General features: G+C 46.1%; 114 protein-coding genes and 1 riboswitch (1 of these 115 running past the window's edge). Of the genes, 29 read left to right on the forward strand and 85 right to left on the reverse strand.

The genetic code is table 11. The features are described 5' to 3' along the window. Positions 1 to 70 precede the first annotated feature (70 nt). The 5 genes from HQN90_RS00010 to hrpB form a co-directional block, all read right to left on the reverse strand. A complete protein-coding gene (locus HQN90_RS00010; protein ID WP_171649550.1) occupies positions 71 to 394 on the reverse strand; it encodes a helix-turn-helix domain-containing protein in 324 nt (107 codons plus the stop codon). Between the two features lie 394 nt (positions 395 to 788). Further along, the gene (locus HQN90_RS00015) at positions 789 to 1901 is read right to left on the reverse strand and encodes a GntR family transcriptional regulator (RefSeq protein ID WP_173215288.1); all 1113 of its coding nucleotides are present in this window, start codon (positions 1899 to 1901) and stop codon (positions 789 to 791) included. A gap of 428 nt (positions 1902 to 2329) precedes the next feature. Continuing rightward, positions 2330 to 2593 carry a hypothetical protein gene (locus tag HQN90_RS00020; RefSeq protein ID WP_326071502.1) on the reverse strand — a complete coding sequence of 88 codons (264 nt, stop codon included), beginning with the start codon at positions 2591 to 2593 and terminating at the stop codon, positions 2330 to 2332. Next, entirely contained in the window at positions 2586 to 3305 is a 720-nt protein-coding gene (locus tag HQN90_RS00025) for a hypothetical protein (RefSeq protein ID WP_173215291.1), read from the reverse strand. Before HQN90_RS00025 ends, HQN90_RS00020 begins: the two co-directional genes overlap by 8 nt. Positions 3306 to 3338: 33 nt before the next feature. Further along, the gene (gene hrpB, locus HQN90_RS00030; RefSeq protein WP_173215293.1) at positions 3339 to 5825 is read right to left on the reverse strand and encodes an ATP-dependent helicase HrpB; all 2487 of its coding nucleotides are present in this window, start codon (positions 5823 to 5825) and stop codon (positions 3339 to 3341) included. A gap of 144 nt (positions 5826 to 5969) precedes the next feature. On the opposite strand from hrpB, the gene HQN90_RS00035 reads away from it, so the two are divergent. Beyond that, positions 5970 to 6224 carry a YpbS family protein gene (locus HQN90_RS00035; protein WP_173215295.1) on the forward strand — a complete coding sequence of 85 codons (255 nt, stop codon included), beginning with the start codon at positions 5970 to 5972 and terminating at the stop codon, positions 6222 to 6224. 232 nt (positions 6225 to 6456) lie between these two features. Here the strand turns inward: HQN90_RS00035 and HQN90_RS00040 are convergent, their stop codons facing one another. Continuing rightward, the gene (locus HQN90_RS00040; RefSeq protein ID WP_173215297.1) at positions 6457 to 7095 is read right to left on the reverse strand and encodes an NUDIX hydrolase; all 639 of its coding nucleotides are present in this window, start codon (positions 7093 to 7095) and stop codon (positions 6457 to 6459) included. 29 nt (positions 7096 to 7124) lie between these two features. Next, positions 7125 to 7424: a Dabb family protein gene (locus HQN90_RS00045; RefSeq protein ID WP_173215299.1), complete on the reverse strand. Its 300-nt coding sequence runs from the start codon at positions 7422 to 7424 to the stop codon at positions 7125 to 7127. A gap of 133 nt (positions 7425 to 7557) precedes the next feature. Between HQN90_RS00045 and HQN90_RS00050 the strand changes: the two genes are divergently transcribed. From HQN90_RS00050 to HQN90_RS00060, 3 genes are all read left to right on the forward strand, one after another. Next, positions 7558 to 7734, forward strand: coding sequence for a hypothetical protein (locus HQN90_RS00050; protein WP_167388022.1), 177 nt, complete (start codon positions 7558 to 7560; stop codon positions 7732 to 7734). A gap of 148 nt (positions 7735 to 7882) precedes the next feature. Next, positions 7883 to 8878, forward strand: coding sequence for a YpdA family putative bacillithiol disulfide reductase (locus HQN90_RS00055; protein ID WP_173215301.1), 996 nt, complete (start codon positions 7883 to 7885; stop codon positions 8876 to 8878). Positions 8879 to 10045: 1167 nt separating this feature from the next. Continuing rightward, positions 10046 to 10348, forward strand: a complete 303-nt coding sequence (locus HQN90_RS00060; protein WP_246361958.1) for a hypothetical protein — start codon at positions 10046 to 10048, stop codon at positions 10346 to 10348. 77 nt (positions 10349 to 10425) lie between these two features. Here the strand turns inward: HQN90_RS00060 and HQN90_RS00065 are convergent, their stop codons facing one another. The 6 genes from HQN90_RS00065 to HQN90_RS00090 all read right to left on the reverse strand — a co-directional run bounded on the left by HQN90_RS00065 (position 10426) and on the right by HQN90_RS00090 (position 14779). Further along, complete coding sequence (locus HQN90_RS00065; protein ID WP_173215303.1) at positions 10426 to 10986, reverse strand: DNA-3-methyladenine glycosylase I; 561 nt, start codon at positions 10984 to 10986, stop codon at positions 10426 to 10428. A gap of 93 nt (positions 10987 to 11079) precedes the next feature. Further along, positions 11080 to 11880 (reverse strand): TatD family hydrolase, encoded by an 801-nt coding sequence (locus HQN90_RS00070; protein WP_173215305.1) that lies wholly within the window; start codon positions 11878 to 11880, stop codon positions 11080 to 11082. Further along, on the reverse strand, positions 11873 to 12640 hold the full coding sequence (locus tag HQN90_RS00075; RefSeq protein ID WP_173215307.1) for an ABC transporter ATP-binding protein: 768 nt from the start codon (positions 12638 to 12640) through the stop codon (positions 11873 to 11875). Before HQN90_RS00075 ends, HQN90_RS00070 begins: the two co-directional genes overlap by 8 nt. An 18-nt stretch (positions 12641 to 12658) precedes the next feature. Then, positions 12659 to 13426 carry an ABC transporter permease gene (locus HQN90_RS00080; RefSeq protein ID WP_173215309.1) on the reverse strand — a complete coding sequence of 256 codons (768 nt, stop codon included), beginning with the start codon at positions 13424 to 13426 and terminating at the stop codon, positions 12659 to 12661. After that, entirely contained in the window at positions 13426 to 13716 is a 291-nt protein-coding gene (locus HQN90_RS00085) for a thiamine-binding protein (protein WP_079412831.1), read from the reverse strand. The genes HQN90_RS00080 and HQN90_RS00085 overlap by 1 nt, the downstream gene beginning before the upstream one ends. A 40-nt stretch (positions 13717 to 13756) precedes the next feature. Next, the gene (locus HQN90_RS00090; protein WP_246361960.1) at positions 13757 to 14779 is read right to left on the reverse strand and encodes an ABC transporter substrate-binding protein; all 1023 of its coding nucleotides are present in this window, start codon (positions 14777 to 14779) and stop codon (positions 13757 to 13759) included. 228 nt (positions 14780 to 15007) lie between these two features. Continuing rightward, positions 15008 to 15116: riboswitch (TPP riboswitch) on the reverse strand. A 190-nt stretch (positions 15117 to 15306) separates the two neighbouring features. Between HQN90_RS00090 and HQN90_RS00095 the strand changes: the two genes are divergently transcribed. Next, positions 15307 to 15405: a YjcZ family sporulation protein gene (locus HQN90_RS00095; protein ID WP_173215313.1), complete on the forward strand. Its 99-nt coding sequence runs from the start codon at positions 15307 to 15309 to the stop codon at positions 15403 to 15405. Positions 15406 to 15468: 63 nt separating this feature from the next. Here HQN90_RS00095 and HQN90_RS00100 read toward each other — a convergent pair whose 3' ends face one another. The 5 genes from HQN90_RS00100 to HQN90_RS00120 form a co-directional block, all read right to left on the reverse strand. Then, positions 15469 to 15876, reverse strand: coding sequence for a VOC family protein (locus HQN90_RS00100; protein WP_173215316.1), 408 nt, complete (start codon positions 15874 to 15876; stop codon positions 15469 to 15471). A gap of 23 nt (positions 15877 to 15899) precedes the next feature. Next, positions 15900 to 16751: a patatin-like phospholipase family protein gene (locus HQN90_RS00105; RefSeq protein ID WP_173215318.1), complete on the reverse strand. Its 852-nt coding sequence runs from the start codon at positions 16749 to 16751 to the stop codon at positions 15900 to 15902. A gap of 306 nt (positions 16752 to 17057) precedes the next feature. Beyond that, on the reverse strand, positions 17058 to 18623 hold the full coding sequence (locus HQN90_RS38425) for a DUF3369 domain-containing protein (RefSeq protein WP_173215320.1): 1566 nt from the start codon (positions 18621 to 18623) through the stop codon (positions 17058 to 17060). Then, the gene (locus tag HQN90_RS00115) at positions 18620 to 20155 is read right to left on the reverse strand and encodes a HAMP domain-containing sensor histidine kinase (protein ID WP_173215322.1); all 1536 of its coding nucleotides are present in this window, start codon (positions 20153 to 20155) and stop codon (positions 18620 to 18622) included. Before HQN90_RS00115 ends, HQN90_RS38425 begins: the two co-directional genes overlap by 4 nt. 13 nt (positions 20156 to 20168) lie before the next feature. Beyond that, positions 20169 to 20549: a hypothetical protein gene (locus tag HQN90_RS00120; protein WP_173215324.1), complete on the reverse strand. Its 381-nt coding sequence runs from the start codon at positions 20547 to 20549 to the stop codon at positions 20169 to 20171. A gap of 314 nt (positions 20550 to 20863) precedes the next feature. Here HQN90_RS00120 and HQN90_RS00125 point away from each other — a divergent pair, with 314 nt between their 5' ends. Both HQN90_RS00125 and udk read left to right on the forward strand, forming a co-directional pair. Next, positions 20864 to 21181, forward strand: a complete 318-nt coding sequence (locus HQN90_RS00125) for a hypothetical protein (protein WP_173215326.1) — start codon at positions 20864 to 20866, stop codon at positions 21179 to 21181. A gap of 113 nt (positions 21182 to 21294) precedes the next feature. Then, on the forward strand, positions 21295 to 21930 hold the full coding sequence (udk, locus tag HQN90_RS00130) for a uridine kinase (RefSeq protein ID WP_173215328.1): 636 nt from the start codon (positions 21295 to 21297) through the stop codon (positions 21928 to 21930). A gap of 52 nt (positions 21931 to 21982) precedes the next feature. Here udk and HQN90_RS00135 read toward each other — a convergent pair whose 3' ends face one another. Both HQN90_RS00135 and HQN90_RS00140 read right to left on the reverse strand, forming a co-directional pair. Further along, on the reverse strand, positions 21983 to 23140 hold the full coding sequence (locus tag HQN90_RS00135; protein WP_173215330.1) for an MFS transporter: 1158 nt from the start codon (positions 23138 to 23140) through the stop codon (positions 21983 to 21985). Further along, the gene (locus tag HQN90_RS00140) at positions 23130 to 23672 is read right to left on the reverse strand and encodes a hypothetical protein (protein WP_173215332.1); all 543 of its coding nucleotides are present in this window, start codon (positions 23670 to 23672) and stop codon (positions 23130 to 23132) included. The genes HQN90_RS00135 and HQN90_RS00140 overlap by 11 nt, the downstream gene beginning before the upstream one ends. A gap of 171 nt (positions 23673 to 23843) precedes the next feature. Between HQN90_RS00140 and HQN90_RS00145 the strand changes: the two genes are divergently transcribed. Next, the gene (locus HQN90_RS00145; RefSeq protein ID WP_173215334.1) at positions 23844 to 24959 is read left to right on the forward strand and encodes an aminopeptidase; all 1116 of its coding nucleotides are present in this window, start codon (positions 23844 to 23846) and stop codon (positions 24957 to 24959) included. 102 nt (positions 24960 to 25061) lie between these two features. Here the strand turns inward: HQN90_RS00145 and HQN90_RS00150 are convergent, their stop codons facing one another. Continuing rightward, positions 25062 to 26543 (reverse strand): L,D-transpeptidase, encoded by a 1482-nt coding sequence (locus HQN90_RS00150; RefSeq protein WP_173215336.1) that lies wholly within the window; start codon positions 26541 to 26543, stop codon positions 25062 to 25064. A 168-nt stretch (positions 26544 to 26711) separates the two neighbouring features. Between HQN90_RS00150 and HQN90_RS39220 the strand changes: the two genes are divergently transcribed. Continuing rightward, positions 26712 to 26846, forward strand: coding sequence for a hypothetical protein (locus HQN90_RS39220; protein WP_275942517.1), 135 nt, complete (start codon positions 26712 to 26714; stop codon positions 26844 to 26846). Between the two features lie 72 nt (positions 26847 to 26918). Here the strand turns inward: HQN90_RS39220 and cyoD are convergent, their stop codons facing one another. The 5 genes from cyoD to HQN90_RS00175 form a co-directional block, all read right to left on the reverse strand. Next, positions 26919 to 27248 carry a cytochrome o ubiquinol oxidase subunit IV gene (gene cyoD / locus HQN90_RS00155; protein ID WP_173215338.1) on the reverse strand — a complete coding sequence of 110 codons (330 nt, stop codon included), beginning with the start codon at positions 27246 to 27248 and terminating at the stop codon, positions 26919 to 26921. A gap of 1 nt (position 27249) precedes the next feature. After that, a complete protein-coding gene (cyoC, locus tag HQN90_RS00160) occupies positions 27250 to 27867 on the reverse strand; it encodes a cytochrome o ubiquinol oxidase subunit III (protein ID WP_173215340.1) in 618 nt (205 codons plus the stop codon). Next, positions 27867 to 29840 carry a cbb3-type cytochrome c oxidase subunit I gene (locus HQN90_RS00165; RefSeq protein WP_173215342.1) on the reverse strand — a complete coding sequence of 658 codons (1974 nt, stop codon included), beginning with the start codon at positions 29838 to 29840 and terminating at the stop codon, positions 27867 to 27869. Before HQN90_RS00165 ends, cyoC begins: the two co-directional genes overlap by 1 nt. Before the next feature lie 34 nt (positions 29841 to 29874). Continuing rightward, positions 29875 to 30855 carry a ubiquinol oxidase subunit II gene (cyoA, locus tag HQN90_RS00170; protein ID WP_420851016.1) on the reverse strand — a complete coding sequence of 327 codons (981 nt, stop codon included), beginning with the start codon at positions 30853 to 30855 and terminating at the stop codon, positions 29875 to 29877. A 273-nt stretch (positions 30856 to 31128) separates the two neighbouring features. Beyond that, positions 31129 to 31389: a hypothetical protein gene (locus HQN90_RS00175; RefSeq protein WP_173215344.1), complete on the reverse strand. Its 261-nt coding sequence runs from the start codon at positions 31387 to 31389 to the stop codon at positions 31129 to 31131. 248 nt (positions 31390 to 31637) lie between these two features. Between HQN90_RS00175 and HQN90_RS00180 the strand changes: the two genes are divergently transcribed. Continuing rightward, positions 31638 to 32390 (forward strand): MBL fold metallo-hydrolase, encoded by a 753-nt coding sequence (locus tag HQN90_RS00180; protein ID WP_173215346.1) that lies wholly within the window; start codon positions 31638 to 31640, stop codon positions 32388 to 32390. A gap of 450 nt (positions 32391 to 32840) precedes the next feature. On the opposite strand, the gene HQN90_RS00185 is transcribed toward HQN90_RS00180, so the two are convergent. The 4 genes from HQN90_RS00185 to HQN90_RS00200 all read right to left on the reverse strand — a co-directional run bounded on the left by HQN90_RS00185 (position 32841) and on the right by HQN90_RS00200 (position 35697). Next, positions 32841 to 33146 carry a magnetosome magnetite crystal formation protein family gene (locus tag HQN90_RS00185; RefSeq protein ID WP_173215348.1) on the reverse strand — a complete coding sequence of 102 codons (306 nt, stop codon included), beginning with the start codon at positions 33144 to 33146 and terminating at the stop codon, positions 32841 to 32843. A gap of 135 nt (positions 33147 to 33281) precedes the next feature. After that, positions 33282 to 34466, reverse strand: coding sequence for an FAD-dependent monooxygenase (locus HQN90_RS00190; RefSeq protein WP_173215350.1), 1185 nt, complete (start codon positions 34464 to 34466; stop codon positions 33282 to 33284). Between the two features lie 119 nt (positions 34467 to 34585). Continuing rightward, positions 34586 to 34735, reverse strand: coding sequence for a hypothetical protein (locus tag HQN90_RS00195; RefSeq protein ID WP_158082077.1), 150 nt, complete (start codon positions 34733 to 34735; stop codon positions 34586 to 34588). A gap of 305 nt (positions 34736 to 35040) precedes the next feature. Next, the gene (locus HQN90_RS00200; protein ID WP_173215352.1) at positions 35041 to 35697 is read right to left on the reverse strand and encodes a deoxynucleoside kinase; all 657 of its coding nucleotides are present in this window, start codon (positions 35695 to 35697) and stop codon (positions 35041 to 35043) included. Between the two features lie 200 nt (positions 35698 to 35897). On the opposite strand from HQN90_RS00200, the gene HQN90_RS00205 reads away from it, so the two are divergent. Then, positions 35898 to 36245, forward strand: coding sequence for a hypothetical protein (locus tag HQN90_RS00205; RefSeq protein WP_246361962.1), 348 nt, complete (start codon positions 35898 to 35900; stop codon positions 36243 to 36245). A 57-nt stretch (positions 36246 to 36302) separates the two neighbouring features. Here the strand turns inward: HQN90_RS00205 and HQN90_RS00210 are convergent, their stop codons facing one another. Beyond that, positions 36303 to 38549, reverse strand: coding sequence for a PAS domain S-box protein (locus HQN90_RS00210; protein WP_173215354.1), 2247 nt, complete (start codon positions 38547 to 38549; stop codon positions 36303 to 36305). 198 nt (positions 38550 to 38747) lie between these two features. On the opposite strand from HQN90_RS00210, the gene HQN90_RS00215 reads away from it, so the two are divergent. Continuing rightward, complete coding sequence (locus HQN90_RS00215) at positions 38748 to 39680, forward strand: zinc dependent phospholipase C family protein (protein ID WP_173215356.1); 933 nt, start codon at positions 38748 to 38750, stop codon at positions 39678 to 39680. On the opposite strand, the gene HQN90_RS00220 is transcribed toward HQN90_RS00215, so the two are convergent. From HQN90_RS00220 to HQN90_RS00235, 4 genes are read right to left on the reverse strand one after another with little or no spacing between them, the layout of a single operon-like run. Then, a complete protein-coding gene (locus HQN90_RS00220) occupies positions 39677 to 41371 on the reverse strand; it encodes a M3 family oligoendopeptidase (protein ID WP_173215358.1) in 1695 nt (564 codons plus the stop codon). The two genes, HQN90_RS00215 and HQN90_RS00220, sit on opposite strands and share 4 nt — an antisense overlap. 25 nt (positions 41372 to 41396) lie before the next feature. Further along, positions 41397 to 41702 (reverse strand): YciI family protein, encoded by a 306-nt coding sequence (locus HQN90_RS00225; RefSeq protein WP_079412780.1) that lies wholly within the window; start codon positions 41700 to 41702, stop codon positions 41397 to 41399. Beyond that, complete coding sequence (locus tag HQN90_RS00230; RefSeq protein ID WP_173215360.1) at positions 41695 to 42402, reverse strand: uracil-DNA glycosylase; 708 nt, start codon at positions 42400 to 42402, stop codon at positions 41695 to 41697. Before HQN90_RS00230 ends, HQN90_RS00225 begins: the two co-directional genes overlap by 8 nt. A 14-nt stretch (positions 42403 to 42416) precedes the next feature. Beyond that, positions 42417 to 44672 (reverse strand): type IA DNA topoisomerase, encoded by a 2256-nt coding sequence (locus tag HQN90_RS00235; RefSeq protein ID WP_173215363.1) that lies wholly within the window; start codon positions 44670 to 44672, stop codon positions 42417 to 42419. A 212-nt stretch (positions 44673 to 44884) separates the two neighbouring features. Here HQN90_RS00235 and HQN90_RS00240 point away from each other — a divergent pair, with 212 nt between their 5' ends. Beyond that, positions 44885 to 45988, forward strand: a complete 1104-nt coding sequence (locus tag HQN90_RS00240) for a glycosyltransferase family 4 protein (protein ID WP_173215365.1) — start codon at positions 44885 to 44887, stop codon at positions 45986 to 45988. Positions 45989 to 46044: 56 nt separating this feature from the next. On the opposite strand, the gene HQN90_RS00245 is transcribed toward HQN90_RS00240, so the two are convergent. Continuing rightward, positions 46045 to 46650, reverse strand: a complete 606-nt coding sequence (locus tag HQN90_RS00245) for a DedA family protein (RefSeq protein ID WP_173215367.1) — start codon at positions 46648 to 46650, stop codon at positions 46045 to 46047. Between the two features lie 263 nt (positions 46651 to 46913). On the opposite strand from HQN90_RS00245, the gene HQN90_RS00250 reads away from it, so the two are divergent. Further along, the gene (locus HQN90_RS00250) at positions 46914 to 47432 is read left to right on the forward strand and encodes a C40 family peptidase (protein WP_420851017.1); all 519 of its coding nucleotides are present in this window, start codon (positions 46914 to 46916) and stop codon (positions 47430 to 47432) included. A gap of 64 nt (positions 47433 to 47496) precedes the next feature. Here HQN90_RS00250 and HQN90_RS00255 read toward each other — a convergent pair whose 3' ends face one another. The 20 genes from HQN90_RS00255 to HQN90_RS00350 form a co-directional block, all read right to left on the reverse strand. Further along, a complete protein-coding gene (locus tag HQN90_RS00255; protein ID WP_173215369.1) occupies positions 47497 to 47676 on the reverse strand; it encodes a hypothetical protein in 180 nt (59 codons plus the stop codon). Between the two features lie 17 nt (positions 47677 to 47693). After that, positions 47694 to 48812, reverse strand: coding sequence for an MGDG synthase family glycosyltransferase (locus HQN90_RS00260; RefSeq protein ID WP_173215370.1), 1119 nt, complete (start codon positions 48810 to 48812; stop codon positions 47694 to 47696). Between the two features lie 31 nt (positions 48813 to 48843). Beyond that, on the reverse strand, positions 48844 to 49530 hold the full coding sequence (locus HQN90_RS00265; protein ID WP_173215372.1) for a response regulator transcription factor: 687 nt from the start codon (positions 49528 to 49530) through the stop codon (positions 48844 to 48846). Next, a complete protein-coding gene (locus HQN90_RS00270; protein WP_173215374.1) occupies positions 49527 to 51005 on the reverse strand; it encodes a sensor histidine kinase in 1479 nt (492 codons plus the stop codon). The genes HQN90_RS00265 and HQN90_RS00270 overlap by 4 nt, the downstream gene beginning before the upstream one ends. Positions 51006 to 51020: 15 nt before the next feature. After that, entirely contained in the window at positions 51021 to 51767 is a 747-nt protein-coding gene (locus tag HQN90_RS00275) for an ABC transporter permease subunit (protein ID WP_173215376.1), read from the reverse strand. Beyond that, on the reverse strand, positions 51760 to 52497 hold the full coding sequence (locus HQN90_RS00280) for an ABC transporter ATP-binding protein (RefSeq protein ID WP_173215378.1): 738 nt from the start codon (positions 52495 to 52497) through the stop codon (positions 51760 to 51762). Before HQN90_RS00280 ends, HQN90_RS00275 begins: the two co-directional genes overlap by 8 nt. Positions 52498 to 52588: 91 nt before the next feature. Then, positions 52589 to 53509 (reverse strand): hypothetical protein, encoded by a 921-nt coding sequence (locus tag HQN90_RS00285; protein WP_173215380.1) that lies wholly within the window; start codon positions 53507 to 53509, stop codon positions 52589 to 52591. A gap of 203 nt (positions 53510 to 53712) precedes the next feature. Then, positions 53713 to 54330, reverse strand: a complete 618-nt coding sequence (locus HQN90_RS00290) for an undecaprenyl-diphosphatase (RefSeq protein WP_173215382.1) — start codon at positions 54328 to 54330, stop codon at positions 53713 to 53715. A gap of 91 nt (positions 54331 to 54421) precedes the next feature. After that, on the reverse strand, positions 54422 to 55840 hold the full coding sequence (locus tag HQN90_RS00295) for a HAMP domain-containing sensor histidine kinase (protein WP_173215383.1): 1419 nt from the start codon (positions 55838 to 55840) through the stop codon (positions 54422 to 54424). Beyond that, positions 55837 to 56511 (reverse strand): response regulator transcription factor, encoded by a 675-nt coding sequence (locus tag HQN90_RS00300; RefSeq protein ID WP_173215385.1) that lies wholly within the window; start codon positions 56509 to 56511, stop codon positions 55837 to 55839. Before HQN90_RS00300 ends, HQN90_RS00295 begins: the two co-directional genes overlap by 4 nt. Positions 56512 to 56956: 445 nt before the next feature. Beyond that, entirely contained in the window at positions 56957 to 59866 is a 2910-nt protein-coding gene (locus HQN90_RS00305) for a BclA C-terminal domain-containing protein (protein WP_173215387.1), read from the reverse strand. Positions 59867 to 59983: 117 nt separating this feature from the next. Further along, positions 59984 to 61696, reverse strand: a complete 1713-nt coding sequence (locus HQN90_RS00310; RefSeq protein ID WP_173215389.1) for an exosporium glycoprotein BclB-related protein — start codon at positions 61694 to 61696, stop codon at positions 59984 to 59986. 168 nt (positions 61697 to 61864) lie between these two features. Beyond that, positions 61865 to 62431 (reverse strand): hypothetical protein, encoded by a 567-nt coding sequence (locus tag HQN90_RS00315; protein ID WP_173215391.1) that lies wholly within the window; start codon positions 62429 to 62431, stop codon positions 61865 to 61867. Then, a complete protein-coding gene (locus HQN90_RS00320) occupies positions 62412 to 62792 on the reverse strand; it encodes an alpha-helical endospore appendage domain-containing protein (RefSeq protein ID WP_173215393.1) in 381 nt (126 codons plus the stop codon). The genes HQN90_RS00315 and HQN90_RS00320 overlap by 20 nt, the downstream gene beginning before the upstream one ends. A gap of 32 nt (positions 62793 to 62824) precedes the next feature. Next, complete coding sequence (locus tag HQN90_RS00325) at positions 62825 to 63148, reverse strand: alpha-helical endospore appendage domain-containing protein (RefSeq protein ID WP_173215395.1); 324 nt, start codon at positions 63146 to 63148, stop codon at positions 62825 to 62827. A 159-nt stretch (positions 63149 to 63307) separates the two neighbouring features. Continuing rightward, positions 63308 to 63622, reverse strand: coding sequence for an alpha-helical endospore appendage domain-containing protein (locus HQN90_RS00330; RefSeq protein ID WP_079412741.1), 315 nt, complete (start codon positions 63620 to 63622; stop codon positions 63308 to 63310). An 80-nt stretch (positions 63623 to 63702) separates the two neighbouring features. Next, on the reverse strand, positions 63703 to 65607 hold the full coding sequence (locus HQN90_RS00335) for a glycosyltransferase (protein ID WP_173215397.1): 1905 nt from the start codon (positions 65605 to 65607) through the stop codon (positions 63703 to 63705). Next, complete coding sequence (locus HQN90_RS00340) at positions 65604 to 66689, reverse strand: glycosyltransferase family 2 protein (RefSeq protein WP_173215399.1); 1086 nt, start codon at positions 66687 to 66689, stop codon at positions 65604 to 65606. The genes HQN90_RS00335 and HQN90_RS00340 overlap by 4 nt, the downstream gene beginning before the upstream one ends. Positions 66690 to 66693: 4 nt before the next feature. Then, on the reverse strand, positions 66694 to 67389 hold the full coding sequence (locus HQN90_RS00345) for a glycosyltransferase (protein WP_216855152.1): 696 nt from the start codon (positions 67387 to 67389) through the stop codon (positions 66694 to 66696). Next, positions 67382 to 68233 (reverse strand): class I SAM-dependent methyltransferase, encoded by an 852-nt coding sequence (locus HQN90_RS00350; protein WP_173215403.1) that lies wholly within the window; start codon positions 68231 to 68233, stop codon positions 67382 to 67384. The genes HQN90_RS00345 and HQN90_RS00350 overlap by 8 nt, the downstream gene beginning before the upstream one ends. A 100-nt stretch (positions 68234 to 68333) precedes the next feature. Here HQN90_RS00350 and HQN90_RS00355 point away from each other — a divergent pair, with 100 nt between their 5' ends. After that, the gene (locus HQN90_RS00355) at positions 68334 to 69476 is read left to right on the forward strand and encodes a glycosyltransferase family 2 protein (protein ID WP_173215404.1); all 1143 of its coding nucleotides are present in this window, start codon (positions 68334 to 68336) and stop codon (positions 69474 to 69476) included. Between the two features lie 111 nt (positions 69477 to 69587). On the opposite strand, the gene HQN90_RS00360 is transcribed toward HQN90_RS00355, so the two are convergent. Next, entirely contained in the window at positions 69588 to 70085 is a 498-nt protein-coding gene (locus tag HQN90_RS00360; RefSeq protein WP_173215406.1) for a metallophosphoesterase family protein, read from the reverse strand. 116 nt (positions 70086 to 70201) lie between these two features. On the opposite strand from HQN90_RS00360, the gene HQN90_RS00365 reads away from it, so the two are divergent. Beyond that, on the forward strand, positions 70202 to 71503 hold the full coding sequence (locus HQN90_RS00365; RefSeq protein WP_173215408.1) for an AAA family ATPase: 1302 nt from the start codon (positions 70202 to 70204) through the stop codon (positions 71501 to 71503). A gap of 12 nt (positions 71504 to 71515) precedes the next feature. After that, a complete protein-coding gene (locus HQN90_RS00370; protein WP_173215410.1) occupies positions 71516 to 73228 on the forward strand; it encodes a vWA domain-containing protein in 1713 nt (570 codons plus the stop codon). An 83-nt stretch (positions 73229 to 73311) separates the two neighbouring features. Here HQN90_RS00370 and HQN90_RS00375 read toward each other — a convergent pair whose 3' ends face one another. From HQN90_RS00375 to HQN90_RS00395, 5 genes are all read right to left on the reverse strand, one after another. Then, positions 73312 to 74445 (reverse strand): DNA methyltransferase, encoded by a 1134-nt coding sequence (locus HQN90_RS00375; protein WP_173215412.1) that lies wholly within the window; start codon positions 74443 to 74445, stop codon positions 73312 to 73314. 175 nt (positions 74446 to 74620) lie between these two features. After that, the gene (locus HQN90_RS00380; protein WP_173215414.1) at positions 74621 to 74824 is read right to left on the reverse strand and encodes a hypothetical protein; all 204 of its coding nucleotides are present in this window, start codon (positions 74822 to 74824) and stop codon (positions 74621 to 74623) included. A 131-nt stretch (positions 74825 to 74955) separates the two neighbouring features. Next, positions 74956 to 75645, reverse strand: a complete 690-nt coding sequence (locus HQN90_RS00385) for a PIG-L deacetylase family protein (RefSeq protein ID WP_173215416.1) — start codon at positions 75643 to 75645, stop codon at positions 74956 to 74958. A gap of 26 nt (positions 75646 to 75671) precedes the next feature. Then, positions 75672 to 76004 (reverse strand): hypothetical protein, encoded by a 333-nt coding sequence (locus HQN90_RS00390; protein ID WP_173215418.1) that lies wholly within the window; start codon positions 76002 to 76004, stop codon positions 75672 to 75674. A 279-nt stretch (positions 76005 to 76283) separates the two neighbouring features. Next, on the reverse strand, positions 76284 to 76763 hold the full coding sequence (locus HQN90_RS00395; protein WP_173215420.1) for a glutathione peroxidase: 480 nt from the start codon (positions 76761 to 76763) through the stop codon (positions 76284 to 76286). Positions 76764 to 76935: 172 nt separating this feature from the next. On the opposite strand from HQN90_RS00395, the gene HQN90_RS00400 reads away from it, so the two are divergent. Continuing rightward, positions 76936 to 79098 (forward strand): HelD family protein, encoded by a 2163-nt coding sequence (locus tag HQN90_RS00400; protein WP_173215422.1) that lies wholly within the window; start codon positions 76936 to 76938, stop codon positions 79096 to 79098. 690 nt (positions 79099 to 79788) lie between these two features. Here HQN90_RS00400 and HQN90_RS00405 read toward each other — a convergent pair. After that, entirely contained in the window at positions 79789 to 80631 is an 843-nt protein-coding gene (locus HQN90_RS00405; protein ID WP_173215424.1) for a DegV family protein, read from the reverse strand. A 16-nt stretch (positions 80632 to 80647) separates the two neighbouring features. Next, complete coding sequence (locus HQN90_RS00410; protein ID WP_173215426.1) at positions 80648 to 81496, reverse strand: DegV family protein; 849 nt, start codon at positions 81494 to 81496, stop codon at positions 80648 to 80650. 362 nt (positions 81497 to 81858) lie between these two features. Here HQN90_RS00410 and trhA point away from each other — a divergent pair, with 362 nt between their 5' ends. Beyond that, positions 81859 to 82491, forward strand: a complete 633-nt coding sequence (trhA, locus tag HQN90_RS00415) for a PAQR family membrane homeostasis protein TrhA (protein ID WP_173215435.1) — start codon at positions 81859 to 81861, stop codon at positions 82489 to 82491. Here the strand turns inward: trhA and HQN90_RS00420 are convergent, their stop codons facing one another. Both HQN90_RS00420 and HQN90_RS00425 read right to left on the reverse strand, forming a co-directional pair. Next, positions 82492 to 83148, reverse strand: a complete 657-nt coding sequence (locus HQN90_RS00420; protein WP_173215437.1) for a GDSL-type esterase/lipase family protein — start codon at positions 83146 to 83148, stop codon at positions 82492 to 82494. It lies immediately after the preceding gene. A gap of 93 nt (positions 83149 to 83241) precedes the next feature. Then, entirely contained in the window at positions 83242 to 83526 is a 285-nt protein-coding gene (locus tag HQN90_RS00425; protein ID WP_173215439.1) for a hypothetical protein, read from the reverse strand. A gap of 131 nt (positions 83527 to 83657) precedes the next feature. Here HQN90_RS00425 and HQN90_RS00430 point away from each other — a divergent pair, with 131 nt between their 5' ends. Further along, positions 83658 to 84824: a M20 family metallopeptidase gene (locus tag HQN90_RS00430; protein ID WP_173215441.1), complete on the forward strand. Its 1167-nt coding sequence runs from the start codon at positions 83658 to 83660 to the stop codon at positions 84822 to 84824. Positions 84825 to 84891: 67 nt separating this feature from the next. Here HQN90_RS00430 and HQN90_RS39480 read toward each other — a convergent pair whose 3' ends face one another. The 3 genes from HQN90_RS39480 to ytxJ all read right to left on the reverse strand — a co-directional run bounded on the left by HQN90_RS39480 (position 84892) and on the right by ytxJ (position 87670). Beyond that, positions 84892 to 86187, reverse strand: coding sequence for an MFS transporter (locus HQN90_RS39480; RefSeq protein WP_173215443.1), 1296 nt, complete (start codon positions 86185 to 86187; stop codon positions 84892 to 84894). A 77-nt stretch (positions 86188 to 86264) separates the two neighbouring features. Beyond that, positions 86265 to 87146, reverse strand: a complete 882-nt coding sequence (locus HQN90_RS00440; protein ID WP_173215445.1) for a DMT family transporter — start codon at positions 87144 to 87146, stop codon at positions 86265 to 86267. A gap of 182 nt (positions 87147 to 87328) precedes the next feature. Further along, on the reverse strand, positions 87329 to 87670 hold the full coding sequence (ytxJ, locus tag HQN90_RS00445) for a bacillithiol system redox-active protein YtxJ (RefSeq protein ID WP_173215447.1): 342 nt from the start codon (positions 87668 to 87670) through the stop codon (positions 87329 to 87331). Between the two features lie 156 nt (positions 87671 to 87826). On the opposite strand from ytxJ, the gene HQN90_RS00450 reads away from it, so the two are divergent. Continuing rightward, positions 87827 to 88696: a metallophosphoesterase gene (locus HQN90_RS00450; protein ID WP_173215449.1), complete on the forward strand. Its 870-nt coding sequence runs from the start codon at positions 87827 to 87829 to the stop codon at positions 88694 to 88696. A gap of 31 nt (positions 88697 to 88727) precedes the next feature. On the opposite strand, the gene HQN90_RS39485 is transcribed toward HQN90_RS00450, so the two are convergent. The 7 genes from HQN90_RS39485 to HQN90_RS00485 form a co-directional block, all read right to left on the reverse strand. Next, the gene (locus HQN90_RS39485; protein ID WP_173215451.1) at positions 88728 to 90329 is read right to left on the reverse strand and encodes a PucR family transcriptional regulator; all 1602 of its coding nucleotides are present in this window, start codon (positions 90327 to 90329) and stop codon (positions 88728 to 88730) included. A 711-nt stretch (positions 90330 to 91040) separates the two neighbouring features. Further along, the gene (locus tag HQN90_RS00460; RefSeq protein ID WP_246361964.1) at positions 91041 to 91457 is read right to left on the reverse strand and encodes a PaaI family thioesterase; all 417 of its coding nucleotides are present in this window, start codon (positions 91455 to 91457) and stop codon (positions 91041 to 91043) included. A 63-nt stretch (positions 91458 to 91520) separates the two neighbouring features. After that, on the reverse strand, positions 91521 to 93191 hold the full coding sequence (locus tag HQN90_RS00465) for a long-chain-fatty-acid--CoA ligase (RefSeq protein ID WP_173215453.1): 1671 nt from the start codon (positions 93189 to 93191) through the stop codon (positions 91521 to 91523). A gap of 37 nt (positions 93192 to 93228) precedes the next feature. Then, positions 93229 to 95001, reverse strand: coding sequence for an acyl-CoA dehydrogenase family protein (locus HQN90_RS00470; protein ID WP_173215455.1), 1773 nt, complete (start codon positions 94999 to 95001; stop codon positions 93229 to 93231). Between the two features lie 29 nt (positions 95002 to 95030). Continuing rightward, on the reverse strand, positions 95031 to 96215 hold the full coding sequence (locus HQN90_RS00475; protein ID WP_173215456.1) for an acetyl-CoA C-acyltransferase: 1185 nt from the start codon (positions 96213 to 96215) through the stop codon (positions 95031 to 95033). A gap of 53 nt (positions 96216 to 96268) precedes the next feature. Further along, complete coding sequence (locus HQN90_RS00480) at positions 96269 to 98662, reverse strand: 3-hydroxyacyl-CoA dehydrogenase/enoyl-CoA hydratase family protein (RefSeq protein ID WP_173215458.1); 2394 nt, start codon at positions 98660 to 98662, stop codon at positions 96269 to 96271. Positions 98663 to 98676: 14 nt separating this feature from the next. Continuing rightward, positions 98677 to 100719, reverse strand: a complete 2043-nt coding sequence (locus tag HQN90_RS00485) for a (Fe-S)-binding protein (protein WP_173215460.1) — start codon at positions 100717 to 100719, stop codon at positions 98677 to 98679. Positions 100720 to 101296: 577 nt separating this feature from the next. Here HQN90_RS00485 and HQN90_RS00490 point away from each other — a divergent pair. The 4 genes from HQN90_RS00490 (at position 101297) to HQN90_RS00505 (ending at position 104282) form a co-directional block, all read left to right on the forward strand. Next, a complete protein-coding gene (locus tag HQN90_RS00490) occupies positions 101297 to 101911 on the forward strand; it encodes a TetR/AcrR family transcriptional regulator (RefSeq protein ID WP_173215462.1) in 615 nt (204 codons plus the stop codon). A gap of 39 nt (positions 101912 to 101950) precedes the next feature. Next, positions 101951 to 102715, forward strand: a complete 765-nt coding sequence (locus HQN90_RS00495) for an electron transfer flavoprotein subunit beta/FixA family protein (RefSeq protein WP_173215464.1) — start codon at positions 101951 to 101953, stop codon at positions 102713 to 102715. 18 nt (positions 102716 to 102733) lie between these two features. Beyond that, positions 102734 to 103717 (forward strand): electron transfer flavoprotein subunit alpha/FixB family protein, encoded by a 984-nt coding sequence (locus HQN90_RS00500; RefSeq protein WP_173215466.1) that lies wholly within the window; start codon positions 102734 to 102736, stop codon positions 103715 to 103717. Positions 103718 to 103859: 142 nt separating this feature from the next. Next, a complete protein-coding gene (locus HQN90_RS00505) occupies positions 103860 to 104282 on the forward strand; it encodes an ester cyclase (RefSeq protein WP_173215468.1) in 423 nt (140 codons plus the stop codon). Between the two features lie 377 nt (positions 104283 to 104659). Here the strand turns inward: HQN90_RS00505 and HQN90_RS00510 are convergent, their stop codons facing one another. The 9 genes from HQN90_RS00510 to HQN90_RS00550 form a co-directional block, all read right to left on the reverse strand. Next, a complete protein-coding gene (locus HQN90_RS00510) occupies positions 104660 to 105613 on the reverse strand; it encodes an alpha/beta fold hydrolase (RefSeq protein ID WP_173215470.1) in 954 nt (317 codons plus the stop codon). 143 nt (positions 105614 to 105756) lie between these two features. After that, positions 105757 to 105966, reverse strand: a complete 210-nt coding sequence (locus tag HQN90_RS00515; protein ID WP_057302418.1) for a YezD family protein — start codon at positions 105964 to 105966, stop codon at positions 105757 to 105759. A 19-nt stretch (positions 105967 to 105985) separates the two neighbouring features. After that, positions 105986 to 106816 (reverse strand): alpha/beta hydrolase family protein, encoded by an 831-nt coding sequence (locus HQN90_RS00520; protein WP_079420998.1) that lies wholly within the window; start codon positions 106814 to 106816, stop codon positions 105986 to 105988. 209 nt (positions 106817 to 107025) lie between these two features. Further along, positions 107026 to 107427, reverse strand: a complete 402-nt coding sequence (locus HQN90_RS00525) for a DUF4395 domain-containing protein (protein ID WP_173215472.1) — start codon at positions 107425 to 107427, stop codon at positions 107026 to 107028. Positions 107428 to 107439: 12 nt separating this feature from the next. Beyond that, positions 107440 to 108474, reverse strand: a complete 1035-nt coding sequence (locus tag HQN90_RS00530) for an ABC transporter substrate-binding protein (RefSeq protein ID WP_173215474.1) — start codon at positions 108472 to 108474, stop codon at positions 107440 to 107442. 51 nt (positions 108475 to 108525) lie between these two features. Next, a complete protein-coding gene (locus HQN90_RS00535; RefSeq protein WP_173215476.1) occupies positions 108526 to 108864 on the reverse strand; it encodes a 4Fe-4S binding protein in 339 nt (112 codons plus the stop codon). Continuing rightward, positions 108861 to 110477 carry an FAD-dependent oxidoreductase gene (locus HQN90_RS00540; protein ID WP_173215478.1) on the reverse strand — a complete coding sequence of 539 codons (1617 nt, stop codon included), beginning with the start codon at positions 110475 to 110477 and terminating at the stop codon, positions 108861 to 108863. The genes HQN90_RS00535 and HQN90_RS00540 overlap by 4 nt, the downstream gene beginning before the upstream one ends. Positions 110478 to 110511: 34 nt before the next feature. Beyond that, a complete protein-coding gene (locus HQN90_RS00545) occupies positions 110512 to 111285 on the reverse strand; it encodes an ATP-binding cassette domain-containing protein (protein ID WP_173215480.1) in 774 nt (257 codons plus the stop codon). Between the two features lie 13 nt (positions 111286 to 111298). After that, complete coding sequence (locus tag HQN90_RS00550; protein ID WP_079420992.1) at positions 111299 to 112090, reverse strand: ABC transporter permease subunit; 792 nt, start codon at positions 112088 to 112090, stop codon at positions 111299 to 111301. Between the two features lie 398 nt (positions 112091 to 112488). Between HQN90_RS00550 and cysT the strand changes: the two genes are divergently transcribed. The 4 genes in view from cysT to HQN90_RS00570 are tightly spaced (at most 34 nt apart) and all read left to right on the forward strand, a layout consistent with a single transcriptional unit that may run on beyond the window. Next, entirely contained in the window at positions 112489 to 113322 is an 834-nt protein-coding gene (cysT, locus tag HQN90_RS00555; protein WP_079420991.1) for a sulfate ABC transporter permease subunit CysT, read from the forward strand. After that, entirely contained in the window at positions 113319 to 114125 is an 807-nt protein-coding gene (locus HQN90_RS00560) for a sulfate ABC transporter permease subunit (protein WP_173215482.1), read from the forward strand. Before cysT ends, HQN90_RS00560 begins: the two co-directional genes overlap by 4 nt. 14 nt (positions 114126 to 114139) lie before the next feature. Beyond that, positions 114140 to 115225 carry an ABC transporter ATP-binding protein gene (locus tag HQN90_RS00565; RefSeq protein ID WP_173215484.1) on the forward strand — a complete coding sequence of 362 codons (1086 nt, stop codon included), beginning with the start codon at positions 114140 to 114142 and terminating at the stop codon, positions 115223 to 115225. Between the two features lie 34 nt (positions 115226 to 115259). Further along, positions 115260 to 115343: the 5' portion of a sulfate ABC transporter substrate-binding protein gene (locus tag HQN90_RS00570; RefSeq protein WP_173215486.1), read on the forward strand. It continues 1041 nt past the right edge of the window; the window shows 84 of its 1125 coding nt (coding positions 1-84); its start codon is at positions 115260 to 115262; its stop codon lies off the right edge, out of view.

Raw genomic sequence — 115343 nt, forward strand, 5'->3', positions numbered from 1 at the left:
GTAGATTCAAGAACGCCGATTAGTCGTAGCACAGGTGCCGTTGCATAGCCCCGCTTAATCGTTTCATCGGCTATTTCAAGTTTGTCTTGTAAGCGGGGTTGCTCTTTTTTAGAAGTTCACGCAGCAGCTCAATTTCAAGGTCCTTTTCTCCAAGCAGCTTAATGGCTGTGTCCATCTTGGTTTCCAACTCCTGAAGGCGTTTAGAATCTTCTATACGCTCACTCACAGAAGGAAGGGATTCCTCACCAAATCTTTCTTTGTAGAACTTAACCCAGTTCGTGATCGTGCTAGGAGACACTGAATATTTACGTGCAAGGTAAGATAACTTCGTTCCACTGAGTGCCTCTTGAGCTACCTTGATCCGTTGCTCATCATAAAGGATATTGCTTTTCATATATCTCATTCCCCCTCACCAATATTGTACCTTATTGCATATTGATGACTCCAATCTAATTAGGGGGCTTCAGAGTTTTTAGATTATTCATTGGAGTTTATCCAGTGAAATCGTCCTTCCAGCTCTTCAAACTAACTTGCATTGGAATTAATCCAATGAAACCAACTTTTCACTTCATGCCTTCCCAGAAAAGGAGGGGCTCCTGTTTTCTATTCATTTGCACACATGTAGAAAGGGGAAAAACCCTAAAAGAAAAACCGTCAGGGAAAACATCCTGACGGTCCTTTTGCGTGTAACTCTCCATACTTTTGTCCATAGGGAGAGATGGATGTGGGTTTCCAGCCGCTAAGCGCCTTTCCGCCCCTCACACCTATCACTCTTTTGTTTTTTTTCGCTAACCAATCTGAGATGGCATTACACGTATCGTTGACTCCCGAATGATCAACTCCGGCGTATATACTTTCCCAGCTTCACTGCCATTTCTCCGTTTATTCTCTATCATATCAATTAAAAGCTCCGCTGCGTCAGTTCCTAATTGAGTTTTGGGATGCGTAAGCGTCGTCAGCTTCACTTCGGTTGCCAATGCTAATGAAGAGTCATCAAAACCAACTAACGAGATATCTTGGGGCACCTGCAAGCCTGTAGTACGTACAGCCTCCAACAAATGAATCGCTAGTTCATCGTTGTAACAGACGAAGGCTGTTGGCCGTTCAGCCTGCTGAGTGATGAGATCAATGGCACTCTCGTAAGGCTTCTGCCCTTTTTCATCTGTCGTGTAATGAATAACAAGTTCAGGAAGCAAAGGAATCTGATATTGCTGATGCGCGCGTAGGAAGCCTTTTAACCGGTTAACACCTTGCAAATCATCCGTCTTGAAAAAACCGGCAATCCGGCGGTGTCCTAATTCAATGAGATGCTGCGCCGCCTTAAATCCACCCTCTTCATCATCTACAATCAAAGAAGGACAATTCATCTCCGGATATCGCTCATTGATCATTAAATATGGAATATGCTGATAATCCAAAGATAAATAAAAGCTTAAATTCGGATTCCCTTCTGCACTTCTTGTCGGCTCAATAATAAGGCCGCTCAGCGGCTGGCTCATCATCATCTGCAAACTTTCTTTTTCTTTTTCCTTATCATTATCCGTCGAAGACAACAGCAGTCGATAGCCGCGGGCACGTAAAGCCGACTCTGCGCCTCTCACAATATGCGGGAAAATATAGTCTGATATATAGGTCGTCAGGATGCCGATTGTCTGCACATCCCGACTTTTCTGGGTGTGGGGCGTAGACACATAAGTCCCCTTGCCTTGCATGCGATACAGCCAGCCTTCCTGCTCCAATTCCCCGAATGTCTGACGGACGGTTTGGCGACTCATCTGAAACTGCTCGGCAATTTCATTTTCTGAGGGCATTTGGTCATTCGCTTTCAGCTTTCCTGCGTGAAGCCATGATAAAATTTCTTGTTTCAGCTGCATATATTTCGGTAGTTGCTTCTCTTTCATCTTTCACCTCGTGCGTTTGATTCTGAACGTATTATATCATTCACTCAACTTGTATGTACATATGGCGAGCGATTCGCTGCTTGGCAGAGCCGTATAATGCTGAATGGAATAAGCTATTTTCAATAGGTTCACGCTGATGAAAAAACCTTCAGCTCCACTACAGTGGGGTTGAAGGTCCTTTTCTGACTGCAAAAAAAGCTTGATAATCCGTCTTTGATCCTGCAATCGGAAGGACGGTAAATTGTTCAATCTCGAAAACTTCACCAGGCTTCAGCACGGCCTCGATGTTTGATAGAACTTGCACTAGGCTGTCTTTGGGTACATGAAGATGAGCATTCATCGTCCAAACAGCGTCAAATGGCGCAGGCTCCTATTCCTTCATTTGACTCGCATCCATCAGAGCAAGCTCCTCTCTCCAACCATCCAACCTACTTCGTTAATGCGCTCTGCGCCGCTTCAACTAGCTTATCGAAGTATTCGTCTTCTTCCAGCAGCTCTTCAACCGCTTCGATATCCTCTTCCTTGCCGGATTCGTTCAGGAAGTTCAATGCATAGCTCCAGTCATCCTTACCGCGTTTGCTATGTAGCGTAATCTCATAGGGATGTTCGTGACCTTCTACTTTAAATTCCACTTTGCCGATGTAACCTTCTTCTTTGCTGTGTTCCATATGCGCTTGTAGTACTTCAATCATGTTCATCATCCTTTTCTGTTCGATTTAACCATTGCCAAATGGTTTGTACGGTCGTCTGCAGATTCGTGGCATCCTGCCATATGTATGGATTATGATCTCTAAAATAATCTGCATGTCCACCTATTAAATACAAGGTACGACGATGAATCGGGGCATGCTTCAGGCCATTCCAGCGAAATGTCCCCATCCGGGACTTCGCCCAGCCTCCCCAAGTACCTAGTCGCGGAATAGGATCCGTGGATTGATCTAATTGATTAGCAGCCTTCAAATAAAGTACTTTGTGCTTGATTGATGAAGGAATCGCACATTTTGGGGACCCAATTTGGATCACGCCAAGAAGTGGTATCTCTTGCTTCTCCATTATTTCGGCTGCTTGCACAGAGGCTACCGCACCAGCACTATGGCCGATTAGAAGGAGCTTTTGTCCTCGAATAAAATCCTGGGTGATTAACTCGGTTAGGCTCTTCCCCCCGTAATAAGACGGCTTCTGGTGAGCGTTGTTCCAAAGATCGCTGACGATCTCCTTCAGCTGCTTCCGGCGTTCCCGGGTCCAATCCCCATAGGGATAATGAATCACGACTCGGGCACGGATGCCCTCACTCGCGTAACGTTCAGCCATCGCCGCACCAAACGCATCCAGAAAATAAGGAGCCGTAGCAAAACCAGCAGATATATAGATGACGATTTCCTCCTGATCGGAGTGCCTTGCCATGAGTAATTCAGTTCCCTTCTCGTACAAAATAGGCTAGGAACGCGGTTTAGCGCGGTTCGTGGGCATGGCTGCCATCGGATCGTCTGGCCAGTAATGTTTGGGATAACGGCCTTTGAGGTCTTTTTTGACCTCGAAATACGCGTCTCGCCAGAAGCTCGCCAAATCCTTGGTTACCTGCACAGGACGTTGTGCGGGCGATAATAAATGTACGGTTACAGCAACTCTGCCCTTGGCAATCCGCGGCGTGTCTGCAAGCCCAAACATTTCTTGCAAACGAACTGCGATAGAAGGCGCCTCGCTCATGCTGTAATCAACGGGAATACGCGATCCGCTAGGGACCTGAATGTGTGTTGGTGCCCACTCTTCCAACCATCGACGCTGCTCCCATGTTAGCATTTCTTCTAATATACTTGTCAAGTTCAGACGGCTCAGGGCGCCTTTACTTTTGAGTCCATACAGGTGGGGACCCAGCCATTCTGCCGCGCTAGCCAGCAAAGTCTCTTCCCGCATATCTGGCCACTGGGCATCAAATCGATGCAAAAAGTTCACTCGTTCTTGCAGTTGACGCGCACTCCGCGTCCATGGGAGCAGCTCTAGGGAGTCTGCTTGAATGCCAGAAATCCATGCTTGTACAACCAATTCAGGGTTAGGATCCTGCAATTGGCTTTCTTTCATGATGATAGCTCCCAATCGCAAGCGTTGCTTTGCTCTTACCGTCCCCATTGCCTGATCCCAGAGCACCTCTTGTTCTTTCTGCAAGCGATCCGCAAATAGGTCAAGCAGCTCGTCTTCCTCAATCGGAGCCGCCAAATAAATCCGGCTCTCGGCGCCGTTGTCGTCCAGCTCCGCGGCAACGAGGTACCGCTCAGCCGATATTGGCTGAAGGTCGGGCAGTGCAGCGCCACGCCCGCTGCTGAGCAAGAACTTGCCTGTCGATCGCCGCTGTGCGACGCGATCGGGATAGGCGAAGGCGAGCAGCATCCCGCTCGCCGAGGCCCGCTGAGCGCTCGGGCTGATGCCGAGCGTCTGCATGAGCACTTTGGCTTCCGCCGCGATGCGCCGGCATAAGCCAAAGTCAACGTCTGCGCGCTGCTCGCCCTGCGTAGCGCGCCAGAGCACTTCGATGCGGGTGCGTACATCCGCATCTCGCTCTGCCGCAGCGCGCATGAAATCGCGCTCGCCGAGCATGACCGCAAGCTCGCACGCCAGCGTGCCGAGCTCAAGCGGGATGGCTTGCAGCACCATGTGCGCAAGCCGGGGGTGGAGGCCTAACGACGCTAGGCGCTTGCCGTGCGGCGTTAGGCCTCCGTTCTCGTGCAGCGCGCCAAGCTGCACGAGCAGATCCCGCGCCTGCTGGTAAGCAGCAGCAGGCGGCGGGTCCAGCCAGACCAGCGCAGCGGGGTCTGGCACGCCCCAGGCGGCCAGCTCCAGCGCAAGCGGCGCCAGATCCGCTTCGCGGATCTCTGGCGTGCTGCTTGGCGGGAGCTGCCGCTGCTCTGTCTCGGTCCATAGGCGGTAGCACACGCCTGGCCCGAGACGACCTGCCCGGCCTCTGCGTTGATCGGCAGAGGCCACCGAAACCGGCACCGTCGTCAGACGGGTCATGCCGGTGCGCGGTGAAAAGCGCGGAACGCGCATCAGCCCGCTGTCAATAACGACCGTAATCCCTTCGACAGTCAAGCTCGTCTCGGCAATAGAGGTCGATAGCACAACCTTACGGCGGCCGTCATCGCTTGCCGACAGCGCTCGATCCTGCGCTTCTTGCGAGAGATTACCGTATAACGGGGCTACTTCGATCTCTTTGCCCCATTTTAAAGCGGCAAGTTGGCTTGCTACACGATGAATTTCAGCTGCTCCAGGAAGGAAGACAAGAATGTTCCCTTCGTTTTCTTGCAAAGCCTGCTGAATGCTTTTTACGACGGCCGCTTCCAGCCGACCAATCCATTTGCTCGTCAAATAATGGGTACTTACAGGAAAAGTTCGACCTTCGCTTTGAATAATGGGAGCATGATCCAGCATAGCCGCTACAGGCTCAGCCTCGATCGTCGCCGACATAATCAGAATGCGCAAATCCTCGCGCAGAAGAGATTGTGTCTGCCTGCTCAATGCCAGCCCGATATCACCATGTAAATTCCGTTCATGAAATTCATCAAAAATAACGATGCCTACCCCTTCCAGAGCAGGATCGCTTTGAAGCATCCGTGTCAGGACACCTTCCGTTATCACTTCAATACGGGTATTAGGTCCAACACGCGTATCATTTTTCACCCGATACCCAACGGTGTTCCCCACCTCTTCTCCGAGAAGCTTGGACATGTATCTGGCTGCAGCACGAGCCGCCAATCTTCTCGGCTCCAGCATGAGGATTTTCTGATCCTGCAGCCAAGCTGCCTTAAGAATCGCAAGCGGAACTTGCGTTGTTTTCCCTGCACCTGGCTGAGCCACGAGTACCGCACATGGCTGCAAGCTTAAAACATCTAGTAATTGCGGAAGTACAGACTCAATAGGCAGCCTATTCATTTATTTCACTCCGAGCTATATAAGTCTTCTTTTTATATCGATTTAGCTTGTTTATTCCTAGGTTTTCATCACATCACAACTGTTCCTCAAGCTCTCAATCGTGTATACTGAATGAGAATCTGGTCACTAAAGGAGATCTTTAAGATGAACGTACATGAAGCGATATCTAAACATTCGAATGCGCAACATCTGCATCTCGTGCGCTTTTCTGAGCTGGATGCACAGCGCGAGCAGGCCATTGATGAGGCAGTTGATCTGTGCAAACGCGGACTTCCGTTTACCGTTGATGCCATCAACGCCATAACAGCTCGCATCATCGCCCATGCTAAAGAAGGTATTTCTCCGCTCCGGTCTTATGTAACTAAAGATATGGTGCATGATTACGTAAACAAAGGGTAAGGAGATACGACGCAAATGGGTGTTCTAACTTTTATTTCAATGTTAATTATGGGATCGGCTTTCAGTGCTGGATTCCTGCTTCTTTTTAAGCGCAAAACAGCACTGGGTATTGTCTGCATCGCACTTTCGGTTGCGTGCTACATCGGTTATAGCTACATAGCGACTAAGTATTTTGTTTAATCCGTTCCCGGACACAAGAAGAACCGAGCAGACTCCCTGCCTCGGTTCTTTTTCATGCCATAAGCCTATATTCCCTCAGCTTACCAAAGAGAAATTCAAAGTAAGCCGCAGGATGCGGAACCATATCATTCAAGCCTATCTGCATGTTTTTCTCGATATGTTGACCATCTGCATCCAAAACATAACCTCTAGCCGTTAACTGATTCGTTTCATGCCGGATCAAGTTCACTAAATCGGCTGCACTTACAGCAAATATACCGCTAACCTCATCCGCCTGCAACGTATAAGCACTAAGTACTTGATCACAGCGATACAAAAACATATGACAGAACTCACGATCAATCAACTTCTCCGAAATCAAATCCTCTTCCGCAAACATGCCACAAGGCAATAACTGATTAAACGCCACCTTCAGGCCAAGCTCTTCCTCCAGCTCTCGCGCGCCTTCTTCCGTCGTTTCACCTGCAGCAAGATGGCCTGCGCACGAAATATCCAACAGGTTAGGGAACAGATCCTTTTCCGGATGTCTTAACTGCAGCAGCAGTTCAGGCTCGCCTCTTTCATAGGTAACTATCCAACATTGAAAAGTTTGGTGCCAAAGCCCTTTGGCATGGACTTCCGAGCGTGGCGCTACACCCAACCAATTCATTTTTTCATCATAAATATCAAATATCTCTTCCGTTTTCGTCAAAATACGTTCAACACTCCCCTCGAACCCTGTTATGCCATAACGGTAAAATCAATTTCTTGAAACCGGCTAACTTCCTTCAACCAACGTTCTGCGACATAGCGAGTATGTACCGGATGGCTATTATAAGCATCATACGCAGCTTGATCCGCAAACACCATTGAGAATCCATAGTCATAATCGTTCTTCACGCTTACTTGCCGCAAAACCTGAAACTGCTCAACACCGGGAATGCCTGCCAATTCTTCTGCACTGCTGCTTAGGAAATTTCGCGCCTCATCTGTATCTTTACCTGCATGTAAATTAAAAATAACCATATGCTGAATACTCATAATCTCTACTCCTTTTTGGACGATCTGCCTCTATTACAGTATAGCGGATTTTGTCTTTAATTGGAGCATAAAATCACTAATATGTGTAAACGTTAAGGCTGAACCTTAAACTGTTTGTGAAAGGATGACTTCGATGGAAAACAACAAGCATGCCGGCAATTACACAGGAACCACCAATACGAACGCCAAAAATCAAGATTTAGCCTTCGTGAACGACACTTTGGAGAATGCGCCTAGTCTAACAACCATCAATCTCGCCAAAGACGATATTAGTGAAGCGAACGAAGAGAACCAACTGAACCAAAAGTAACGGTGTCTGTTTCCTGAGAGCAGAAAGTTTCTCCAACGTCTGAACGTCTGGAGAGGTTTTCTGCTCCTCTTTTTGCCCACTGAACTTGGCATCCTCCCCTCCTTGCGCTACTATGGAAAGATAATTCCGTTTTCAAGGAGGCTATTACGTGGAACAAGTCATTATCATTGGAGCTGGACCTTGCGGGTTGTCCGCCGCTGTTGCTTTGCAGCGAGAAGGTCTATCACCATTAGTTATAGAAAAAAGCAGTATCGTCAATGCCATTTATTTATATCCTACTTATTTGCAATTCTTCAGCACCCCTGAGCTGCTTGAAATTGGCGGCTATCCATTTACAACCCCTCATGATAAACCGTATCGTCAAGAAGCATTGGTGTATTACCGAGAGGTCGCACGCAGAGAACAACTGCGCATCCAGTCTTATGAAGAAGTTGTTTCCATTGAAAAATTGGAAGCAGGGTTTCAAGTGCAGACTACGAATCCATTTGGCCAAAAAAAATCGTACACCGCCCAGCATGTCATCGTAGCTACCGGTTACTTCGATCATCCTAATTTACTCGGCATCCCCGGTGAAGATTCACCGAAAACGACTCATTACTATAAGGAAGCACACCCGTATACGGGAACTAAAGTAGCTATAATCGGGGGCAACAACTCCGCAGTCGATGCCGCAATGGATTTGATGCGAGTAGGCGCAGAGGTAACCGTCATTTATCGAGGCCCCCATTTCTCGGCCAACATCAAACCGTGGGTTCGCCCCATTTTTGAAAGCATGGTCAACAAAGGGCGTATTCACATGTGGTTTAATTCCCAAGTTGAGCGTATTGAAGAGCATACGGTTCTTGTACGCAAAGAATCCGAACATGTCACCTTGGACAACGACTTCGTTCTGGCACTCACTGGCTTCAGACCAGATCGTCATCTTTTGACTTCCATCGGGGTGACGTTCCATGAAGAAACCAACGCTCCGCTTGTTGATCCCGAAACCATGGAAACCAACATTCCCGGTTTATATGTTGCGGGTGTCGTCGCTTCGTCCAAATATGACGCCAATGAAATCTTCATTGAATCGGGCCGCTTGCACGGACTCGCGATAACGAAACACATATGCTCAGCATTAAGCAGCCGTCCGACAAGAAGCTAAACCGAGGGGTTTAGCTTCTTGAATTTGACTTATTCTTGAGCTGAGTCTCTTGTGCCTAGCCCCACCTGACCCAAGCTGCAGTTGGCGCGGAATGCCCCGCCGCAGGGCATCGGCTTTGTATATACCACATATTTCACTCGTCCACTGATTGTATTGTGCTAGCTCGAGGGGGGGCGGAAAGAAGCGACTGTGTCCTTGGCTGGCTACGTCTTACGCCAAATCACATTTAGATATTTGAGCTAGTTGGATTAAAAGCTGCGCTGCTTCTATTCTCCAATTAGCTCGAAAGACACCATATCACCTAAATTCCTAAACTATGCATCTTTCGGGCCCGAAAGACACCAAATTACCTAAATTACTACGACCTTGCATCTTTTGGGGCTAGAAAGACACCATGTCACCTAATTTCCTACGACCATGCATCTTACGGGGCCCGAAAGACACCTATCACCTAAATTCCTTCGACCATGCATCTTTTGAGCTCCAAAGACTCTAAACCATATAAATTCCTGCGATTATGCATCTTTTTGAGTTCGAAAGACCCTATATCACCTAAATTCCTGCAATTATGCATCTTTTCGTGACCCTTTCTGGATTTTCGGATCAAAGAGCTTAAAAAGCCTGCATAATTGCAGGAATATTCCATTTTCCACACGATTCCACAGAAAATACCTGCACTTTTGCAGGCTTTTATTCAGAAAGCCGAGAGACTTACTATCAGGTATCCTTATTCGTGAAACCATAAACTTTCATATTCTGTTAACCGTGGCCCTCACCCACAGGCTCTCATTATCAGCTAACCAAAGTCCATTCCCATAAACTTTCATATTCTGTTAACCGAGAGCCCTCACCCGCAAGCTCTCATTCTCAGCTAAACAAAGCCCATTCCCATACACTTTCACATTCCGCTAACCGTAGCCCTCACCCGCAAGCTCTCATTCTCAGCTAACCCAATGCCTCGCTCAAAGCCCGCCCGGAATCCCACTAAAAGGGATTTAAGCTCTAAACCTATTCCTCCTCACCTAATCTGCAAAAGAACCTAAAAAAAAGCTTCGGTTTATATGAAAATATTTCCCATTTTTCAAAGATTCCTCTTCCAATACGAACGTTTGTTTGATATAATAAAAACAAGAACAAATGTTCCAATAAGATGAGGAGGTTGTTAACATGATGAACACAAGTCACAATTTTCGCTTTATCGAGAGAGATTATTGGTACCACAAGGCATTGTGTGACACTGACCATCTTCTTCCCGGACAGATTGACGACATGTTGGATGAAGCACATTCCCATTACGCCGATTATACGTTCAAGTTTTATGATGACGGTTCGGTGATAATCATAGACAATGACACAAACAACCGCATTAAGCCACGAGAATTAATCGGTGCTGTTTATGATTTCTATATTCGCAAGCGGATTTACTTAATTAAAACGAACCTTATGGAGAAACAGCTTCAATACGCATAATTGCTGCAATAATAATGAATGCAAAAAAGGGCTACCCGATAGGGACAATTCCCCACCTCAGATAGCCCTTTATTTTCCTACTCGCTGCTGTATCGAAAACAAGTTTGAATATGATCATTCACCATTCCAACAGCTTGCATATAAGCATAGCAAATTGTCGACCCAACGAACTTAAAACCACGCTTCTTTAAATCTTTGCTCATCGCATCTGAAACCGCAGATGTCGCAGGTACTTGACCCATACTTTCCCAATGATTGTTTAATGGCTTGCCGCCGACAAATCCCCATATGTATTGCTCAAACGACCCGAATTCTTTCTGCACTGCCAAGAAGGCATGCGCATTCTGAACCACAGCCGCAATTTTCAAGCGATTGCGTACAATCTCTGAATTCTGAAGAAGCTCATTCAGCTTCTCATCCTGATAATTCACAATGATATGCGGGTCAAACTCGTCGAAAGCTGCTCGATAGCCCTCACGCTTCTTCAGAATGGTATACCAGCTCAGTCCTGCTTGCGCACCTTCCAAATTAAGCATTTCGAACAACTTTCGATCATCATGGACAGGTACGCCCCACTCATGATCATGATAATCTAGATATAATGGATCATCATTGACCCAACTGCATCGGACAGTCATTTCTACACTCACCTCACCAAAAATAGAACATGCGTTCTGTGTTATTATAAGTCTATTACGAACACATGTCCAGTTCGATTGAGTAGTTAGTATTTAGTAGAGTGTGGAGAGACCATAGAATCGCTTGGTATTCTCCAATATAATGCTTCCTGCCTCCTCAGCAGTCAAGCCATGCAGAAGCGCAATCTGTTCAATAACGGCATGAATCATCCGGGGATGCGTTACTTGTCCCTGGAAGGGACCCTCGAACGGCCAAGGTCCGTCGGTTTCGACCATTAACTGCTTAATCGGATAACTCCGAACTAATGTTCTTATTTCTTCTTCATAAAGCACATCCGGTGTAATCGAGATCATATAGCCGGCATGCATCATACGTTCAACTACATGAGGTGCCCCTTTAAACCAATGAAAATGTGCTTTGGTGATGCCATGCTTCTCAAGAAGATCACAAACGATCTCCGCATCCTCATAGACAGCATGCAGAACAACCGGTTTTGCCAACTCTGCAGCAAGCTTCAGCAAGATATCAAGGAGCGCGACATAGGGAGCCAAATCAAAAGCCAGCCCCTGCTCCTCCGCTTCCAGTCTACTATAATAAGGAAGACCAATCTCACCTACAGCTACCATCTCATTTGCTTCTTCACGTATCCATGATATCAACTCATTCAGCTGAGCTTCATGGGGGAGCTCTTGCTCAGGATGGAACCCATAAGCAGTAAATATTTGATGGGGTGCGTCTTTTTTCAACTGCTTCGTAGCTTTACAAGAGGCCAGATGTCTGGACACGGCAATGACACATTCAACTTTCATTTCCGTTAAGTCGGAGACGATCTCCTGCACTTCCGTTTCCGGATACATATCGAGATGAATATGCGCATCAATGGCTTTATTCATGGGACAACTCCTGACGCAATCTACTTTGAATATGCTGCCGCAGCTCATGGAACTCAGCTTTGAGCATGACATCTTCCCGCCGAGGTCTTGGGAAAGGCACAACGAGCTCCTCTAATATGCTTGCAGGCTTATTTGACAGAACGTAGATCCGATCTGACAAGAACAGCGCTTCCTCAATACTATGCGTTACGAACAGAATGGAGCGTTTGTTTTGTTCCCATATATTCAGCAGCCATGCCTGCATTTCTTGCCGGGTTAGCGCATCCAGCGAGCCGAAGGGCTCGTCTAAGCACATGACCTCTTGTGGGCCAAGCAGGGCTCTCAGAAAAGATACACGTTGCTGCATGCCGCCGGATAAGACATGAGGGTACTCATGCTCATAACCTCCTAGTCCGACTTTAGGCAACCATTCTCTTGCTTTTTCCAATGCAGCATCACGACTTTCTCCTGCTACTTCCTGTGCAAGTGCTACGTTAGACTCAATATTCCGCCATGGAAACAAAGCCGGCTGTTGAGGCATATAACTGATTAAGCCTTTCCTTCCGGTGACATTGCGGCCATCCAGCCATACTTCTCCCGAGGAAGGAGTAATGAGACCGCCAATAATATGAAAAAGCGTACTCTTCCCGCTGCCGGAAGGACCAATAACGGAAACGAATTCTCCCTCTTTCACATGGAGCGAGATATCGGACAGCACAGAAGTTCGCTGCTTTTTGCCAGTGAAGGTTTGATGTATGCCTTTAAGCTCAAGTTTGTTCATACCACACCTCCCTTAACTCTAAGATGATCGTTTCGCGTTCCAGCGAATAATCAATTTCTCAAGTCCGGCTATAAGCCAGAAGAATAGCAAACTAAGAACTACGATGATGAAAATAGCAACAAACTCACGGTCCGCACGAAAGGCAGATTTCTGCAAAATCATATAATAACCTAGCCCTACACCGCCTCCGAGCCATTCAGCAATAACAGCTCCCATTACACTATAGGTAGCAGATATTTTGAGTCCGGTAAATAGAGCAGGCAATGCATGCGGCAGCTCTAATTTATAAAAGATTTGCCGTTTGCTGGCACCAATCATCTGCATGTAGTTGTACATACTGCGATCTGTTTGCATAAAGCCATCCAACGTTGACATCGTCACTGGAAAGAAACAGACCAGTGAAATTAATATAACTTTAGGTAAGAGACCGAACCCAAATAAGATAATCAGAAGCGGCCCTAGGGCAATCGTAGGGACGTTCTGCGAGAGAATCAGAAGCGGATAGAAGCCTGCCTTTAGGACAGGCACTCGGTGCAAACAGCTAGCAACAATAGCACCAATCGTCACTCCGACGAAGAAACCGATTAGCATTAAACGGAAAGTTGCAAAGGTGTGCATCCAGACACGCGGCATATCGGTCGTGCCATCTTGCCATATTTTAAGTGGGCTTGGCAGCAGCCAGCTGGCTGTGCCTCCCCAAGTTACTACAAGCTGCCATATAAGCAGCAGAAGGATGACCACGACTAGAGGTGGCCATCCTGCTCTGAACCAGCGCTGCTGTTTCATTATCTGTACTTCTCCGTCAGTTTGTCCATCGAGGCGCCAGACGGATTAAAATATATCTTTACTTGTGAGATGACATTCGGACTGCCCATCTCAATCATGGCATCGTTCATATCCTGGATGATGGCTAGAAGCTGATCAAGCTCCCCTTCCATCGTTGTTTCCAACGGGGACACGAAATATTTAACACCAGATTTGGCAATGACCTCGATCGCACGATCTACATAAGGAATTACGTCTTCGTTGTTTTTCGTTTTAGGAATAATTTGAATACTGACAAGTGCATTAGCCACGTTTATTTCTCCTTTCAAAACTTCAACTGAATTTAGAAATTTATTTCGAGCTCACCGGCAAAAAATTATTCGTGAATGCAGCATCAACATCAAGGTTTTTCTCCAGAAGCTTATGCTCCAGCATCCAATTCGCATAGTTTTCCCAAACTGTCCGTTTTTGCTCGCCCCATCGAGGAGCATCGTCTTGATAACGAGTGCTGAGCCATTTTTGACTGGCAACGACAAGCTTTTTATCCAGATCCGGAACTGCTTTAATTAAAATGTTAGCGGCGTCCTCTGGTTTGTTGATAGCGAATTGATATCCTTTGGCCGCAGCGGCCACGAAAGCCTTTACGAGCTCGGGCTTTTCTTTGATCATTTTCTCATTCGTTGCCAATACCGGTGTGTAGTAATCTAGTTTATCGGAATACTTGTTCAAGTAAATCATGTTCAGCGGCTCACCGCGCAGCTCAGCATCCACGCCAGTCCATGCATAGTAAATCCATGCAAAATCAATATCCCGCTTCACTGCTGTGAAATAATCAGCTTCTCCAATATTGACGATCTTCACTTTGTTAGGATCTGCTTTATCGGTTTGCATGAGGGAATCGATCATGGCACTTTCCGAAGGCGCTCCCCAACCCCCGTAAGTTTTGTTTTCGAAATCTTTGGGGGACTTGATGTTCTTCGCTACCGGCGAAGCAAATCCGGATGTGTTGTGCTGGATGACAGCGGCAATAGAAACCAACGGCACCCCTTGGATACGCCCTTGCGTGATGCTCTCCTGGTAACTCACGCCGAACTCTGCCGCACCTGAAGCGATCATGGCATCAGCACCGCCCTCACCAGGTGCAATAATTTGTACATTCAATCCCTCTTGTTCAAAGAAACCTTGATCCTTAGCCACATACAAACCGGTATGATTCGTATTCGGTGTCCAATCCAGAACTACCTTAACATTGGTCAACGTTTTAGCCGGCTTCGTCGATGCGCTTGCGCTTGGCTCGTCTGCTTGCTTGCCGCATCCTGCTAAAGCTACCGTTAAGCTTACCAACATGAGTGGTGCAACTTTCTTCCAGTTCATTCCTTGTTTCCCCTCTCGTCTCTCCATCCAACCATAAGAAAAAGCCCCCGTTATCCAGGAGCGCCAAAAGTAGAAAATGATAACCCCTATCGAATCAAACCCGAAAGGACGTGCATTTGTGTGAATTCTCTACGCTGGCATTACTTCATGATTTAAAAGAAAAGATATAAAAAGCCGCAGAAGACAAATGTCTCTCGCGGCTTATACGTTGACCAATAATACACTAAATTGTAGTGTATAATCATTCTCTGCGCTAGCATTAACTAGATCAGATCGGACGGTCAGCGGCATATCCCGCACTCTCAGCCTGACTGCTCAAGCTCCCGGATGGTATTTATTCAATTCACATACGAGAAATATACCCCTACTGATCAAATTAAGCAAGTTATCCTTGAAAAATAAGTTCAACTTGTAAACCTAATCTAGCAACTTCCGTAAAATTGTCGGCTTGCCCAATCATAAGGACAAACTTTTGCATAAACTATCTTTGTAATAACATTTTAGTTTCTGAAGGAGAGTGCTTAATTATGGGCTACGAAGTCGAAGGCTACAGAGGTAACAATTCCGCAGCTATATTGGTTCTTTTCATTCTTTTGGTCATTATCACATCCGCATTCGTATGGTAATAAGCTAGCAAATGTATTGAAAAATGCAGCATTTGGCTAACGCCAAGTGCTGCATTTTTTTGTTTAACCACCTAGATTCAACTGCCAAGTGACACCAAACTTATCCCCGACCCATCCAAACCGCTCACTGAATGGATAGCTTCCCAACGGCATATAAACTTTCCCGTCTTGAGCCAGCTTTTCAAAAACACGATCAACTTCTTCTTCTGTTTCACAGGTAACATAGAAGGAAATCGAAGGCGTGAAGGTGAATTCATGCTTCACACTGCTATCTATACACATAAAGGTTTGTCCATGAATAGAAAATGTCGCCTTCAGCACGCTGCCTTCCGCCCCAGCTTCATTAGGACCATATCGTTGAATGGTTAGGATTTCAGACTGATCAAATAAAGAAGTATATAGGTTCATTGCTTCCTCTGCCTGCCCTTCAAACATGAGAAATGTTGTGACCTTTTGCTCAGGTGATCCCACTTCAACAACTCCTTTCATACGGTTTATGATAATAACCAACTTTTCAGCTGAGATCCCATTCGCTTGGCGTCCGCATAGCCTAGCTCATGCAAATCTTCCAGCTTCTTTGGATTTTTCTCCATACGGCCCACGACCACTTTGGAAGATGGGCGAATAATTATCGCACTTCCCTCTTTTTCCATTTCTGCGATGGTCTCTAGTGTTCCATTATAGATTTCACTTCGATTCACAAGTACATTCACCAAGCCGTCATATTTCGGATAAAAACTTTTGGCAAGCCAACCTTGTTTGAATGGACTTTTTCGATACCCTTGTTCTTTGGTAAGAACAATAATATGCTTCCGATTCCCATCTGCAACCGACTTCTGAACCGGAATCGGATCAACCAATCCGCCATCAAATAAGGTGCGGCCTTCATAATGAATCGGCTTCGCTACGAATGGCAATGAACTAGAAGCCTGAACAATGGGCATCGTTTGCTTCATTAGCTGATGTTTGGTGTAGTAAATCGGTTCCCCTGTATGGGCATCGGTCGTACCGATAGCGAATTGTTGCGGCGAATTATAGAAGGCATCATAATCAAAAGGAACTAATACATTCGGCAATTCATTGAAAATGAAATCCATCCCGAATATACTTTTGTGACGCCATAGATTACGGTAACTTAAATATCGATGATCTCCAATATAGTCAATGGTCACTTTCTTATTCCGGCCAGGTTGTTTGGAAATGTACGAAACGGCGTTGCACGCCCCCGCTGACACCCCTACGATATAGGGAAAATACCAATCCTGCTCCATAAAATATTCCAAGACTCCTGCGGTGTATACCCCTCGCATACCTCCGCCTTCCAGTACGAGTCCAACGCCTTGCATGGTGACACCTTCTTTCTATCTGTCTAAAGCCCCTTTCTAGCATACAGGAAATGTAAATTAAAAGAAACGTTCCTCTATCTTCGAAAAAGAGACAAAGACGCCGATTTCGACCTATTTTCTTCGACGGATTCCGTTATTATCGTAGATTAACCGTAATTTTGCCGGATTTACGAAGGATTAAGCAAAAGGTTAATATTGCTAAAGCAGAACTAATAAAACCCTTATCCGAGGATAAGGGCTCTGAGTTACTTATTATTATTGCGCTTGTGATGTTCCTGCATAACGCGATGTTAACCATTAATGTCATTAACGTTGTTCCTTGTACAGCTCTTTAATGACTAAAAACTCGTCTAAGTGGGAAAGAAAAATATCGACGATATCCGGATCGAAATGCTTCCCTCGTTCCGTCTTCAGTAAATCCAGAACACGATCCAACTCCCATGCTTTTTTATATACCCGATCGCTGCACAGTGCATCAAAGACATCGGCCAAAGCCGTTATACGACCATATAGGTGTATATCTTCTCCCTTCAGGCCCAAGGGGTAACCCGTACCATCATAGCGTTCATGATGTTGTCCTGCGATAATTGCCGCAGCATTCAACACTTGCTTGTTCGAATGCTTCAGCATTTCGTAGCCAAGATTCGAATGCGTCTTCATGATATCGAATTCTTCTGTCGTCAATGGACCTGGCTTATTCAGAATCGCATCTGGAATCCCAACTTTGCCGACATCATGCATCGGTGAGGCTAGACGAATGACTTCTGCTTCCTGCTCCGGCAGCCCATATTTGAGCGCAAGCAGCCGCGAGTATTCTGCGACCCTTTTCACATGATGCCCGGTTTCCTTGGATCTAGTTTCCGTGATTTCGCCCATCGTATAGATGATTTCTTGCTGCGTACTCTCAAGCTCCTCATTCAAATAAAGGTTCTCGAAAGCCACGGAAACATTCGCGCAATAGATATCAACCAAATAACGATCCCATTCGCTTAACGCCTTGAAGCCATTCATATAGATGACGTTCTCCATCCCCATCTTACTTTGGAAATAGATCACAAAACGATCAGAAGCAAAGCTGCTTTTCTTGGTTTGAAAAGCCTGCTCGATCTCTTCCAGCATTTCGCGTGGGACAACATCGCGTGCACGCTCGTCTTGGTTCGAGGCATAATCGCCGCTTGCTGCCAAAATATAAATGTCCTCGACACCCTTTGTGACGGCGAAGCTGCAGTGGATCGCATTTTTGTGCAAATTCACAATCGATGTCATTTGTGTCAAGACGCCAGAGGCAAATTTCTTCATGGATTGCAATTCAAACAACGTCGAGGCTGATTTGATAATTTCTTCCAGCCCTGCTCTGCTTTTCTCTATCGTCTTCAAATCCCGATAAGAACGCAGCGCCGTAACCACAGTTGTAAAAAGCTTCTGTGTAGTAAGCTCCGTTTTTTCTTTGTAATCATTAATATCATAATCCATAATGACCGTGCGTTCAGGTGCTTGTCCAGGCTGGCCCGTTCGTAAAATAATCCGGATTGCCGTATTTTTCAATTCCTCGCGAATGTACTTAACAATTTGAAGACCTGCATCCTCATACTCCATCACAACATCCAATAAGATAAGTGCTGCATTCGGCTGCAGTTTCAACAGCTGTCTGGCTTCCAAGGCAGAAAATGCACTGTGAAACTCAAGCTTTTTGCCATCAAACGCGAAGTCATCAAGCACCATTTTCGTCACTTGATGAATTTGCTTCTCGTCATCCACAATTAACACAACCCAAGGTTCCTGCTCGATTGAGGTGTCAACTGTAGCATCTGCAACTTCTTCCTCCGCAAAAAGAAGCTCGTCTTGGTCTATGGACCCAAATGAACTCGTCATAGCTCGGCTTCCTCCTCTTTCGGTATCGTAATGATAAACAAGCTTCCTTGTCCTACTGTGCTGCAGCAATGAATGGTTCCGTTCATGGATTGGGTAACGAGGTTATAAACGATGTTCATCCCTAGCCCTGTACCGCCTTTTCCACGGCTGGTTGTGAAGAATGGATCAAAAATGTGATCCAACACTTCCTGCGGCATGCCTCTGCCATCATCCGAATAAACAATAGTAATCGTTTCGTGGTCATCTGTAACACGAATACTTAAACTTCCTTCTTCCTCGATGTCGTACGCATGATTTAATGAATTCATAACCAAATTCGTAATCAACTGAGATAAAGCACCCGGGTATGTATAAAGATTCAGCCCAGCATCACAATAAACATCCACGCGAAGCTTTGTTTTCTTCAGTGTGGGCTTTAAGCTGGCGATGATTCCCTCTAAATATTCTTTCAGATGAAACGTTCGCTTCACTTCAACACTCTGATCGACGGAAATTTGCTTGAAACTGCGCACCAAAGAGGATGCTCGTTCCAAATTGGACTGCACCATCGTATTCGTTTCTCCGACAATAGACAGAAAATGTTCCAAATCCGACTTTTTCATTTTACCAGCTTCATACAAGCTTTTGAAATCCTTCGTCTTCTGGTCCAAATAGGACACTGCAGTAACACCGATTCCGATCGGTGTATTAATTTCGTGCGACACCCCAGCTACAAGATTTCCTAAGGCTCCCATTTTCTCTGATTGGACAAGCTGCTCTTGGGTTTTCTGCAAAGTGTTCAAGGCATGCTGGAGCTCTTGGTAGCGTTCATCCAAATTTTTCACCATATCATCAAAGGCTTCCGAAACTTCAGCAATTTCGGGGGAAGCTTTGAACTGTAAATTAGGCAGATCTCCACCTTGCTTCACTCTTACCGCGGCTTCCCGCAATCGACTCAATGGACGAATAACGATTAACCGCAAAATAAGCCACAGCAGGGCTGATAAACCAACAGCAATAGAAATCCCAACTATGAAAATTAGCTTTGTCCGATCTTTGAGCAGCTGGGCTTCTTCCGATGAATCGAAAATTACTTCCACCGCCCCGACGACCATGCCGTCCTCTTGAAGCGGCGCGGTGAGCCGCACAATCGGTTTATCACTTAATTCCATTGGCACGCGGTCAACGATCGTTTGATCTTGCTTGGGAATGACTATATTGTCAGGATACATATGCTTGCCTACTTCTTTCCGATTGGAAGCTGCAAGAATTTGACCTTCTTTGTTATATAACTTCATTTCAAGTACACGTGTATTCTTATACTGAATATAGTCAAAAATTTGCTGTACATCGGTAACAGACCGCGATTCCTCATAGCGCCCATTGATAGCCATGGTCATCCCGCTGATTTGACTCACGTAAGCTTGACGGATCGATTGGTTCAGGCTCATTGTATCGAAAACCATCATGGTAGAAATCATACTAACCGTTACTACAGTGACCAAGAGCACAATTCGCTTCTGCAAGCTCATCCTTTTTTGTTCAAATGGCATGTGTATTTTGCTCCTACTTCACTTCGAACGTGACAGTCTTGCTGACGTCATAAGGGGTATGATCATTATTATGTAAGGAAACCTTAACTTCGTGTTGGCCTTTACTCAAGTGCTCATAGACTTTGACGGGTTGTGTCAAGATTTCTTTTTCGCCTTTATCGAACGAAAGATGGACATGTCCTTCTCCCTCTTTGCGTACCTGATCATAGTGTTCTTTGGAGAGCTTCAAATCTGTTATCAGTGTAAGCGTAGCACTGTCCCCTTTGACCTCTGCGCTCACCTCAAGCGTAGGTTTATAAGAGCTCGCTGAGACCTCGGTTTTTTTCGATGAACCGCACCCGGAAATCACTAGCGCCACGGCGGAAATTATTATCAAACCTTTGCCGATATTCATATTTCATCCCCTATATCTGACACTAATTGTCTAATCATGTCAAAAAAAAGCTATCTTCTTTAGCTTATGAATATTCGTGTGTTTTGTCCACTTTTATTTTGGATTGCTACTTAATCTCATTAATTATTTATGTATTCTAAATTTTCTGAATTTTATTGTCGAAATACCGATGGAACGCTCACATTTTGCGCTTACCCAGGAAATAATTTCATTTCCCAATGAGAATGATTTCCCCGGCTTTGGAGCAATGTAGTAAAGCGACTGTTCTATTTTAGAAAAACGATAACTATGATTCCTTAGGAGGCCATTTCCCCATGACACAAAGCAATCAGCATCAACAGCCCCTGCAGCACGCCATTGATACAGCAGATTCTGCCATTCTTCAAGCTCAGGATGCTGAACATAAACTGCAAGTTGCCATTTCTCAGGCCAATCCTCAATCCATCCAGTCTGCGCAAGCGGCGCTCACGCAAGCCAAGCAGCAAGTTCAGGAAGCTCATGAACAGCTTCAAACTTTCAACAATGAACAGTTCGGACAACAAATCAAGCAGACGATGGAACAGCTTTCCCAAGCTTCACAAGATCTCGACATTAATCAGGACAAGTTCCGCACGCCAAAACAGATTCGTTAAGCGATTCGGATAGAAAAAAGTGATCGAAATTCGATCGCTTTTTCTTTTTATGTCAAGACTATGGTAAACTACTGTGGAAGGTTTTCAAGTTATTTGGGGAGGCACTACATTTCATGCTCGTTATCGGAATTGCCGGTGGTACCGGATCAGGAAAAACAACAGTAGCCAGATCGATTATTAACAAGCTGGGTTCCACGAAAGTGACATTAATTTCACAGGATAATTATTATCTTCATCATAGCGGTCTTACATATGAAGAACGGGAACGCATTAATTATGATCATCCCCGTGCATTTGAAAATGATCTGCTGCTTAAACATTTAAATGAATTAAAAAATGGCAATCCTGTCGATATACCTGTGTACGACTTCTCGCAGCATGCCCGTTCTCAGGAAACGATTCGCATTGATGTGAAGCCAATTGTGCTGCTAGAAGGAATTCATGTTCTGACGGATGAGGAGCTGCGCGGTGCCTTGAACATCAAAGTGTTCGTCGATACAGATCCGGATGTGCGCATTCTTCGCCGATTGTCCAGAGATATCAATGAACGCGGCCGCTCGCTGCAATCTGTCTTTGATCAATATTTGACAACCGTGAAGCCGATGCACGATGCTTTCATTGAGCCCTCCAAGAAATATGCCGATATTATTATCCCGGAAGGCGGAGAAAACCAAATCGGAATCTCCATGCTGACCATTTTAACAGAACGGTATATGACGGATCAGGCTGCCAGCTATGAGATCGGCTAACGCACAAATAAAAAAGACACTCGAACCTTTACGAAGGCTTGAGTGTCTTTTTTCATGCGGCTTTACGTTTAAAAATAAGTCCAGACAAAGCAAACAACAAATAGATGAAGCTTATAAAATAAAACATGCTGGCTACATGCAAGTAGCCAATTGCAAATCCTCCGATCAGCGGACCCGCTATGCTTCCGAAGCTATATTGAATGGAGGCAATAACGTTCGCTGTCGGCAGCAAATGCCTAGGCAAAATATCTGCTGCATACGCTAAGCCTAATGAAAAGAAGGAACCTACCATCCCCCCGGCAACACCAAACAAAAGTCCAATCCACCATGGATTCGCGCCAGCAAAAGAAATGCATGCAAACGCTAAAGCGCCAATAAACCCCGTCACAATAAGAATAGATCGCCTGCCAATGCGGTCGCTCCAAATGCCTAACGGCAGCTGCATGATCAGACTGCCTACGCCAATGATCGGCAGCAGGACACCAATATTCGATTCATGGAGACCCACACGCAAGCCATAAAGCGGAAAATTACTGTTCATCGAGGCTTCCATATACCCGAACAGCAAGGATGTCAGCAGCGGGAACCAGGCTAATCTAAACACTTTAGAAGCTCTCTTATGTATAGCTTCTACGCGCTCTCCTCGCTCAGGACGTTCATTCGTCAACTTCTGGACGAGCAGCAGTACGATGACAAAGAAGCCGCTCGTAATCAAAAAAGGGAACCAAATGCCGATTTTCAGCAAGGTGATGCCGAACGGTCCCAAACTAAATCCCAGGCCATAGGCCATCCCGTATAGCGAGATATTCCGTCCTCTATGTTCTTTGGGACTGGAGGTTACGATCCATAATTGAGTCGCATAATGCAGGGCGCTGTCCCCCACACCAACGAGCAGCCGCAGAACAAACCAAACGGCCGTCTGCTGCCATAGCGGGAACAGGCATGTAGCCAGGATGATCATCCCCATCCCCACCATGATGACTGGCTTATAGCCAAAGCGCCTAACCGGTTTCTCAATGAAAAACATAGTAGAGAAAATGCCGATATAAAGTGCCGCCGCGTTCAACCCATTGGCATCCGCGGAAACACCTGATCGATCTAATAGTATCGTTAGCAGCGGCAGCAGCATGCCTTGACTCATTCCTGCAACGACAATCACCATAATTAATATGATTAACTTATAGTTCGAATTGGATAGATTAAGATTCATGACCTAAATCCACAGTTTCCCATCGATCCGCATAATCGTGCAGCTTCGCATTTAGAGGAACGTGGAATTGATTAATGATGAAAAGCCTAAGCCTCTTAATCCATTCTTTAAAAGAAGGATAGGTGATGAATTGATTCGCGTAACGGTCACTGATGCACAAGAAATGAGGTCCTGGCGTTTTGTCTGTCAAAAAATGCAGGGAAGTATCCATGGGTGTGTATTTCTTGCGTTTTCCCTCCCACGTATCCAAATCCAATTGAATCGTGGTATCGGCATGCCTTAGAAGGCTTTCGAGATGTTTCACGCGAGCGTAGTAGGGTTCCTTGCTGGGAATATCCATTCTTCGAAGTGTCTCTTCGTGCTGCGGATAAAAAATGGCCCTTACAAACTTGCGTTCTTCAGCCCACAAGGTAAAAGCTTGCATATCTGCTTCTGTCCAGTCCTCAAATGTCTCGAACACAAAAACAGTCCCCTTGCGTGTTTGTGGCGGCTCTACGTACCCGAATGGGACTTTAATCTGATCTCTTGCCATAATGTCCTCCTCTGGTTGTGTCCTCTTGCTGCGTATGATTAACTAAATTGGCTAGCTATCTATTGTAGCATACCCTGACAAGCCTAAGAAATGATTGCTCACATTGGCTTTAGCGCTTCTAGTGCGATATAATTTCTAAGTATTAATTTTAAATTAAGGGAGACCTAACGAATGAGAGATCCACGACTGCAAACTTTTGCCCGCAACATTATTCGCTACTCAGTAAGCCTTCAACCCGGCGAAAACATATTGATTGAAATGATTGGCGTCAAAGATCCTGAGCTTGCCAAATGCTTGATTGAAGAAGTATATGCTGTAGGCGGCAAGCCGTTCATCGAGCTTCGCGATCCTATGATAACCAGAAGCTTGCAAATGAAAGGCACTCAAGAACAATTCAGCGAGTGGTCTGACTTTGAGCTTGCACGTATGAAGCAAATGGACGCTTATGTGGCTGTGCGCAGCGGGGACAACATTACTGAGTCATCCGATGTCCCTGAAGATCAAATGAAACTTTATCTCAAGCATTTCCAGCGTCCTCTCTTCGACGAGCGGATTAACAATACGAAGTGGTGCGTCATGCGTTATCCGAACCCTTCCATGGCTCAGCTGGCAGGCAAAAGCACAGAGGAATTCGAAAACTTCTACTTCAATGTGTGCAATCTGGATTACAGCAAAATGGCTGTCGCTATGGAATCGCTTGTTGATCTCATGAATCGCACAGACCGTGTACGGCTTGTTTCCAAAGGAACAGATCTCAGCTTCTCCATCAAAAATATTGGTTCTGTCCCTTGCTCAGGCCTGAGAAACATTCCGGATGGCGAAGTCTATTCCGCTCCTGTGAAAGACTCCGTGAATGGCGTAATCAGCTACAATACGCCTACGATTTACTCCGGTACTTCGTTTGAGAACATTGTGCTCCGTTTTGAGAATGGACGCATTGTTGAAGCTACCAGCAATGATACGAAGAAATTGAATGACATTTTGGATACGGATGAAGGCGCGCGCTATATCGGTGAGTTCGCCATTGGCGTAAATCCCTATATCCAACATCCTATGAAGGATATTCTATTTGATGAGAAGATTGACGGCAGCATCCACTTTACGCCAGGGCAAGCCTATGAAACCGCCGATAACACCAATCGTTCCTCCGTTCACTGGGATATGGTATTGATCCAACGTCCAGAATACGGTGGCGGCGAAATTTACTTTGATGATGTGCTGATTCGTAAAGATGGACGCTTTGTGATTCCAGAGCTTGAGAAGCTTAACCCTGAAAACTTAATGTAGTTAACGATAAAAAAGCAGTTGAGGCACCGGTTCACCGGAGAGCTTCAGCTGCTTTTTTCTATGAAATACGAGGAACATTAGCCTCATTAATGATCATAATACTTAACCCAGCCAATGAAAAATCACCTTTTCCGGCGATTGGTCAAGAACAGGCAGCTTCGCTGGAATAAGCGTTTCGGTGTGCTTGACCGGTACACCGGCAGCCGACTTCCACTTCGCAGCTTCAATCTGGACTTCGGTCCCTTTGGGGACAAATGGAAACAATTGCTGCACGTCCTCATTGGAGAGCCGCACACAGCCCAGCGATTTATCGGTACCGATCGAGCTCTCATCATAGGTGCCATGAAGAGCTATGCTCCCAAGCCCCAAGCCCGCGTCACCATAACTGAGCGCATGGCTGCCCTTGGGCTGCTGAACGCGGTCTTGCACGACGAACTCCCCCTGCGGTGTCCCTCCGTTGGCTCCCAGCCCGATTTCCTTATCCCAGAGTATGTAGTCGCCACTCACCAGCTTCAAGTGATGCTCAGCTTTATTAATTTCAATGTGGACGGGGTCATAAGGAATACGGCCAACGCCTGCTGCGTTTGCGTAAAACATCTGCTCCGGTTCCGCTGCTTTGCCATCATAGACCCATCCACCTTGACCGTTATAAGCTGCTGAGACCTCATTAGAGCCTGTTTCAGCCTCAATTGGAATAAAGCTGAGGTAGTTGTTTGGATAATCCTGCAGAAGCGATTCCAGGCTTGCTGGAGCCTCGCCGTGATCCTTCTTGTAACCTTCCAGAGCCGTACGAACTAAATTAGCACCAATCGCACTAAGCGGTTGGTGCTTGTCATACTCGGAATTAAGGAATCGAATTCGTACAGAGTTATCTGATGCTGGATAATACTGAGCGACGACAATCGCATTTTTCGTTAACGCGTCATTGGTGAGAAGCATGGTTTTCCCTTTATTGGTATTATCCAAGGAAACAACGCCATAAATGAGAATGCTGCGATTAGGCATTTCATCTGCTAAGACTAGTGCCTGCTTGTGCAGGGCATTTTCAATCTCTTCATTCTTGGTATCGGGTGCCAAGTACATGACGAAAGGAAGATCAACCGTCTCATAGGTAATATCGCTCCCTACTCCCCATACCTTCATTTTGGAGATCGTTTTGTAAATCGGACTATCTCCCACGAACAGCAGCACTAGCATCAAATTAAGGACGAGCAGAACGAGCAGCAGCGTCTTCATAAAAGGCGGCAGCAACGGCTTATTCTTCCCTGGAAATGCTAGCTGCAGGCTCGCGGCATGCGCAGCTTGTTGTTGGTCTAAATGTTGAATGGCTCGATTAGCAGCGGAATAAAACGGCGAAGGATACGTTCTTAGCACTTCTTTGTAATGAAAAACTGCTCGCTTCACATTGCCTTTTAGCTGGAATTTCTGTCCAATTTTGAAATGAGCTTCTGGCGAGTTGGCATCCAAATACCGGATAACTTTCTCATAGTATTGAGGATCGGAAGGGCTTACAAAGAAATTCTTGTGCAAATGAATCAGATTGTCATCCAGATGGTTGCGAAAACGTTGGTTTCGGCGAATCATTCGGCTCCTCTCCGTTCTATGTAATTGCTTGTCCAATCTTGCTGTTGATACATTTGGTATCTCTGATACATAATGTATCATATTGATTTTGGAAAGACAACCCTTTTGTTCTTCCCCTGAATGATTGGTCTGCGTTTAGCAAAAGCTGAGACACGGAGGTGATCAACCATGAGTGGAAGAAACAACAAACCGAAGAACACCGGACCTGCCAGCAGCCCTTCTCGCTTGGATCAATTCGGGGAAAAAGCCGTTCAACAAGAAAAACAAGAAGCCAAAGAGCAAAATAGAATGCCGATTCTTTAAAAATGAACGGATGAACAAAGACGCCCTCACCTATGCAAGGTGAAGGCGTCTTTTTATTAACCTAAATCACACTTAATGCGCAACTTGGTTGTAAGTCATAATCCAGATGGAACCAGCGACAATTGTTATTAGGATAACTAAACCAAAGATCAGCGCCATGATGTTCCACTTCGCGTTCTCGCCTTCCTTCACATGCATGAAGAACAGGAGTTGTACGCCGAATTGCAGAATGGCCATAAGGAGAATCAGAATCAACGTACCGGTTCTGTTCAGCATGTGGTTCATCACCACGACCAACGGGATGATGGTCAGGATAATCGATAAGGCGAAGCCGATGATATAAGATTTCAACGAACCATGAGCGTCATGATTCTGATGGGAATCTGTATGCGGTTGACTCATCTTACATCACCCCCATCAAATAAACGATTGTAAATACGAAAATCCAAACCACATCAAGAAAATGCCAGTACAAGGAAATAACAGCGACTTTACGCTTCGTTACTGCTGTAATTCCTCTACGCTTCAACTGGATCATGAGTCCTACCATCCAGATCAAACCAACCGAAACGTGCAAACCATGCGTTCCTACCAAAGCGAAAAAGGCAGATAAGAAAGCGCTCGTGCTGATCGTTGCTCCTTCATGATTAACCATGCTAATAAACTCATTCAGCTCTAAACCAACGAATGACGCCCCTAGCAGCACGGTAACAGCTAACCAGCCAAGCAATTGCTTCATGTTCCCTTTGTTCATGCCAAGGACAGCTAGACCGCTTGTGAAGCTGCTGGTAAGCAAAATGAAGGTCTCGGCGATAATCCCTGGCATCTTAAATAGTTCTTCCGGTGTTGGTCCACCATTCGTGTTCTGATGCAGAACCATATAGGTCGCAAACAACGATCCGAAAAGAATACAGTCCGTTATTAGAAATATCCAAAAACCGAACGTTTTGAGCGATTCGTGATCATGCTCATGGTCGTGTTCATGGGCGTGCTGCCCACCTTGCGCGGCTGCATGTGCCATTAGACTTTCGCTCCTTTCAACGCGGCTTCTGTACGTTTCACTTCATCAGCCGGAATATAATAATCCGTATCATACGAGAACGAACGTGCAATCATACAGATCCCAACACCGATTAAAGCCGGAATTGTAAGCCACATCCAGTCCCACACAAACCCGAATCCGGCAAAAAACCATAAGGCCGAAATAAGGAATGGAATAGCTGAATTCTTAGGCATATGAATCGGTTCATACACAATCGGTGCCGACGGCTTGCCGGAGGCTGCTGATCGCTCCTTCTCTTCCCACCAAGCATCTGTTTCGCTAACTTGCGGCAGCACAGCAAAGTTATAAATCGGTGCCGGCGAAGGAATGGACCATTCCAGTGTCCGGCCATCCCATGGATCTCCGGAAACATCCGGCTCTCTGAATTTAATCGAGTGGGCGATTTGCCACACTTGGAAGATGAACCCGATCCCCATCAGGAAACCACCTACGGTGGATACCAGATTGAGCGGTCCCCAGCCCATATCGAAGCTGTACGTGTAGGTACGACGCGTCATACCATCCAAGCCCAAGAAATATTGCGGCATGAAGCACACGTAGAAGCCAATGTTCCACAGCCAGAAAGCCCATTTGCCTAAGTGCTCGTTAAGCTTGAAGCCGAACATTTTTGGCCACCAGTAGTACAGGCCTGCGAAGTAACCGAACGCTACCCCACCGATCAACACTTGGTGGAAATGCGCAATTAAGAAGTAGCTGTTATGGAACTGGAAGTCTGCAGGTGCAACGGAAAGCAACACCCCGGTCATCCCCCCAATGACGAAACACGGAATGAAAGCGACTGTCCACATCATTGGCGTGGTGAATCGAATTTTACCGCGGTACATCGTGAAGAGCCAGTTGAACACTTTGGCTCCGGTCGGGATAGCAATCAGCATCGTACTGATGGCGAAAAAGGCATTGACGTTCGCGCCGGATCCCATGGTGAAGAAGTGATGCGCCCAGGTGAAGAAGGACAGTAAACTAATAATCAACATGGCGAACACCATGGATTTGTAACCAAACAGCTTCTTTTTGGAGAAGGTCGACACCACTTCCGAGAAAATCCCGAAAGCAGGAACGACGACAATGTAAACCTCGGGGTGCCCCCACATCCAAATCAAGTTGATGTACATCATCGGATTTCCTCCACCATCCAAGGTGAAGAAGTGCGCGCCAAGGAAGCGATCCAGGAACAACAGCGCAAGTGTCACTGTTAAGATCGGGAAAGCAAAGATAATCATGATACAACTGGAAAATACGGACCATGTGAACATTGGCATTTTCATCAATTTCATGCCAGGTGCACGCATTTTCAGAATCGTTACAATAAAGTTAATCCCTGTTGCTAAACTACCGATACCTGAAATTTGAATACCCCAAATATAGAAGTTTTCTCCCACACCAGGACTATGCGACATCTCCGAAAGCGGCGGATAGCTCAGCCATCCTGCATCCGGTGATCCACCGATAACGAACGATACGTTGAACAGCATCGCTCCCCAGAAGAACATCCAGAAGCTTAGTGAATTCAGAAACGGATAAGCGACGTCTCTGGCTCCAATTTGCAGAGGAACAACGATATTAAACAAACCAAACATCAATGGCATCGCCATGAACAAAATCATAATTACGCCATGTGTTGTGAAAATTTGATTATAGTGATCTGCTTGCAGAAATTCACTATTCGGCATAGCCAACTGCAGACGCATGAGAAGCGCATCCACGCCGCCGCGGAACAGCATCATAATCGAACAGATGATATACATAATACCAATCCGTTTATGATCGACGCTTGTTAACCATTCACGCCAGAGCCAGACCCATTTTCTGAAATAGGTCAGCACGAATACCATAGCGACCATTGACAGCCCAATACTGACTTGAGCGCCTAAGATGAGTGGATCGCCCGTTACGAAAAATTCCGATGCGAACTGTTTGATTGTATCCAACATGAGCATGACTTCCTTTCCTTGAAGCTTCAGTCGATCACTTCGTCGTTTTCATTTGACTGTGGTCCATTTGATGATCCATCTTTCCATTCTTCTCTGAACCCGAGGATTTTGGCGTTTCTTTCGCAGTTTCAGCTGCTGCGCCATGACCACTGTGAATGGATTGGCCATTCGTATATTTCGTAACAATTTTCTCGAACAGCCCATCAGGAATAGCTGAGAAATATTGAACGCCTGACTTACCTGGCTTTGCTAATGCTTCGTAGCTTTCCATTGTAAGCTTATTTGGCACTTTTTTCGTTTTGGCTACGAATGCATCAAAATCCTGCTTGGAGGTTGCATTCACGTCAAAGGTCATATCCGCGAAGTGTTCGCCACTGAAATTTGCCCCTGTGCCGAAATAATGACCAATCTCATCCGCTTGCAAGTAAAGCGTCATAGCCATGCCGGACATCGTATAGATTTGGCCGCCAAGCTGCGGAACCCAGAAAGAGTTCATCGGCGCATCCGAGGTCAGTTCGAACTTAATTGGCGTGTCCTCCGGTATTTGCAAATAGTTAACGGTTGCGATGCCTTGCTCCGGATACGTGAACAACCATTTCCAATCCAGTGATGTCACCTGAACCGTTATGGGTGTTTTATCTGATTTCAATGGCTTAGAAGGTTCAAGCGCATGCGTGTAACGTATGGTTACAACAGCGAGCGTCGCGATAATGATGATGGGAATTGCCCACCATACAACTTCTAATGTTGTACTGTGCGCCCAATTTGGTTTATAAGAGGCTCTATTGCCCTCTTTATCCCGATACCGCCAAACAATCCAAGCCGTAAGAGCAAGCACCGGCACGAGGATAATCGCGCATAACACGGTTGAAATCATAATTAAATCTCTTTGTTCGGCACCTACAGGACCTTTGGGGTCCAATACCATTGGTTGAGTACCGCAGCCTGCCAGAAGCACTATCATGGCAATCATCATGACGGGCATCCAAGCTTGTACGAGTTTTCTTTTCTTCACTCTGCTAACCTCCCTGTCCGCAAATCTGCAAAATGCTCATTTCTCATTTTTTATTTAACTTGCATGATATCGTTCTATTAACAAGATATCAAATTGCGCTTAAAAGTACACATCCATACACATGACTTAACAAATACGTCAAAGGATCGACGTTTTACTGTAAAACAAATGTCACAGAACGTTTGTTGACTATTGTGAAAATGTATGAAAACCAAAAAGCCCTTCAAGTTACTCACTTGAAAGGCTTTATTCAACTTTTTAATTGCCAGAAACTCATTCAGACTTCGAAGCAGCACGTGAATGAACCAGATGAATCGCTGTCCGAATCACATAAATATGCACACTGCCGACCATGAAGCCAACCCCAACCATTAATGATGCATTGCGGTCACTAAAATGATTTATATTGAGCAAGCTCAAAACTAATCCTATACCTAGTAAAGCCCATGCCGCAATCGTCATCATCTTCACTAATGGCATCACATCGCGCTCACTGTGCTCAATACTACTGATTGAAATAGCTTTATTCGCCATATTTATCACTCCAAACTCAAATGTAAGTGCTTAATAAATATAGTATACCACAAAAAAAGAATTTTGTTCATATTTTATTCACACGTTGCTCAAATTTTAGACAAAACTAAGTCTGCAATCGCTAAAATAATATTCACTTGACTTTTATTTAAATCTGTGTTATAATTAAATATTTTATTGACGAATAACCTCCTTTTAGATAAGATAGCCATATTCTTTCTAATCAATTTTCCATGGAGGGTTTCCTGATGCAAATTGCTGCTGGTCTTTTCATGCTTGAACTATCTGTTCCTATGATGGGCGGTATAGACGTTATCCATCCCACACTTTTACTCGATCAGAATGGCGCCGTTTTAGTGGATACTGGTTATCCAGGTGTCTTCCCACTCATTTGCAAAGCGATGGATCAACATCATGCAGCTGTGCAAGACCTGCACACGATTATTATTACCCACCAAGACATTGATCATATCGGCAGCTTGCCGACTATTATGCAAGAATCCCCTCAGAAGCTGAATGTACTAGCCCATGAATTAGAAAAGCCTTATATTCAAGGTGACCAATTATTGATTAAAATCACACCGGAAACCATCGACAAAGCCGTCGCAAGTTTGCCAGCGGATATTTCCCCAGAGTGGCGCAAAGCTTTTCGCTCAACGCTGGAGAATCCTCCCAAAGGCGAAGTCAACGGGCTTCTCGCAGACGGTCAAAAGCTGCCTTATGCGGGCGGCCTTACAGTCATTGCAACGCCAGGACATACCCCCGGCCATATCAGTCTTTATCATCCCCCCAGCAAAACATTAATCGCAGCCGATGCGTTGGTCATAACAGGCGGTCAACTTCTGGGACCCGTGCCGGAATACTGCGTTAACTATGAACAAGCCTTGCAGTCTGTGAAGAAGCTTACCGCTTATGATATTGAAACCGTGATTTGTTATCATGGCGGCGTATATAGAAACAGTGTCAATCAACGCCTGGCAGAGATCGCGGCAGATCTTTAATTGCCAGGAAACACAAAGAGCTGTCTCACAAGTAGATAAACTACTTGAAGACAGCCCTGATTTGTTCTAACACTTTCCTCATTGCCTTGTTGCAGATCTGCTCTAGCACCACCTGGAATGGCCTCAATCATAAAATTCCTGCAATTGTGCATCCTTTTTACTCTTGGAGTAGTCCCAATCAGTAAATCCCTGCAATTGTGCATGCTTTTGAGGATTTTTCTGCATTAGAGGCCCTAAAAGATGAAGATACCTGCACATTTGCAGGTATTTCCACTTTTCAACCGAAATCACCCAAAAATTCCTGCACTTTCGCAGGTTTTCCCAAACAGGTGAACCGAGCTAGAAACCCAACAATCCCACGTCATGCTGTAAAGTATGAACTCCATAAGCAATCGACGCTTGAACACTAAACTTGCCTTATCGCAAAGCCCTATTATATGTACGTCAAACTTATTTCAAAAGCGTGTAATTGCCGATGATCGGCAGGGGTTTGACCTGACCTTGTGCGGCAGCAACGATACCAAGAATGGCAAAAATAAAAATCGCCAAGTTAACCAGCGGCAGCAAGAGAAAACCAATAAACGGAATAATACTCAAAACCACATTGAGAACAACAGCCACTACCAGCAATGTGAGGCCTTGGTTTGCATGGTACCATGCAAATTTAGAATCTTTGGCTAAAATAAGTGGGATGAAAAACAAGATGTACCCTACGATAGCCATACCCTTATTACTTTGAATATCCGTTGAATCCATGGACAGCACCTCTTTTTCTCAAAGTTTACTCTTTCATTATATTCGGAGTTATCCATCTATTCTATGGATTTTTCATAATTCCAAAAATATTTTTCAAGTAAAAATCCGTCATAGCTAGATCAGCCTTTCTTGGACTTACACACGATGCCCCAGCAGCCCATCCAGTTGTTTGATTTGCAGCTTTGCAGGCAATCGGCTCAGCAGTTGATTACGAAGCACCATCCCCAGAGGGTTGCTCATCTGTACGAGGCGAGCCATTCTTCTGGAATGCCTTACCACTTGGTAGACGCGCGGCATCCGAATCTTCTCATACTCGGTAAAAGCAGCACGGATCGCATCACTCGAATTTACATCCACATCCGCAAGTCTATCGGTTAGTACATAAGCATCTTCCATTGCTTGTGCGCCGCCTTGTCCCAAATTCGGCAGCATCGGGTGTGCGGCATCCCCAAGCAGCGTGACTCTTCCTATACTCCACCGAGCAAGCGGTTTGCGATCATAAATATCATGTACCAGAATAGAATTCTCCTCTGTTGCCCGGATGACATCCTCAATAGGATCATGCCAGCCTTCAAGCTGCTTAAGAACAAACTCTTTCTTATGAACAATCTCCGCGCCTTGCGCTGCATTGATCGCAGCGAACCAAAAGACCTGATTCTCACCGATTTGCGAGAAGCCGAAGCGTTTCCCTTTCCCCCATGCTTCAAATCCCCCACCGATCTCAGTCAAATAACACTGATCCTTATACGGTGTGATCCCACGCAAAGCCTTAAAACCCGAATATCGCAGCTCGCTTCGACCAAACAGCATACTCGCAGCTTGTGAATGAATGCCATCTGCCCCGATAAGGATATGCCCCGTGTCTTCCGTTCCATCCTCGAATCGAACCGCGACGCTTTGCTCAGCCTGCTCCAGAGCAATCAGCCTTTTATTCATATGCAGCGTCGCACGCTCATTCAGATGCTCGACTAAGATGCCCTGGAGCTTGGCTCTATGTATGAGATAACTGTAGGTCCCATACAACGCAGCTTGCTGATCTACGGGTACCGCCGTAATGGCTTTTCCCTGCCAGCTGCGAATGTCCGCTTTCCCCACTCTAGCTCCCGCCTGCTTTACTTTCTCCGCTAATCCGAGTTTATCCAATACATGAAGCGCATTCGCGGCAAGGACAAGTCCTGCCCCGAATTCGGAGAGCTCTTGCTTTTTTTCATAGATCACGATGTCCCAGCCTTGTTCCTGCAAGAAAAGCGCGGTCATTAGACCACCAATGCCAGCCCCCAGAATGAGAGCCTTTTTTGAAGCAGGTGCAGTACTGTTCATGTCAGTTTCCCACTTTCAGCCATTTCCATCTACTGTACCATATTCATAAGAAGACAAAAACTCCTTAAATAAAGCTCTAAGGAGTTAAGATGCATACCTGCACATAGTTGTTGGAGAGATTAGGTGGCAACCAATTGTTGCTGAACTTCAACTAATTCAAGATTCGAAAAAAAACGGCTAAGCTTTGCCATTTTCTCTGTTGCTGCCAATTGAGGCATCGGTTTGGACATCGGCTTTCCTTGATAACATACGATAAATAACAAATTCATCACCTTAACCTTCAATGAATTCTGGTTCGATACAAATTGTATCACACTTATGTATTCCCGACAATATCAGATTCGATTCGCTAAATAATTGTAAGTTCTCAGGACTATATACCCGCAAGCTCGATCTTTCAAACAGGCATTTCAAAAAAGAATAAAAAAACTTTTTAATTCGACAGAAAATGTCTGTTACAGCATTAAAAATAAACGAGATAAGCTTATTTTCAACAAATTACGACGCATCCTGCTTACTTATTTAGCTACTATATAATACGAAAGACCCCCTCATCATTGAGGGGGTCTCCTGATTACATGATCGATAATTCTGAAAGTTTAGCACGCACTTGATCAACTAGCGCAGCAGCGTCTTCCTCACGATTCACAACATCCACACGATCCATATCGACAATCAGCACTTCTGAGGCGTGATAATGGTTCATGACCCAGTCATCATAGCCCGACCACAACTGCCGATAATATTCGACTAAGGATTCATCTTGTTCAAAACTGCGGCCGCGCAACCCAATACGATGCAAAACCGTTTCAAAGGACGCTTTGAGATATACCATGAGATCAGGCGCCTTCTTAGGAAGCTCAGCCAGTTCAGCCATCATATTGTCAGCTAATCCTTCATAGACATCAAATTCAAGCTGAGAAATACGGCCCAGCTCGCGATTTACTTTCGCAAAGTACCAATCTTCATAGATGCTGCGATCAAGTACATTGCGATTATGTACCAATGCCTGTTTAATCGCCTTAAATCTTGTATTCAGAAAGTGCAATTGCAGGAGAAACGGATATCGTTTCTTCTCAATCTCTTCCGGAGATGACGTATAAAATAACGGTAATATCGGATTATCATCAACACTCTCATAAAATACATTTGAATTCAGCTCTTGTCCCAGCAACGTGGATACTGATGTTTTACCAAGACCGATCATTCCTCCAACCACAATCACAGCCATTGACCCCTTTCTCCTTCTGCCCACTCATAATTTACCAACAGTCAATTCTTGCAAAGCTTCCCTATTATACAAGGAATTTTATGCGGTGGGAACCCACTTTTTTTACCTGTCCCGCTCCCTGTCTGGCAATGTGAACTTTGCACTGGCGACCAGGAATGCCCCGCCTCTTATAGCGCTTGTATTCCAGTAAGGCGCTGTCCATGTCTAAAACAGAAACACCTCAAAAAAATCCAAGATCATTTGTGATTATTTCTGCGTTCATGCTGTCACTACTTATATGCGCAACTTCATCAAAAAAATTAGACAGAGGTGTGAAGATGATTTACGGAACTAAACTACTGGATACAGATATAGAGATTTTCATTGCAGCTCTCTCCAAAACACCAGTCTATGTTTGGTCGTTAGATCCATTAGGCGTTTATTATCAGGTAAATTCGGGGATTATCGTCAAATATACACCTGATGCAGTACGAATTCATAATGAACAAGATCCTCAAATCACACAATGGTATTCCAGAGAATCAAATGAGTTCAGCATTAATTTTTAACATAAAGAAACCGCCTTTCCTGTTCTCAGGTCAGGCGGTTTTTTTTACATTTTCACCTTAAGACATATCAATTCTATCTTGATCATCGGGTTGGAGTGGCAAAAACACATCAATAATCGTGCCTTCCCCCAATTGACTCTGAATCGTCATCGTTCCTTTATGGGCTTCGACGATTTTGAAACACATCATTAACCCAAGCCCTGTCCCTTTTTCCTTCGTTGTATAGAAGGGTTCCCCTAACTGTTTAAGCCTCTCCTCCGGAATACCACAGCCGTTATCCACAGTTCGGATTCGGATCAGATCACTTTCCTGGATCGAAACCGTCAATTTAATCTGCCCATCTTTCGGAATAGCTTCCATCGCATTTTTGACCAGATTAATAAATAATTGCTTCAAGTGCATCTCAGAGCAAATCAATTCCGGAATCTCTGACTCAAACTCCAAGACCAACTCCACATCGCAAAGCACGGCTTGCGTATCCAATAAGGCTATCACCGTTTGTAAAATCTCTTTCAAGTCACTCTTTTTATAATGAATCGCTTCCGGTTTAGCAATGACGAGAAATTCACTAACAATGAAATTGATCCGATCCAACTCGGAGAGCATAATGTCAAAATAATGCTGTTTTCCCTTCATATCGTTCTGCAGAAGCTGCAGAAAGCCGCGCAGGGAAGTAAGCGGATTGCGAATTTCATGAGCAAGACCTGCGGCTAATTGGCCGGCAACGGAAAGCTTATCTGACTTTCGCAGCAATTCCTCCGTGCGTTTCCGCTCCGTGATATCACGCGTAATTCCAGCGAAGCCGATGATCTCGCCCTTTTCATTTTTCCTTGGCGTTTTGGTCACACTGACATGGACGAGCTGACCATCCTTGCGCAAACGCACCGTTTCCAGTCCGGAAATTTGCTTGCCGGCTTTCAGCATCTCATAAATTTCTTTGCGCTGTTCCTCCAGAAACTCTGGATAAATCGGCAAGGTTTGACTCAGCAGCTCATCTTGGTTCCAGCCAAAAATATGCTCATAGGCCGCATTTACGGAAATTACGCAGGAATGCAAATCAAGGACACAAATCGCATCTGTTGTATTATTAATGAATGATTCCAGAAGCTCCTTGGTCTCCCTAAGCTCTGTCTCCATCCGTTTGCGTTCTGTGATATCTACACATGAACCGATCACTTCAATGACGCGCCCTTGTTCAAATATGGGCCTTAAGGAAGTTAGATAAGTAATCCCGCGAAAAGTCGTTTCATAAAGCACATTTTCATCGCCGTTCCATGCCATGCTATAATATCTTTCAATATTCGCAGCCATTGCATAAGGCCAAATTTGAAACAAATCATTGCCAATAATTTGCGACGGCTTATAGCCCAGCCGATAAAGAAGTTCGCCATCACATAACGTATGGATGAAGTTCCCGCGCATATATCTGAATTTCATCGTCATCCCTTGTTGTCTGCGGACCGTATCATGCAGATCCTGCTGCGCAATTCTAAGCGATTCACGATCCAGGTTGTGCTGGGTGATATCCCTGGCTATGAGATAGACGCCTTGGAACGTTCCGTCCACTATAATAGGCACATTTTTCAAGCCTAACTCTATTTTGTCCCCATTCTTATGGGAAACCTTAAGCATGTAATTATCTGCTTGCAGGATTAGATTATCCGTTGAGCTTTCAATCAGACTCTCTTCGCCCCAGAAGTGGTTGATGGATAATCCAAGCATTTCTGATTCCAAATATCCCAGAATTCGTTCCATGGCGGGATTCACACTTTTGATCCAACCATCCAAGTCACAGGTTAGAATCCCTGCCGGATTATGTTCAATTAATGATTTATAGCGTTGTTCGCTTTCAGCAAGCTTTTGTTCCATTTCCGATTTCGTAGGCAGTGCTTTGAGTTGAATGATATAGTAAAGTGGTTGGTTATAAGCGTCTCTTGCCAACGAAATCCCGCATTCCACATCCAGAAGCGTACTATCCTTCTGCTTCATTCGCTTGTCGAACTGAGCAGAACGAATTTCCCCAGCTAGCAATTGAGCGCTGATTCCCCGCATTTTCACATTTTCTTCAGGCAGAAATAGGTCATTAAGATCCCTGTATACTAATTCATCCTCGGAATAGCCTGACAGCTGACATAGACTGGGGTTGACCCTGATCCATCGTCCTTGAAGTGAAACAAGTGCCATTCCAACCGTACTAAATTCAAAGACTGAGGCAAACGAAGGTTCCGTACTCGAAAACAGACCCTGAATATTGTCTGGATCTGCACTGCGCATTACATTCAGCGGATTATTGACCATATTCATTCCATATCTCCCATCTTAAAATTGCATTGGATGGTTTCCATCACCGACTGTTTGAATTCGACGATTTGCAGATTATTCCTGCCTTAGTAAGAGTTGGATTAGAAATAGTTCATGAAATGTGACCTCAAGTTTCCTTGATATGTTAAAATGTAAGGGCTCTATCCCATGAACTCATTCTATTTAGGGAGGAATTTCGGTTTGCCTAATATTTGGACTCATCTTATTTTTGGTCAAGAATTGATGAAACAACTGGGCCATGCACCCATGCTGAATGATAAGCAATTGCGGAACCTATTTTCACTTGGATGTCAGGGGCCTGATTTCCTGTTCTATCATAACTATTTACCTTGGAAAAAGAACAAAAAAATGAATGAGCTAGGGAGTCTGATGCATACGCAGCAGTGCGGCCCTTTTATTGAAGATTTGCTCCGCGCTGTGGAGGGAAGAGGCTTATATAATCCAGCTGTCGTCTATGTGCTCGGATTCGTGACGCACCATATTCTAGACCGCAACATGCATCCCTATGTCTTTTATAAATCAGGCTTCAAAAAATGGGATCATCAACGATTTGAAATTATTATGGACACCTTGATAGTACGCAAAAAATTGGGCTTGCAGACTTGGAAAACACCTGTGTGGAAAGAAATTTATGTAGGCGAGACACTCCCGCTTGGCGTCGTACCCGCACTCGCTCAAGCAGCTGCCAACCAATATAAGGACCATGTCTCAACTGTATCAGAACAAGATTGGAACGATGCTTACCTTGATATGATTCGAGCGCAGCGTCTGTTTCACGATCCTAAAGGTATTAAACGCATTCTAACCTTCGGTCAAATATCCCCGTTGGTCTACACCAAGCATCCGGCTCCGCTCGATTATTTGAACGAAGCCCGGACGGTTTGGCATTGTCCTACTTCTCAGGAGGAAACGTACACCTACAGCATTTGGGACTTATGGGATATTGCCCTCGAAGATGGGATGCGTGTGCTGCAAGCGGCCATAAAGGCTTTGCAAAGCGGCTCTTCCGAACATTACCGTTTACTCCATGACATGCTTGGCAATCGCTCCTATGAAACCGGTAAAGCCTGTGACAGCGGACTGAAGATCACGTATGCAAAGCCCATGATTTAAAGGCTTTTGTCATCAATCTGATCAAGCCATGATTCAATTTGACCAATGACTGACGCTACGCAGCCGTCTTTAAAAGGAGAAATCAACTGAGCGACTTCAACTAGCTCCGTGAAATTCCGACTTCCCCCCTGCTGGCATAGACGTAGGTAATCTTGCCAAGCTAATGTCGAATTCTCATTTGCCCTTTTCCAGAACTGAAACGCGCACACTTGAGCCAAGGTATAGTCGATGTAATAGAAAGGGCTTTTGAAGATGTGCTGCTGCTGATGCCAGAAGCCGCCTCTTTCCAAATAATCATTATCCGCGTATTCACGGTGCGGCAAATATTTGCGCTCAACCTCACGCCAAACCTGCTTCCGTTCTGCAGGAGTCAGATCCGGTTGTTCATAAATGCGATGCTGGAATTCATCAACAGCTACGCCATACGGGATGAACAGAAGCGATTCGCTCAGATGTTTAAATTTATATTTATCCGTTTCGTCTTCGAAGAACAAGGACATCCATGGCCAAGCAAGAAACTCCATACTCATCGAATGAATTTCGCACGCTTCCAACGTTGGGAAAATATATTCCGGCACTTGGAATTCGCGGCTGCTGAAGCCTTGAAATGCGTGGCCGACTTCATGCGTCAGTACATCAATATCACCGGAAGTACCGTTAAAGTTGGAGAAAATATACGGAGCTTTGTAGCTGCTGATGTACGAACAATAGCCGCCGACACGTTTCCCTTTCTTAGCCACCAAGTCCATCAAGCCATTCTCAATCATGAAAGTAAAGAACTCATTCGTTTCAGGTGAAAGCTCAGCGTACATGCGCTTTGCTTGCTGCACAATCCAATCAGCATCACCTTTGGGGGTGGCATTTCCTGTAGGAAAGCCAAACTTGTCATCATAATAATGGAGCGTTTCAACACCAATTCTTGCTTTCTGACGCTCCTTCAGCTTCGTTGCTGCAGGCACAATATGTTCAAGCACCTGATGACGGAATGCTTCCACATCTTTGGCATTGTAATCTGAGCGGTTCAATCGCGCATAGGCCAGCTCTACAAAATTGGCATATCCCAGCTTCTTGGCAATGACAGTACGTATTTTCACTAATTGATCGTACAATTCATCCAATTTAGCTTCATTTTCAATAAAAAAACTATATTTCACATCATTCGCTGCTTTGCGTACGTTTCGGTCTGTCGCTAACTGAAAAGGAATCAATTGCGACAAATTTCTTTCTTCGCCTTCAAAAACAAGCTTGGCCGAAGCTAGCAATTTGGAATATTCACTAGCTAATTTATTCTCTTGTACAAGATCATCGACTATTTCAGGTGAGAACGTTTTCAATGCCAAAGAGGCGATTGTAAACAACTGCTTGCCCCATTTATTCTCAAGTTCGCTGCGATAGGTGGAATGAATCAGCGCTTGATAGAATTCCGTAATCAACCCCTGATACAGGGGCTCAATTTCATCCAGAAACTCTTGTTCCGCTTTATAAAATTCATCCGTTGTATCTACACTGTGACGAATTCTGGCTATTGACTCCATCGATTCAAGCTCGCTGCGAAGCTGAACGATAGCTTCCATGGCTTGATCTTGCTCCCTGAAGGAGGAAGATTGCCGGAAATGTGCCAATAGCTCCTTAAACTTGGCTTCAAACGCCTTAAAATCAGGTCTTTCATACGTAAAGTCTTGAAATTTCATTTGAATCTCTCCTTTAATATGTATTTCACATCACGGCAATACGATAAGGATACAACTCGCTTATCATCAGCTGACTGGAGACAGCAGGGTCTTGCTCCATAATCAGTCTAGCTTCTAATTCATTATCCACCCTGAGGATCACGATGCCAAATGTTTTTTCGTCATACGTTTCTGTACGTCCTGCCAAAATAAGCTCTCCCGCTTCTTTTAATTGCAAGAGATATTGAAAGTGTTCTTCGACAATCGTATTTTCTCTGTCTGTCCATGTGCTGCGATCTACATAAGCAGGTTGTAATCGGATGACATATATAAATTCTTGTTTGTCACTCATGGTTCCCGCTCCTTGGTGGTAAATTTGGAATTTGCCAATCCATTTCTGCAACTTTCCATTTTCTTAAATAGGCATTCGCTTTTGAATAAGGTTTGCTGCCAAAAAATCCGCGATACGATGACAGCGGACTAGGGTGAACGGATTTGATAATAGCATGCTTAGTCGTGTCGATGAGACGTTCCTTGGCCTGCGCATGACTCCCCCAAAGAATAAAAATAACGGGCTGCTCCCGTTCGCTCAAGGCACGAATGATGGTGTCTGTGAATGTCTCCCAGCCTTTTCCTTTGTGAGAATTCGCGATTTCGGCCCGCACCGTCAATACCGTATTCAGCAATAAGACACCTTGGTCCGCCCATTTCTTCAGATAGCCGTTATTCGGGATCTCACAGCCAAGATCGGACTGCAATTCTTTATACATATTCTGTAAAGAGGGGGGAGGAGTTATTCCCGGTTTAACGGAAAAACTGAGGCCATGGGCTTGGCCTCTTCCGTGATAAGGATCTTGCCCCAAAATAACGACTTTGGTCGCTGCATAGGAAGTAAGGTGCAAGGCACTATAAATGTCAGGTAGTTCAGGGTAAACAGTTTGGGTCTGGTATTCCTCTATCAGAAATTGCTTCAAATCCTGGAAATATGGCTTCTCGAATTCAGCGCCTACGATAGCAGTCCAGTCGTTCGATAAGCTAGTTAAATCATTCATTTGTTCGCCTCCGCTCATTCCGTCTCAGTTCCGAGCTCTCCGGTATCGATGTTCTTCAATACAATCCGACCGTCCGCCGCGGTTCCATCCGCAAGCACGAGCTTGAGCTTCGTCGTTTTCCCTTTATTCACGAGTGCCTGAACTTGTGCATCCGTTAGATTTCGTCCAAAGCTTTCCTTCCAGATGACGAATTTACAGCCTTCTTTGTAGTGCGAGCAGCCATACCCTTTGCGTCCCATAAAAAGAGAGCCGCCACAGCCTGGTCTCGGGCAAGCTGCAAGGAATGAACTCGCGCCATCCGCCGGTTTGGCAGAGGGCTCTTTTTTCCGTGCTGCCGCTTTCTTGGCAGTCCCCTCCGGCGAAGTCGAAGTCGACCTCGCAGCTCCACGTTTCGCTGGAGTGGCAGAAGGCGTCTCGCCTTCGAAAGCAGTCTTCAAGGCTCTTGCTTGCCCGCGAACTTTATCGACAATCAAAGTTGCAAACTTTTTGACATTCAGCATGAACTGCTCGTCCGACGCGGTACCGCGGGAGATTTCATTTAATCTGCGTTCCCATTGCCCCGTCATTTCCGGAGAAGTCAGAAGCTCAATACCCGCGCCGCGAATCAGCTCTACAGCTGTCCGCCCCTTCTGGGTAAGGAGAATTTTCTTGCCTTGCATATCAATGTAGCCGACTTTCTTCAGTCGCTCGATGGTTGCCGCGCGTGTTGCCGGCGTGCCAAGCCCGGAATCCTTCATCGCATCGCGAAGCTCTTCATCCTCAATCTGCTTGCCAGCGCTCTCCATCGCTTTGAGCAGTGTGCCTTCATTGAAATGCTTAGGCGGCTGCGTATCTTTCTCCTTCACAATCGCATCGTGGCAAATGACATTCCCTTGCGAATCTAACGAGAAGGGCTCGCTTACTTCCACTTCTTCGTCTTCTTCCTCTTCCTTGTCTTTGCCTTTCGTTGCCTTCGGCTTGTCTTTTTTCTGATCAGCGTATATGACCTTCCAGCCTAGATCGAGCAATTCCTTTACAGTCGTCTTAAACATCTCTTGCTCAACTTCCGTCATCACCGTATGAACCTTATACTCAGCGGGAGGATAAAATTGCGATAAGAATCGCCGTACGATCAAATCATACAACTTCTGCTCATCAGGACTTAAACCGGATGCTTTGCGATTCGTCGGAAGAATAGCATGGTGATCCTCAACCTTGGTTGGATTGCAAATGAATTTATTGTTCTTATGCACCAGGTTGCGGTTGGCGCCTTGCACAAGCTCGTGGTAGGCCGTCCCCTGCAGCGCAGACAGCGATTTGTGCATCTCCGGAATATTTTGCTCCGTCACGTAGTTGGAATTCGTTCTCGGATAGGAAATAACCTTATGTTTCTCATAGAGCGCTTGAGCTGTGTCGAGCGTCTTCTTCGCGGAGAAAGCATATTTCCCATTCGCTTCCCGCTGCAGCAGTGTCAAATCGTATAATTTGAAAGGATATTCCTTCGTATCTTTAACTTCGTAGGACTGAATACGTGCGGGTTTGCCTTTGACCTTCGCTGCAAGCGCCTCAACCTTAGGCTGATCCGTCAGTCTCTCCCCTTGCCACATCCCTTTGTAGAGGGTGTCTCCCTGGGTGAAATGCCCTTCAAGCTCATAGAATTTCAGCGATGAGAACGCCTCGATCTGCTTCTGCCGATCATAGATGAGCGCAAGAACAGGTGTCTGAACACGGCCAACAGACAGCAGTACATTATGCTTCGTCGTGAAGGCGCGCGATCCATTCATACCGATCAGCCAATCGGCTTCACTTCGTGAGCGGGCAGCTCGCGTTAAATTCTCGTACTCTGCGCCGTCCTTCAACGTGGCGAAGCCATTGCGGATCGTCTCTGACGTCAGATCCGATATCCAAAGCCTTTTGACCGGCTGAGTAAGCTTGAGATGCCGCTGGATGAGCGAAAAGATATGCTGCCCTTCCCGCCCGGCATCACAGGCATTCACAAGCTGATCGCATTGCTTGGCCAGTTCAGCGATCACTTTCAGCTGGTCATACGTTCGCGGATTGGGAATCAGCTTGAATTCCTCCGGAATGATTGGTAAATGGTTGATATTCCACTTTTTATATTTATCATCATATTTATCCGGCTCAGCCAGCTCAATTAAATGTCCGATTGCCCAGGTGATGATATACTGCTCACCTTCCAAATAGGACCTGAGATTCTTGGCTTTGGGTTCTATTGCGGCGGCTATATTTCGCCCCATATCAGGTTTTTCCGCAATAATTAAAGTCTTCAAAAGAAAATCGCTCCTTATTCAATCGTTCTATTCAATCTTTCTAAATAAATCGGAATCTGTTGACTCAGTTTATCCCACTTTATAACTGGCTGCAATATGGAAGCAGATGAAAATAATAATTTCCTGACTAGACTTTACTCCAAGTCCAATCGTTTTCTTCGAATATGATAAATAGAAACACCATATGAAACGAAGAGGTGAGCACTGAAAATATGCATATTCTCATTATAGCACCTGAGCAAATTCCCGTACCTCCTCCTTATGGGGGCTCCGTGGAACATTGTATTTATCAAATAGCCAGAAAGATTTCCTCCAAACATAAAGTAACCATCATCAGCAAGCTGCGGACAAACTTTCCTAAGAAGAGCAAGCTAGGTCATATCACCATTCATCGCGTACCTGGCGGCAATAAACAAATCTATCTATCTAATGTGCTGAAAATGGTCAAAGGCCATCATTACGATATCATTCAAATCGATAATCGTCCAAGATTCGTACCAGCCGTCAGAAGAGCCTTCCCTCATACGGCCATCTCCGTTTTTTTACATTCAACCACCTTCATCTCTGCGCCTATGACTTCCAAGAAACAAGCTGCGAGTGATCTTAGCAGAGCCAATTACATTGTTGGAAACAGCCTTTCTCTGCAAAATCATTTGAAACGAACGTTTCCAAACATTCGTCACAAGGTTCGATACGTTCATCTTGGCGTTGAACTCAATCAATTCCGGCCTGGTAAGGCAAGAACCAGAAGCAAGCACCACCCCTTCATCATTCTTTTTGCAGGCAGGCTCATTCCTCGCAAAGGAATACCAGTGCTCATGAAAGCCACTCAAATTATAAGGAAAACCGTTCCTTCCGCAAGACTTCATATTGCCGGCGGGACAGGGAAGCCCAGCTACAAAAAACAGCTGCAACAACTCGCCGCCTCGCTCCGAATTCCGGTGACCTTCAAGGGGAATATTTCACGCCGTCAAATGCCGCAATTCTACCGGTCCGGGGATTGCTTTGTATGCCCGTCTCAGGGTCATGAAGCGTTTGGCTTAGTCAATGTGGAGGCTATGGCTTCAGGGCTCCCTACAGTCGCTTCCCGAAACGGAGGCATCCCAGAAATTATTCGTCATGCCTCTAATGGACTCTTAGTAACCAATTACCGCAGCCCTGCGGCCTTTGCCAAAGAAATTATTCAGATCGCCACCGATTCGACCAAAGCCAAAAGATTGGCCAAACAAGCCAGAATCGATGTGACGAGAAGATTCAGCTGGCGAGCCACGGCTAGCAAATTAGAAACGATTTATGCCTCCAAGTCCTCTAGGTAGATCCGACAAAAAAACCTCGAAACCCATTGAATCATCGGGCTTCGAGGTTTTTCTATCTATGAAGTAAGGCGTCTTTGCCGAACCAATCGCTTAGCTGCTATCCAACCAAGGGCGAGTACGCCGGCAACAATGATCAAGCCTAATGGATGATGCAAATGGATAAATAAGTGATGCCAAGCTTTCCCCAGCTTCTGACCTAGAAGAACAATAACCAAAATCCAAGCCAAGGCGCCAAAGTAAGAGACCGCTATGAATTTAGCGAAACGCATCTTGGTTGCACCTGCAATGAACGGGGCTGCATGACGCAGTCCTGCGACATAGAAGCCAACTAAGAGAAGAATGGCTCCATGCTTTTGAACATATTCCGCCCAAGTGTCCAATCGCTTCTCTGACAGCTTGATCCACTTGGTCACTTTGCTGATTCTTCGGAGGCCGATTCGCTGACCAAGCACATAATTAAGCGTCATCCCGGCACAAGCACCAAGCCAAGCAAATCCAATGATGCCTTCCATCTGAAGATTTGCTTTCACTGCGATATATCCAGCACCTAAAAGGATAATCTCAATAGGGAGCGGTATGCCGACAATGCCTATAAAAAGCAAGACAACGATAGAGGCATACCCATAATGCGTAATTAACATGATCATCGAATGTTGATTCATTGATACTCACCTGCCTTGTATTGATCGTACCATAGGAATGTAAGAAGAGTATGAGAGGAAGATTAGAAACGAAAAAAATTTGCGAATTTCGAAAGTCAAGGTTCTGAACCTGATAAAATTCTCATCGTTTTCTAATAATCCGATCGCAACCCAGAATAGGACTAGCTTTCAAGCATGATTGGTAATCATTAGGCGACTCTAAGCATGTTAAGGTTATCTCAGGTGGAAGCCTAAAACACGATCCTTAAGGAGGATATCCAATCATGAATATCATGAAGAAGAGTCGCCTGAAAAAATCGCTATTAGGAATTACACTTAGTGTATCCTTAATTACTTCAATTAACCTAATCGCGATACCGCAATCCGCACATGCTGCAAGCAGTGATGCAGCAACATCAGCTTCAACAGCGGCATCTGGCAAGGCAAAATCCATCATTTCGACCGGTAAACAATATTTAGGTGTACGCTATCAGTTTGGGGCTACGAAAGATCGGACTACGTCCTTTGATTGCTCATCCTTTACCCAATTTATTTTCGCGAAGAACGGAATTACGCTGCCGCGTTCATCCAAAGAGCAATCGCAGGTTGGTACCTTTGTATCCAAAAATCAGCTTCAACCTGGGGATCTTGTCTTCTTCTATTCACCTATTCATCATGTAGGTATTTATATAGGCAATGGCAAGATCATGCATACGTACGGAAGTCCTGGCGTAACCATTTCTGATATCACTTCAGGCTGGTGGAGCGACCACTACAAAACAGCTAGACGTGTGATTAACTAAGTGAAACCCAGCAAAAGACCTCCTCTCAGATAACCATTCTGAAGGAGGTCTTTTTTTATCCACATTAAATTGCTTTACTTTCTTCATGATCGCCTCTTTTTCCGGGAATAATAAGAATATGGTCCAAAATGAATTGCTTTTCCACCAATGTCAAATCGGATTTCAGGATTAACTTGACTATTTTTTCTTCTAAATGACTAATTGATTCTAGAAATTCATCGAATTCTTCGCTTTTCGCCATCATTCGTCTCACGCCCCTCATTAAATAGATATCGGAACTTGGTGATTAATTCTTTGCAAAATATCATTCACGATATGAGAGGCTGCTTGATGGTGCTGCAATCCTTTCATGCGTTCCCTTACTTCATCATATAAACGTGGATGAGTCATAAATTCGTTAATTTTTCTTGTTAATTCTCCCATATTCGATGAAACGGAAGCAACACCGCGGCTGGAAAGATATACAGCATTTTCCTTTTCTTGCCCCGCGTATGGTTTATATATGAAAATAGGAAGCTGCAAGGCAATGGCTTCAGTTAATGTTAAACCTCCTGCCTTCGTTACAATGCAAGTAGCCCTAGACATCCATTCATGCATATTATCAACAAAACCTAAAATGGTCACATCTGTATATGCGGCAAAATGTTCTTCAAGCCTCAACTTGATTTTCTCATTATTTCGGCCGAAGACAACAACGATTTGACATTGGCTTAACCCCACCAATCCGTGCAGCAATTCATCCAAATAACTAATAACACCTTGATCTGAGGCCATTATTAAAATCATTTTCTTATGCTGTAATTGTTTAGCGTCCGGGCCCTTAGAGAACTCTTGACGCAGCGGGATTCCACTCACCTCAACACGCTCTTTGCTGAAACCTTTGAAAATGATTTGCTGCTTTAGTTCTTCTGTAGCTACATAGTACTTATCTACCTTCGGATGTAACCAACTGGCATGTAAAGCATAGTCTGTAAGCACCGTGAAATTCGTAATCCCCAATGAACTGCATACTTCTGGTGATGCACCGAACGGAAACGTATTGACGACGACATCCGGACGCTCTTGGTGGATAAGCTCCCTCAGCTTCTTTTGTCCCAAATAAGTCATGGATCTCTGAAATAATGCGGTTCGTTTCGTATCACGAGTTAAATAGTAGCTCCACCCATAATAGTCAAGACCCATCCTTGAACTTTTGGTACTCTTGTTAATCAGCGAGGCTGTGAGCAAATGAATGAAAGGATGCCCTTCCTTCATAAGATTGACAATTTTAACATTGTCTACACCTTGTTTTACAAATTGCTGCTGAAGTGCTTTAGAGGCTTGAACATGACCATTACCATAGCTTTCGGTAAGAATTAATATACGAGGATTCACATTCATACTTAAGAAAACCTCCATTCCATGCTTTGTGCTAAATCCGAAAACGATACCCAGCTCCCCATACCGTTTCAATGTATTGCGAGTTGGACGGATCAATTTCGATCTTTTCTCTTAACTTACGGATATGAACCGTAACCGTCTGTGAATCACCTATCGCATCAAACCCCCAAATTCGCTCAAACAGATGATCCTTGCTAAACACGCGATTCGGATTATTAGCCAGAAAATAGAGTAAGTCAAATTCCTTCGTAGTTAAGTTCATTTCTTGCTGGTGGACAAATACGCGGCGAGAGCTGTTGTCAATAAGGAGTCCCTGAATTTGAATTTCATCCTTATGCTCTTTGGTGCCTATCAAACGCTCATAACGCGTTAAATGTGCTTTGACCCTTGCAACAAGCTCCCCAGGCTTGAATGGCTTCGTAATATAGTCATCTGCTCCAAGTCCAAGTCCACGAATGACATCAATATCCTCTTTTTTGGCCGTAACCATCAATATCGGAATTTGATGCTTCTCACGTATTTGCTTGCAGACTTCAAAGCCATTAAGCAAAGGCAGCATGACATCAAGAATAATTAAATCATAATCGCCGCGAAGGCCCAGCTTCAGTCCTTGCTCTCCATCCGTCGCAATATCCACTTTAAAGCCGTTTACTTCCAAGTAATCTCGCTCAAGCTCAGCAATGAGCTGCTCATCTTCTACAATAAGTATATGTTTCATTCATACCCACCATCTTTGTGCCTTCTTTGCGGCAAGTTTATCGTCATACAAGTTCCTTCCCCCTTCACACTGGTCGCTCCGATAGTACCACCATGCCCTTCAATCATCTGCTTCGAAATGGCCAGCCCCAACCCACTTCCGCCATGATAAGAGTTTCTAGATGGGTCTGCCCGATAAAAACGATCAAAAATATGGGGCAATGCTTCAGCATCCACTCCTGCACCGTTATCCGTAATTTCAATGACAACACGCGCCCCCGCCAATCTGGCATGCAAAGAAATAGTTTTCTCTGTTTTGTTCATATATTTCAAGCAATTATCCAGGATGTTAGAAAAAACGCGCCTCAATTTGTCTCGATCAATCGAGACTTGAACCTGCTGCGGTAAAACGATATCCGATTTATAGTGAACGCCTTTTTTGCCAAGTTCAAAATCAAGCTCATCTGACCAATCAGCTAAAAAAGATGCGAAATCTACGACTTCAAAATGAAACGGTACTCGTTTCAAATCTAATTTGGAATATAGAAATAATTCATCAATTAAATGATCCATCTCTTCCGCTTTAGATGAAATAATATCAATATATTTTTGCTTCTTATCCGCGGTATCGGCAATTCCGTCACCTAATCCGTCTACGTACCCTCTAATGGCTGTAAGCGGAGTCCGAATGTCATGTGAAATATTAGAAATCAGTTCTTTCCGGTTTTCCTCATATTGCACTTGCGTTTGAATGGATTCCAGCAGTTGTTTGCGCATTTGCTCGAAGGCGATGCTAAGCTGCCCAATTTCATCCTTGCTTGTAATCTGGACTTGAAAATCAAGATCACCTGATTGAATCCGCTTCATCGCATTCTTGAGCTTCCGAAGTGGATTGATAATGCTTTTTGAGACAAAATAAGTTAACAAGGTATGCGTTACAATCAGAATGATAAGCAAGATAATAAAAAGGATAGGGAAAAATTTCTGAGTAAAATTAACTAATGGATTTATCGTCGTGATAACGAAGATGCTCCCTGTATGCTGCTCGGGATAATTAAAATCAAACGAATTGATCTCAAGTAATTGTTTGCCATATCGTTTGGCATCTTCACGTTCCGGATGTCCGGGGTGCTTGAATGGAGGCAGCTGCTGGAGTACGTCAGAATCTTTCAAAGCAGGTGAAACGTACACCAGCGCATTATCCTTGCGAACTACCAGCTTCGAGTTATTGAGTTGAAGTTCTTGATCTATGTCTGCTATATAGGTCAAGTCTGCTAAGATGGACGGATTTTTCTCCGAAGTTCGCTTCAATTCTTTGAACGTATGCTCCACATTCTGATTTTCGAATAGGCCGACACCTGAATGCAATTGCTCTCGAATGCTTTGGAAATCCCCACGAAAAACAACTACGAGCAGCATCGCCGTGATGATCATCATAATGAGTGGAATAAGCAGCATAGCTGCATATGAATACAATAATTTTAGCCGGATAGACATATGCAGACCCCGTTTTTATACTTCTTTTCTATCAAATTTATAGTAACCTAGTGCCCAAAACAACATACAACTTGAAATTAGGAAAAGTGATGTCGTCAATAACTTAGCCATGGGAACCGTCTGACTTAACCATAACATATGCCAATCTGTATAGGATGCGGGTGAAAAAGCAGCAACAGAACTTAACAAGAATGGCGCAACTTTGGCGGCAGCGTATAGGACTAGCGCAAAGACCATAAAGCTGCTGGCGCTTTTGAAAAACTGTGAAACAAAAACAAACAATGCCGACAAGGCTAACATAGAGACAAAAGCAGCAACATAGGCTTTCACCATACCAAAGGAATCCGTAATACCAGCCGTTGTTCCCGTGAAAAGGTTGCAAATGAAAGTCACAAGACCAAGTATAATCAGGATACCGGCAATTCCTGTGCCTAAGGCAGCAATTTTCGTACCAAATACTTGAAACCTTGAATTCGGACGAAGTAGCGCTAGCTTCAACGTTCTGGCACTAACTTCATTAGGAAACAAATCCCCCGTAATTGTCAACATAAATAATGGAATCCAAATACTTGTGTAAATCGTCAGCATTTCAATCGGGAAGGATTGGCTGACGGCAATTAATCCCAAAAGAGGCTGTAATGCACTCAGCGAGATAGCAAGTAAGATCGGCAATATCGCTGAAAAAACGGCAAACATGACGACTTTCTTCCGATAGAACAAGAGATAAAGTTCATTTAAGTAACCAGCTCGCCATCTATGCACAATCTTCGTCCTCCTTAGAAAGCTGAAGCTCATCGATATAGAACTGTTCTAATGACTGGTTATTTTGCAGCAAATCAGAAACGTATCCTTCCTTTTTCAAATGTCCCTCCACAACAATCCCAACTCGATTGCATAACTGTTCCAATTCGTGGATCATATGGCTCGAAATCATAAATGATGTCCCCTTCTCTTCGGACAGCTGTTTAATCAACTTTCGAAACATGACCGTACCTTCAATATCCAATCCATTCGTCGGCTCATCCAGGATAACAAGCTTTGGTTCAGGCAAGATTGCCGCGGCAAGCGCTAATTTTTGTTTCATTCCAGTTGAATAGCCCTTAATCTTCTCTTTCCGAACTTTATGCAAACCTACAAGCTCCAACACCTCTTCCATATGCCTTGATGTAACAGACGGGTAGAAGCGGGCTACGAGCTCTAAATACTGCCGAGCACTAAGAAAATCATGAAAATCGGCAGATTCAATCATGCTGCCAACATGCTCCATGCCAAGTTCGAAATGATCCGCTAAGTTGTTCCCAAATAAGGTAACACTGCCTTGATCCGGCCGAATTAAGCCCGTTATTAACTTAAGAAACGTCGTTTTCCCTGCACCGTTTGGTCCCAGAAGACCATATACATCGCCAGCATGCAATTGCAGGCTGATTTCACGAATGCCGCGTTTATTGTTGTATATTTTGCTCAAATGAGCTGTTTCTAATATGGTGTTCATGGCAACTCCCCTTTTCATCGAAGATGAAGCAGACAGGCTCGGACAGGGAAGCCTATCTGCTGTTAACTATTTAATTCTAGGATGTGATTATTTATTCGTTGTCGTCGTGTTTCCCTTGGTGATCATGCTTCAAGGTTTGCACCGTTTTACCTGTAAGATCAACACTGTCAGGTGTTGTGCTGTTATAACCGGAAAGATCCGCCTGAAGGTGAAGAGTCACTTGGTGCGCTGCACCGCTGGCATCTTTCCCAGAAACCGTTACATCCGCTTCTTGATGAGAAATATAATTATTAGCATTAATCGTTGCTTTCACAGCTACTTTTTCAATTTTAATGTCTTGCGTCAACTGCAGAGCTGCATGTTTCAGGAAATCCTCGTTGAACGGGAACTTGCCTGTACTAGCGGTGTCATCCTTCTTCTCGCCGTCATTCTCTTCCTTGGTAGCTTCCTTAATGGCGATTGGCGCTAAGGCGTTAACGACCGTAGGGATCTGAGCATTATCCAGCTCAATGGCGATTTCTTTGGACCCATCCGCTTTCGTATCCACTGCTACATAGTCCTTCAAATTCCCGACTAATGCATCAATCACGGTTTCAACTTGCTGAGGAATTTCTGTACCCGTTTGATTCTTTTCGTTTTTGTGCTTCTTCTGGGCTTCTTGTTTAACAAAATAAACATCGCTGGCGTTTGATTTAAGTACGGTTTGATTCTCTTGCTTGTAGAAGCTGAGGGATTGCTGAGTGCCATTCGTCAGTACATCCGCGCTCCCGCTTGCTGTTTTGGAATCCAAGCTTACTTTGAAGCTCCCATTTGCACTGGCAAGCACATTCCCGTTATCTTGCAATGCAGCTGCTGCTTGCACAGCAACGTTTTGAACTGTTTTAGTGTTTTTCAGCGCAGATTTATATGCGTCATACCCTGATGTGCTCGCTAATGCACTGAACCCGGTTGTGACCATAACAATACTGCTAATGCCAACAGCTCCACCTACCATTAACCACTTCTTTTTCATGTTATCCTCCTCATTTTGGGAGCCTTAAGATGATCTTAAAGTCTCTCCTTTTATGAAATATGGGCTTTCAACTACATCTTAGACAACAAAAATGAAACGCTGGTGAACCATTTCTTAAATCTTTCTTAACTCTTTGTTGGGAAAAAAGAAAAATCCGTTCAGCAACTAAACGGATTTCAAGCGTCGGTATATGATTGTCTCAATCACTTTCTGATTATATGTGAGCGATCCTGGTGACTTGGCCAAATCTTAGCCTCAACCCTCGTGTACAAATCAATCAGCTGTTTCAGACCTTTCTCTGCTGCGGACGAACGCTTGAATACGAGATGAACTGCAGTCGCTACAGCTACGCCAATAAGCGCTCCTCCAAGTACATCCGAAGGATAATGGACCCCTGTCCATACTCTGGAGAAAGCTATACAACCAGCTAGAATCAGCCATAACCAGCCATCTTTTTTGCGATATATCCAAATCGACGTCGCGATGACAAAAGCCCCGATGGCATGGTCACTTGGAAATGAAGCGTTAGCCGGGTGTTCAATCAATTGAAGGACCGTATGTGTGACAAACGGGCGATCTCGATAGAAGAAATGACCGATAATCCCACTGCTCAGAAGTGCTATACAAGCTGCAACGATGGATTCACCAACCATACGACGCTTAACTTCATGCCTGGTAAACCAATACATAACAACACCAACATAAAACACATACTCAGCGTATGATGCGAACAACCGCATAATTGGATTTAAAACAGCTAGCGTATGCCCTAATTCGTTAATCATCTGAAACCAATGATAATCTACCTCTGTGAAACTCATCCTCATCATCCTTTGTATTTACTGAAATGCTTCAGAAGCAGCATTTACAATAACTTTACATGAGGAAGATGAGAAGAAAATGAGAAATTCATCACTCTATGTTCGGGTGGATGGGGAAACTTATCGTTACCTTCGTTCCACTATTTTCTTCGCTAGCGATCGTCATAACACCTCGATAATTATGCACGAACTGTTTGGCAATAGATAACCCTAATCCTGTGCCTGCTATTTCACGATTCCGTGCTTTGTTAACCCGATAGAAGCGATCAAATACGTAGGGTAAGTCAGCCCCAGGAATGCCTATTCCGTGATCCTTTACGGAAACTTGCACATCGTTTCTCAAACGTACGGCCTCAATTTCAATACGTTTATTATTCGCTGAGTATTTTACGGCATTATCGAGAATGATCAGCATAATTTGTTCCAAATGCAGCGGACTAATCGACAGCTTCACATCTTTCAATGACTGCGTGCTTTCGATGAATTCAAAATCAGGATGAAGAACTTCACATCTTTTTGCCGTCTCGTGAATAATAGGTTCAATCTCGACCGGCTCAACATTCTCGGTCAACGGATTGGATTCAACTCTGGTAAGCGTGATTAGTTCTTGGACGATCCCTTTCAACCGCCTAACTTCCTGCAGGGAGGCTTGCAGAGATTCATCCAATACATCCGGCTCCGATTTGCCCCACCGATGCAAGAGGGACAAATGGCCCTCCAAGATAGTAATCGGTGTCCGAAGCTCATGCGACGCATCTTCAACAAACTGCTTTTGCTGGAGAAAGGAAGTTTCCAGTTGATTCATCAACTCATTAAAGAGTTGTGCCAAGTTTGATAGTTCATCTCCGTTTTCGATCTTGCTGACCCGTGCTGTAAGTCCTTTCTCCTTCACGCTTCGGATCGTTGAGGCTAGTCGCCGAATGGGGCGCATGAACTGCCTGGCAAGCGCTAAACCACTGATTCCACTAATGAAAACCGCCAAAACGCCGCCAATTAACATGACCCATAATAAAGTCTGACTGAAATGATCAAAAGTTTCCAAATTACTGGCCACTTCAATCGTTCCAACCATTTGAGCGGTAACGATCGGGCTCCGATAAACGAGAATATGATCCTCCAGATGCGTGATATCGAAAAGCTCGGACACTGAAACCGATTTTGGCGGGATCCAGCTTTCATCGAAATGATTCGTAACCGTTAGGAGAATCTCACCTTCCTTGCCAAGAATACGAACTAATTGATTTTTCCCCATTAATTTCTCTATGTACAATCGACTATCGGCGATCGGAAAGGCATCCGTTCGATTCGATTTCTCCTGAAAGTAATCCTGCAGCTGTGCCATATTCACTTGAATCTTATCTTTCTCTTGATTCATCATCCATTGCTTAAGCACTAAATATTGCGCATAATTATAAGTTGAAAATAGCAGAAAAATAAGCGCAGCGGCGCCTAGCATAAGCTTCCATTTAATGGGGAGGCGTCGTACAAAAAAAGTTAATCTTTCCCTCATCTCATCACGTATCCAATTCCGCGCACAGTTTGAATACAGCTATTCTCCCCGACCTGATCAAGCTTGTTCCGCAAATATCTGACATATACATCGACGACATTCGTCTCCACCAAAGAATCATATCCCCATACATGATCCAAAAGCATATCACGGGTCAAAACGAGATTATGGTTTCTCATAAACATAACCAACAAATCAAATTCACGCTTCGTCAGCTCAACAATTTGCTTATCCTTGTAAACAATCCTAGCATCTACATCTACTTGGATATCTTGAAAAGATAACCTAGTATGAGGCGTATGGCCCTCAAGCTCCAATCGTCGGAAAATCGCCCTTATTCGAGCTAATAATTCCTCTATCGCAAAAGGCTTAGGCATATAATCATCGGCTCCGCTATCTAACCCAGATACCCGATCCACAACGCTGTCTCTGGCTGTAAGCATAAGTATCGGCGTTTTGTGGGAAGCGCGAATACGGCGGCATACCTCAATGCCATCCATTTCTGGCAGCATAATATCTAGCAATATCAAATCCCAAGAACCTTGCAGCGCTAATTCCAGCCCCGATTTCCCGTCATATGCGGCCTCAACCTCAAAAGCTTCATGCTCCAACTCCAATTGAATGAAGCGAACTAAATTTCTTTCATCCTCTATAAGCAATATCCGTTTCATCGACATCTCCTTTGAACCATGCTTCTCCTAACTATATGTTATTTTGATTAGAAAACAATGAGAAATCCCTTTGATTCTAAATCCAACGCTTAGTTTGAATATCTTGTTGTTTTTTTATGCAAAAAGAGGATGCCTCAAAATCGAAAATGACTGTGAGGCAGCCCCTTCTGTTTAGAAGCTCCACCTGGTACCGCCTACCCCTAAAGTGCTACCGCTGTTGCAATTGCAACTGTTACCCCAACCTGTTGCCAAATTCCACTGGAATAACTCCAGTGTTTTCGTGTTTGGGAAGGTGGAGATGCTTCTTTGGCTGGAGTTTATACAGTGAAAAAAGAAATCTCTCTTTGGTAAAATGGAGGTACCACCCAGCCATTTAAACAAAAGGAGAGATTTCTTGTTTTCGGAAGATACTTACGAAGTGAGTGTTCTGTGTAAATATGCTTATTTAACTAAGCTGAATAATATTAATAGTTGCCCCTGGCGGTGCCAGTACAACAGTTGCTATAAGGCCAAACAACTGAAGAATGATCGTAGAGGCTGCCGGAACCGTTATAATAAAATCACCCAAAAAGCCTGTAACACTTAGTGCGGGAGTATTTATGGAAGCAGGAACGGCTACACCATTTAACAACACTCTGGATTGCGCAAGCACGGCGGCTGTTGCACTTATTTTATAAGAAATATAGTAATTGCCCGCATTCGCAAGAGTAAATGTCGTATTCGCACCATTAATCGTGATCCCTCCGCCTAAAACTTGATTGTTTGGCAATGGGATATTTAATCCACCTAAAACGACCAACAATGTGCCTGACGTGTTCTCAGCGAATGCTGAATTTGCAGTCACGCTAGTCCCCGTAGCTCCTGTCGCTCCGGTTACTCCTGCTGTACCTGTCGCTCCCGTTGCTCCTGCGGTTCCCGTCGCTCCAGTGGCTCCCGCGGTTCCTGTCGCTCCGGTGGCTCCTACTGTTCCTGTCGCTCCCGTGGCTCCCGCTGTTCCTGTCGCTCCGGTTGCTCCTCCGGTTCCCGTCGCTCCGGTGGCTCCCGCTGTTCCTGTCGCTCCGGTTACTCCTGCGGTTCCTGTCGCTCCGGTGGCTCCTGCTGTCCCTGTTGCTCCGGTGGCTCCTGTCGCTCCGGTTACTCCCGCTGTTCCTGTCGCTCCGGTGGCTCCTGCGGTTCCTGTCGCTCCGGTGGCTCCTGCTATTCCTGTCTCTCCCGTGGCTCCAGCGGCACCTGTGGCTCCGGTTACTCCTGCGGTTCCTGTCGCTCCAGTTGCTCCTGCGGTTCCGGTGGATCCCGTTGCTCCTGCGGTTCCTGTAGCTCCGGTGGCTCCTGCTGTCCCTGTTGCTCCGGTGGCTCCCGTCGCTCCGGTGGCTCCCGCTGTTCCTGTCGCTCCGGTTACTCCTGCGGTTCCTGTCTCTCCGGTGGCTCCTGCTGTCCCTGTCGCTCCCGTAGCTCCTGCGGTTCCTGTCGCTCCCGTAACTCCTGCGGTTCCTGTCGCTCCCGTAACTCCTGCGGTTCCTGTCGCTCCCGTTGCTCCTGCTGTTCCTGTCGCTCCTGTAGCCCCTGTTGCTCCCGTGACTCCTGCCGTACCCGTTACTCCAGTTACTCCTGCTGTCCCTGTCGCTCCGGTTACTCCTGCTGTACCTGTCGCTCCGGTGGCTCCCGCGGTTCCTGTCGCTCCGGTGGCTCCCGTAATTCCCGTGGCGCCTGTATCACCCGTAGCTCCCGTTACTCCTACGGCCCCGGTTGCCCCTGTTACTCCTGGATCTCCAGTTACTCCCGTGGCTCCTGTTGTCCCCGTTAATCCAGTTGCTCCTGTTACTCCTGTAGCTCCCGCTGTTCCTGTCGCTCCGGTCGCACCCGTAATTCCCGTGGCGCCTGCGGCTCCTGTTGTCCCTGTTGCTCCTGTTGCTCCTGTTGCACCTGTTGCACCTGTTACTCCTGGATCTCCCGTTACTCCCGTGGCTCCCGTTACTCCTGCTGTTCCTGTCGTTCCGGTTGCTCCTGCGGTTCCTGTCTCTCCGGTGGCTCCTGCTGTCCCTGTCGCTCCCGTAGCTCCTGTGGTTCCTGTCGCTCCCGTAACTCCTGCGGTTCCTGTCGCTCCCGTAACTCCCGCTGTTCCTGTCTCTCCGGTTGCACCCGTAATTCCCGTGGCGCCTGGATCACCCGTAGCTCCCGTTACTCCTGTTGTCCCCGTTACTCCTACGGCTCCGGTTGCCCCTGTTACTCCTGGATCTCCAGTTACTCCCGTGGCTCCTGCGGTACCCGTTACTCCTGTTACTCCTGTTACTCCTGTAGCTCCTGTTACTCCTGAATCTCCGGTTACTCCCGTGGCTCCCGTGGCTCCCGCTGTTCCTGTCACTCCGGTTGCACCCGTAACTCCAGTTACTCCTGGATCTCCCGTTACTCCCGTGGCTCCTACGGTACCCGTTACTCCTGTTGCTCCTGTTGCTCCTATCGCTCCTGTTTCTCCTGTTATCCCCGGATCCCCAGTAGCTCCCGTGGCTCCTACTGTTCCTGTTGCACCCGTTACTCCTGGACCCCCAGTCACACCCGTGGTTCCTGTTGCACCCGTTACTCCTGGACCCCCAGTCACACCCGTGGTTCCTGTTGCACCTGTTACTCCTTGATCCCCAGTTACTCCCGTTACTCCTGTTACTCCTGTTACTCCTGTAGCTCCTGTTGTCCCCGTTACCCCTGGATCCCCAGTTGTTCCCGTTACTCCTACGGCCCCGGTTGCTCCTGTTACTCCTGAATCCCCAGTTGCTCCTGTTACTCCTGATTCCCCAGTTGCTCCTGTAGCTCCCGTTACTCCTGGATCTCCGGTTGCTCCTGTTACTCCTGGATCTCCTGTTACTCCTGCTGCTCCTGTTGTCCCCGTTACCCCTGGATCCCCCGTAGCTCCAGTAACTCCTACGACCCCAGTCGCTCCCGTAACTCCAATATCTCCCGTTGCACCTGTAGGCCCAGTTGTTCCCGTCACTCCAGTCGCTCCCGTTGGACCTGAAGGTCCACCAAGTGGTCCAGTCGGACCTGTTGCGCCGGTAGGCCCCATTAATGTAGGAGCTGACAGGACACTTTCCAATTTTGATTGCAAGAGATATTCTTCCTTGCTAACGACTGAAATCATATCCCTTATGCTTTCATTCACTAATAAAATGTCACTTATAGTAGCGGTTGGCGAAGTTAAGCCTGGTAATGTGCCTAGCACATACTGCAGCTTTTCACCTTCCGCATTCAAAATATGGCTGAGACCCAACTCTTCTAGCGCGATAGATGTCAAAAGTAAATTAATCGCTTCATCTCTCGTAACAGAAATAATTGGGGTGATGTTAGGTATATCAGGTTGGGACATTGCTTACAACCTCCAATCGACCGCAAATACGCGCCATCATAATTACTCAAAATAAAATATGAAAAGAGTTGACTTTTACACAAGTCAACCCCTTCATAATTTAACTGGAACTTATTTCTATACCAAACCTAAACCTGCACTTGCGTATCCTTCAACTGTATTCACGAGAGAAAGTCCGGTTGCCGTACAAGAATAAACGAGAATAAATCTTGTTTGTGCAGTCACCGGAATCGATAACCCAGTTACAATACCGGTGCTAATGTTTCCAAGTGTGATAGTGCCCGTTAAGGCAGGTGCGAGAGTGACTACTGCTCCAGGCACGGCTGTGAACGAGTTATTTGGTGTCGTAGAACTATACAATTGAGCTGTAATAGAAACCGTCGAACCAATTAAAGATAAACCAAGAGTTGTGCTGAAATAAGCGGTAAGGGAAGTAATTGTTCCAGCTCTTGGCATGGAAAATGCAAAGTTTAATAATGTACCACTTGCTCCTGTAAGATCAATAACCCCGCCCAAAATCGTAACACCTGTTGCAGAGCTTCCAAAACCAACCATACTTACAGTTCCTACTAACCCACCCACAATTGTGGTCAATGTAACTGGAAGACCTGATGCATAAGGAATAATTGGACCCGAGCCATTCAAACCTGTTGCTCCGGTTGCGCCAGCTGTACCCGTTGCCCCGGTTGCACCAGCTACACCCGTTGCCCCGGTTGCCCCAGCCACACCCGTTGCTCCCGTTGCACCAGGATCACCCGTCGCTCCGGTTGCCCCAGCTACACCCGTTGCTCCGGTTGCTCCAGCTACACCCGTTGCTCCCGTTGCTCCTGCTACACCCGTTGCTCCAGTTGCCCCAGCTACACCCGTTGCTCCCGTTGCACCAGCTACGCCTGTTGCTCCCGTTGCACCAGGATCACCCGTCGCTCCGGTTGCCCCAGCTACACCCGTTGCCCCGGTTGCCCCAGCTACGCCCGTTGCTCCGGTTGCTCCAGCTACACCCGTTGCTCCCGTAGCACCAGCTACACCCGTTGCTCCCGTTGCACCAGGATCACCCGTTGCTCCCGTTGCACCAGCTACACCCGTTGCTCCCGTTGCACCAGGATCACCCGTTGCTCCCGTTGCACCAGCTACGCCCGTTGCTCCCGTTGCCCCAGCTACGCCCGTTGCTCCGGTTGCTCCAGCTACACCCGTTGCTCCCGTTGCACCAGCTACACCCGTTGCTCCCGTTGCACCAGGATCACCCGTCGCTCCCGTTGCCCCAGCTACACCCGTCGCTCCCGTTGCCCCAGCTACTCCTGTTGTTCCCGTTGCCCCAGCTACACCCGTTGCTCCGGTTGCCCCAGGATCACCCGTTGCCCCTGTTGCCCCTGCTACGCCAGTCGCTCCTGTTGCCCCAGCTACGCCAGTTGCTCCTGTTGCCCCAGCTACGCCAGTTGCTCCCGTTGCCCCAGCTGCGCCAGTTGCTCCGGTTGGACCCACAGCAGGACCGCCCGTCGCACCAGTAGGGCCAACTGGACCAGGAGGGCCTACGGAAATGGGCAAAGTCAGAATACTATCTAATTTGGACTGCAATAAAAATTCTTTTTTGGCTACCGTATTTATGGTGCTTTTTACACTGTCATTAATTAATAAAAGATCACTAATGGTTGCAGGCGGCCCAGATAAACCTGGAAGCGTACCAAGCACGTATTGAATTTTTTCGCCTTCCGCATTGAGAATGTGACTTAAACCCAGTTCTTCCATAGCAATAGATGACAACAATAAGTTAATCGCTTGATCTCGAGTAACTGAAATATTCGGTGAAATATTTGGTATATTAGCTTGAGACATCGTGACGACCTCCATTCGATAATTATTAAGCTATTCAGGGTTGTCAAATTGGTGATACCTAGTGCTCGAAATTATTGAAATCCACGCAAAAATAGATAGTTGCTGATAAATTTAGTACCCTTGGCCTCCTTAGTGCTGAAAATGCAAACAAAAAGACCTTTCGGAAGATTAATCTTCTCGTAAGGTCTTTGGCAAACTTTTGGATTTTTCATGAGCTTCAACAAGCAATAGCGGTGGCGCCGCACGTTTATTAGCCAACCTTTTTGCCGTATTTCTAGTTTTTGGGGATTGCATTGCTGCTTCTTCCACAGGTTTGCTTACAATCTCAATCGGTGGTTCTATCTTTTGCAGTGAGTTTTCAACCAAATAAAATTTCAATAGTTCATCCAGATGACGTAAGCAGTCAATTTGAGAACGTATTCCCTTCTCGAGGATAAGCAAACGTAACATAATGATCAACTCGCTGATCTCATCAACATAACCCCAAGATGGAACCAGCAGCCTGTTAGTTATAGTTGACGAAAGTCTTTGACACTTCCGCTGATGAAAATAATGGGCGTCGATACTTGAACTTAGCATTACGTATGTATCCTGAGAAATGCCATGCTTCTCGGTGTCACTTGCCTGTGAATATCTAAGCAATAGTCCCTCAATAAGTCGAAAAAGGGATAAGGTGATCTGCGAAATTGAAGCTGCCTGTGATTGCATGGCTTGCTCAATAGTCGATATTGTCATACTCCCAATTTTCCAGTCCTGAGATTTTTTCAGAATCTCTATTTTCCATTTCATGTTGATTTTTCGTATGGAGGCTCTGAATATGAGTAATGGCATTTAATTTCTTCAGCATGAGCCATTGGGTCATGATCATTGTATCCATAAATTGAATGACACCTTGATTATAGGTCAAAATGTCTTGTGTAGACGGCTCTGAAGGGAAATTACACTCAACCCCTATGAAAGAGGACGTTTTATTAGCCTCAGTTCGAATGAGATTTGCCAGTGCTTCTTCTTCACTAGCAATCGACTGTAATAAATGGGTCACCGCAGACGAATGTGGGGATGCTTCAACAGATGAACGCTGATTATTGCTATTCAACCTTTGGTGCCCCTTTCCTTACAGGAATTTTTTTATTCTTCACAATCTTCGATTATACAATCGGAGTGTTCCTCTTTCTCTTCCAAACGGATAATATCGGACAACTTAAAACTTAGCAGCATTTGATTGCTGATCACATTTCGCATCATACGATCTACACTGGAATTAATTTGCAAGGCATCATGAATCGTAAGGCAGTGGTCTTTAAGAACATGTTGAAGTTTCTCTGCTTCAGCATTAATGATGTGAGACAACCCAATTTCTTCCAATGCAATAGAGGTCAACAATAAATTGATAACTTCTTTTCTCTTCAGAATAATCTCTGGCTTGATATCAGGAATGTTAGGCATCGACATGTCTTTCAACTCCTGTTTGATTGAAATCGGAATACCTGGTTCGAATCTCGTACGCCGTTTAATTATGTATATGAGCTATGTCCCAAAACATGATGTTAAAACACAAATTGGAATAAAAAAAAGCCCATCTGGGCTCAAAGAAAAGAAAAAGGGTTGATTTTATGCAAGCGTATTGGGAAAGTGCTCCATAATGGAGTCCATTTTAAATTGCAAAAGCATCTCTTTCTTAATCACATCCTGCAGTGTTTTCCTCACACTTTCATTAATCAACAAAATATTTGAAATCGTTGGTGCAATCGGAGGCGTCAATGGTGTTAGAGTACCTAAGACATATTGAATTTTCTCGGCTTCCGCATTAACGATATGAGCAAGCGCAAGTTCCTCCAAAGCGATGGACGCCAGTAATAAATTTACTGCTCCACCCAGCGTAATGGATATAATTGGCGTTATATTGGGGATGTTGGCTTGTGACATGGTCATTCCTCCTTCAGCTCTGGTTAACTCTTGGATGTATATGCCGTAAGCTTCTGTAATCGAACACTTATCTTAAAAAATTACACGACCCCGGTTTGCTCCAAATATCGTTTATTATGAAGAATGGAAGGATGTGTAGGATGATATGAAAAGGCAATATCATTATGAAGCTTTGCTTTGATCAAGTCTCCAATGCGATCATAACAAAGACAGAGCTGCACATGAGGCAGCCAAGTCCAGGAGGAATGATTCACGACCCCCATCATCTCATTGGGTTTAGAACATTGCGTAGCCGATTCATACCAATAAATGGCTTGATGATAATCCAATTCAGCTAGGAATATTGCTCCTATCCGGCAGCAAGTATCCGCCCGGGGAAGGTCATATTCCAAAGTTCGAAATAAAGCTGTCAACTGCTCATCTCTTTGCCCTTTATGGCTATAGCATTCCGACAAATGCAGAGCAGCGGCAATTTGATCTTCCTGCCACCCAGTAGGATCCTCTAGAAATAGCTCATATAAGGGGATGGCTTCGTCATAGAAGCCATGCTCCCGGCACTCATTGGCAAAATAGTAATGATCACGCGTGGAAAAAGGATCGCCTCTTTCCCTGCGTTTGCGATAGATTTGCAAATTACGGTCTGTGTGAACTTTGTCCTTCTGATGAGTAATGGCAATTTCACTATGGTAGACACTGCCGCTTGCGTTCAAATATTCATGGACCGCCCCAATCCATTGGAATTGACAAGCTCGACGAACCAGTCGATTGCGGCGCAAGCTATGCGTGACTTGATTATTCTCATCAAAACTCAGATGATAAGCCATGGTCACACGATCAACCTCTGTCTCCAGCGAGCCAATCAAGGTTAAAAATAACCCGCGATCTTTCTCCGTCAGGACATCATCCGCGTCTAACCATAACATGTATTGCTTCGTCGCTTTAGAAAATGCGAAGTTTCTCGCAGCCGCAAAATCCTCCACCCAAGCGAAATCATAAATCTGATCGGTGTACTTAGCGGCTATTTCTTTGGTCCGATCAGATGAACCTGTATCTACTATAATTATTTCATCAGCAATGCCTCTTACTGAATGAAGACAGATGGGTAAGGCATTTTCTTCATTTTTAACAATCATGCAAAGGCTTATCGTAATCTTCCGTTCTGTTAAAGCGACTGGCTTATTCATTTGCTTGAACGCTTCAATCCCTGTTAACTCCGATTTTCGGTAAATATGATAAGCTGGGTAATGGGTATCTACAAACAGTGAAAAGCCCATGGCACGGGCACGAATACAGAAATGTCTGTCTTCGCCCCAGAAGGATAAGTTAGGAATCTCTGCGAATCGCACCCCATCTTTCAACGCTTTTCTGCTAATTAAAGTGCATGCCCCTAAACCACCTACTTCGTACACGCCAGGGATTCGCAATTGCTTGAAAAATTGCCAAGTCCGTGCAGCTACTTCCTCATCAGTTAATGTCTCTTTTCTATCTTTGTGGTACAACGTGTACTGGTCGCACACCCATACTTGCGGCATCTCAATTGTATCCGGCTGCCATTTTGTCCAGAAAATATTCGAGATAATATCCTTCTTCGCAAGTACAAGCTGCTCAAGCGTTTGTGGATGTAGAATCAAATCAGAATCAAGGAGAAATAAGTAATCAAAATTCCTTTTGAGCGCATGAGCAATCATCGCGTCTTTCATTCTGGCTACTTTCCAAATCGTATCCTCTTGCCAATAATGCGTATACTCATCTTTCTGGTAGTGTTTGAGCTCAGCAGCTTCAACCTGAATTTCTGTTCGCCCTCGCTCAGTTTGAAATTGCAGTAGCAGCTGTGTGGAAGCTTGATCTTCATTATCATCCATAAAGAAGTAGCTTACCTCAACAGTCTCTTGCTCGAGTTCCGCAAGAGAGGTTAGAAAAGGCTTCAAAATATCAGGCGTTTGACGAATAGGACTGCTGATCAGTACTCGCTTTTTCTTCCTCAAACAGACCTCTCCTCTCGGCGCAGCTGAGCAAAATAAGCTTTATTATGCAATATGCTGGGATGCGTCGGGTTGTGGACAGCTGCAATCTCATTGTGGAGCTCTGCCTTTTGTTTATTGCCTAGGCGATCATAGCATAAGCACAACTGGAGATGCGGCAGCCACGTCCATGCGGAATGATCGACGACGCCTGAATAGCCAAGCGGCTCCCCCAGAGTCGTCGCTGTGTGAAACCAATGAACCGCTAATTCCACACGATTATCCTCTAAGAATAATGCTCCTACTCGGCAGCACATCTCAGCTCTTGGTTTTCCGTACAATAGCGTTCGAAATAAAGCTCTCATTTGCAAAGTTCGCTGATTCAATCTGCCGTAACAGTCTCCCATTTTCAAGCAAGCTGCGAAACAATCCTCACTCCATCCCCGCTTCGTGCGAAGGAAACGTTCGTAATAATCGACAGCTTCCTCATCACAGCTATGATCCCTTAGTTCATTAGCGAAGTAATATAAATCCCGCGGTGTAAACTCTTCTTCAGCGGCTGCACGCTGCCGAAAAATGCGCAAATTGCGATCCGTATAAGGTTTATCTTTCTTATGGGTAATCGCAATATCGGCGTGAATGATATTCCCGCTTACCAGAAGAACTTCATGCACAGGTCCTTCCCAGCGAAATCCGCACGCACGCCGAACTAACCGATTGCGCTTTAGGCTGGTAATAACCTTGTTATCCGCATCTAAACCCAAGTGATAATGCATCATGACGCTATCTACGCTTGCATCCAAAGCTTGCTTAAGGGCAATGAATTTCGCTCTATCCTCTTCTTCAAGCTCATCATCTGCATCCAGCCATAAGATATACTCCTGTGTCGCTTTGGAAAAGGCATAATTCCGGGCTTCTCCGAAATGATCGTTCCACACTTTATCATAGATGAAATCCGTGAATGCCGCGGCGGTCTCTTTGGTGCGATCCGTCGAGCCGGTATCAACAATAATGATCTCGTCTGCAATATCCTTAACGGATTGAAGACAGCGAGCTAGCGACTGTTCCTCGTTTTTGACAATCATACAGAGACTTATGGTGATCAACGGGCTATTCCTCCCATTTAATAAGATGCGGCTGATCGTCCAGGATGGATTCATATTGTTCTTTCCATCCAAACTGGGCATTCGGATCCAGCCTCATATACCTTTCATACTTCTCCTTTCGATCCTCCGCATTCGCCCAGCCAAAGTGCTTTACTCTTGCAGGATGGCATACGTAGCTGAACAGATTGATCGTGGCGGGGTATCTTCCGCAATGCTGCGCCGTCTCTTTCCATAAATAAGGAAAATTAGGCTTATAGCGCAGAAGGAACGGCCGGTAGGTATGATGAGCGCTCCAATACGCGTCCTCTCGATAGCTGGTCTCATTCCACATATCGTACAACCGAAAATAAACAACATCCTGCTCACACTGCGATAACAAGTCAGCAACTTGATTCGCAAACCGATCTTCCATGATTTCGTCTGCATCCAAATTCAGAATCCACTCTGGATTCGTTCTGATCGTAGCCTCCCACTGCTGCTTGCGTAAAATCACTTCATTAGAGAAACGGGATTCGGCATTCTGGATAAGTTGGAGCGGGATACCTGATAGAAGCTCTTTACATATCTCCACCGTGTCATCGGTGCTTCCGTCATCTATGATGACCGCTTCATCAATCCAGTCTCGATGCTTGATCAGCGCAGTGCGGAGATATCGGTGACTTTCATTTTTGACAATCATGGATAACGTCAATTTACTCATGGCGGTGTCCCACAATACCGAAGATTTCATGACCATGCCAGCCGGCCTGCAGGCCAATCATCATTTTAATTTTCTCTGTTTCTCGCATGGTCGTCAGATATCCCTGAACTGCCGGATTTAACCGCAAGTCACGCTCCAGCCTTGCAGGCTCTTCTCTAGAAAATAAGGAAATAATTTCATACCCGCTGAGATTCATGAGCTGCTCAATATGTTCTTTGGCGTAATGGCACAAATGGTCTTCTTCTACTAAAATTGGCGAAGCTGTTCCCAGTATCGCATTCGTTAAGGAATGCAGGTTCGGCAAACTGAACAAAACGCGTCCCTCTGGTTTAAGAAGACGTTTCACCTGCTTCATGAATGATTTGGGATTCGGAATATGCTCCAGAACATGCCAGAACACAATCGCATCAAATAGTTCCCCCTGCTCTAATATGGATTCATGCCATATTTCATTATGGAGGGCTAAGCCATAGCGTTCATTGGCATATTCACAGGCAACGGCTGAAGGCTCGACTCCCGTAACTTCCCACCCGGCCTCGCGAGCTAGCCAAAGGAATTCTCCGGTGCCTGAGCCAATCTCCAGCAGCTTCCCTTTTTTCTGAACAAACATATCCAACAGCATCGTGTTGAAAGAAGCGTGCTCCCTCAGGGTATTCACCGCATATTGATCCCGCATAGCTACCCATTTCTCATCATAAATATCCATGATCAGTTGATCCTGCTGCACGCTCTCCAAACTTTCCCGATAAATCACTTCACATCCGCTGCACTTCATGAGATTAAAGCTTGGGTAACGATGGTACATCTTGCTTTCCGCTGCTTCACAGATTGGACATGATGTCATGCTGAACCCCTTCCTTTCATTTTATTGCTCGAAGCCGCATAGTTATGGCCATAAGATTTGCCCCAGCACATATCCATGTGATACCCGGAGGTGTCGTCCCATGAGCCGACCAACAATTTCGCTTTGCATGATCGTGAAAGATGAAGAGGAATTAATCGCGGCCTGCTTGAACAGCGTCAAGAATTGGATTGACGAAATGATTATTGTGGATACCGGCTCTTCCGACCGAACCATTGAAATTTGCCAGTCATTTGGTGCTACAGTGCTTGCCTATGAGTGGAACAACAATTTTGCGGATGCGAGGAACCACGGATTAGCCCATGCCACAGGGGATTGGATACTCTACTTGGACGCAGATGAAGAGTTAGCACCATTAGGTGACTATGATTTGCATGCGCAACTGCGTCAGGAACATGCTGCTATCCTTTCGCTGCATTTGATTAATTATATTGGCGAAGTGCCAAATGAAGACGAAGCATTTCATATTGCTCATCCACGTTTTTTCCGCAATCATAGGGGTCTGCAGTTCAAATATCCGATTCATGAGACACTGAATGTCGATGAAATTTTCGGAAATCAAGAGCGTTCCGCCATCATAGGGCATGTCCCTTTAAAACTATGGCACCGCGGCTATATGGATTCTATTACCCAGCAGAAAAATAAATATGAGCGCAATATGACCCTGCTTCTGCAAGAGGCGAATGAGCAGTCATCCAATCCTTGGACCGAGTATCATATGGCTAGTGAATATTACCGTGTCCACCGGTATGATAAAGCGTTCGAATATGTCAATTTATCTATCGTACGTTTCATTCAAAGCGGCAAGATGCCGCCATCGCTTCTGTACAAACTGAAATATGCCATCCTCTTCAACACTGGAAGCATTGACGGGGCTTGGCCTGGCATTGATAAAGCCATTGCGCTCTATCCCGATTATGTTGATCTTCATTTCTACAAAGGGGTTATTTTTTATTTGAAAACCTGGTACGCAGGCGCGTTAGATGTGTTCCAACATTGCCTAGTTTTAGGGGAAACGACGGGTGAACACTTGACGTTGCGAGGCGCAGGCAGCTTTCATGTGTGGTATTACATTGGTTTATGTTTAGAGCATCTCGGTAACAACCAGCAAGCTGCACAAGCTTACGAAGCTGCATTGCAGTTATCGCCAACGTACGCAATAGCTTCGGATGCTTTGTTGAAACTGCGGATAGGAGGAGAAAACAAAGAAGGAACAGAAAGTTGAGGTTAGAAAGTCATGCGGGGGAACATGCAGAAGCGCCTTCCATGCTAGTCCATGCCGGATGTATCCTATGAAGTCATAGATTCGGAGAACTAGCATGCATAGGCGCTTTGCTTAAACCTTGCTTTCATAGTAGAAATGCTCAGCTTGAATCGTTTCTCCTAATTCGATGATACCGTAGGAGTATTTGGGCTGTCTTCTTTTATCCGTAGGCGAACCTGGATTGAACATTAGAATGCCTTCTACCGTTTGCATATAGGGAATATGGGAATGCCCGAAGATTACGATGTCCGGCCGATCGGCTTGAAATGCTTCACGAGCTCTTTCCTCCGTCGTTTTCCGATATCCATCTCCGTGAATTAATCCGATTCGGTAATCCCCCAGTGTGAGGATTTTCCTTAACCCGAACCGCTCGATTATACTTGAGCCATCATTGTTGCCTGCCACAGATTCACACGGCGCTATCGCTTCCACCAAATCAACGATGTGCTCGCTCACCCAGTCGCCTGCATGAATGATAAGATCGACCCCTTGCAAGCCAAGGACAAGCGCATCAGGAAGCTTTGAAACGTGTGCCGATAAATGGGTATCAGACATAACACCAATCCGCATGAAAATCTCTCCTTTGATTACTTCGTCAGCTCATATTGTAGCATATTCGAAGTTTGCGCGGCAGTTTGGTACAATGAAGCATACGAGCTTTGAATACGTCAAGGGGGACACCAGTCATGAAAGAACCCATCGTTATACAGAACAAATTACGAGAAGCTATGGCGCATCTGGAGAACAGGTTCATGGAACGGGAGGAGCTTATCAGAGTCTTGCTGCTGGCTATCATGAGCGGAGAACATCTGTTATTAATCGGCCCTCCCGGTTCTGCCAAATCGCAACTGGCACGCGCCGCGGCAGACCTTTTCGGGAATGAGCCTTATTTCGACTATTTGCTGACACGCTTCACAACACCTGATGAATTATTCGGACCCGTCTCGCTGCAAAAATTAAAAAACGACGAATATATTCGATTAACCGATGGATACTTGCCTAGCGCTCGCTTCGCCTTCCTTGATGAAATATTCAAAGCGAACAGCGCCATATTGAATTCTCTCCTATCCGTCTTAAATGAACGTATCTTCTTCAATGGCCGGCAGAAGCAAACGTCTCCGCTGCTGTTTCTGATGGCTGCCTCCAATGAGCTGCCAGAAGACAACGAACAATTAGCTGCCCTTTACGACCGCTTCCTGTTCCGGTTTGAGGTCGAATATGTCAAGCAAATATCCAGTTTTGAGCTGATGTTTCAAGCGCCGACTTCCAAGCTGCCAACGCTATTAACGACTGATTTGGTTAAACAGCTGCATACGCAAACCGCCGATATCCAGCTGCCGGATGCTCTGATTTATATGCTTTTTCAATTAAAAACGGCACTGGAAGAGAAAGAATACGTGCTGTCGGATCGTCGATGGCACAAGATCGGCCATACATGGAAAGTCTCTGCGGCGATCCACGGACGAAGTGCTGTGAATGTCTGGGACACCGTGCTTACGCCGCACCTATTGTGGGACTTCCCTGAAGATTTGGTGGAGATTAGGGGCATTTTTGATACGTTGTTTCAAGACATGCTCAAACGTGAGATGGAACAAGAGCTTCCTCTTCTTCACTACAATCATACCGTTAAAAAGTGGCTGGAAAAAGAAGACGAGCTGCATGCTTTTCAGTTTAAAAAAGAGATTGGCGGCGCTCTAAACAAAGATACCGTTGAACGTTTGAAAGCTACCTCCGAGGAATGCCGCTTAGAGCTTGAGGAAACAGCAAGAAGCCTGCGCGGCAGACTCGTCTCTTGGCAAGAGAAGGAGAAGAAGCTGCCAGAATGGATTGCTTCCCAGTCCATTTTCCTCCAGCATCCTGATCAATATGCCGTCAAATTTACACACCTTCGGATTCAAGGAGAACGTATTCTGCAAACCATTCAAGGCTTGTACCGCACGCTCTTCGACCGTGAAATTCCCGGTATCGTTTACGACTATACGCTATAAGAGGTTACTCCTATGATCATTCGCTGCACTCGAGTAGACAGATACGTATTTGATGGCTATGTCCATTCATCACGCGTCGCAGGGGAATGGATGCGTGAAGCTGTCCGGCAAGCCCCCTGGTTCACTGCAGAACTGTTCGCTGATTTCTTTATGTGCTTTTACCTATCTAAGCCTGACATTGACGGAACGATCGAGGAAACTCCCTTTCACCGCTGGATGATTATGACGCTGCGCAAGCAGTATTTCTACGTATCCATCCATCCTCGTACAATTGGACAAGTGAATGCTTCCTTCAAAACTGCGCTTAAAGCTCTGATGTGGCTGACCGAGTCTTACGAGAAGGAAGTCAACAAGCGTCAAAAAGAGCAAAAGCAAAGCGGTGTAGGTCTTGAAAGGAAGCAGCTTCAAAGCGGACAAGAGGAAAAGAACGTCAGCGAGCGGCTCTCCGAGAAGCAAATCGAGAAGCTGCGGCTTGTCGGTTACACCCTGCAGCAAGGCAAACGTGCTGTCGAAGACAAGCACGAAGCCGTTGACTCTCGGCCGCTGATTGCCGAGGAGATCCGTGCGCTGAAGCAGCGCATCACGGAGCTGCAGAGCGAGATGCGCACCGAGTTCATGAAGCGCGACAAGCTGAAAGCGAAGCTGCGCAAGGCGGAAGAGGAACTCGAGCGCCGCGAGCGGCAGCTGGACCGCATGAGCGCGCGTGAGCTCGCCGCCATGAAGGAGATTGAGAACGAGCTGGGGGACTGGCTCGGTCGATCCTTGAAGGAAACGCTGTCCCTCGAGGAGGTTGACAGCTTCAATGTGCACGAGCTCGTGCAGGCGAGTCAGCGGCTCGCGAACCGGCGCTGGGGCAGCGAGCTCGGGAAGCTGCGCAGACAGACGTTCGAGCATTACGTGCTGTGGATCGAGAAGCTGAAGCGCAGCAAGGATCTGGTGTCTTTCCTGCAGGAGGTCGGACGCAACGTCCATCACCTGCGCGTCCAGCGCAAAAAGCTGCGCTCGCCCTATGTGCCGGAAGCCTACGATGATCTGCGTCAGTCCGGCGATATCGCGCATATGCTTCCCAGCGAAGCCAGCCTGCTCGCAGATGAAGAGTTTGAGCCTTATTTTCTTTTCAAATGGATGGAAAATAAGCTCATGACTTACAACTACACAGGCGCCACCTTGGAGCCGCAAAAGGGGCCGGTCATCTGCATGCTCGATACCTCGCATTCGATGCGAGGCAGCAAGCTGCGGCTGGCGCAGCTGTTCACCGCGACTTTCGCCTCCTTCGCTCTCCTTGAGCGGCGTGACTTCGTTTTGCTCCTTTTTGGAGCAAAAGGCGAGCTGATTGAGCATGTACTGTCCTATAAACGTCCCGATTGGGACCGTTTCTATGGACTTGCTCAATTGGCCTTCGGCGGCGGCACGAATTTCGACGCCCCGTTAAGCAGGGGCATGGACATCGTTCAGCATCAGCCGCAATTTCATGATGCGGACTTCGTGATGGTCACCGATGGCGTCGGCCAGATCACCAAGGCGGTACAGTTGAGGCTGGCGACGCTTGGTCAGAAGAAGCAGCTGCGCCTTCATTCGCTGATCATTGGCTCAGCAAGGCAGCATCTCGTTCAGAAATATGACATTGCCGGTGTTTCGCATCAAGTCAGATTTGCAACCGCCTGGGACATCCAAGATCCCGTAAAAGATCAGCTTCTGCTGGATGTGTTTGCGAAGAGATCCTAGCTATTCATAACCAAAAGAAGAAGCAGGGCCAATTAACTCCTACTTGAATGTTGGAGTTAATTTGGCCCTGCTTCGATTTACAATTATATGATTTCAGGAATCGATAACTTGTACTTACTATTGTGGTAATAATAATCACAGCCGAAGATATCATTTATGCGAATATCTCCATCCTTGCCTCTATGGCTTTCCAGCATATAGGTTTCCTTTGGCAACGAAAGCAGCTCATCTATCCGTTCTTGTATACGATCCCACTCAAACATATGCTTCCCCTCTCGCAATGTTACATGAAGCACGTTGTACAAACACCACGTCCTCCAATCTTCATGCTCTAAAACAAAGCGATTATCCTGAAAAACAAGAGTTGGCAACGGAATTCTCACTTTCTGAGATTCGTGGATTCCATCCTCGTTAATATAGGGGACTTCCCAGCAGCCTTCCATATCCGCAGGTAGATTACCTTTTATACGGAAAATATGAGGTCGAACGCCAATTCCATATAGTCGCTCCTTGGTAACTTCAACGGCCTGCCAACTAGTATCGCTTGCAATCCACCTGCGTCCCATGGCTTGTGCCATGAATGGCATGCTGCCGCTGCCGCAATAAAAATCACCAATCAGATCTCCCCGTTTTGTTGTAGCTTCCAGAATTCGACGCATTAGTTTTTGTGGCTTTTGTGAAGGGTAGAACGTGTCTTCTTCCCCCAGCTCTTCGTAAAATCCAACATCATCCCAAATGGAGGGAAACAGCAGCCGATTATGCTTCATATAATTGTCTGTCTTGGCATAGAAAAAAAGCGATTCATGAGACAGCCCGAACTGATCTCGAAGTGGGTAAGGCTTCTCTGCCATCTTCCAGATGACTTCACATAGAAAGTGCTCTCTACCAAAAATCGCATCGAGAAGCACCTTCAAATAATGCCCTTCTTTCTGAGAAATCTGCAAAACCAGCACACCGCTGGTGCTCAGAAGTTCCCTTGCTAGCTCAATTCTTTTGTGATAATCGTCCAAATAAAGTTCAGGCCTGTCATACAGCTGAATGCTCTTTAACTCATGCCACGGATCGACCAATTCTACGTTAGTTCCTCTAATTTTTCTTGTGAATATACGACCAGAGTTAAAGGGCCCATCCAAATAGATCATGTCAAAGCTGCCCGCATAGCCTTCATCAATCAGTTTCTTCATAATGTCAAAATTATCGCCGTGATATAAGTTCATAATCTCAACTGCCCCCACTATCTCATCTATTACCCACTCTAATATGACATTAATTCCTTTTCTTGTATATATAACGAAATAGAAAAATGACATAGATGCATAGCAAAAAAACCATGGCATCTTGGTATAAGATTGTCATAGTTTTATGGGTTCAGCTTCTCATAGTGGGATAAAATCATGCCCTCATCAGCTCTTTAATCGTCTTCAGGGAGACGCCTGTTTCATGATACACTTCAATAAGTGTCGCACGCGGATGGTTTCGAACGAAATCCTTCACTTTGTGTGACTCGGTCAACTGCAGCTGAGAACATACCTTACAACGCTTTTCAAACTTCGTGATGAACACTTGTCCGCATCTCTCACAGTTGCAAAGGGTCATCTTCCACACCTTCCTTGGGCATATCTCTATCCGCTATATTCGTAGATACAGCATTCGAGACACAGCGCATATTTCGGGGGGGCGCCGTGCCAATATTCATCTGCCTTTACTAAGTATACCACTGTCCGCTTCTACTCTTCCAGTTGCGCGGCAATTTCGGGCTTAGGCCACATCACACCATCCTGCCATCCTAGAACAAAGGCTTCAAATCGCCGCTCCTCAGGAAAAGCTGCCAGGTCGCCGAAGTACTTGGCAATGGCAACATGCTGAGTCGCATGAGCCTGCAATGCGGCTGCTTTCATCTTCCAGTTTGCTTCTGTATCCACCACAATAGAGCTCTTGTGACCATTTGCTCGCAAAGTAGAAGACGACGCGTAATAGAGCTTGCGCACGCTTGGACATTGGCCGCTTAAGACCGCTGCGGTTGTCGCTTTGGAAATCGTTACATGATCCGGATGGCCGTTGCCTCCATCTTCCGCAAACGAAAACAGAATCTCCAGCTCGTGCTTTTGGATAAAAGCAATAACTCCTGCTACCAAATCTTCGAAGTCGATCATGGCAAGCTGACCATCCGGCCAGCCTAAGTGCTCAACATCTGCTAGGCCAAGAACCTCTGCAGCTGCCTTCATTTCCTCCTCACGCAATTGAGCTAACTCTTCTCTGTTTGCAGCTCGTTCAAGCCCTTGCCTGCCGGCATCACCGCGGGTAGCAAGCAGCAGCACGGGCGCTTCTCCCTGATCAGCCAGCTCGCGTATCAGACACGCGCTCAGAAAAGTCTCGTCATCCGGATGCGCATAGATAAATCCATAACGTGTTGCCATATGTTTTACTCCATTCCATCGAATAGTTAGGTGAAATTTGCCGGTGGATATTGCTTCTCCAGCAGATAAATCGCATGTTCCATGGGTAATTTCCGATTCTCCTGCTCAAGCAAATCCCATAGTCGAATTTGATCTGACCCTATTTCTTCCTTGCAAATTTCAACGATATATCGAATGCCCAGCCTATCAGCTTTCTGTTGAATTTCAATTATGCTCTCACTTACTGTTTCTGCAAGTATCCCCACCATAGCCAACTCTACAACCAGCAGCCGTGAAGCTGACGCATCCAAGAAGGCAGGCGTTCTGACGAAGACCACCGCTTGCTCTATGGCTTGAATTGACGTTTCTCTTCGTTCCACTCATCTTGCGTTTGATTGACGTTTCGCATACGTTTATCTTCCCCTTCATAACGAGATAAAAAAACGCGCCGGACCTATGGTCCTGCGCGAATGCTATCCCGCAGGGAGGCCAACGCGAAATGCGTTAGCCCACCCTGATTATTCCAGGTGTGTGCTAACGCCGATGAAAATGATGAAATTGTACGAATCCATTCTTATTTAGCATGTGATTCGACTCCTTCGTTTCATAATTATTCTGATTATAGCTGTCAACACGCTTGGACGCAACCATCTTTTTTCTTATGCCAACAACGCTTCAATATCTGCCGAGATTTCGGCTGGTTCCGTACGTGCACTATATTGTTTGATGACTTGGCCGTTTGCATCCACGAGGAACTTCACGAAATTCCACTCAATATCGCCTGTCCGAGACGGCTCTGGCGCATGGTTCAGCAAATAAGTAAACAAAGGGTGTGCATTTTCACCTTTGACATCTACTTTAGCAAACATCGGAAAAGTCACTTGATAATTGAGTTCGCAGAAGCTTTGGATCTCTTCATTCGTCCCAGGCTCTTGTCCGGCAAATTGATTACACGGAAATCCGAGAATGACCAAACCTTTATCTTCATATTGTTCGTATAAGCTTTGCAGCCCTTTGTACTGCGGAGTAAGTCCACAAGCACTTGCCGTATTCACAACAACCAGCACTTTACCTTTGTACGCAGAAAGTGACTTTGTTTCACCTGTAATCGTCTCAACCTCAATATCATAAATGGACATAATCTCTACTCCTTTGTATGTATAATGGCAACGATATCATTATACCATTGATTCCTCTTATGCCCAAATGCTGCGCTGGACAGTTTAGCTTCCCATATACTGACAGGTATGATATATTGTTTACCTGTTTATTCACGAATAGACAACATCTGATCTTAGGAGGTAACTGATCTTGGACACAAAGACTCAAAGTGCCTATCAAGAAGAATTGCAGCGTCTTGAGCAAACCAATATCGAAATTGATAAACAGCTTGAGCGTCTTCGGAAGACACCTGTTTATTATGGACCCGATTTAACCGAACAAGCGCTGGAAGCCGCTCGCGAGAACGGACGCCTTAACTTGACGAAAGCTGTTGATGAACCGTATTTCGGACGTCTTGACTTCCAAGAGTCTGGCACAGCGGCTGCTAATCCGCTTTACATTGGCAAAGCAGGCGTCGAAGACGAACGTACCGGACACCTGCTGGTTATTGATTGGCGCGCGCCTGTAGCCAGCCTATTTTATTCGTTTACCGGCGGACTTGATGCTGCTTCCTATGATTCACCTGACGGCCTGATTGAAGGCCTCGTGTATCTAAAGCGCAATCTTGTCGTCCGCAAGCAAATTTTGCAGCGGGTTGTAGACACTTACGACCGGACAGAAGATTCCATGGCCGTTGGTGATGAGTTCCTTCTTTATCGCCTTGGCGAGAATAAAGACAACAAGCTGCGCGATATCGTTTCTACGATTCAAGCTGAGCAAGATCGCATTATTCGTGCCGCCAAAAATACGGCCTTAATTATTCAAGGTGTCGCAGGAAGCGGTAAAACTACCGTCGCCCTCCACCGGCTGGCTTTCCTTCTCTATCAATATCGTGAGCAAGTCCGTGCTGAGCGGATGATTATTTTTGCTCCGAACTCCATGTTCCTTGATTATATCTCCGGGGTTCTTCCAGAACTCGGCGTTGGTAATATTGGACAAAGCACCTTTACGGATTGGGCACTGGACGTACTGGATCAAGAAGTGAAATTGACGGACCAAGCTTTGACCCTTCAAACCTGGTTCTCTCTTGGCAGCAAAAGACCACCCATTGACGATCACGCACCTGGCCGGTTCAAAGGTGCCATCGCTTTCAAACAGTATCTCGATGAGTGCCTGACCAAGTTCGAAGAATCCTATGTCCCTCAGGCTGATTTCAGCCCATGGGAAGGAATCAAACTGCCGATCGCCTCTATTCGCGAGTGGTTTTTTGTTGAAAACAAGCATTATCCGCTTGTCAAACGCCGTGAACGGGTTGTTGCCCGGATCAAGCGCTGGATGGAAATGCAGCTGGACAAGATTTGGGAGCAAAGCAAGAAAAAAGAACTGAAGAAGAAAGCGGCTCAACGTCTTCGCACCTATTTGACAAGCTGGCCTGAGCATACTGCGTTCACCTTTTATAAGCTGCTGTTCGCCGACAAAGGTCGTCCAGATCAGCTGCCCGTTGATCTGCTGGCTCAAATTCCAGCGTCGATCGTGGCCTCTTCCAACAAACATTTCAAGAAAAAAGAAGTGCAGCTCGAGGATCTCGCTCCACTCCTTTATATTCACACTCGATTATATGGCATTCCATCTGATCGGCTATTCGACCATGTTGTCATCGACGAAGCCCAGGATTTCTCACCTTTCCAGGTAGCTGTTCTTGATGCCTATACGCGAAATAGCTCCTTCACTATCTTGGGCGACTTGTCGCAAGGGATTCATGCTTATCAAGGCATCACTGATTGGAAAGAATTTTCAAGCCTGTTCCAGACTGAGGCCACCGGCTATTTCGAATTGGAACGAAGCTATCGTTCGACGATGGAAATCATCCAATTTGCCAATCTAGTACTGCAGCGCGGCGTCGAGAATCCGCTTCTAGCTGTTCCCGTGTTCCGCAGCGGGAACAAAGTTCGAGTGCTTCAAACGGACATCAAAGGCAGATTCCCTTTGTTGCAGAGCGCGATTGCGACTTTGCAGCAAGGAAGCTCCAGCACGATTGCCGTTGTTGCCCGTACGGAGAAGCAAGCGCAAGAGCTGCATGAGGCTTTAAGCGCAACAGGCATTGAAACGAATCTCATTACCTCGAAGCAGCGAGTTTATCGCGGCGGCATCTCCGTCCTTCCCGTCTACTTGACCAAAGGACTGGAATTCGATGCTGTATTGCTGATGGATGTCACAGCCGGACACTACGAAGCAACCTTGATGGATGCCAAATTGCTCTATGTAGGCTGTACGCGTGCCCTTCACGAGCTTTGGTTAATGGCGCCGGGCGAGCTGTCTCCTCTCGTTTCTACGGAAGATCATGAAATCGTGACCACGCAATCACCGGTTTAGAGAGAACCGGGCAGCTTGATGCCTCTACTGCTCAAGCTGCCGTTTGCGGATCGCTTTGCGCCAGTAACACCTAGAACCCACCTACTGCGCATGCATAATCGCATAATTCCTGCGATTATGCATCTTTTTAGGTCATGGCATCACCAAAATCAATAAATTCCTGCAATTGTGCATGCTTTTGAAGCACTTTCTTGATTCCAAGCTGAAAACACCAAAAAAGCCTGCACAATTGACACAATTGCAGGCTTTCCCTCTTTTCACACCATTTCATTGAAGAAACCTGCACAATCGCAGGTTTTCAAAGTTTCAGATCAGAGAGATAGCCATATGGGCAGCAATTCCTTTATGATATCAACCCTTGGTGGTCCAAACTCTCATTCTCCCACATTCAAAGGGAACTACGATCCGCTATACGAGCCAAAACGTCGTGATTTCATACCCAAAGGGAACTACGATCCGCTAAATCGCCGTTTTGAGCCCTAAATGGCACAATTTCCACGAAATAGCGTATTGTAGTTCCCTCAGCTCTATTTATAGTGCAATTTCCCACAAATAGCGTACTGTAGTTCCTTCAGCTTTTTCCAGCGAATATTCCCATAAACAGCGTACCGCAGTTCCTCCCAGCTTTATCACCCAAACGTTATGAGGCACAGCGATACTGTGAAGAAGTGCAGCGCCTTTTTGTAATAACTAATAAGCGATCAAAACTCCGCCTTCACCCGCATAAGTGCCAATGACAGTCCCCATGTTTGAGAAAAGCACATGCCGGAACGGGTACTTTTCCAGCAGTTGACCGAGGACTTCGCGGGCCCTTTCCTCGCAATTGCTATGTGCGACCGCGATGACATCTTTGTCGAAATCATGCACGGTTTCGCCCACTTTGGCGATCATCCGTTTCAAAGCTTGCTGCGTTCCGCGAATCTTCTCGATCACTTCGACAGAACCTTCGTCGCTCGCTTTCATGAGCAGCTTAATATTCAGCACGGAGGCGACAGCTCCACGAACACGATCAAGACGCCCGCCTTTTATTACATTTTCGAGAGTATCCAAAAAAAAGTAAGTGCCAGAAGTCTTAATCGAATTTCGAGTTTCTTCGACAATTTTCGCAAATGGGACATGCGCTTCTGCCATTTTAGCAGCTTTATACACCAGCACGCCAAGTCCCAAGGAAGCTGTCCTCGAATCTATTACTTCGATTTGGCCCGTATACCCAGACTCTAGCAAAAGCTCTTTGCCCATCACCGCATGATGATAGGTACTGCTGAGCGCAGACGAAAGACTGATAACAAGAATATCCTGATTAACCTCAACTTTCTCAAATTTATGAAAAAAATGGAGCGGAGACGGGCTGGATGTCTTAGGCAGCGTGCTCTCTACTTTCATTCTCGCATAAAATTCGCAAAGCTCCATCTGAGGGGACATGCACTCCTCTCCAAAGTGTACGGATAAGGGAACGATACTAATTCCAAGCTCATCTACCATCATTTGGGGAAGGTCGCAGCTGCTGTCAGTAATAATCTTGATTGTCGTCATGGAGTCCACTCATTTCTTATTTTTTGGCGAAAACAATACTTACTGTACGAGGGCCGCAATGGCTGGAAACTACGCAACCGGTTTCAGTTACATAGACATGTTTCACCTTCGTATGCTGTTCGATCTGCTGTTTGACGAATGCGGCTTCTTCCGCTGCCAAAGAGTGTGTAATAAACAGAAATTCGTTATCCATGCTGTCTTTCTGCGCTAAAGCATTGTCCAAAAGCTGTCCCAGCGCTTTATTCCGTTTACCTCTTACTTTGTCCGTCATGGTCATAGACCCGTCGATCACTTTAACGAGCGGCCTGATTTTCAGCAAACTGCCAAAGAAATGCTGAACACTTGAACATCTTCCACCTTTATGCAAATACTCCAATGTATCAATAATAAATTCAACTTCGATTTTAGCGGTGCTTTGTTCAATCATTTCACTGACTTCCTTGCTGTTCTTGCCTGCTAATGCGGCTTGTACAGCCTTCAAGACAAGAAGACCGATGCCAGTTGAAAGATTTCTGGAATCAATTACCGTTACCTTGCCATTCGGAAAACGATCAGCAGCGATTCTCGCATTTTGTATGGTCGAGGACATGTCCGACGAAAGCCCGATATAGACAATGTCATCGCCGCTGTGGATGACGGGTTCGAAAGCCCTTTCGAAATCAGCGGGTGACGGTGCTGCTGTTTTGGGCAGCTTTCCCGTCTGCTCTACCAAATGATAAAGTCTATCAGGTTTGATATTATGGCCATCCTTGAACGATTGATCATCAAAAATAACATAAAGAGGCACTATCTCGATTCCGTAGTTCTGAATTAATTCAGCACTTAAATCGCATGTGCTGTCTGTAAATATACGCACCTGAGACATTGTGCTTCGACCGCCTTATTTAAACTGTTTTACGCGAAATGAAAACGCATTATATCTTGCAAGTTTGTCAGACCAGTATAATTGAAATACTAGAAAAGCTCAATCCTGCAAAATCAAGGAGAGTGGGCTCCTTCCAATTCGCCAACACGCCCGAATGGTGTGCGAGCAATAATTTCGGCCAAATAATCGGGATTCCCCAATATTTGCTCAGTTAAAGGCGTTTTGAAATACCAAGGTCCTGGCCTCTTCCGGCTCCTGTGACTAAAGCAATTTTATTATGCAGCTGAAATGAAGGTAAAAACATATGGGCGTCGTCTAATCTATTAGGTAGTAGGAAATATCAATCAGAAAGAAGGTACATCATGGAATATTCCATTCAAGAAGAAAAAGCTAATGCCATCAGCCATGGCGTAGGGGTGCTGCTGAGCATTGTTGCTCTAATTATGTTAATCATCCAAGCTAGCCTGCATGGCAATGCTTGGCATATTGTAAGCTTCAGCATTTTTGGAACTGCGCTGGTTGTCCTTTATACTTGTTCTACCTTGCTTCACAGCATAACCAAACCTCGCCTGAAGGATATCTTTGAAATTCTGGACCATTCGGCTATCTATTTATTAATCGCTGGAAGCTATACGCCCTATCTGCTCGTCACTTTAAGAGGGCCTTTGGGATGGTCTTTTTTCGGCATTATATGGGGGCTGGCGCTTGTAGGCATTGTATTGAAAATATTCTATGTCAAACGATTCATCCTGATTTCGACGCTCTGTTATATTCTTATGGGGTGGTTAATCGTTATAGCCTTCAAGCCCTTATACACTCATCTGCCTTTAGGCGGCATTGTTTGGCTGGTCGTCGGCGGTCTGCTGTATACGTTCGGATCCATCTTCTATGTATGGCGGCGCGTCCCTTATCACCATGCCATTTGGCATGTGTTCGTGTTGGCTGGCAGCGCCTGTCATTTCTTCTCCGTATTTGGATATGTCATCGCATCTTGATTAATGAACTAATTGCTGCAGTTGATGAAGGGAGAATGCCTTCTCCACTTGTCGAGCCAACTCATCATAGCCTTGTTCGTTGGGATGGATGGCATCTTCAGAAATATAGCGGCTATCCTGCCCAACGAAGGCATCATACACCTGAACAATATGAACATGCGGCTGCTCCAGCTTGCGCAGAAACAAATTAAAGCGCTGTACCCAATAAGCGGCATCCGGCACCTGCGGCAGCGGGTTATATAAGCCAATTAAAGCGACCAAATAAGGGTTGTCAATGCCTTTTCGCAGTTCCTCTATTTGCAGCAGCAGTTTTTTGTAATTGGATTCGTACGTTTGCAGGGCAGACTTTAAGAACAGAGCATCACCTTGGTAAAAGAACGGGATCGCCGCTTGGATCAAATCATTTCCTCCAGCTGTAATCGTAATGAGATCCGCTTCTTGAACGTCCTTCTGGAGGGATGGATCGGATTCAAGCGTCTCCAGCAGTTCACTCGTCGTGGCACCGTTTTTGCCAGCGTGTTTCAAGTGAACAGGAACATTCAGCAATCTTTCCACCTTCTGCCGATAGATAGACACGAATCCATGACCTTCCGGGGCTCCAAAACCTACGGTTAGTGAATCGCCAAATGCCAAATAATTGATCATCGTCTTTACCATTCCTATCCTCTCCCTAAAGCCTGGCGTAGGATAGTATATGCGTCAGCGCCCAGTTTGGGAAGGGACACTCACACCGGTCTTTCACAAGTTTTTTTATACGTTTACATGCTGCTTCATATAAGCTTCGATCTGGGCTTTCTCAGAGAACGTGAATTGAAATTCACAGTCACAGCCTTCATCATGAAGAACGATTTGCACAATCTCTCCAGCCAAATTACATATGACAAGAACTGAAGGATCTATCAATTCCTCCGGAAATACTTCGCCATCCGCCTCATGAATACCTAGGAAAAAATCCTGCCACTGCCCTCTTAGCTCTGATTCTGTAAAAGATAATGTAAAGCGATGTTCGACATGCTCGTCTCCATATTTCATCATTTCGGTTTCCCCCTGAACAGTTAAAAGAAATTCTTCCCCATTGTAACCCAGCGGATTGGAAAGTGGTAGTTTGCTCACCTTTATACTACAATAGAGCTAAGAACCAATTCCATAAAGGGGCTAATCAACGTATGAAATCCACCATTACACAAACCATTGACCATAACGCAGACCGCTTCAAAGCGATCTCCGCCTATATTGGGGCAAACCCAGAGCTGGGACATGAAGAATTTCTCGCCTCAGCGCGATTGACTGAAAAATTAGCCTTTCATGGCTTCCATATCGAACGCGGTGTGCTGGATATCCCCACTTCTTTCATTGCGACCTATGATTCAGGGAAACCTGGACCTGTCGTTGCTTTCTTAGCGGAATACGACGCTTTACCTGACTTGGGTCATGCTTGCGGCCATCACCTGATCTGCATGATGAGCTTAGGCGCTGCAATTGGACTGAAATCCGTCCTCTCCGAAACAGGAGGAAGCATTCGCGTTTATGGCACTCCTGCCGAGGAAACCAAAGGCGCCAAAGTGCCGATGGCCGCAGCCGGACTCTTCAAAGACGTCGATATCGCCTTGATGGCACATCCCTACTACACCTACGAAAAATCAGGTGAATCACTAGCTATGGATGCCATTCAATACGAATTCTTCGGCCGCTCCTCCCATGCTGCTGCACAGCCTTATGAAGGCATTAACGCCTTAGATGCTGTTCTACAGCTATTCAATTCGATCAATGCCCTGCGCCAACAAGTCAAATCGGACGCGCGTATTCACGGTATTATCAGCGAAGGCGGCAAGGCTCCGAATATTATCCCGGATTATGCGGTCGCCCAATTCTACGTTCGTTCGGCTTCCCGCACGTATACCAACGAGCTCGTGCAGAAAGTCCTGAACTGCGCAGAAGGCGCTGCTCTGCAAACCGGCTGCACCCTCAAAACGTCCTTCTATGAATATTCCTATGATGAGCTCAAAACGAATGAAGCCTTATCGGATGTGTTCAATCATCAATTAGTCGAATTGGGCATTCAACCTGATGAAATCGAAGTGGGCAAAGATCATGGTTCCCTTGATTTAGGCAATGTATCAACCCAATGCCCGACGATCCATCCTTTTGTCAAGGTCGTGAATGAGAAGCATTTGCTCCATACCAAGGAATTCCGTGACCTTGCGATGCAGGAAACCGCGCTGAACGCGATGATTTTCACATCCAAAGCACTTGCGTATACCGCTTATGAGGTGCTCAGCAGCCCAGCTTTATTAAATAAGATCAAAGCGGAGTTCGCCGCGGAGAACAAGTAAACATATATGCCCTTGCAGCCACATGGTTATAAGCTAATCACTCCGAACCTTTGTGGCTGCTTGTCTTTTAGGAGCTCAGCGTTTCAGTTGAAGCAGCATAGTTGGCCTCCGCTTTCATTTTACGTGCCTCAAGCTGCGGCAGAATCCAATAGAACATGGCCATCCCGATGAATCCGCTTAGCGCAATCAGCGAAGCCATCATCCACGATGACAGCCATCCCCCAACAATAACGCTAAATCCGCAGAGCAGCGTAGCCCCTTTGTACACCATCCCATACAAAGCCATATAGGAGCTCCTTGCATGATCCGGCGCAATATTGCCGAGGTATGCTTGCTTAATTGGCACATACATCAACTCGCCAACGGTGGCAATGAACATTGAAATCAAGAGCAAGCCTGGTTGGTTGCTGTACGCCAAGTAACTGTAGCCTGCGATATAACACGTATAACCGATAAACAACACCCGGCTGTCCGAGAAACGCTTCATGATATACCCCACCACCACAGAAAGCACGACGACCAGAACGGTATTTTCCGTACGGATGAAGCCCAGCATTTCCAAACCATCAACAGACCAAGAAGACTTAATCCAAGTAAGGAATGGCGCAGCAACCATCTCTTTCTCCAGCCTTATGCCGACATAGTTGCCGAGATGAAATTCAACCGACACCAACAATAACGAGGCTAGCGTGAAAATAATAAATGTCCGATCACGGAACACCATGCGGTAGTTCGCCCATATTGACTGTTTATTTCTTGCCACACCTTCTTGGCCCTGCGTTATTTGCGGTTGGAAAACTTCATCAATAAAGAAATAGGTCACGATAAGTGAGATTAGACCCGTTATAAATAAACCAATAAACAGTTCAAATAAATACGATTTGAATAAAAAAGCCCCTGCTATCCCGGCAATTGCAAAAGATAAATTGTTCATCCAGTACATGATGGCATACATGAATTTCCGAACTTCTGGAGCGGTTACATCCAGCAGCATCGCTTCGTTCGCCGGCCCGTGGACGCCCCAAAACATACTTACGAAGATCATTAGTACGAATGTCAGCCACGGGGAAGACAACCATGGGGAATTGGCCATAGCCATGCCAAGGAAACAAAGCATCCATCCGATCTCTGCGGTAATTAAAAGCTTTTTACGTCCAATACGATCCGCATAATAACCACCAATCATCCCTGCTGCGATTCCCGATAGAATGCCAATAATAACAACAAGCCCTGCAGTCGTATTTCCTAATTTGCCTGAAAAATAAATCGACATAAATGGAAGCACCATATTGTTGGCAGTACCGGATAAAAAAGAGAGTCCGATTCTTAATTTGACATTATGATGAAAATCACGAAACCTCACTTCATCCCCTCCGAGTAGAAAAGCTTGATGCTTTACGTTCGCCTTTTTAACCTAAGTTCAATTAATAATTAAAAAAATCACTGTTTTTCATTGCTGCGCAAGAACATGCCAACCCCTACTAACAAAAGGCATCCGGCCAACAATTGGAACGTTGTAATCGTTTCTCCCAGTATAAAATAGGCCAGTAATGAAGCCCCTAGCGGCTCTCCCAATACAGTCATCGAAACCGACGACGCATTCATATATTTCAAGAGCCAATTGAAAACATAATGTCCGAATACCGTCGGAACAATCGCTAAGAGCAGAAAAACTCCCCACTCCTTGGGCGCATACGCAAAAAAAGAAACACCCGTAAACAGATTGGTGATCGCCAGAACCAAACCGGCAAACAAAAAAACAAAAAAGCTGTAAACAAACGCCGAAATGTGCTCTCTTAAGCTTTTGCCCAAAAGCATGTGCAAAGCAACTGCAAGCGTTCCAACGAGAGAAAGCAGGTCCCCTTTCAGCGCGTTTCCTGAGAATTGAAAATCTCCCCAGCCAATGCAAACAGCGCCAACAATAGCCACACACATCGCCATTAAAGCCGCACGGCTTGTCTTTTGTCCGTAGAGAAGGAACGCTCCCAGCAGCACACAAATCGGCTCTAAGGTTAAAATGGCGGTTGAGCTTGCGACCGTTGTGAAGCGAAGGGAATCCATCCAAAATAAGAAATGCAAGCCAAGCGCAATGCCGGATATCGCTGTCCGCAGCCAGTCTTTCAGGCGGATTCTAGCAATCTCGTGTCTGTAATTCCATAGAAATGGCAGCATTAATACGTTCGTCATCAGGAGTCGATACATCGCGATAACAGAAGCTGGCGCATCCGACCATCTGACGAAAATAGATGAAAATGAGATGGCAATTATACCAATGAGAAGAAACATAGGAATCGGAACTTTGGTTTTGTTCATAGCATTCATGTTGAGTAACTCCTTGCTGTGTAAATGACCTTGTTGGTGCCTCAATAAGTATATAGGAGGAAGATCGGCTTGCCAATCCTTTTTAAACATCGTTCAATTCATTGTTCATATAAAAAAAGCCCTTAAAGTCTGCCGTTTCTTCCCCGGCAGCTTTAAAGGCTTCACAATTGTCAAAAGTAAAATTAATCTAAAACAGCAGTAATATGTTTGTTCGTAACGGACCAATGCGATGTGTTCCAGATGGACTCTTTATCTTTGAAATAAAGAATTTGCGGTGAGGCATGCTTAATGCCAAGATCTTCGGCAATTTGGTTGGAAACTGGACGAGATTCGATCACTTTAACCAAGAAATAGTCGACATCGCCGTTTGGCTTGCCAGACAAGTACTCCTCGTATTCATCAAGCGCGCTTGCGCTTACTGGACATGTTGTACTGTGTTTAAGCACGACTGCTGGTTTCTCCGAGGAGCGATCCAGAACGGCCTGCCATTCTTCTACTGTAGTTAATTCTTTCCAAGCTGACATATGAACATCTCCCATTCGATTAAAATCATTCTTATTTAGATAAGAATAATTATAAAGTAACCAACCTGTATATGCAAATCACAGAACTCGCATCCCTCTATCGCTTACTGGTATAATTATGAAGTAACGCTATATTCATCCGGTCAGGAGGAACTTATGCCATCACCACCACCGATCTCAAGACGAGCTTTTCTCAAGAAAGGAGCTGTGCTTGCAGGCTCTTTACTCGCTTCCGGCGGTTTACTCGGCAGTTATTCTGGTTACATTGAACCCAAGTGGATTGAATTCACACGGTTGACTCTTCCTTTTGAAAGACTCCCCAATGCCTTCCATGGTCTTAAACTCTTGCAATTCAGCGACTTGCATATCGGTCATCACTTCGATCTTCAAGATCTGGCCCACGTCATTCAGCTTATTCAAGAAGAAAAAGCAGATCTTATCTGCTTCACAGGCGATTTATTCGATAGTCATATTATCGAAGATTCCGCTAAGACGAGTGAACTGCTGAATAGCCTGCAAGCTCCCCTGGGCAAATGGTCCGTGCTTGGCAATCACGATAAATGGAAAGGGCCTAACCTGACCTTGCCGATCCTACAGGACGGCGGCTTCCAATCACTGGTTAACGCGCACAAAACCATTGCGTACAAAGGACAAACCATACAAATTGCCGGTGTCGAGGACATGCTCACAGGGAAACCCGATATCGAGACAACCATGCATGGCGCCAATGCTCAGATGTTTACTCTATTACTCTCCCATTGCCCAGATTTTGCCGATCAGATTGGCAATCATGCCATTGATCTGCAATTGTCCGGACATACGCACGGCGGACAGATTCGCCTGCCCTTTGTAGGTGCTGTCATCACCCCGCCGGCCGGTAGAAATTACGTAGCAGGACTGCAGACAGCTTCTCAATCGTCAATGCTCATCTATACGAATCGCGGCATCGGCACAACGACACTTCCTTTTCGACTGCTGTGCAGACCGGAAATAACCATCTTCACCTTAAAAAAGCGTAAACCCTGAGCGCTCAGAGCAGCGGCTCAGGGTTTACTTTTTACTGTCTAGCATGTAGAAATTGACGGAATAAGAAAACAGCCTTCAATTTTAATAAGTCGTTCACTTTTTTGAAATCTACTTGCAAGAGATCGCTTATTTTCTCTAAACGGTACGTCACTGTATTTCGATGAATGAATAATTGCTTGGCGGCTTCACTGACTTGCCCATCGTTGCGAATGAAAACTTCCAAGGTACGAATCATTTCTTGTGAATATTCCGCATCCTTTTCCAGCAATGGACGTAGGATCTTGGCACAATAATCTTCCATCATATTGGGTGATACATGTTGGAAGAGATGCGCAAATTCAATCGTTTCGAAATGCAGCACACGATCAGGCAATCCCAGCTTGGTACCCAGTCGCTCCGTCTCCATACACTCCAGATAGGCTTCTCTTAAAGCTGTCGGCTTCGTTTTCGTGGAGCTCGTATAGAATGACATTATACCCGCCTCTTCGATACATCCCGAATCTCCGGCGTATTTAATCAGAAGCTGAGAGAGCTCATCTTCAGGAAAACCCTCTGATTGGCTGGAAGAATAGATCGAAAACAACTTATCCTTGAAGACATAGTGGTTGCTGCGCAAGCTGCTCGTTTTTGGATGTGCTTCCATGTACTTCTTCAAATTTTTGATTTTGCTTTGCAGCACCTCTTCCAGCAGCGAATCGGACTTGCAGGTGCTAATCACACATTGGAAAGCTCCCGAGAAAAGTGTCTGCCCTCTAGCTTCTGCTTGCTCCATGAACTCTTCGAGAGCGGTGCCTTTCTCCAAGTACCGGAGGAGTAAATTTTGCAAATCACGCTGTGCGGAAGCCTCTACATGGGATCGGAACGTATAGCTCATATGGAACGTTAATATATCCGCTGCTTGTTGAAAGAGACCTTCTTCGACATTGGCAAGAAGGACAGCATCCGGCATGATCAGCAGATGTCCAAGCGGCTCATCCTCTTGCTGATGCAGTCCAACACGATAAGCTCGATCCTTGCCTGCATATACCCAGCCGGACTTGCGCTTTGAAGGCCAATTCTGTGCTAGATGCTCCTGAGTCCAAGCGCTTGTATTATAGAGAATCTGCCCCCGCGCCCCAACCACAGCCATGGGATAACCGAGAATTTGACTGATCAATTGGAACATCGACAGCATATTGTCCTGCTTCAAACCGAACTGCATCAGCTTGGTTTGTTTCTCCAGCACCGTTTGCAGAAGCTTCGTATTTCGTCTATATTCAGCATTAAACAACGCATTCATTTGATCTGAAAATGTAAATTGAAAGGGCATCTCAATAATTGGAAAATGCAGCCGATCCGCTTCTTCAACAACAACCTGTGGCAGCTCCGTCCAAAATCGCCCCAATTTGATCCCTAATCCCGCTGCACCACGATCATTCAATTTCCTCAATAAATTAACGGTCTCTTGCGGACTATCCTTCATTGCAAAAGCAGTAGTGAAAAGCATCTCCCCTGATTTCGTCCAATCCGCAATATCCGGAGCGTCCATCACATTGACAGATTTCACGATTCGGGATTCCCCTTGCTTCCCCGCAACAAGCTTCGCCTCAGTTAAAGGATATATGGCTAATGCCTCACGAATGGTAAGATGCACGTTAGTTCCCCCTTATGCCTTTTAAACGATTATAGGATGACTTTGCCTGTTCAGTCAATGGATTTGTGTTAATATATATGACATGAATGATGAAAATATGAATGTTTTATGTCTTAATGACTTATTTGTGTAATGTAACATCACACGAATAATGGTGTGTGTAGTCCCCCTTGCCTGCTTGTATAGCAAAAAAAAGGGGTGAATGGGGCGAAATTTTATTACTAATACCGTTACGAAAACAGGTATTATCCTTCTCACTGGAATTTGTCCAATGAAATCAGCCATCAAAGGGCTGATTTCAAGCTTGCATTGGAAATAATCCAATGAAAATATCCATTAAACCGCAAAATGTCTGCTTTTTGGAGTATACATTGGAGTTTATCCACTGAAATCGTCTCGAAGCTCTTCAAACTAGCTTGCATTGGAATTAATCCAATGAAACCAGCTTTTCACTTCATCCCTTCTCAAGTAAAGAGGGGGCGCGGGCTCCTGCTTTGTAACCCAACAGTCCTCTCCTGAAAATTCACACTTTATAAATGGTGAGAAAAAAAATTTATCGAGGCTAACCAAAGATGAGCGACCGCGTTTAGAGGTTGGTTTGATCGCCAAATAGAGAGTAGACGTTTTCGGAAACCGAAAACGTCTACTCTCTATTGTGATCAAACAAAAAAGACACGCAGCCTGCGTGCCCCTCCCGCCCATCTGAGCCGATCAAATCACTCGAAATGTACCTGTTCCCATCGTCCCCAAGTTTCCATGTTGATCCACAACACGACCTTGAGTCGTCAGCATCTTGCGAGATTGATGTACGAGCTCCGCCGTTACGAAGAGCCGACCTTCATAAAGAGGAGAAACAAAATGCACATTAAGATTCGTTGTCACAACCTTCTCATCTGGTCTTGCTGTCATGACAACAATCCCCATCGCATTATCCAACAAGGAGGAAAGCACTCCGCCATGCACAATCCCAATCGGATTCAAATGATGTGTTTTTGCATCCAAGGCAATCGTCACCACTTGATCCTGCATACTTATGAACTCACAGCCAAGAAACCCCCAAAATGTAGGCTCCGCCGCCGCTGCTAATTGCTGCAGCCTGCGGTTCATTTGCTCTTTGAATTCATCCATCGGATTCCCTCCACTCTCTTCGCCAAGGGCTTCCCCTTCTGATCCTAAGTATACGATCTATTTTCAATCCTTGCTCTCTTCTTCCAGCAGCTGCCGCCGAAGAACCTTGCCGATCATCGTCTTGGGCAAAGATTGCCGGAATTCTACCTTGCGCGGCACCTTGTAGGCAGCAAGCCGCTCTCGACACCACAACTCCAGCTCTTTCTCCGTGAGCGACATCCCTGTTTTCAAAACGACAAAAGCCTTTACCGTTTCACCCCGGTATTCATCCGGGACCCCTGCAACCGTCGCCTCCTGTATGGCTGGATGTTCAAACAAAACCTCTTCAATTTCGCGAGGATAAATGTTATAGCCGCCAGCAATAATTAAATCCTTCTTGCGGTCCACGATAGAGAAGAAGCCGTCACTATCCATTCGCCCCATATCTCCGGTGTAAAGCCAACCATCCTGTATCGTTGATGCTGTTTCTTGCTCCTTCTGCCAATATCCTTTCATCACCTGAGGACCTTTGACAAGAAGCTCCCCAATCTCACCTACAGGCATTTCTTCACCTGAGCTCACATCAACGACCTTCGCTTCTGTATCAGGCAGCGGAATGCCAATGGTGCCAATTTTGCGAAAGCCCCAAATGGGATTAGCATGCGTAACAGGAGATGATTCCGTCAACCCATAACCTTCGATTAATCTGCCGCCTGTTAATGCCTCGAAACGTTCTTGAACTTCCAGAGGGAGCGGCGCTGAACCGCTTACACAAACATTGATGGAAGAAACATCTACTTGTTTCACTCGTTTATGATTAATCAAAGCGATATACATAGTAGGCGCGCCAGGAAAAATAGTCGGTTTGAGCGTGTTGATTGTATCCAAAATCAAATCAATATCAAATTTGGGAATCAGAATCAGCATGCCTGCCCCCAACATCGATTGATTCAACAAAACCGTTAATCCAAACACATGGAAGCAAGGAATTGCCCCTAAAAAACGCTCTTCCCCCATCCGAAGCCGATAACACCAGTTGCTAGTTTGGTGTGCGTTCGCGATTAAATTGGCATGCGTCAGCATAACACCCTTCGACAATCCCGTAGTTCCTCCTGTGTATTGAAGCAGAGCAACCTCGTCATCCGCATCTACATCTACACACACCGGAGCAGGCGAAGCCGCACGAAGCAGCTTTTTGAAAGAATAAACACCTTCTCCGTAGCTGACATCCAGTTTGGCGCCATCTTTTTTCATTTTTATCGGATATAAGAGATTTTTCGGAAACGGCAAATAATCTTTAATCGAAGTCACAATGACATGCTGGATAGGCGTCTTGGCTTTTGCTTTTTGCACACGATCAAACAGCAAATCGAGCGTTACAATTACCGTTGCCCCAGAATCAGAGAGCTGATGAACCAGCTCTCTTTCTACATACAGCGGATTTGTCATAACGACGATCCCACCCATCATAAGCGTACCGAAATAAGCCACAATCGCGGAAGGACAATTCGGTAGCATGATCGATACGCGATCCCCAGGCTGAACCCCCAGCTGCTTCAACGTATGTGCAAAGCGGTAAGAGGCATCCAACACCTCCAGATAGCTTAGTTTTTTTCCCATGAAATATAAAGCTGGCCGATTCGGAAACAGATGTGCGGAATCAATCAACAAACGTGCAAGATTGTGCTTTGGATAATGGAAAGTCGGCGCCACTTCTTCCGTGTAATGTTGCAGCCAAGGCTTTGCCCCACTCATACAACAACCATCCCCTTCAGGTTCTTGGCATCGATGACTATACGATGAATCTCTCACCCTGAATCACACGTGCGGCGATGTCGCGCTTCAAACCAACCGTATTGACCGTGCTGCGTCTGGACAGTTTCTTCAAGATCGACAGCTGAGTTCGGAGCACATCTCCTTCTTCCATCGTACTAAGCGCTTCTTTCGCATATGCCTCAATTTTGTCGAATGCTTCATGGATGAAAACAGTCGTCATTTGAATCGCATTTTTTGCTTTTTCTTCCCCTGACTTATCTATCAGTTTTTGCGTGCGCAGCAGTCCGCTTTCTGCCGCAAAAATTTGAATCATCATATCCGCTAGATTGCTTAACACTTCCTGATTTTTCTCAAGTGTCATACCGTATTTTTGAACGGCAAGGCCTCCAACCATCAAGAAAACCTTTTTCGCCATGGCAAGCAAATGCACCTCTTCAGCTAATGTCCCTTCAAACGTTTGACCTGGGACGATAGAAAGGAGCTCGGCCTGCAGCGCTTGTGCTTTTTGCATTAAAGGCAGCTCGCCTTTCATTGCTTTTTTCACCAACGTACCGGGGATAAGCAGACGGTTAATTTCGTTCGTCCCTTCAAAAATCCGGTTAATTCTCGAATCACGATAGATGCGCTCCACTTTATATTCTTGAATAAATCCATATCCGCCATGAATCTGAACACCCTCATCCGCAACAAAATCCAATACTTCTGAAGCGAAAACCTTGTTGATTGAACACTCCAGTGCGTATTCAGAAATCCCTTTGGATGAATGTTTGCCAGCATCAAGACTCGTATGATCAATATCTTTGAGAATGTTGTCAAATAATCCAGTCGTTCTATATACCATACTTTCCAGCACATAGGTCTGCACATTCATCTCCGCCAACTTTTTCCCAATTAAAGGAAACTTGGAGATGGGCGTTTGGAATTGCTGCCGGGTATTTGCATACTTCACCGCCAATTCGATCGTTTCTTTGGAGGCCCCGACACAGCCTGTTGCCAGCTTATAACGACCGATATTGAGAATATTAAACGCAATCAGATGCCCCTTGCCAATTTCACCAAGCAAATTTTCGACCGGCACACGGACATCCTCGAAAAATAAAGGGCGCGTCGACGAGCCTTTAATCCCCATTTTCTTCTCTTCAGGTCCCATCGTGAAGCCAGGGTCACCTTTCTCCACAATGAATGCGGTGAAATCAGTGCCGTTAATTTTCGCGTACACGATGAAGATATCCGCAAAGCCCGCATTCGTAATATACAATTTGGACCCGTTCAAAAGGTAATGTGTCCCGTCTTCCGATAGGCGCGCCGTCGTTTTGGCTCCCAAAGCATCCGAACCGGACGTTGGTTCTGTCAAACAATAAGCCGCGATTTTGGTGCCTGCAGCTAAATCCGGCAAATACTTTTTCTTTTGCTCCGGTGTCCCAAAAAAGACGATCGGCAGCGTGCCAATGCCAACATGAGCTCCAATCGACAAGGCAAAGGATGAGGCGCGCGCCAAATTCTCGCTGATGATCGTTGAGCTTACTTTATCTAGTCCTAAACCGCCGTATATTTCTGGCACATCAGAGCCTAATAACCCCAGCTCGCCGGCGCTGCGCATCAGCTTCACCGTTAAGTCATAGTCCAGCTTCTCCAGATGCTCGTCATTTGGCAGTACTTCCCCTGCGACAAAATCACGCGTTGTACCCGCAATCATGCGATGCTCTTCCGTGAAATCTTCTGGAGTTACAACGGAACGAAAATCCGTATCTGAAATGACAAAGCTCCCACCAATGACTTTCTCTGACATCGTTCATCTCTCCTCAGAATGAATTTGTATTAGGCAGGGTATACCTCAAAAACGCCTGCCGCTCCCATCCCTCCGCCGATGCACATGGAAACGACACCAAAGCCGCCGCCTCTGCGCTGCAATTCATAGATTAAGCTGGTGGTCAGCTTCGCTCCCGTGCACCCGAGCGGATGACCGAGAGCAATAGCGCCTCCGTTCACATTCACCAAATCTTCGTTCAAACCTAGCTCACGAATAATATGCACGCATTGCGAAGCGAACGCTTCGTTGATCTCAAACAGCTTCACTTGATCGAGCGTAATGCCCGCCATTTGCAAAGCCTTCGGGATCGCCTTCACAGGGCCAACCCCCATAATTTGCGGTTCCACGCCGGAAAGCGCGAAAGCCTTGAACGCCGCGAGCGGCTTCAGCCCGAGCGCTTCAGCGCGCTCCCGGCTCATCAGCACGGCTGCCGCTGCGCCGTCCGACGTCTGTGACGCGTTGCCCGCCGTCACCGAGCCCCCCAAGCTGAACGCAGGCTTCAGCTTGCTCAGCCCTTCCACGGATGTATCCGGGCGAACGCCCTCATCCGTGGCAAACACGAACTTCCGCTCGAACGCTTTGCCGCGTTCATCGACGCCCTTCACGCTCGTGCCGACGGGCACGATCTCATCCACGAACCTGCCGGCGGAGATCGCCGCCGCCGCTTTCACATGGCTGCGCGTCGCGAAGCCATCCTGCGCTGCGCGCGAAATGCCGAAGCGCTGCGCGACTTCTTCGGCCGTATGCCCCATGCCCATGTATACCTCGGGCATGCTCTCCACGAGCCCTGGATGCGGCGAGAGCTTGAAGCCCGTCATCGGGACGTGGCTCATGCTCTCTACGCCTCCGGCGACAATCACCTCCGCGTGGCCGAGCATTATGCGCTCCGCCGCATAAGCGATGGCCTGCAGCCCGGAGGAGCAGAACCGATTGACCGTGATGGCCGGCACGGTCACCGGAAAGCCCGCATACAGCGACATCGTGCGGGCGAAGTTCAGCCCTTGCTCGCCTTCGGGCATCGCGCACCCGATGATAATATCCTCGACGTCGGCTTTGGCGAGGCCCGGAGCTCTTCGCAGCGCTTCCTCCAGGACCGCTTTCCCCAGATCCTCCGCTCTCGTTTGAGCGAAGCTGCCTTTCTTCGCGCGACCGACAGCTGTCCGCGTTATCGATACAATAACTGCTTCCTTCATCGTTTATCACCTCAGTAAGAGTAGTTGCAATCCTCATGCTCTCGCTACAATGACTAGTTCCGCAGCGCTTTCCCTTTGGATAGCATATATTGCATACGCTGCTGCGTCTTAATTTCACCACAGAGACTAAGAAATGCCTCGCGTTCTAGATCAAGCATGTATTGCTCAGTAACCATCGTACCTGCCGGCACATTGCCGCCTGCCAGCACATGAGCAAGCTTATTGGCAATCAATTGATCGTGCTCACTGATATATCCGCCCTGACGCATCGTATATGCGGCAATTTGCATAACGGCTTTGCCATTCTCGCCAACGACACGAATTTTCTCCTGAACCTGCGGCGTATAGCCCGACGCCTCCAAGCGAAGCACAGCCTGTTTCGCTTCATATATCCGGTGGTCTGGATTCACAACAACACGATCCTGCGCGCGCATATAGCCAAGTCTCTTCGTATCATGACCACTCGTCGACACCTTGGCCATCGCCACCGTTTCAAAAATCGCATTAATCCAAGGCTGCAGATCGACCTCAGGATCCCGCACGGCTTGACTGGCGCGGAGTGCCAGCTCCTTGCAGCCCCCTCCTGCCGGAATCAAGCCAACGCCCGCTTCAACAAGCCCGTAATACGTTTCTGCGGAGAAAATCGTTTGATCCGCCGGCATGCAAGCTTCCACACCGCCGCCAAGCGTCATCTTGTGGGGAGCAGCTACCACCGGTTTATCCAAGCTTTTGAGTTTCATCATCGAATTCTGGAACAGACGAATGATGCCATCCACCTCATCCCATTCGCCATCCTGCGCTTCCATCAAAAGCAGCATCACATTGGCTCCGACACAAAAGTTTTTGCCCTCGTTGGCCACCACCAGACCGCGATAATTACTGCGCACTTCATCTGCACTTTGTTGAATCATCGTGAGAATATCGGCGCCGATCGCATTGTTCGGCGAATGAAATTCCAAGCAAGCGACACCGTCTCCAATATCAATTAGGCTCGCGCCGCTGTTCCAGCGAATCACTTTGTTTTGCTGCTTAAGGGATTGCAAGGAGATTAACTCCGGCCTTGTTTCGATCCCTTTGAACTCATTTTTCAAATAGTAAAAATGCTGCCCCCCTCTGTTTTCATAGAAGCTGTCATGCCCTGAATCAATCCAAGCTTTCACCCATGCAGGGACAGTGCTGCCTTCCGATTCCATCCGTTCCACAGATCGCTTTAATCCGATGGCATCCCAAGTCTCAAATGGACCTAAATCCCAGTTAAAGCCCCATTTCAGCGCATGATCAATTTCAACAATGGAATCTGCAATCTCATCTAATTTCTCCGCGGAGTAGAGCAGCACCGGCTTCAGAATGTTCCAAGCCAGATCCGAGTAGCGGTCTTTGGCGCCCAGCAGAGCCTTCAATTTCCCCACAGTGCCTTTGGCCTGCTTAGCAGCCTCCAAAGAAGCCGAACTTATTTTACGACTTACGCCATATTCCATTGTGGCTATATTCAGTGATTGAATTTCTTTGCCCGCGTCGGATGTCACTTTCTTATAAAATCCCTGCCCTCGCTTCTCCCCGATCCAACCTTTCTCCACCATCAACTTCAAAAGCTCAGGCGATCTGAACATGTCTTTCTCCTCGGGATCCGTCACCAAATCAAACACATTATTCGCCACATGGACGAAGGTATCGAGACCTACCAGATCAAGCGTGCGAAACGTTGCGCTTTTGGGACGACCCATGGCTGGACCCGTTACGGCATCCACTTCTTCCACCGAATAACCGCCCGCAATCATTTCTCTCAATGTTACCAAAAGCCCATAAGTGCCAATCCGATTTCCGATAAAATTGGGCGTATCTTTGGCTTGCACAACACCTTTCCCCAGCTTTTTCGCGCAGAAATCTTTCATAAACGCCACAATCGCCGGATCCGTAGCCTCGTTAGGAATAACTTCAACTAATTTCATATAGCGGGGTGGATTAAAAAAATGAGTGCCCAGGAAATGTCTTTTAAATTCATCGCTTGCGCTTTCAACCATGGCATTGATGGAAATCCCCGATGTATTGGAGGAGACGATGGTCCCTTGCTTCCACACCTTTTCAATTCGACTTATGAGCTGCTGTTTCGCTTGCAAATTTTCTACGATGACTTCAATAATCCAATCAACGCCCGCCAGCTTCGATACATCATCCTCCAAATTGCCCGCTGTTATCCGCGCTGCGAAATCTTCACTATACAGCGGAGCTGGATTCGTCTTCTTAAGCTTATCAATAGCCTGATCTGCGAAGCGGTTGCGTACTTTCGGGTGATCCAAAGTAAGACCTGCTGCCGTTTCTTGCGTTAATAATTGTGAAGGTACAATATCAAGCAGCAACACGGGAATGCCTACATTAGCCAAATGAGCGGCGATACCGGAGCCCATTACCCCAGAGCCGATCACAGCCGCTTTACGAATGATTGTCATATGGACATATCCTCCTATTTGAGATTCGTCGTTCCAAATACAGATAAAGCAAGAATTTCAGCGATATCTCGCGCTTTTACCTGCTCCCAGGCCTCTTTAATCTTCGTTCCATCCTCCACCATGGTCAAACAATAGGGGCAAGCTGAGCTAATCACCGTTGGATTCACACTTAAAAGCTGTTCGGTTCGCGCCACATTCACACGAGTTCCGGCCGTCTCTTCCATCCACATCATGCCGCCTCCGGCCCCGCAGCACATACTGTTTTCACGAGAACGCGGCTGCTCAACAAGCTCAACCCCCGGAATGGCTCTCAGGACATTGCGCGGTTCCTCATACACTTCATTGTAGCGTCCCAAGTAACAGGAATCATGGTACGTAATGCGCTCTCGCACTTCGTGCAGCGGCTTCAGACGCCCCTCTTTCACCCACCTATCCAACAGCTCCGTGTGATGAAAAATTTCGCCCTCTAGGCCAAATTCGGGGTATTCATTTTTGAATGTATGGTACGTGTGCGGGCAGGTCGTTACGATTTTCTTCACCTTATACGTTTGAAAAGTCGCAATATTGTCGGCACACAGCTGTTGGAACAAAAATTCATTGCCCATTCGGCGAGGCGTGTCGCCGGAGTTCTTCTCTTCATTGCCCAAAATGGCAAAAGAAATGCCGGCCTCCTTCATCAATTTGACAAAGGCATAGGTGATTTTACGGCTTCGATTATCATAAGCACCCATGGAGCCCAGGAAGAACAAATACTCAAACTGCGGATTCTCTTTGACCGTCCGTACCTTAAGTTCGTCTTCCGGATCTACCTCCTTGACCCATTTCACCCGATCATTCCGGCTAATTCCCCAAGGGTTCCCTTGTCTTTCAATGTTTTGCAAAGCACGCTGACCATCATGCGGCATACTGCCTTGCGTTAAAACGAGATGCCTGCGCAGATCAATAATTTTGTCCACATGCTCATTGCCAACCGGGCATTGATCTTCACAATTGCGGCACGTTGTGCAAGCCCAAAGTTCTTCTTCCGTTATGACACCGCCAATAAGCTCAACGTCCAGCGGGTTCTGACCGCTTTGAGGCGCAAATGCAAAGGCCGGCACCCACGGAGATTTTGATGTGATCGCTGCGCCTTTTTCCGTCAAATGATCCCTCAGCTTCGTAATCAAATGCATGGGCGAAAGCAGCTTGCCCGTCGTGTTCGCAGGACAAACATTCGTACACCGCCCGCACTCTACACAGGAGTAGAAATCGAGCATCTGCTTCTGCGTGAAATCCTCAATTTTGCCAACGCCAAATGATTCCGCCTCCTCATCTTCCAAATCTAGAGAGGCAAGCTTGCCTGTAGGCTCAGTCCGGCGCAGCAAAATATTGAGAGGCGCAGTAATAATATGAAAATGCTTCGATTGCGGAACATAAATCAAAAAGGAAAGCAAAATTAACAAATGCATCCACCAGCTGACATAAAAACCAACGGCCGCACCCGTGTGTGTCAATCCTTGAAAAGCTGCGGCAAATAAGGATGAAATAGGTGCAAATCCAGAGGCTGGAAGCCCCTCGCGAACCCGTTCAAAACCTCCACTGACCACAACAGACAGCATCAGGAAAAAAATAAAGAAAATGACGATGCTCGGTTTCCATCCACGCTTCAAGCGCTTAAGCTTCTCAACATATCTGCGATACGTGGCGTATCCCATCGCCAGCAGAATCAGCGCTACGGTCACTTCCTGCATCAATGTGAAGTAGTCATAGCCAGGAATAGGTAACCCATGGCCAATTAAACCTTTTAAAATGAGATCCAGCGCACCCAGCTGCAAAATAATAAATCCATAAAAGATAACCATATGCATGATTCCGCTCTTTTTATCCTTAAGAAGCTTCGTCTGGCCAAATACCTGAATAGCAAATTCCTTCAGACGCGCTTTCGCTTCCTTTTTCAAATTGACAGACTTCCCAAGCCTAATGTACAAATAGCGATGATAGATCACCCGGCCAAACAAGTACACGGCACATCCTGCAACCGCTAAAAATAAAAGAAACTGAATGAGTGAACCGGTCATGGAGAACCCTCCTTGAAGTTTACTTTTGCAGAGCAGCCGCTTAGGGCTTAATTTCACCATTTAAATGCTTCTAGTTAGAGACTGCCATTTAAGCAGGAACTCTTATTCCCACCAAATATTGCCCGCGCATTGCCGCCAAGACCTTACTTCTACAGAGCCTCCGCGAGCGCGGCCACTTTGAGAAAATAAGAGCTGCTAGAGACTTCTATTTGTGGAAATTCCCCGCTTTTGTGCGGTTTAGAAGGCTTTGGGGACTCCTATTTCTCCAGAACCTCCGCGAGCGCGGCCACTTTGAGAAAATAAGAGCTGCTAGGGACTTCTATTTGTGCAATCCCCACACTATTTCCCCTACTCCCTCGCATGACGCCACTCGATATAAGTAACCGCTTACATTGAGGGAACACAAAAAAGCAAATCCCATTTCCCCTTATGAATAGAGTTGAAAGTTGCTTCGACGAGTGCGGTAAGCCGACAAACGATCCTGCTTGCTTGTGTAAGCTGAAGAAGTCGTTGACAAGGCGTACTACGTATTTTATGATGAAATTACGAAAATGAATGAGTATTCATTCACCGATAAATGTATCTTAACACCGAGGTGATCTCCTTGACAAGTGGCAAAAAACCAGACAAGTATTACGCGATTCTCGAAGGTGCGATGAAAGTATTTGCTGAGAATGGCTTCCACAAATCCCAAGTTTCCCGAATTGCCAAGGAAGCCGGCGTCGCTGATGGGACGATTTATCTGTACTTCAAAAAGAAGGAGGATATTCTGACCAGCCTGTTCCAGGAAAAGTTAGGCGAGCTTGTAGAGAAGTTTAATGATGGACTCACGGAACAAATGACTGCCAGAGAAGCCTTAACGAAAGTATGCCAAATTCACTTCAGTGAACTGGAAGGAAATATTCATCTCGCCTATGTCACGCAAATTGAGCTGCGCCAAAGCGACATGGTTCTGCGCCAAGAAATCGGTCTTGCGCTTAAGAGATATATTATCCTCATCGAAAATATATTAGAAAGAGGCAAGCGCGACGGCAGCTTCCGTCCTGACTGTGATGTGAAGCTGGTACGGCTTCTCCTATTTGGCGGTATGGATGAAGTTGTAACCTCTTGGCTTATTTCTGGTCAAAAATATTCCTTAACCGCTCAAGTTGGTCCTACAATTGATTTTTTCATGAAAGGCATCGAGTCTTAAGGGTCCGTATCTCATGTATATTCAGGAAGGAGCTTGACTATGGACATTTTTGTATTCGTAAAGCAAACGTTTGATACAGAGGAGAAAATCGTCCTGCAGAACGGCATCGTTCAAGAGGATGGGGCTAAATTCGTGATCAATCCTTACGATGAATATGCCGTTGAACAAGCAATCCAAATTCGTGATGACGTTGGCGGCAAAGTCACTCTTCTTTCCGTTGGACCTGAACGTACGGCTGAAGCTTTGCGAACCGCGTTAGCCATGGGGGCCGATGAAGCCGTTTTGATTTCCGATGAGCGTATTCAGGGAGACGAGTTCGAGGTGGCTGAAATTCTTGCCAGCTATTTGCGGGGGCAATCCTATGATCTCCTGCTTGGCGGAAATTTCTCGGTAGATAACGGAGCGGGTCAAGTTGCTATTCGCCTAGCTTCCTTGCTAGGGCTGCCTCATGCCGCTTCCATTACCAAATTGGAAATCACAGGAGGTCAAGCGCTGGCTCATCGAGATGCGGAAGGCGATATTGAAGTGCTCGAATTGCCGCTGCCTGCCCTGTTCACAGCGCAGCAGGGGCTCAACGAGCCGCGCTACCCTTCCCTGCCAGGCATCATGAAGGCTAAGAAAAAACCGTTCCAACATTTAACGTTGGACGATTTGGAAGGAGCCGCTTCCCTAAAGGCCAAAACGATTCGAACGGAGCTCACCCTTCCGCCGGAACGAAAAGCTGGACGCATTCTCAAAGGTGAACTCGCTGCGCAAGTTGCCGAGCTCGTGCTAGCGCTGCGCACGGAATCCAAAGTGATTTAAGAAGGGGAGGCTGCCAACATGGGGAAAACATTTCTTGTTGTTGCTGAAGCACGAGGAGGCAAACTGCGTCAAGTATCCTTTGAAGCATTGCGAGCAGCTCAGCTCTCGGCTGCTGAGGGTGATCACATTAACGCCGTTGTTATCGGCGGTTCAGGCATCAAAGCCCTTGCTGCTGAATTAGCCGCTTATGGCGCAGACAGCATCTATGTTGTTGAAGCTTCTGCGCTTGACAGCTACAGCTCCGAAGCTTATCTTAGTGCGCTGCTCGCTGTAACGGCTGTTGCTCAGCCTGGCGCGATCTACTTCGGCCATACAGCGATCGGCCGAGATCTAGCGCCGCTAGTCGCGGCCAAGCTCGCTGCCGGGCAGATCTCGGACGTCACCGCCATCGAGCGCAGCGGCGACGCTGTGCAGTTCACACGACCGCTTTACGCAGGTAAGGCGGTCGAAAAGAAAGCGTTTACCGACCCTGACGACACCTGGGTCGTCACGATAAGACCGAACAACATCGCAGCCTCCGAGCCTGACGCTTCGCGTCAAGCTGCCGTTGCCGATGTGGCTTACCCCGCCCCCTCCCTGCGCAGCATCGTCCGGGAGGTCGTGAAGAAAACGTCCGGCACCATCGACTTGGCAGAAGCCAAGATCGTTGTCTCCGGCGGACGGGGCGTGCGCAGCGCCGAAGGCTTCCAGCCGCTCGAAGAGCTGGCTGCCGTCTTGGGCGGCGCTGTCGGGGCTTCCCGCGGAGCCTGCGACGCGGGTTACTGCGAGTACGCGATGCAAATCGGCCAGACCGGCAAGGTCGTGACGCCGGAGATCTACATCGCGTGCGGCATTAGCGGCGCCATCCAGCACCTGGCGGGGATGAGCTCGTCGCGTGTGATCATCGCGATCAACAAGGACGCCGAGGCGCCGATCTTCAAAGTCGCCGACTATGGCATCGTCGGCGATCTGTTCGAGGTCGTGCCGCTGCTGACCGATGAATTCCGCCAGCTGCTGAAGTAACAGCAGCTGCTCACCCACTTTGATTGCAGGCAGAGCCTGCGGTCAGGGTGGGTTTTTATATGCTTTTATGCACATCTGGAACTTGAATTCCCCACTCCCATCCAGTAAACTCAACATACACGTTAACAGATAGGAGCCGAATATGTCGAAATCACCTACAGCTATCATTCAACAGTTTTTCCAAGACGTTCGTTCCGGCTTGCAGCCTGACGCCGCACATCTTTATATGGCTGAGCAAGTGCTCGCCCATCAAATCACATCCGAAGAAGAAACAACGGTCCATCGCACTCCTGCGAATTATGCCGACCATGTCAGAGAAATGCTAGCCGCCTACGGCGCCTTCAAGCTCGAAATCCAAGAGCTGCTTGCGCAAGAAGACCGCGTTTATGTACGCTGGAAGCAAACCGGAACTCACATCGGCAATGTTGATGGCTTTGCGCCTACCGGCAAAACAATCATTGAAATTGCAAGCGCCGTTTATCGCCTCGAAAACGAACGCATCGTAGAATACTGGATTCAAATTGACCGCGAAGGTATTCGTTTGCAGCTGCAGAGGAATGTGTAAGTCCGCAGCTGTCTAAGGGGATTCATACCGCAAAGGTTAGAGTCACCTGCCAACCTTTCATCGCCATGTTATTGTCTTACTCTATAGCTTCATGTGGGATATTTAGGGTTCCAACTCGGCACCTGACTGTAAAATCCTGCCAAAGTGCAGGAATTTCCTTGGCAAATTCGGTTAAAAAGTGAAAATACCTGCAATTGTGCAGGTATTCCATCTTTTCTCTACCTCTCATCTAAAAATAGCCGCAAAAGCCTGCACAAACGCAGGAATTTCATCATTGAGGCTGTTCCAAGCGTAAAAAAGATGCACATTTGCAGGTTTATATAAAAGGAACTGGAGCAGCGCTCATTTTCATCCACCTATCCAGACATTATTCCACTCTACGTCCGAGAGGCGACCTGCTGATTAAGCCATTCAGCAATATCCGCCATAACTTCTTCGCGATTCACTTCATTTAACATTTCATGCCTGCCGCCTGGATACAGTTTACTGCTTACCTGTTGAAGCCCCAATGACTGATACATTGCCAATAGTCTGCGGACCCCTTTGCCTTGACCGCCAACCGGGTCATCTTCGCCTGAAAACACATAAATCGGCAAATCTTTTCTAATTTTACTCATATGATCGATTTGATGAATAGCCCTTAAACCTTTGAAGAAATCCCGGAAGTAACCCGAGGTAAACATCACTCCGCAATAGGGATCATTGCTATACTTATCGACTTCATCCTCGTCTTTACTTAACCAATCATACTCTGTCCGATTCGGTGCGAATTTTTTATTAAATGCTCCAAAGGAGAGATTCGTCAACAGCTTGCTCCTGTGATGATCGCCCCGCAGTGCTGCTTCTACTGTTGCGACAGCTATTCCGGCGTGCAAGACGGCGCCTTCTTTGCCATTAGAGCCCGATAAAATAATACCTTGAACATTAGCTGGATGCATCGGGAGATAAGAACCCATATAATACTGTGTCAAAAAGGAACCCATGCTGTGTCCCATTAGAAATAGAGGAACGGACAATGGGTAACGAAGACGAATTTGATCCGTGATCTGCCCCATATTGGCAGCCATCCTGATGAAGCTGTCTTTGCCAAACTTGCCAACGGCATCAGGCGAGCCCGCGGTACGTCCATGTCCCAAATGATCATTCGCATAGACCGCATACCCTTGATTCGTTAATATGTCGGCCAATCGCTCATATCTTGCAGCCGTCTCGGACATGCCATGTGCGATTTGCACAATCGCTTTGATCGAATCTGACTCCTCAGGCAGCCACTCATACACATAGTGATTACTGTTCAATTCATCTTTCCATATAAAATGCTGCTTGCGCATCAACAACCACCCCCTGTCAAACGCTACCCTCTAAGTTTCCAATACTTCCCCTTCAGTATACCGTTTACCTTTTCATGAAAACAGCCCCCTTTCCGAAGAAAGAGAGCTGCTCGAATAATTGTTAAATGATTGCTTGGCATTGCTTAGCCTTTGCTCGTTTGTTTAACTGATTTTACAGCTTGCAGCTGGGATTGCGGTTGAGATGAAGCATCAAAACGTTTTCTCTCTGTCTTATCAATTTGAGCGATCTTCCCATCATGAACAACGATCTGAACGGAGCCATACTCTAGCCCATTTAACATTTGTTTAATTCTATCCACCCAAACATCGTCTAACTCTAATGGTTTTGCCATCTCATTTCCTCCGCTTCGTTTAGATCGTCCAATCATTCCAATCATTTTTTTGTTTCTGTAGAAAAGTTAACCAGTGCCCTGTTTTCTCCAATAATTCTTTCGTCGAACTGCTTGTCGAATACGTATGATCCGCTTGAAAAATCAGCTCAATATCGCATTGTCCTTCATTTCTTAGCCAAAACATCTTCTGATATAAAGGCGCATAATCGACAGGTACCGTCTCGTCCGCTGTTCCATGAACAACAAGAACGTCCCCGTTAAACTTGCGCAGCTGTTCAAACGGTTGATGCTGCGATAAAGAGTCAAAAAAACGACTCGTCAGCAAGTATCCATGATGATCAATCGCTCCGCCCAGCGGCAGCTTCTCGTATTCGCTTTTGCTTACAATTTTCACAATATCATTGTGCGGATGCGCAACCGCGGACCACAGTACAAGCGTTTTGACACGGCTATCTTTGGCAGCTGTCAATAAGGCTGTTGCCCCGCCCAAGCTATGACCGACCAAGATCACACGGCTTAAATCTACACAATCAATCGTTAGCGCATAATCAATGACACTTCGCGTTTGATCAATCAGCGCATCCAGTCCGCCAGCGCCATAGTCGCCAGTACTCTCGCCACATCCGCCGTAATCGAAACGCAGAACCAAATATCCTTGCGAGCTAAATTCACGAGCTGCTTTCACAAACAGCCGATCCACACCTATCCGACTCCCTATAAAACCATGACAGATGATAATGAGCGGCCAACGCTGACAGTCTACTTTGGAAGTTCCTGTTTGATTCGTCGGGTAGTGCAGAGTTGCGGCTAATTCGACGTCGTCGCTTTTAATTGTGATTGCGTGCTCCATGATGTTAACTCCCTTTCATCTTACATATAATTCCGATAAGTTTAGTATGATTTAATTTATATTCCCATATTAGCACCACCCACTTGAGGTGTCAATCCTATTTTTAACATATTTTCAGCAAATAATTCCCGATGTGAAAAGACTCCCAACTTGCAACTGCACAAGTGAGAGCCTCTCCGTGTTGAACCTGCTGCTTCTTGAGAATCAAGTTATCTGAGTTTAAACTGTTTGTACTGATAATAGATCGTACATCCAACACAATAGCCAAGAAGCGCTGCACCGGCAGCCAATAATAAGAAACCCGTGAAAACATAGCCAACAATCGTCCATCCAATGGCAAATGCGATAAGGGACAAAGAAAGGAACAATACAGCCAGTGAATTATTAAACTTCGTTAATTCTTCTGCTTGTGTCTCTTTCCCGTTCCGTGGCAAAAAGGGTTTAGCAACCGCTACGAACACGTTCCATTTCCCGCCGCCGATAAGTCCCAGCACCTGGATGAGCCATAATAATACGACAAGCCAAGACCATTGCAAGGCAAATGCCAACAGAACAAAAACTACAATCCCCGTTTGATTCGCTTTTACATAGGCCATTGGGACTTCTTTCATCCGAATTCCTCCTTATTTCACCAACCACTCCTGGATGGCAAAATCTTTCTTCGCCAAGCCTTGCTCGACGAGAAACTTTTTGGTTTCATCAATCAGCTTCAAGCCTTCTGTCGGCACGGCTTCAATAGGCCATTGCTCGATTTTGAATGAAGCCCTGACCACATCTTCTGGATAACCGGAAGCTTCCGCGTAGAATTTCCAATACGCATCCGGATTTTCGCGAATTTCTTTCACAGCTTTTGTCCGAAGGTCATTCCATAGCTTAGGGAACTGCGGATTTTTGGCCAAATAATCCTCGGTTACGACCGTTAGGCTAGAGCCTTGAAGAATCGGATGTTTCGCGGCTTCATCAATAGCTACATATCCTTTTTTCAAAAGTAATGGACCAAAACCGGTCGGATACGCATAGGCGGCAATATCGCCGCGGGCTAAAGCCGCTTCTCCATCAGCAGGCAATAGGTGCAAGATTTTAACGCTTTTGTCCAATCCCTGCTCTTTGAGTAAGCTGGTTAAATAACGGCTCATGTACGAGCCTTGCGACGTTGCGACTTTTTTGTCCTTCAGATCCGCTAACGTTTTGGGGCCGTCTGCTTTGGCGACTAGCCAGGCATTCATATTCACTTGCGATAAATTGATTAACCGTGTTTTCAGCCCAGCTGCTTTCCCGTTAATGGCTGGCGTATCGCCATAGATGCCTACATCCAAGGTCCCAGCGGTTATCGCCTCATTTAAGTTGGGTCCGTTAGGAAAAGTGAAATATTTGAACTCTTTAACACCGTATTTCTTTAGCTCGCTCTCCAAGTAGCCTTTGGATTGCGCCCAACCTTCGGGTCCTGTAATCGTTTTGTTGTTATTCGCCGAAATAAAGCCAATTCGCAGTGTTTCAGGCAGTTTAATTTGAGCATCTGCCGAAGCCCCAGCAGCTGTGGGTGCTGTCGTAGCTGTCGCCGAAGTATTCGTCGTTTTAGCGCCGCAAGCGGCTAAGAATGCGCTAAATAAAGTTAGTATAAGGGCAATACTGAGTAATTTCAATGATTTCTGTGTCATATGTCTGTGACCCCCTGCATGATGTTTAAATGGAATGAATGATATTGTTAATTAATGTGATGCGTGCATCCGCTGGAAAATAATATAGGAACCATCCGACGATGCTGTAGATTTCCTGCCCCGGCCCCAGCCAAGATCTTCTTTGTAGCTGCCCAGCAGGCCATCTTCAACTAATTCACTTTCGCTAACGGCAATCGACTGTTCAGCAACAGGCGAAACGTAAAGAGCATCCGTCGGGCAATAGAGTTCACACATAAAGCAGCTTTGGCAGTCGGATTGTCTGGCAATGACGGGGATATCCCCGGCAACGGCTTCGAAAACATTCGTTGGGCATACCGATACGCACTGATTGCAGCTTATGCAGCGGTCTTTACTTAGTAGTTCAATCATGACACAACAGCCTCCCTTAAAATGTTGGCTTCTTCCGACCGTTCCGCCAAAGGCTTCGCCCATCTCGTATCCAACCCACCGCTAATGATGCGATATTTCTGATTCAAATCGATTTTCGGAAAATCCTCCCGACGATGCATGCCGCGGGTTTCTGTTCTTAACAAGCCGCTTGTAAACATCCATCTCGCTGTCGCTGTCATGGCTGCCGCTTCGCGAACACGAACGATATTCCCATCGCTTGCTTGAATCCCTTGCTTCAATTCGTTCCAAAGGCGATCCAATCTCCCTAGCGAGTCCTCCATACCTTCCCCTGTGCGGAACCAATTCCGATCATAGGGGAATACTTCAGCTTGAACCGCCTTGATGACCTCTTGCGTATCCACCGCATCCGAGCGGGTCGTCGCTTGCTTCGGAACACCGGTTGCTTCTGATAATCCTTTCGCATTCCGATTTGCCGCTGCAACACCTAGCTTCTGCGCATATTTAGCGGCAGCTTCGCCTGAGAAATACCCTGAAGACATGGCCCAAGCTGCATTATGACTACCGCCTCCAGTGAAGCCTCCACAGATCAATTCCCTCGTCGCGGCATCTCCTGCAGCATAGAGACCCGGAACTTCCGTGGCACAAGTTTCATCAATGATATGAATGCCGCCAGTCCCTCTTACCGTTCCTTCAAAACGCAAGGTGACCGGGAACTTTTGGGTAAATGGATCAATCCCAAGACGATCGAACGACAAGAAGAAATTAGGCTGCGCTTGACGCATCGCTTTTTTGACGATCTCATCCGCTTTATCAATCTTGGCATATACAGGCTGTGTAAGCAGTGTCTTGGCAATCACAGAACGCCCTCTTTGCGATCCTGCCCCTTCGATGATGCCGCCATCTTCATAGTAGAAAGTTGCCCATGTATAGAAAGCTGATTTCGTCACGGGCGAGAATGCCGGTGCTAAGGAATAAGCTGTGGAGAACTCCATCCCCGATAAATTCGCTCCTGCTTCAGCGGCTAATAAATATCCATCACCCGTCAACACATTGGTTCCAAGCGCTTTGCTAAGGAAAGCACACCCTCCTGTTGCAATAATTACGGAGGCCGCATCCACTCGCCATGCTCCTTTGGTTTGGTTATTAATACCCGTGGCTCCAGCAACGCCATGCTCGTCGGCAAGCAGCTCCAAGGCCGGGCTATGATCTAGAATTCGCACACCCGCTTTTTGCACTTGCTTACGCATCAACTTCATATATTCAGGACCTTGCAAGCTCTTCCGATGGGAAATCCCTGTTTCATCCAAAGGGAACGGATAGCCCCAAGCTGCGATTTGATTCGTGTTCGCATACGTCCGGTCCAAAACTCTCTTCATCCATCCGCGATCTGCCAAGTAGCCGCCTAGCGCCTCTCTGCTCTTCATCGCTTCCTCACGCTCATGCTCCGTTGGATTTACATACCATAAGCCGGTACCCGATGGTGCTGTTGCCCCGCTTGTTCCACAGTATCCTTTATCCACCAAAACAACTTTGGCGCCTTCTTTGGCAGCAGTGATCGCTGCCCATGCTCCGGAAGGCCCCCCGCCTATGACGAGTACATCAGCTTGTAATTGAACTTCGAATTGGGTCATCCTAACTTCCTCCTTAGTAACGTTACCGTTTCCTTTAAATAGAGAATGCGTCTACAGCTGAGATTCTAGCTTGCTCATAGGGCTTCTTCACAAGCAAACGGTCTAATATCGTCTTCTCAAAATAGGCAAACCCGCTGTCATGCTCTCTTGGACGCGAGAGTGAAATCTTTAAATCCAGCCCTATTTTCCCATCCTCAATCACGATAACTCGATCCGCTAGTGCAACTGCCTCGCTCACATCATGTGTAACTAACAGAACCGTGAATTGCTGCTCAAGCCACAGCTGCTCAATCAGCTGCTGCATTTCGATGCGGGTCAAAGCATCCAATGCACCTAACGGTTCGTCCAGCAGCAAAAGCCTTGGATTACCGGCCAGCGCTCTTGCTAATGCCACCCGCTGTCTTTGACCGCCGGAGAGTACAGATGGCCAATCATCCTTTTTGTGTTCCAACCCAACTTGCTGCAGGGCACGGAAGGCAATTTCTTTATCTCCTGATTTAACGCCAATTCTAACGTTGTCAATATTCTTTTTCCATGGCAGCAGTCGATGCTCCTGAAACAGCACCCTAGTATCTTCATGAATACCTTGAATCGACTGTGCATCCAACAAAATCGCTCCACTTGAAGCTTCATCGAGCCCTGCTATCAAACGCAGCAGTGTACTTTTCCCGCAGCCGCTGCGCCCTACAATCGCCACGAACTCTCCTTGCTTAATGGTCAAATCAATACCTGACAATACATTTGTTGGACCAAAGGCTTTATTAACATTGCGTATATTCAGCTGGACGCCTCCCGATTTGCTACTCATCTCTCATTCCCCCTTATTTCGCTTTCTGAATATAATTGTGATGCCACTTCAACCAACGATTTTCGAAATATTTAGCTGCTAAATCAGATAATTTCCCTAATAAGGCATATAAAATGACACAGAGGACAACGACATCCATTTGCATAAACTCCCTGGCATGTGTTGCCATATAGCCGATGCCTGAATCCGCCGCAATCGTTTCTGCCACAATTAAGCTGAGCCACATAATACCTAGGGAGAATCGGATGCCGAGCAGAATATTGGCTAATGCTCCTGGCAGAATGACTTTCGTAAACAATGAGAACCCTTTGAGCCCGTATACCCGGCCCATTTCTACCAAGCCTGGGTCAACAGAACGAATTCCGTGAAACGTATTTAAATAAATCGGAAACGCCACACCCAAGGAGACAAGAAATAATTTGGACGTCTCTCCGATGCCGAACCACATGATCACAAGTGGAATCATCGCTAAGTGCGGAATAGTTCGAACCATTTGGACGGAAGAATCTATGTAACGCTCCGCTATCGGGAAAATTCCATTAAGTAGGCCGATGACAAAAGCAATGCTTCCTCCGATTAGAAAGCCCAGAAACGCACGCTTCGTACTTACCGCTACATATTCAAAAATCGTGCCATCTTGAATTACGCCATACAAGGCTTTCAAAACTTCCAATGGTGTTGGTAAGATTCGCTCCGATAACCAGCCGGATAATCCAAGAATCTGCCAAAGGAGCAGCACTAGAATCGGAATGACCCATGGCTCCCAAAACCTGGCGCTTAGTGATGCTGTGCGATTTGCTAACATACAGATCCCTCTTTCTTCTCATAAAGTAAAGTGGCGTTAGAAAACGAAAAGACTCCCAGTTCTTACCCCTGCATAGGCCGTAAGAATGGGAGTCTCCAGTTATCCGGTCGACTCTTTTATTTAATTTTATAATTCATACCCGATTACTTGGATATAAGTTGAGTCTTATACTATCACCGCTTTTTCATGTCGTCAACGGATAATTTTACCAAAAAGCACTTTTCATCCTAAATCCGAGTCTCCGCCTACATCTCCTCGCAAGGATAAATGAATCGCTTCATCTAAAGATAGCAAATTTCAAAAAAATTAGGGTCATCATGTATAAAATTCAAGATTAGTGTATTGACAAATAAGACCATCGGCTGTTATAGTCAATTTATTATTCCGAGTAAAACGCTATGATTAATACTTTTAGGTGGTGTAATGTGGGAAATAAGGTGTTTAAAGCTACGGTTCGATCTGTGCTTATTGGCTATCTGATTGTACTGCTTCTCATTCCAATAGGTTCCATCTATGTCAAAGGATTTTCATTAGGATGGGATCCGTTTTGGAAAGAAGTTACTGGTCCGCTAGCCTGGAAGTCCATTTTACTAACGATTAAGCTAAGTGTTATCTCTACTGTTATTGAAGCAATTGTCGGTACCATCATTGCTTATGTTCTTGTCAGGTATACATTTCGCGGCAAAAGCATTTTAAACAGTATGGTCGATCTCCCGTTCTCCTTGCCAACCTCAGTCGCTGGGTTGATGTTTCTTACCCTATTAGGACCATCAAGTCCGTTAGGCGTATGGCTCGATCATGTTGGCATCAAGCTGCTGTACAATCAAACAGCTATCATCATTGGTCTAGTCTTCGTTACATTCCCTTTCGTGATTCGAACCGTTCAGCCCTTGCTGGAACAGCTCGATCCTGCTGAAGAGCAAGCCAGCTTCACTCTTGGCGCAGGAAAGTTTTACACCTTCCTACGCATTGTATTCCCAGCTATTTTCCCCGGCATCATCGCAGGCAGTATGCTCGCATTCTCAAGATCTTTAGCCGAATTCGGCGCCATCTCCTTGATATCCGGGAATTTGCCCGGAAAAACAATGGTTGCATCGGTCTATATATACGGCGAGACACAGAATTTCAATCCTGAAGGCGCAGCAGCTATTTCTATCGTACTCCTTACATTGTCGGTCCTCATTCTATGGATCATTAATGTATTGACTCGCGGAAAGGGGCGCCTGGCATGAGAAAACTCTTAATTACCATTTCATTTTTAGTCATCTTGCTTCTGATCATACTCCCTTTTCTCGGCATCACCTTTGGCGCGTTTGAAGAAGGCTTTCAACCCTTTTGGGATTCTCTTAAGCGGCCTGAAGCTCTGCATGCTCTGAAAATCTCGCTGATTATCGTTGTTATTGTCACCATTCTAAATACGATCGTTGGTGTTTATGTATCGTTAGCCATCGTTCGTGGAACTTGGATAGCGCGCTGGTTAAAACCAATCATCAATGCCATCATCGATTTACCGTTTGCTGTATCTCCAATTATCGTTGGTTTAATGGTCATTTTAATATTTGGTCCCAATACAGCATTAGGCGCTTTTATGGAAGATCATAACATGAAAATCGTTTATGCCATCCCCGGTATGGTGCTGGCGACCATGTTTATCACCTTTCCATTAATGGTCCGAGAAGTCGTTCCTTTGCTGGAAGAGATCGGCACACAATCCGAGGAAGCTTCCGCAACGCTAGGCGCTGGCGCATGGCGCACATTTATTCAGATTACATGGCCAGGTATCCGTTGGGGTGTTCTATACGGTCTCATTTTAACTGTCGCTAGATCGCTTGGTGAGTTCGGCTCCATCCTCGTCGTCTCCGGAAATATTATCAATCAAACGCAAACGGCAACGACACTCGTCTATCAAGATGCCGAGCAGTTTCAACTGGTTGCGGCCAATAGTCTAGCTTTCGTCTTGGGACTTATCTCTATTTCAATATTATTATCACTGGAATGGCTAAAAAGAAGAAGTGAGCATTTGCGGAATCATTAAGGAGGAGCATACCTATGCACATCGAGGTTAAAAACTTAAATAAACATTTCGGTCAATTCCATGCCATCAAAGATGTTAATTTCAGCATTACCAAAGGTCATCTTGTCGGTCTGATCGGACCCAGCGGCGGCGGTAAAACGTCTATCCTTCGGATGTTGTCCGGACTTGAAGCGCCAACAGCAGGAGATATTTATTTCGATGGTAAATTAGCCACCCATCTGTCCGTTCAAGAGCGCGGAATCGGCTTTGTCTTCCAAAGCTATGCCCTCTTCAAGCATATGACTGTATTTGAAAATGTCGCATATGGCTTAAAGGTTCTGAAAAAACCAAAGGATTTCATTCAAGATCGTGTCACGTATTTACTGAAATTGATGGGACTTTCCGGTAGTGAACGCAAATATCCGCACCAGCTTTCTGGTGGGCAACGTCAGCGCGTTGCTTTCGCCAGAGCCTTGGCCCCTGAGCCTCAGCTCCTTCTACTCGATGAGCCATTCGCAGCTATTGATGCTAAGATTCGCAAAGAACTGCGACTATGGCTGCGCAATCTCATTGATGAGTTTAAAGTAACCACCTTATTCGTAACCCATGATCAAGATGAAGCCATTGAAGTCGCTGACGAAATCATTCTCGTTCAAGGCGGGAAAATCGAGCAGCAAGGCAGTCCTTGGGAAATCTATACGAAGCCAGCTTCCTCTTTCGTCGCTTCCTTCATTGGTGAATCCAATATCATTCCAGCCTACACACCACTTATCGGTTTCCCTTATTTAGAGGAAGTTCAACAAGACGGCCAGTGGTTGCCTGATGTGAATGTCATGATTCGTCCTGAGTCCATCGAAGTGCGTCCGCACGACGTTAGCCATTTGGCTACAGCCGGGGAAAAAGGGAAAGTCACACATGTTCATTTCCGCGGAGATTCTTGGTATCTCGAGATCGATACCGGAGCGCTTAAGCTCTTCGCCTACCAATCTGTTAAAGAAAAAATTTATAAAACCGGTGATGAAGTGAATATCCTCATCCATCACATTTCCGTATTCACGAAAACAGAAAACAAAGTCATTGAAAATCAGGCCAAACAAGATCCGCTGCCTGTTTTTATATAAAACCTATATACATTTAGAAGGGGAGTTTAAAACCATGAAAAATTTCAAATCGCTTGGCTTGATCACGGCAACCCTATTTACAGCAAGTATCGCACTCACCGCTTGCGGCTCAGGTTCC

The sequence above is a fragment of the Paenibacillus alba genome (genome assembly GCF_013204855.1).
Classification (GTDB): domain Bacteria; phylum Bacillota; class Bacilli; order Paenibacillales; family NBRC-103111; genus Paenibacillus_E; species Paenibacillus_E alba.

What these genes read in the sequence shown, in the direction of transcription:
- HQN90_RS00010 (WP_171649550.1), bottom strand. Translation starts at nt 394, where the DNA reads ATGAAAAGCAATATCCTTTATGATGAGCAACGGATCAAGGTAGCTCAA.
- HQN90_RS00015 (WP_173215288.1), bottom strand. Translation starts at nt 1,901, where the DNA reads ATGAAAGAGAAGCAACTACCGAAATATATGCAGCTGAAACAAGAAATT.
- HQN90_RS00020 (WP_326071502.1), bottom strand. Translation starts at nt 2,593, where the DNA reads ATGATTGAAGTACTACAAGCGCATATGGAACACAGCAAAGAAGAAGGT.
- HQN90_RS00025 (WP_173215291.1), bottom strand. Translation starts at nt 3,305, where the DNA reads ATGGCAAGGCACTCCGATCAGGAGGAAATCGTCATCTATATATCTGCT.
- hrpB (WP_173215293.1), bottom strand. Translation starts at nt 5,825, where the DNA reads ATGAATAGGCTGCCTATTGAGTCTGTACTTCCGCAATTACTAGATGTT.
- HQN90_RS00035 (WP_173215295.1), top strand. Translation starts at nt 5,970, where the DNA reads ATGAACGTACATGAAGCGATATCTAAACATTCGAATGCGCAACATCTG.
- HQN90_RS00045 (WP_173215299.1), bottom strand. Translation starts at nt 7,424, where the DNA reads ATGAGTATTCAGCATATGGTTATTTTTAATTTACATGCAGGTAAAGAT.
- HQN90_RS00050 (WP_167388022.1), top strand. Translation starts at nt 7,558, where the DNA reads ATGGAAAACAACAAGCATGCCGGCAATTACACAGGAACCACCAATACG.
- HQN90_RS00060 (WP_246361958.1), top strand. Translation starts at nt 10,046, where the DNA reads ATGATGAACACAAGTCACAATTTTCGCTTTATCGAGAGAGATTATTGG.
- HQN90_RS00065 (WP_173215303.1), bottom strand. Translation starts at nt 10,986, where the DNA reads ATGACTGTCCGATGCAGTTGGGTCAATGATGATCCATTATATCTAGAT.
- HQN90_RS00070 (WP_173215305.1), bottom strand. Translation starts at nt 11,880, where the DNA reads ATGAATAAAGCCATTGATGCGCATATTCATCTCGATATGTATCCGGAA.
- HQN90_RS00075 (WP_173215307.1), bottom strand. Translation starts at nt 12,640, where the DNA reads ATGAACAAACTTGAGCTTAAAGGCATACATCAAACCTTCACTGGCAAA.
- HQN90_RS00080 (WP_173215309.1), bottom strand. Translation starts at nt 13,426, where the DNA reads ATGAAACAGCAGCGCTGGTTCAGAGCAGGATGGCCACCTCTAGTCGTG.
- HQN90_RS00090 (WP_246361960.1), bottom strand. Translation starts at nt 14,779, where the DNA reads ATGAACTGGAAGAAAGTTGCACCACTCATGTTGGTAAGCTTAACGGTA.
- HQN90_RS00095 (WP_173215313.1), top strand. Translation starts at nt 15,307, where the DNA reads ATGGGCTACGAAGTCGAAGGCTACAGAGGTAACAATTCCGCAGCTATA.
- HQN90_RS00105 (WP_173215318.1), bottom strand. Translation starts at nt 16,751, where the DNA reads ATGCAAGGCGTTGGACTCGTACTGGAAGGCGGAGGTATGCGAGGGGTA.
- HQN90_RS38425 (WP_173215320.1), bottom strand. Translation starts at nt 18,623, where the DNA reads ATGACGAGTTCATTTGGGTCCATAGACCAAGACGAGCTTCTTTTTGCG.
- HQN90_RS00115 (WP_173215322.1), bottom strand. Translation starts at nt 20,155, where the DNA reads ATGCCATTTGAACAAAAAAGGATGAGCTTGCAGAAGCGAATTGTGCTC.
- HQN90_RS00120 (WP_173215324.1), bottom strand. Translation starts at nt 20,549, where the DNA reads ATGAATATCGGCAAAGGTTTGATAATAATTTCCGCCGTGGCGCTAGTG.
- HQN90_RS00125 (WP_173215326.1), top strand. Translation starts at nt 20,864, where the DNA reads ATGACACAAAGCAATCAGCATCAACAGCCCCTGCAGCACGCCATTGAT.
- udk (WP_173215328.1), top strand. Translation starts at nt 21,295, where the DNA reads ATGCTCGTTATCGGAATTGCCGGTGGTACCGGATCAGGAAAAACAACA.
- HQN90_RS00135 (WP_173215330.1), bottom strand. Translation starts at nt 23,140, where the DNA reads ATGAATCTTAATCTATCCAATTCGAACTATAAGTTAATCATATTAATT.
- HQN90_RS00140 (WP_173215332.1), bottom strand. Translation starts at nt 23,672, where the DNA reads ATGGCAAGAGATCAGATTAAAGTCCCATTCGGGTACGTAGAGCCGCCA.
- HQN90_RS00145 (WP_173215334.1), top strand. Translation starts at nt 23,844, where the DNA reads ATGAGAGATCCACGACTGCAAACTTTTGCCCGCAACATTATTCGCTAC.
- HQN90_RS00150 (WP_173215336.1), bottom strand. Translation starts at nt 26,543, where the DNA reads ATGATTCGCCGAAACCAACGTTTTCGCAACCATCTGGATGACAATCTG.
- HQN90_RS39220 (WP_275942517.1), top strand. Translation starts at nt 26,712, where the DNA reads ATGAGTGGAAGAAACAACAAACCGAAGAACACCGGACCTGCCAGCAGC.
- cyoD (WP_173215338.1), bottom strand. Translation starts at nt 27,248, where the DNA reads ATGAGTCAACCGCATACAGATTCCCATCAGAATCATGACGCTCATGGT.
- cyoC (WP_173215340.1), bottom strand. Translation starts at nt 27,867, where the DNA reads ATGGCACATGCAGCCGCGCAAGGTGGGCAGCACGCCCATGAACACGAC.
- HQN90_RS00165 (WP_173215342.1), bottom strand. Translation starts at nt 29,840, where the DNA reads ATGTTGGATACAATCAAACAGTTCGCATCGGAATTTTTCGTAACGGGC.
- HQN90_RS00175 (WP_173215344.1), bottom strand. Translation starts at nt 31,389, where the DNA reads ATGGCGAATAAAGCTATTTCAATCAGTAGTATTGAGCACAGTGAGCGC.
- HQN90_RS00180 (WP_173215346.1), top strand. Translation starts at nt 31,638, where the DNA reads ATGCAAATTGCTGCTGGTCTTTTCATGCTTGAACTATCTGTTCCTATG.
- HQN90_RS00185 (WP_173215348.1), bottom strand. Translation starts at nt 33,146, where the DNA reads ATGGATTCAACGGATATTCAAAGTAATAAGGGTATGGCTATCGTAGGG.
- HQN90_RS00190 (WP_173215350.1), bottom strand. Translation starts at nt 34,466, where the DNA reads ATGAACAGTACTGCACCTGCTTCAAAAAAGGCTCTCATTCTGGGGGCT.
- HQN90_RS00195 (WP_158082077.1), bottom strand. Translation starts at nt 34,735, where the DNA reads ATGAATTTGTTATTTATCGTATGTTATCAAGGAAAGCCGATGTCCAAA.
- HQN90_RS00200 (WP_173215352.1), bottom strand. Translation starts at nt 35,697, where the DNA reads ATGGCTGTGATTGTGGTTGGAGGAATGATCGGTCTTGGTAAAACATCA.
- HQN90_RS00205 (WP_246361962.1), top strand. Translation starts at nt 35,898, where the DNA reads ATGTCTAAAACAGAAACACCTCAAAAAAATCCAAGATCATTTGTGATT.
- HQN90_RS00210 (WP_173215354.1), bottom strand. Translation starts at nt 38,549, where the DNA reads ATGAATATGGTCAATAATCCGCTGAATGTAATGCGCAGTGCAGATCCA.
- HQN90_RS00220 (WP_173215358.1), bottom strand. Translation starts at nt 41,371, where the DNA reads ATGAAATTTCAAGACTTTACGTATGAAAGACCTGATTTTAAGGCGTTT.
- HQN90_RS00225 (WP_079412780.1), bottom strand. Translation starts at nt 41,702, where the DNA reads ATGAGTGACAAACAAGAATTTATATATGTCATCCGATTACAACCTGCT.
- HQN90_RS00230 (WP_173215360.1), bottom strand. Translation starts at nt 42,402, where the DNA reads ATGAATGATTTAACTAGCTTATCGAACGACTGGACTGCTATCGTAGGC.
- HQN90_RS00240 (WP_173215365.1), top strand. Translation starts at nt 44,885, where the DNA reads ATGCATATTCTCATTATAGCACCTGAGCAAATTCCCGTACCTCCTCCT.
- HQN90_RS00245 (WP_173215367.1), bottom strand. Translation starts at nt 46,650, where the DNA reads ATGAATCAACATTCGATGATCATGTTAATTACGCATTATGGGTATGCC.
- HQN90_RS00250 (WP_420851017.1), top strand. Translation starts at nt 46,914, where the DNA reads ATGAATATCATGAAGAAGAGTCGCCTGAAAAAATCGCTATTAGGAATT.
- HQN90_RS00255 (WP_173215369.1), bottom strand. Translation starts at nt 47,676, where the DNA reads ATGATGGCGAAAAGCGAAGAATTCGATGAATTTCTAGAATCAATTAGT.
- HQN90_RS00260 (WP_173215370.1), bottom strand. Translation starts at nt 48,812, where the DNA reads ATGAATGTGAATCCTCGTATATTAATTCTTACCGAAAGCTATGGTAAT.
- HQN90_RS00265 (WP_173215372.1), bottom strand. Translation starts at nt 49,530, where the DNA reads ATGAAACATATACTTATTGTAGAAGATGAGCAGCTCATTGCTGAGCTT.
- HQN90_RS00270 (WP_173215374.1), bottom strand. Translation starts at nt 51,005, where the DNA reads ATGTCTATCCGGCTAAAATTATTGTATTCATATGCAGCTATGCTGCTT.
- HQN90_RS00280 (WP_173215378.1), bottom strand. Translation starts at nt 52,497, where the DNA reads ATGAACACCATATTAGAAACAGCTCATTTGAGCAAAATATACAACAAT.
- HQN90_RS00285 (WP_173215380.1), bottom strand. Translation starts at nt 53,509, where the DNA reads ATGAAAAAGAAGTGGTTAATGGTAGGTGGAGCTGTTGGCATTAGCAGT.
- HQN90_RS00290 (WP_173215382.1), bottom strand. Translation starts at nt 54,330, where the DNA reads ATGAGTTTCACAGAGGTAGATTATCATTGGTTTCAGATGATTAACGAA.
- HQN90_RS00295 (WP_173215383.1), bottom strand. Translation starts at nt 55,840, where the DNA reads ATGAGGGAAAGATTAACTTTTTTTGTACGACGCCTCCCCATTAAATGG.
- HQN90_RS00300 (WP_173215385.1), bottom strand. Translation starts at nt 56,511, where the DNA reads ATGAAACGGATATTGCTTATAGAGGATGAAAGAAATTTAGTTCGCTTC.
- HQN90_RS00305 (WP_173215387.1), bottom strand. Translation starts at nt 59,866, where the DNA reads ATGTCCCAACCTGATATACCTAACATCACCCCAATTATTTCTGTTACG.
- HQN90_RS00310 (WP_173215389.1), bottom strand. Translation starts at nt 61,696, where the DNA reads ATGTCTCAAGCTAATATACCAAATATTTCACCGAATATTTCAGTTACT.
- HQN90_RS00315 (WP_173215391.1), bottom strand. Translation starts at nt 62,431, where the DNA reads ATGACAATATCGACTATTGAGCAAGCCATGCAATCACAGGCAGCTTCA.
- HQN90_RS00325 (WP_173215395.1), bottom strand. Translation starts at nt 63,148, where the DNA reads ATGTCGATGCCTAACATTCCTGATATCAAGCCAGAGATTATTCTGAAG.
- HQN90_RS00330 (WP_079412741.1), bottom strand. Translation starts at nt 63,622, where the DNA reads ATGTCACAAGCCAACATCCCCAATATAACGCCAATTATATCCATTACG.
- HQN90_RS00345 (WP_216855152.1), bottom strand. Translation starts at nt 67,389, where the DNA reads ATGAGTAAATTGACGTTATCCATGATTGTCAAAAATGAAAGTCACCGA.
- HQN90_RS00350 (WP_173215403.1), bottom strand. Translation starts at nt 68,233, where the DNA reads ATGACATCATGTCCAATCTGTGAAGCAGCGGAAAGCAAGATGTACCAT.
- HQN90_RS00355 (WP_173215404.1), top strand. Translation starts at nt 68,334, where the DNA reads ATGAGCCGACCAACAATTTCGCTTTGCATGATCGTGAAAGATGAAGAG.
- HQN90_RS00360 (WP_173215406.1), bottom strand. Translation starts at nt 70,085, where the DNA reads ATGCGGATTGGTGTTATGTCTGATACCCATTTATCGGCACACGTTTCA.
- HQN90_RS00365 (WP_173215408.1), top strand. Translation starts at nt 70,202, where the DNA reads ATGAAAGAACCCATCGTTATACAGAACAAATTACGAGAAGCTATGGCG.
- HQN90_RS00370 (WP_173215410.1), top strand. Translation starts at nt 71,516, where the DNA reads ATGATCATTCGCTGCACTCGAGTAGACAGATACGTATTTGATGGCTAT.
- HQN90_RS00375 (WP_173215412.1), bottom strand. Translation starts at nt 74,445, where the DNA reads ATGAACTTATATCACGGCGATAATTTTGACATTATGAAGAAACTGATT.
- HQN90_RS00380 (WP_173215414.1), bottom strand. Translation starts at nt 74,824, where the DNA reads ATGACCCTTTGCAACTGTGAGAGATGCGGACAAGTGTTCATCACGAAG.
- HQN90_RS00385 (WP_173215416.1), bottom strand. Translation starts at nt 75,645, where the DNA reads ATGGCAACACGTTATGGATTTATCTATGCGCATCCGGATGACGAGACT.
- HQN90_RS00395 (WP_173215420.1), bottom strand. Translation starts at nt 76,763, where the DNA reads ATGTCCATTTATGATATTGAGGTTGAGACGATTACAGGTGAAACAAAG.
- HQN90_RS00405 (WP_173215424.1), bottom strand. Translation starts at nt 80,631, where the DNA reads ATGACGACAATCAAGATTATTACTGACAGCAGCTGCGACCTTCCCCAA.
- HQN90_RS00410 (WP_173215426.1), bottom strand. Translation starts at nt 81,496, where the DNA reads ATGTCTCAGGTGCGTATATTTACAGACAGCACATGCGATTTAAGTGCT.
- trhA (WP_173215435.1), top strand. Translation starts at nt 81,859, where the DNA reads ATGGAATATTCCATTCAAGAAGAAAAAGCTAATGCCATCAGCCATGGC.
- HQN90_RS00420 (WP_173215437.1), bottom strand. Translation starts at nt 83,148, where the DNA reads ATGGTAAAGACGATGATCAATTATTTGGCATTTGGCGATTCACTAACC.
- HQN90_RS00425 (WP_173215439.1), bottom strand. Translation starts at nt 83,526, where the DNA reads ATGATGAAATATGGAGACGAGCATGTCGAACATCGCTTTACATTATCT.
- HQN90_RS00430 (WP_173215441.1), top strand. Translation starts at nt 83,658, where the DNA reads ATGAAATCCACCATTACACAAACCATTGACCATAACGCAGACCGCTTC.
- HQN90_RS00440 (WP_173215445.1), bottom strand. Translation starts at nt 87,146, where the DNA reads ATGAATGCTATGAACAAAACCAAAGTTCCGATTCCTATGTTTCTTCTC.
- ytxJ (WP_173215447.1), bottom strand. Translation starts at nt 87,670, where the DNA reads ATGTCAGCTTGGAAAGAATTAACTACAGTAGAAGAATGGCAGGCCGTT.
- HQN90_RS00450 (WP_173215449.1), top strand. Translation starts at nt 87,827, where the DNA reads ATGCCATCACCACCACCGATCTCAAGACGAGCTTTTCTCAAGAAAGGA.
- HQN90_RS00460 (WP_246361964.1), bottom strand. Translation starts at nt 91,457, where the DNA reads ATGGATGAATTCAAAGAGCAAATGAACCGCAGGCTGCAGCAATTAGCA.
- HQN90_RS00465 (WP_173215453.1), bottom strand. Translation starts at nt 93,191, where the DNA reads ATGAGTGGGGCAAAGCCTTGGCTGCAACATTACACGGAAGAAGTGGCG.
- HQN90_RS00470 (WP_173215455.1), bottom strand. Translation starts at nt 95,001, where the DNA reads ATGTCAGAGAAAGTCATTGGTGGGAGCTTTGTCATTTCAGATACGGAT.
- HQN90_RS00475 (WP_173215456.1), bottom strand. Translation starts at nt 96,215, where the DNA reads ATGAAGGAAGCAGTTATTGTATCGATAACGCGGACAGCTGTCGGTCGC.
- HQN90_RS00480 (WP_173215458.1), bottom strand. Translation starts at nt 98,662, where the DNA reads ATGACAATCATTCGTAAAGCGGCTGTGATCGGCTCTGGGGTAATGGGC.
- HQN90_RS00485 (WP_173215460.1), bottom strand. Translation starts at nt 100,719, where the DNA reads ATGACCGGTTCACTCATTCAGTTTCTTTTATTTTTAGCGGTTGCAGGA.
- HQN90_RS00490 (WP_173215462.1), top strand. Translation starts at nt 101,297, where the DNA reads ATGTATCTTAACACCGAGGTGATCTCCTTGACAAGTGGCAAAAAACCA.
- HQN90_RS00495 (WP_173215464.1), top strand. Translation starts at nt 101,951, where the DNA reads ATGGACATTTTTGTATTCGTAAAGCAAACGTTTGATACAGAGGAGAAA.
- HQN90_RS00500 (WP_173215466.1), top strand. Translation starts at nt 102,734, where the DNA reads ATGGGGAAAACATTTCTTGTTGTTGCTGAAGCACGAGGAGGCAAACTG.
- HQN90_RS00505 (WP_173215468.1), top strand. Translation starts at nt 103,860, where the DNA reads ATGTCGAAATCACCTACAGCTATCATTCAACAGTTTTTCCAAGACGTT.
- HQN90_RS00510 (WP_173215470.1), bottom strand. Translation starts at nt 105,613, where the DNA reads ATGCGCAAGCAGCATTTTATATGGAAAGATGAATTGAACAGTAATCAC.
- HQN90_RS00515 (WP_057302418.1), bottom strand. Translation starts at nt 105,966, where the DNA reads ATGGCAAAACCATTAGAGTTAGACGATGTTTGGGTGGATAGAATTAAA.
- HQN90_RS00520 (WP_079420998.1), bottom strand. Translation starts at nt 106,816, where the DNA reads ATGGAGCACGCAATCACAATTAAAAGCGACGACGTCGAATTAGCCGCA.
- HQN90_RS00525 (WP_173215472.1), bottom strand. Translation starts at nt 107,427, where the DNA reads ATGAAAGAAGTCCCAATGGCCTATGTAAAAGCGAATCAAACGGGGATT.
- HQN90_RS00530 (WP_173215474.1), bottom strand. Translation starts at nt 108,474, where the DNA reads ATGACACAGAAATCATTGAAATTACTCAGTATTGCCCTTATACTAACT.
- HQN90_RS00535 (WP_173215476.1), bottom strand. Translation starts at nt 108,864, where the DNA reads ATGATTGAACTACTAAGTAAAGACCGCTGCATAAGCTGCAATCAGTGC.
- HQN90_RS00540 (WP_173215478.1), bottom strand. Translation starts at nt 110,477, where the DNA reads ATGACCCAATTCGAAGTTCAATTACAAGCTGATGTACTCGTCATAGGC.
- HQN90_RS00545 (WP_173215480.1), bottom strand. Translation starts at nt 111,285, where the DNA reads ATGAGTAGCAAATCGGGAGGCGTCCAGCTGAATATACGCAATGTTAAT.
- HQN90_RS00550 (WP_079420992.1), bottom strand. Translation starts at nt 112,090, where the DNA reads ATGTTAGCAAATCGCACAGCATCACTAAGCGCCAGGTTTTGGGAGCCA.
- cysT (WP_079420991.1), top strand. Translation starts at nt 112,489, where the DNA reads ATGATTAATACTTTTAGGTGGTGTAATGTGGGAAATAAGGTGTTTAAA.
- HQN90_RS00560 (WP_173215482.1), top strand. Translation starts at nt 113,319, where the DNA reads ATGAGAAAACTCTTAATTACCATTTCATTTTTAGTCATCTTGCTTCTG.
- HQN90_RS00565 (WP_173215484.1), top strand. Translation starts at nt 114,140, where the DNA reads ATGCACATCGAGGTTAAAAACTTAAATAAACATTTCGGTCAATTCCAT.